The sequence below is a fragment of the Streptomyces sp. NPDC002623 genome, from assembly GCF_053592635.1.
This window is the reverse complement of record NZ_JBSFWB010000016.1, coordinates 1-111,260: the sequence shown is the minus strand read 5'-3', so window position 1 is coordinate 111,260 and position 111,260 is coordinate 1. Positions and strand designations below refer to the sequence as shown.

Below are 111,260 nucleotides of genomic sequence, written 5' to 3'. Positions count from 1 at the left end.
CGACCTGCACACTTGGGCCGCCGAAGAGCCCGAACGCTGGGCGGCGTGGGTCGCGCCGTGTCCCGTCCCGCCCAGCGAACTACGCGGGCTCGGAGCGCGCCGCCGGCGTATCAACGAACGCTCCGCCGACCGCACCCGCCAACGCCAGCCGCTCCTGCCTCTGCTCGTCAACCATGTCGAAACCCGCTACGACCGTGCCCGTCTGCTCCTGGAGCAGGCCGACAAGACCGCCGAGGGCGAGGTGTTCACACATGAGGGCACCGAGTACCGGCGGATTCGCACCGAAGCCGACCGCAAACTGCTCCGCCACGGCGACGCCGTTCCCACCCGCGTCCAGGAAGTGGAAAGCGACCGGATCATCCACATCGGCACGGAGGAGGAAGGTGCCTTTTGGGAATGGGCGGCCGTCGAGACCCTGCGCCATTCGGGCGTGCGCATCGAGGAGCTCTGTGAACTGACCCACCTGAGCATCCGCCAGTACCAGCGGGCGAACGGCGAGGTCATTGCGCTGCTGGTGATCGCACCGTCGAAGACGGACCGCGAGCGCGTCATCCCGATGTCCGCCGAGCTCTTCCACGTGATCGCCTCGATCGTCCGCCGCCACACCCGCACCGGCCGTCCGATCCCGCTCGTCAGCCGGTTCGACTACCACGACAAGGTGTGGAGTGCCCCAATGCCGTTCCTCTTCCAGCGCCAGAACGGCACCACCCCCATGGTCTTCAGCACCGCAACCATCCAGGTCATGCTCGGCCGGATCTGCGACCAGCTGGCCAAGATCCACCAGGAGTTCCGCGGCCTCAAGTTCACCCCGCACGACTTCCGCAGGATCTTCGCCACCGAGTTGGTCAACAGCGGCTTGCCCATTCACATCGGCGCCGCTCTCATGGGCCATCTCGATGTCCAGACAACCCGTGGCTACGTTGCGGTCTTCGACGAGGACGTTATCCGCCACTACCAGGAGTTCATCCACCACCGTCGCGAGGTCCGACCCGAGGGCGAGTACCGCGACACGACTGACCAGGAATGGGGCGAGTTCGAGGACCACTTCGACCGCCGCAAGGTTGAACTCGGATCCTGTGGACGCCCCTACGGCACCCCTTGCCAACACGAGCACGCCTGCATCCGGTGCCCGATGCTTCACATCAACCCGAAGATGCTCGGCCGCCTGGAAGAGCTCGAAGCCGACCTCCTCGCGCGCCTTCAGCAGGCCGAAGGAGAGAACTGGCTCGGCGAAGTCGAAGGCATCAACCTCACGCTCACCTTCCTACGCGGGAAGCGGGAGGAGACCCAACGACGGGCACAGAGGCCGACCGTTGAACTGGGGATTCCGGCCCGCCGTCTGCCTGGGGCCGGATGAATCGTCCCCGGCGCAGACGCTGGCAGCTGCCTTCCTCGGTAAGTCCGCTGGAGCTGGTTCGGAACATCCGTGCCTTGGGCTACGGATACGGCTACGGAGCGTAGCCATAGAGTCTGAAGTAAATCGTGAAATCCGTGCTAGCGTGTTTTCATGACTCCAGCTCGCACGGTAACCTCCTCCGCGGTCGCGGCTGCGCTAGGCCTGCGTCCCGCGACGGTGCAGCGGTACGCCCGCAACGGGCAGATCCCCTTCGATAGGACTCCCGGCGGGCATGGCCGATTCAACATTGACGAGGTCCGAGCTGCCCTAGACCAGAAGCCAACCCCTCAAACGCCGGCGCCTACGAGGTTCCGGGGCACGCGCGGTTGGCTGGTGGACGCCCTGGAGCTGGAGGGGTGGGCTGAGCGTCTCGTGGCGCGTGACGAGCTACCTGGACTGATCCGAACCCTTGTCATCGGTTCAACTGCCGAGTTGTTGTCTGTCGACTTTCGTTCGGGCGAAGGAATCGGCATGCCCGGCTGGGACGGACAGGCGGATGCCGTCCACGGAAACCCTTGGGTTCCGGCCGGGAAATCCGTCTGGGAAATGGGTGTTAATGAGGATGTGACCGATAAAGCAGACAGTGACTACGCTGCTCGGACGAAAGATCCTCAGGGTGTGGTGCCGTCGGAGACCACGTTCATCTTCGTAACTCCGAGGCGCTGGCCTGCGAGGGACAACTGGGTTGCAACCAAGCGTGCAGAACAGATCTGGAAAGATGTCCGGGCTTACGACGCTGACACTTTGGAGGCATGGCTTGACAGTAATCCTGCGGTCCACGCCCGAGTAACCAAAATGCTGGGCCGTGATCCGGACGGCGCAAGTGATCTGCGCACAGCGTGGGATCGGTGGTCCCTCGCTACGCTGCCACCGGTTCCTCTTGCTCTCGTAACGGCTGGCCGCGAGGCGGCGGTCGAAGCACTCGTCGCCTGGTTGCAGAGTGAGCCATCGGTAATCACCGTCCAAGCTGAGTCTGCTGAAGAATCCTTTGCCTTTATCGCGGCCACTATCCTGTCGCTTCCGGAAGACTTGCAGGAGTTGGTAACCCGGCGCACTCTGGTGGTCGACTCACCTGAAGCGTGGGACGAGGTGATCGCACGAGTTTCGTCAGATATGCGTTTGCTGCTGATCCCGACATTCAGCCAGCCTCCAGCAGTTGAAGCGTCAGGCATCGGTCATCAAGTTATTATTCCTGTTGATCTGAACGCGCCGACTTCCGGCTCGTGTATCCCACTTTCACGGATCAAACGCCAGGTGGCGGCGGAAGCTCTCGTCAGCGTGGGCGTATCTGAGTCGGAGGCTCACGAACTCGCGGGAATCGCACGTCGCAGTTTGCTCATGTTCAGAAGGCGGGTTTCAGCTAACGCAAGCAGTGTCCCCGTCTGGGCGGCTCCCGAGAATGCTGCCGAAATTGTTCCTCTCATCCTTGCAGGAGCATGGCAGGACGGGTCTCCTGGCGATGAGCAATTTTTGAGTGAAATCAGCTCCAAGTCATATGCTGAGGTTAGCGTCGCTTGTGCCCGCTGGTCAGGGCAAAGCGATATGCCAGTGCGCCGAGAGGGTGCGCAGTGGTTCTGCGTATCGAAACGGGATTCATGGGAACTCGTGGCGCGTTACGCTACTGCCAGCGCCTTGGCAAACTTCCGTAACCTTGCAGTGAATATGCTGACGACTCCAGACCCCGCCCTTTCACTGGAGGTCGATAAGCGCTGGGCCCCAGGACTGTACGGCCATTCGCTGCCCTGGACTAGCAACCTGATGGTGAACGTAGCGGACAGCCTGGCGCTGATTGCCACCAGCACCGGGGATTACACCTTTCCCAACGGCATGACCGGGCAGAGCTTTGTTGACTCCATCGTTAGGGAGGTGCTGGACCGAGCAACTATGGATGAATCTGAGCGTCTATGGCCCTCTCTCGACTATGCACTCCCGTTGCTGGCTGAAGCGTCACCCGATATGTATCTTGACATGGTTGACCGTGCCCTTGACCAAGGGAGCCTTCTATCTGTTTTCGACCCCGAGACTGAGAAGACGTTTTTCGGGCATCCCAAACACACTGGCTTGCTCTGGAGTCTTGAAGCATTGGCTTGGGCACCACACCACCTAGGAACGTCTGGAATTATTCTGGCGCTCCTTGCAGAGCGAGAGCCAGGAGGACGGTGGAGCAACCGCCCTGCTCGTAGCCTGCAACAGATTTTCCTACCCTGGCATCCCCAAACGGCAGCCAGTTTCGACGAGCGGTATTTGGTGCTGGATGCTATTCGAGCAGCCGCGCCTCGTGCGGCCTGGGACCTCATGGTGGCACTTCTACCGTCTCCGCATACATTTGCGGAAAATACCTACAGTCCAAAATGGAGAGAATGGCAGCCAGATGACGAGCCGACAGGTCTGGCAGGCTCGGAAATTTTTCGAAACTGCCGCGAACTCGTAAGCCGTCTCCTGGAGGACGTCCATACTCATCAGTCGGGGTGGATTAACCTAATCAAGGCTTTGCCGCAACTTCCCGACGAGCAGTTCGATGCAGTACTCGGAGATCTCAGTGGCGTAGAGACCTCCTTGATCGACCCCGAGATCTTGGACGCAATTATCCGTCAACTTCGGGAACTGGTTCAGTGGCACCAGAAGTATGCATCCGCGAGCTGGGCGCTACCTGAAGAAAAGGTGTCCCGAGTCCGGTATGAACTTGATCGACTCAATAATGGGGATCAGACAGAGGGGTTCGCCTCGGTTTTTTCCTACCATCCGGAGCTTCCAGGACTCAGCGTCTCCGACGCCAACTACTTCCCTGCTGTGCAGGAGAAGCAAGAGGAAGCCGCGCGGAGCGTAGTGGCCGATCTCGGACTGGAAGGAGTGTGGAGCCTAGCTCCTAAGTGCAAGGCACCGGAACGGCTTGGAATTGCACTCGGAGCCATCTCTCGTGAGTTTGACGAAGAAATGCTTGGCTCGCTTGAGTCGCCCGAAGATGCTGACAGTAGGGTTGCATTCGGCTACGTCGTCTCTCGGTTTTCCGTAGAAGGCTGGTCGTGGGCTTCGGCGTTCCCTGATAGGTTTGCAGAATGGCCGCAGGAAAGGGTTGTTCGATTTTTGCTCGCCCTGCCTCCCGGGAATGCCACTTTCGCTCTCGCTGGACAGTGCGACGATGGAGTGAAGAAAGCATACTGGAGTCGATTCAACCTCTATCAGGTTGAGTCCGAATCGGACCGCCGGGAGGCCATTGGCACGCTCCTGGAGATGGAACTCTTTGAAAAGACAATCCCTCTTTTTTGGATCGCCAGAGGGAAGGATGATGATTTCGACGTCAACAAAATGCTGTATGCCCTACATCAAGCATCATTCAAGGAGCAGACCTCGGAATCAATTTCCTCTGTGGTTTACGAAGTGAAAGAACTCCTGGCCCATGCTCGTAGAGCTCCGGGGGTTATTCGAGGGCTTCTGGCGCAAGTTGAGTGGAAATTCCTGCCGGTCCTGGGGGATGGTCTGGAGTCGCCAGCCTTGATCTTGCATGAAGAAATGGCTCAGAATCCTTCGTTCTTTGTTGATTTGATTGCTTTGATCTTCCCTCCTCAAGGTGGCGAGAGTGGTGAGGTTGAAGTCACTGAAGAAATGAAGAATAAGGCCAAGCAGGCGTATTCTTTGCTCAAGTCATGGAAGGGTGCTCCTCGTTTTGAGGGAGATAGGGAGGGGCCCGTACTGGCTGATTGGGTTACGGAGACGCGGAGCCTGCTCCTGGAGAAGAAGCTGCTCCGGTACGGAGACGGCTTCATTGGGGAAATGCTGTTCCATGCTTCTGGTTCGACGGCCGAGTGGCCGCCTCTCGAAGTATGTCAAATCATTGACAGTGTCCGAAGCCAGGACATCGAAAATGGCTTCGCAATTGCGGTGATGAACAGCAGAGGGACGACCTGGCGATCGCTCGACGCCGGAGGAGAACAAGAAAGAGCCCTCGCGGACAAGTATCAAAAGTTCGCACAAGCCGTCGGAGTCCGCTGGCCTCGCACGCAGCGGTTGCTCCGTAGGATTTCGGAAAGCTGGGATCAGCGAGCTCGCCAAGAAGATCACATGGCTGAGATCAGAGAGGACTTTTGGTCGTAACCGACGAGCGTAGACCACGCGCGTACGTGGGTGACGCCAGAAGTCGTGGCGAGGCGACTCGACCTTGGGTAACGTGCCAGCGCGGCATCTCCACGATGCCTACGCTCCGGGCTGGTGTCGCTCCTTGAGGGCCGGAGCGGTCGCCGTGTCTTGAGTAGGCTACGGACGCCAACTCACCCGTGAGGGTGAAGTGCAGAGAAGCAGCACCGGCCAGAAGCGGTTGCCGGGGCGGGCGAAGTGGTGGCCGGTCGCCGCCGTCATCAGCCCCGGGTTGATGCCGCAGAAGAGCACGCAAAGGCCGCCCGCGACGACGTCCGGTACGAGTCGGTCGCGAGCGGCCTCCAGCTCCGCCTGGGTGAAGCGCGTCAGAGGATCGCTCCGGGGGTGTAGCCGGCGGCCTCCGGCCGCTGCTTCACGATCTCCTCGACCCGGCCGACGACGATGGCCACCTGGGAGGCCGCGGCGCCCGTGAACGACAGCTTGTCGGCCATCAGCGCGTCCAACTGGGCACGGTCGAGCGGCAGTCGCTCGTCGGCGGCCAGCTTGTCCAGCAGCTCGTTGCGCTCGGCGCCCTGCTCACGCATCGCCAGCGCCGAGGCCACCGCGTTCTCCTTGATCGCCTCGTGGGCCACCTCGCGGCCGACACCGGCCCGCACCGCGCCCATCAGCACCTTGGTGGTGGCGAGGAACGGCAGGTAGCGGTCCAGCTCCCGCGCGACGACGGCCGGGAAGGCGCCGAACTCGTCGAGCACCGTCAGGAACGTCTCCAGCAGACCGTCGAGCGCGAAGAACGCGTCCGGCAGCGCGACCCGGCGCACCACCGAGCAGGACACGTCGCCCTCGTTCCACTGGTCGCCCGCCAGCTCGCCGGTCATCGAGGCGTACCCGCGCAGGATGACCATCAGGCCGTTGACGCGCTCGCAGGAGCGGGTGTTCATCTTGTGCGGCATCGCCGAGGAGCCGACCTGGCCCGGCTTGAAGCCCTCGGTCACCAGCTCGTGCCCGGCCATCAGCCGGATCGTCTTCGCCAGCGAGGAGGGGGCACCGGCGAGCTGCACCAGCGCGGTCACGACCTCGTAGTCCAGCGAGCGCGGGTAGACCTGCCCGACGGACGTGAACGCCTGCGAGAAGCCCAGGTGACCGGCGATCCGGTCCTCCAGCTCGGCCAGCTTCGCGGCGTCGCCGCCCAGCAGGTCCAGCATGTCCTGCGCCGTGCCGACCGGGCCCTTGATGCCGCGCAGCGGGTAGCGGCCGAGCAGCTCCTCGACCCGGCCGTACGCCACGAGCAGCTCGTCGGCGGCGGTCGCGAACCGCTTGCCCAGGGTGGTGGCCTGCGCGGCCACGTTGTGGGAGCGGCCGGCCATGACCAGCTCGCCGTACTCCCCGGCCAGCCTGCCCAGACGCGCCAGCACGGCCACCGTGCGGTCGCGGACCAGCTCCAGCGAGAGCCGGATCTGCAGCTGCTCGACGTTCTCCGTGAGGTCCCGGGACGTCATGCCCTTGTGGACCTGCTCGTGACCGGCGAGGTCGTTGAACTCCTCGATCCGGGCCTTCACGTCGTGCCGCGTGACCTTCTCGCGCTCGGCGATCGAGGCCAGGTCGACGGTGTCGAGGACACGCTCGTAGTCGGCGATCGCCGCGTCCGGCACCTCGATCCCGAGGTCCTTCTGGGCCCGCAACACGGCGAGCCAGAGCTGACGCTCCAGCTTCACCTTCTGCTCGGGCGACCAGAGCGTGGCGAGCTCGGCGGAGGCGTAGCGTCCGGCGAGGACGTTGGGGATGCGGGGCTTGGCGGGAGCGGCAGTCACGTGTACGGATTCTACTGGCGATCAGTGCAGGCCAGCGACACAGTCCCGTTCGGCGGAACCTACGAGACCGGGGTCACCCCGCCCGTGCTTCCTTCCACCGGCAGTTGCGTCCAAGTGGGGTCTGTCGGCGGTGTGATGTGGCAGCATCCGCTGGCATGTTTCCGTCATATATGTGTTCGCGTAGGCCCGGTCGTCGTCTGCTCATCGTGTTGTTCATGCTGTTCACGGCACTGGGCGGCGGTATGAGTGAGGCGGGCGCGGTGCCCGGACAGGAATTATCCACGGCTGCCGCGACGCCCGATCGCGCTCGCTACGACGTGGCCCTGCGATCCGATGCCGACGGCAGCCACTGGACGGGACGGCAGCGGGTGTCCTTCCGGAACGGGTCCGATCGGCCTCTGCGCGAGGTGTACCTCCGTCTGTGGGGCAACGGCGAGGACAAGTGCGGTACGCCCGCTGCGCCCTCTCCCGTCACCGTGACGAGGGTGCGCGGTGGTACACCGAACCGTCTCGGTGTGGACTGCACGGCTCTGCGTGTGGCGCTGCCGAGGCCGCTCGCGCGCAATATGCGGACGTCCCTCTCCTTCGACGTCTCGATCACCGTGCCGGACCGCAACGCCCGCTTCGGCCACGACGGCGCCTACCGATTCCTCGGCAACGCGCTTCCGGTGCTCGCCGTGCATGACGCGAAGGGGTGGCATCTCGACCCCTATGTGTCGGTCGGCGAGAGCTTCTACGCCCTGACCGGCGACTTCCGTGTCCGACTCGACCACCCGTCGTCCCTGAAGGTGCCGGCGACGGGCCACACCCGAACGCTTCCCGGTCGCGCCGGCCGTACGGTCACGCTGAGCGTCGCGGAGCGAGTGCGGGACTTCGCCTGGGCGGCGGGCCCGTTTCGCACGGCGACCGACACCACGGCCGGGGGCGTGCTCGTGAAGTCGTACTGGGCGCCCGACACCCCTGCCGCGGGCGTGCGCGCCAACCGCGTGGATGCCGTCGCCGCGATCGACCGGTTCGGCCGGGAGTTCGGCCGCTACCCGTACGACGAGATCGACCTCGTGATGACCAGCCGGTTCGGCGGCGGCATGGAGTATCCGGGCCTCGTCATCCTCGGCACCACCGAAGAAGGCGGCGCCGCCGTCCACGAGGTGGCGCACCAGTGGTGGTACGGCATCGTCGGCAACGACGAGTACTCCTCACCGTGGCTGGACGAAAGCTTCGCTCAGTACGCCAACGCGCGCTTCTACGGCTGGGACACCCGCGACTGCTGGTCGGAGGTCTACTGGCCCGAGGACGACATCTCGCTGACCGGCTCCATGGCCTACTGGTCGCAACACCCCGGCACCTATCACCTCGTCTACACAGCCGGGCCCTGCGTCCTGGCCGATCTGGAACGCACCCTCGGTTCCGGCCCCATGGCCCGACTGCTCAAGCGGTACGCCCAGGACCACTGGTACGGCGTCTCCACCACCGCCGACTTCAAGAAGGCCGCCCAGTCCATGACGGACCAGGACCTGGCCCCCTTCTGGGAGGCCCACCACATCTGGTGACGGCGTGTTGTCTGCTCCCGGCGCAAGACGCCTCCGGGTCAGGGCCCTACCTGTCGCCAGTCCGTCACAGGGCCGGGGTCCGTGCGGTCCGCAGGGGTGACCCAGAAGGCTCTGCCCAGCTCGGCGCTGAACTGGGCGCCTGTCCGGCCGTCTCCCGAGGAGCGGCCGGTCAGGCGGCGGCCTATCCAGGGCAGCAGGTACTGCCGGGCGAACCGGACGTCCGCGACGCGCCGGGCGGGCCAGCCCGGAGGCGGCGTCGCCGGCATCGGGGTGCGCCACTCGGTGTCCTCGGGGTCGTGGCCGAGGGTCTGCCAGACCGCCTCGGCGACCCGGCGGTGGCCCTCCGCCGTCAGGTGCAGCCGGTCGACGTCCCACATCCGGGGATCGCCGAGCGACTGGGCGCCGTACAGGTCGACGACGAGCGCGCCGTGCCGCTCCGCCAGCTCCTCCACGCACCCGAACAGCTCTTCCATGCGCGGCCGGAACCGCTCCAGGACGGGCCCCTGCCGGCCCGGGCTGCGCATCAGCACCAGCTGTTTGCAGGACGGGGTCAGCTGTTCCACGGCCTCCGTCAGCAGGTCCTTCACCCGGACCATGTCGCATTTGGGGCGCAGGGTGTCGTTGAGGCCGCCGACCAGCGTGATCACATCGGCGCCCATGGCGGCGGCGACCGGCACCTGTTCCTCGACGATCTGCGAGATCAGCTTGCCGCGCACCGCCAGGTTCGCGTACCGGAAGCCGGGGGTGCGGGCGGCCATCCGGCCTGCGAGGAGGTCGGCCCAGCCGCGGTAGGAGCCGTCGGGCAGCAGGTCCGACATGCCCTCGGTGAAGGAGTCGCCGACCGCGACCAGGCTGGTGTGCGTCGGGTTCGTGTGCGTGGAGTTCGTCTGCATGGCGACACAGATGGTAGCCCGAGTCCCATACCCGGCGGTCGGTCGGCCTCCGTCCCGGGAGCGGACTCCGTCCCAGGAGCGGACTCCGGCCCGGGAGCGGACTCCGGCCCGGCGGCGACCCCGCCGGGCCGGTGGGCTACGCCTGCTGGCCGAACAGCTCCTGCAGGACGTCCTCCATGGTCACCACTCCTGCCAGTCGGCCGTCCGAGCCGAGCACGGCCGCCAGGTGCGTCCGGCTGCCGCGCATCGCGGTGAGGACGTCGTCCAGCGGTGTCGCCTCCCGCACGCGCGCGATGGGCCGCATGTCCCGCACCGGGAACGGCATGTCCCGCGGCGAGGCGTCCAGCGCGTCCTTCACGTGCAGATAGCCGACGATCCGGCGGCCGTCGTCCACCACGGGGAAGCGGGAGAACCCGGACTCGGCCGCCAGCTGCTCCAGCTCCTCCGGAGTGACGCCCACGCGCGCGTAGACGACCTGTTCCAGCGGCAGGACGACGTCCCGCACCGGGCGGCGGCCCAGCTCCAGGGCGTCGTGCAGTCGCTCCTGGGCGCGGTCGTCGATGAGGCCCGCCTCGCCCGCGTCCCGGACGATCTGCGCGAGCTCGGCGTCCGAGAAGGTGGCCGTGACCTCGTCCTTGGTCTCGACCCGCATGAGCTTCAGCAGCCCGTTCGCGAAGGCGTTGACCGTGAAGATCACCGGGCGCAGCCCCCGGGCCAGCGTGACCAGCGGCGGGCCCAGCAGCAGGGCGCTGCGCACCGGCTCCGCGAGCGCGATGTTCTTCGGGACCATCTCGCCGAGCAGCATGTGCAGGTAGGTGGCGAGGACCAGCGCGATGACGAAGGAGACCGCGTGGCCGGCGCCCTCGGGCACGCCCACCGCGTGGAACACCGGCTCCAGCAGGTGTGCGATGGCCGGTTCGGCGACCACGCCGAGGATCAGCGTGCACAGGGTGATGCCGAGCTGCGCGGCCGCCATCAGCGCGGACACATGCTGCAGACCCCACAGCACGCTGTCGGCGCGCCGGTCGCCGCGCTCCGCGTGCGGCTCGATCTGGGAGCGGCGCACGGAGATCAGCGCGAACTCCGCGCCGACGAAGAACGCGTTGACGACGAGGGTCGCCAGTGCGATGAGCAACTGGACGGCGATCAACGGTCCGCCCCTTCCACGTGGTTGTCGGAGGCGGGCGGCGCGTGCAGCAGCACGCGCGCGGCGCGGCGGCCGGAGGCGTCGACGACGTCCATGCGCCACCCGGCCACCTCGACGGTGTCGCCCGCGGCCGGTATCCGGCCCAGCTCGGTGGCGACCAGGCCGGCGAGCGTCTCGTACGGTCCCTCGGGGGCGTACAGGCCCACGCGCGCGAGCTGGTCGGTGCGGGCGGAACCGTCGGCCGAGTACAGGGCGCGGCCGTCGTCGTCCGTGCCCGCGGGCGCCAGGTCGGGCGTCTCGTGCGGGTCGTGCTCGTCCCGGACCTCGCCGACGACCTCCTCGACGATGTCCTCCAGCGTCGCCACGCCCGCGGTGCCGCCGTACTCGTCGATGATCACGGCCATGGTCCGCTTGCCGGACAGCCGGTCGAGCAGCCGGTCCACGGTGAGCGACTCGGGTACGAGGAGGGGTTCGCGCAGGATCTCCGAGACGGGCACGCGCGCGCGTCGCTCGGCGGGGATCGCCAGCGCGTCCTTGATGTGCGCGGTGCCGACCACCGAGTCGAGGTTGCCGCGGTACACGGGGAAGCGGGACAGACCGCTCGCCCGGGTCGCGTTCGCCACGTCCTCGCAGGTCGCCGAGGCGTCCAGGGCCATGACCTGCACGCGCGGGGTCATCACGTTCTCCGCGGTCAGATCGGCCAGGTTCAGGGTGCGCACGAACAGCTCGGCGGTGTCCGCCTCCAGGGCGCCCGCCTTCGCGGAGTGCCGGGCCAGCGCCGCGAGCTCCTGCGGGCCGCGCGCCGCCGCGAGCTCCTCGGTGGGCTCCACGCCGAAGCGGCGCACGATGTGGTTCGCGGTGCTGTTGAGATGGCTGATGAACGGCCGGAAGGCGGCGCTGAACCAGCGCTGCGCGTTGCCCACGCCCTTGGCCACCGTGAGCGGGGAGGAGATCGCCCAGTTCTTGGGCACGAGCTCGCCGACGACCATCAGGAACACGGTCGACAGCGCCGTGCCCAGCACCAGCGCGACGGAACTGGACGTGCTGCTCGACAGACCGAGCGACTCCAGCGGCCCGGCGATCAGCTTGGCGATCGACGGCTCGGACAGCATGCCGACCACCAGATTGGTGACGGTGATGCCGAGCTGGGCGCCGGAGAGCTGGAAGGTCAGGTTCCGTACCGCCTTGAGGGCCCCGGACGCGCCGCGCTCGCCGCGCTCCACCGCCCGTTCCAGTTCGCTGCGCTCGACCGTGGTCAACGAGAACTCGGCGGCGACGAAGGCGCCGCACGCGAACGACAGCAGGATCGCCACCAGGAGCAGCAGTACTTCGGTCATCGGGTCACCTCCGTCCCAGGATCGGGCAGGGCGGGAAGGAGCGCGCGATGTCGCGTACGGGTACTGGGAGGCTCGCCCATGGGCGGACGCTCACACCTTTCATGAAGTCATCGGGAAGTCATCGGGAAGTTATCGGGGGCTGTGTGGATCATCCACACAGCCCCCCAATGGTAAAGGATCGGCAAAAGGTCCTTCGACGGCCTCCGGGTCGGCCATTGATCAGCCGGTGATCAGTCGACGATCGGTCGGCGATCAGTCGGTCAGCGGCTTCACCCAGCGCCGCCACTTCTCCTCCGGCGCGTACCCCGCCGCGCGCCAGGCATGGTGCGCAGTCTCGTTGCGGGTGAGCACCATCGCGTCGCCGCGGCGCCCGCCCAGCCGCACGAAGCGCTCCTCCGCGGCGGCCAGCAGCGCCGACCCGATGCCCTGGCGGCGGTGCCCCGGGTGCACCGCCAGCCGGTACAGATGACACCGCCACCCGTCGAACCCGGCGATCACCGTCCCGACCAGCTCGCCACCGTGCTCGCCGACGCGCTCGCCGGCGCGCTCGGCCAGGATCAGCGCCTCGGGGTCCCGGGCGACGAGTCGCTCCACTCCGCCGCGGTCGTCGCTGATGCTCGTGCCCTCGGCGGCGGTCTTCCAGAAGGCGAGGACGGTGTCCAGGTCGTCGGGCGTCGCGGCCCGTATCCGCAGATCAGACATGCGGCGATCCCATCACGGACGGCGCGCCCGGACCCGGGATTCCACCATCCGGACGGTCACCGGCCAGGCGGCTCGGCGACGCCCGGAACGGACGCGTCCTGGACCCTCCGGGCTTCCTCACTCGTGCGCGATGGCCGCCAGCACGTTCATCCGGGACGCCCGCAGCGCCGGCAGCAGTGCCGCGACGACGCCGACGACCGCGGAGCCCACGACGACCGCGACGAGCGTGCCCCACGGGACGGCGAAGGCCTTCATGCCCTGCAACGCCAGCACCTGCTGTATGCACACGCCCCACACCAGGCCGAGCGCCAGCCCCAGCACCGCGCCGAAGACCGCGATCACCACCGACTCCAGCCGGATCATCCGGCGCAACTGCCGCCTGCCCAGCCCGATGGCGCGCAGCAGCCCGATCTCCCGGGTCCGCTCCACCACCGACAGCGCCAGGGTGTTGACCACGCCGAGCACCGCGATGACGATCGCGAGTCCGAGCAGCGCGTACACCAGGTACAGCAGGACGGCGATCTGGTCGTGCACCAGTTTCTTGTAGTCGGCCTGGTCACGGGCCTGCACCTGCGGATACGCGTCGAGCGTCCGGTCGAGCCGGGGGCGCAACTGGTCGGCCGTCGTGCCGGAGGCCGCGTTCACGTACAGCGCGGAGTCCTGTCCGCCCGGCACGTACTTCTCGACGGTCGCGATCCCGAAGAACATCCCGCCCTGGGTGCCGAAGCCGTCGGCCGAGTCCTGGTCGGAGAGCGCGCCGACCTTCAGCGACGTCGTCCGGCCGCCGGGGAACTCCACCGGGAGCACGCTGCCGAGCTTCACCCCGTGGTCCTTCGCGAAGTCGACGTCCATGCCCATCGCGCCCGCGGCCAGCGCCGCCGCCGTGTCGCCCGCGGCGTACGTGACGTGCGCGACGTCGTCGACCTGGTCGTCGTAACCGGTGGCGGTCGTCTCCACGCGCTTGCCGTCGGGCAGCCGTACGGCGATCGGCGCGAACCGCTGGCGGACGACGAGGCCGACGCCCTCGGTGTCGCGCACCGCGTCCGTGACCTCCGCGGAGAACGGGGTGAAGTTGGCGTTCTGGACGACGAAGTCGGCGCCCAGCGTTTTGTCGATCTGCTCGTCGAACGACTTCGACATCGAGGCGCTGGCCACCGACATCCCGCCCACCAGCGCGAGGCCCACCATCAACGCGGCCGCCGTGGCGCCCGTGCGGCGCGGGTTGCGCAGGGCGTTGCGCTGGCTCATCCGGCCGACCGGCCCGAACAGCGCGGGGAACGCGCCGCCGAGGACACGGATCACCGGGCGGACCAGGATCGGGCCCGCGATGACGGTGGCGATGAGCGTGAGCACCACGCCCAGGCCCAGCAGGGAGGCCGCAGAGGCCGTCTTCGACGAGCTCACGCAGCCGACGAGGGCGGCCGCGCCGAGCGCTCCGACGACCGCGCCCACCACGGCGCGCACCTTCAGCGGCCGGCCCACCCCGGCGATGTCCGCGTCCGCGAGGGCCGCCATCGGCGACACGGTCGCCGCGCGCCGGGCCGGGAGATAGGCCGCCACGAAGGTGACGCCGACGCCCACGACGTAGGACGCCACCGGGGTTCCCCAGCCGACGACCATCTCCGTGGTCTTCAGGTTCATGCCGAACGCGCTCATCAGCTTGATCAGCCCGGCCGCGAGACCGATGCCGGCGGCGAGGCCCAGCGTGGAGCCGACCAGCCCGAGCAGCACCGCCTCGGTGAGCACCGAGCGGCGCACCTGACGGCGGTCGGCGCCCAGGGCGCGCAGCAGCCCCAGCTCTCGGGTGCGCTGGGCGATCAGCATCGAGAACGTGTTGACGATCAGGAAGACGCCCACCAGCACGGCGATCCCGGCGAACCCGAGCATCACGTACTTGATCACGTCGAGGAACCCGCCCAGGGCCTCCGCCGACGACTCCGCCTGCTCGTCGGCCGTCTTCACCTCGTACCCGCCGGAGGACGTGCTGGAGGCCGTGCCGGAGGACGTGCCGGAGCCGAGGGCGGCGGCGACGCGCTGCTTGAGCACCGCGTCGCTCACCCCCTGCGCCGCGTCGACGGAGATGGCCGTGGCCTGGTCCGCCGAGCCCAGGAGCTGGGCGGCGGCGGTCCTGGGGTCCAGGAAGACCAGGGCCGCGCCCGGGTTGGTGGTGGTGAAGGTGGCGATGCCGACGATCTCCACCTTGAACGAGCCCGGCTGGGCCATCACGGTCAGGGTGTCGCCGATCTTCACATGCTTCTTGTCGGCGGTGTCGGCGTCGAGCATGGCCTCGCCGGCGCCGCGCGGGGCGTGGCCGGAGGTCAGCTCCACCGGGCTGCGGTCGGTGAGGTACCAGTCCGTGGCGATGGTGGGCGCACCCGTGGTCGGCCCGACGGACTTGTTCTCGCTGTCGACGACCGTGATGTTCTCCACGCTCACGTCCGCGTGGGTCGACTCGACCCCGTCCACCCGGGCCAGCTGCCCGGCGAGGGAGGCGGGCAGGGTCTGGACCGCGCCGGACGGCACGGACGAGCTCAGGTCGTCCCTGGGCTCGACCGTGACGTCCGCCGCTGTGGACGCGAAGAGGCGGTCGAAGGTGCGCGTCACCGTGTCGGAGAAGATCAGGCTGCCCGCGACGAACGCCACCGACAGGACGACCGCGAGCGCGGACAGCAGCAGCCGCCCCTTGTGGGCGAGGAAACTTCTGAGCGTGGCCTTCAGCACCGGGTCAGGCCTCCTCGGGGGCAGTGCCGTCGACCGGTGCGCGGGTGACGTCGAAACGCTTCATGCGTTCGAGTACCGCCTCTGGCGTAGGGCGCTCGATCTGATCCACTATCCGGCCGTCCGCCAGGAAGAGGACCAGATCGGAGTGGGCGGCCGCCCCCGGGTCGTGGGTGACCATGACCACCGTCTGGCCCAGGTTGTCGACGGCCTCGCGCAGGAACGCGAGGACCTCGAGCCCGGCGCGCGAGTCCAGGTTGCCGGTCGGCTCGTCCGCGAAGATCAGCTCGGGTCGGGAGGCGAGCGCCCGGGCGCAGGCCACGCGCTGCTGCTGGCCGCCGGACAGCTGCGACGGCCGGTGCTTGAGCCGGTCCCGCAGGCCCAGGGTGTCGATCACCTGGTCGAGCCACTTCTGGTCGGGCTTCTGACCTGCGATGTCCATCGGCAGGGTGATGTTCTCGGCCGCGTTCAGCGTCGGGATCAGGTTGAACGACTGGAACATGAACCCGATCCGGTCCCGCCGCAGCCGGGTCAGCTCCCGGTCCTTCAGCCCCGTGATCTCCGTGTCGCCGAGCCACACCTGACCGGCCGAGACGCTGTCGAGACCGGCCAGACAGTGCATCAGGGTGGACTTCCCGGAGCCCGAGGGCCCCATGACCGCAGTGAAGCGGCCGCGCGCGATGCTCACGTCCACCGAGTCCAGGGCCAGCACCGTGGTCTCGCCGGAGCCGTACGCCTTGGTCAGGCCATGGGCACGGGCCGCGATTCCGTCGGGTGTGGACAAGGCTGCCTCCTCCGTCGCGTCGACGTGCCGAGAGTAGTGTGACCCGGCCCACAGGCGGTATCACTTTTCGATTGCGGCGCGCCCTTGCCGCTGCTAGCACCTCGGCGCTAGCGTCGAGGTATGGCGAAGACCCAGCTGAACGTACGCGTCGACGAGGGCACGGCCCAGGTCGCCCGCGAGCGCGCCACGGCCCGTGGCATGAGCGTCAACCGCTATATAGAAGAACTGGTCAGACAGGACGCCGGGGAAATCGGACACACGTTCGTCGAGGCGGCCAGTGACTTCATGAATCAGTACGAGACGGTCTTCGTCGAGGAGTTCGGCGCGGAGCGCGAGGGCAGCATGCGCGAAGGTCGCCGCTGATCCCTTGAGCGACCTTCGTATCGACCTCGCCTGGCTTCTCATGCTGGCCGAACAGAACACACCCGGAGACCCTCAGGTCACCGACTGGGGAGCGCTGGTCGCGGCGGTGGCACGCCACCAGGCCGAGATATTCGACGTCCCCGTATACGACGACCCGCAGGCCCGCGCCGCCTCACTGCTCCAACTGCTCATCCATGTCCCGGCGTTGGAGCGCTCCAACGCCCTGTTCGCCTGCGCTGTCGCGTACGCCTATCTCGTCGCCAGCGGCCTGAAGATCAGCACCTCGCCCGAACAGGTCCGTGACCTGGCCCGGCTGGTGAAGACCGGGGAGGCGTCGGTGGCCGACATCGCGCGCGAACTGCGCCGGTGGAGCGCGTGAGCCGCGTCCGGCCGTGAGCCCTCAGCGGGCTGCCTCGGACGGCCGTCGGGCGGTCCCCGTCACACAGTAGGAGAACGGCAGCCGCGGCCCGTTCTCCGGCAGCAGCATCCGCCGGTACGGGCCCGGTTCGAACCCGGCCTCGCGCAGCGCGCCGACCGCGTCCCGGCCGAGCCGGCAGCCGCCCGCCAGGTACGGCCACACCGTGCGGTCCAGCGCACGCTGGGTGAACCGCATCGCCCGCCCGCCGCCCGGGCCGTGTTCGAGGAACCGCACCTCGCCCCCGGGCCGCAGCACCCGCCGCAGCTCGGCCAGCGCCCGCGGCACGTCCCGCACGCTGCACAGCACCAGACAGACCACCGCGGCGTCGAACGCCTCGCTCTTGACCGGCAGCGCCTCCGCCACGCCCGGCACGACGTCGACGGGCACCTCGGCGTGCAGGGCCGCCTCCAGCGCCGACTGCCGCAGCAGGCGCTCCGGTTCGATCGCGACGACCTCCGAGACGGCGGCCGGGTAGTGCGCGAAGTTCAGTCCGTTGCCCGCGCCGATCTCGATGACCCGCCCGGAGAGCCCGGCGAGCAGCCGGTCCCGCACCCCGGAGAGTCCCGCCCGGGTCTCCGCGGCCGCACCGAGCCGGGCGTAGCAACGGGCGAAGAGGGGATGGTGGACAAGGTCACCGGGCGTTTTGCCGAACCCGGAGCCGGTGGAGCGTAGCGGCATGGCGACCTCCCGAGCGGAACGGGCCTACCGGGATTCTCCCCCGCGCAGGCCCGTCGCACCCTCCGTCGCACACTCCTCCGCCCGGGCGGGTCCCGCGGGACCCGCCCCGGCCGCGCCTCACTGGATGAAGTCGCGCACCTGCTCGTAGACGCCGTGGTCGTTGTTCATGTCGTTGTGCGAGATGCACCCGACACCGACGTTCGTGGCCCCGCTCAGCAGTGCCGAGGAGTCCGGATCGATGGCCGCGTCGCAGTTCGACCAGTAGGTCGCGTAGTTCACGCTGCCGGGCGTCTCGTCACCGGAGTTGAGCGAGGTGAGGAACGAGCTTCCGGTGACCATCTCGGCGCAGGAGGTGTACAGCCAACTGCACCAAGAGGCCACCGACGTCCCGTGGTTGGTGCCCGCGACGGAGACGAAGTCGTCCACGTAGGCGGTCCCGCCGAGGTTCTTGAGGTAGTAGCGGGAGCTGAGCGCCCCCATGGAGTGGACGACCACGTCGACCTTGCTCGCGCCGGTTCTCGCCAGCACGTTCTTGATCTCGGTGTTCAGCTGGGCGGCGGTGGTGGCGTTGGACTGGGACCAGCTGTACGTCCACGCGTCCAGCTCGGCGGCCGTGTAGCCGTCGGCCTTGAAGTCGGCGACCCAGTCGTCCCAGCTGCTGGAGGAGCTGCTGAGACCGTGTACGAAGACGATCGGGTCGTGCGTCGCGGCTCGGGCTGTGGGGGCCGAGAACGACAGTGACAGAAGGAGCGAAGAGGCCACGGCCGAGACAGCCGCGGCGATGCGACGCTTGGAGCGCTGCATGATGCCTCCTGAAACGTATGGGGTTGCCAGGAGTGTCCGGCGGGTCTACGCGCGCCGCATCGGTGAAATCGCCGGTCTTTACGGCTCAATTAACTCGCCAGTAACGTCAGTCGTGTGGTGACACCGGTGAACCCCCCACGTCTTGACCGCACTTCGCCACCGAGGCCCCCGGACGCGTTCCGGCGCCCGGTCGCCGCGCTGCCCGAAGGCGTCCGCGTGCGCGTGCTGCGCCTTGTGCACGGCGACCCGCGCGCCGCCGTCGAACTCGCGGCGCGACTGACCGACCGTCAGACGGTCGGCCTCGACCCGCTGCCGGCCGAACCCGTCGACCTTGCCCCCGAGATCCTGCGCGCCCACCGCCGGGAGGTCCGGGCCCTGCCCGACGACACCCGGCTGCTGCTTCTGCTGGCGGCCGCCGACCAGTACCCGGTGGCCACCCACGCCTTCCTGCGGGCCGTCGCCGCCGCCCGTCTCGACACCCGTCCCCTGGAGGCGGCCGAGGCGGTGGGCATCGCGTACGCCACGGCCGGCGGGGTCGGCTTCCGGGACGCCTGGACCCGGATCGCCGCCTACGAGACGGCCGTCCCCGCCGACCGGCGCGACGCGCACCGGCTGCTCGCCCGCGTCCTGAACGGCCCGGCGGAGACCCCCCGGCGGGCCTGGCACCGCAGTGCGGGCGCGCTCGGCCCCAGCGGGCGGCTCGCCGCGGAGTTGACGACGGCCGCCGCCCAGGCCCGCGCCGCCGACGACCCGGCGCTGTCCGGCGCCCTCGCCGAACGGGCCGCCCAGCTCTGCACGGACCCCCGCGAACAGTCCCGCCGCCACGCCGAGGCGGCGGCCGACGCCTGGCACTCCGGCGACGGCGACCGGTCCCGCGCCCTGGCCGCCCGCACCGACGCCGACGCCCTCACCGGCGTTCTCGCCCTGCGGACCGGGCACGCGGGGGAGGCGTTCGACGCGCTGCTGGCAGGGGCGACACGGGCGGCACAGGAGCAGGACACGGTCGGCGCCGATGCCGCCGCCGCCCGGGTCCTGGCCCGGGCGGCCGAACCCGCGGCCCCCGTCGGCCACCTCCTCGCCCGGGCCGCGGAAGCCGCCGTCTACACCGGTGACCTGCGTCGATGTCGTGAGGCGGCGGTTCTCGCCCGGCAGTCGGGCATCGACCCGCCGGGTGTGCTGGGCGCGATGGCGGCGGCCGTCGACGGGCGGTACGAGGACGCGCGCGACCTGCTGGAGGCGACCGCCGGGCGGTGCGGACCGGGCGGCGACCCCACCCTCCTCGTGCACGCGGGCATCGCCGCCCTCATGCTCGGCGACCACACCCGCGCCGCCACCGCCACCGTCCGCGCGGCCGCAGCCGCCCGCGCCCGGGGCGTCGTCCCCGCCGTGTCCCAGGCCCTGGAGTTCCGGGCCTACGCCGACTTCTGGACCGGTCGCCCGCGCGCCGCCGAGGCGGCCGCGCTGGACGCCCTGCGCCAGGCGTACGCCACCGGACAGGACAACGGGGCCTGCCATCTGCAGGCGGCCCTGGCGATGTTCGCCGCGCTCACCGGCGAGGCCGAGCTGTGCCGGGAGCGGGCCGCGGCCGCCCGCTCGTACGCCGTCGCCCACGGCCTGGGGCTGCCCGCCGCGCTGGCGCAGTGGGCGCTGGCCTTCCTCGACCTGGGCTTCGGCCGCTACGACGCCGCCGCGACCCGGCTCCGCGCGCTGGCCAACTCAGGCCCCGGCCACGGCCACCGGGCCATCCGCCATCTGGCCACCCCGCACTACGTCGAGGCCGCCGCCCGCACCGGCGACACCCGCATCGCCCGCGCCGCGCACTCCGACTACGACCGCTGGGCCCGCGCCGTCGACAGCCCCGACGACCTGGCCCTCAGCGCCCGCTGCCGAGCCCTGCTCACCCCGGGCGAGGACTCCCTCGCGCACTACCGCACGGCCCTCGACCTGCACGCCGACGGCACACGTGTCTTCGAACGCGCCCGCACGGAACTGCTGTTCGGCAGTGCGCTGCGCAGACTGCGCCGGCGCACGGAGGCCCGCGACCGGCTGCACAGCGCCCTGGAGGCGTTCGAGTCCTTCGACGCCCCGCACTGCGTCGAGGGCGCCCGCGCCGAACTCCGCGCGCTCGGCGCCCCCGCCGCCTCCACCCGCGCCGGCGAACGCCCGACGACCCATCTGACCGCCCAGCAGCTCCTGGTCGCGCGCCTCGCCGCCGACGGCGCCACGAACCGCGAGATCGCCGCCCGCCTGGCCCTCAGCCCCCGCACCATCGACCACCACCTACGGGGCGTCTTCACCCGCCTGGGCATCCGCTCCCGCATCGAACTCGTACGCCTGCTGGCCGAGGGCGACTGAGCGCTCCGCATGCGGCTCCGCCGTGGGGCCGCGATGTGCCGTCGTTCAGCTGCGGCACCATCGTGGCTGGTCGCGCAGTTCCCCGCGCCCCTTTGGGGCGCTGCCGACTTGGCCCGGCCCTAACGCGTCGCCCTCGTGCGGAACGCCTCCGCCTCCCATGTTCCGTCCAGCCGCGGCGCCAGCCAACTCGGGGCCGCGGTGCGGAAGTCGGCGGGCGGGAGGGCGCCGACCCCCATGGGCAGCGCCCCCAGCAGCGGCGCTCCGGCCACCTCCGGCAGGTCCGCGACATTGCAACGGGACGCCAGGTCGGGGGAGTCGGGCCAGCCGCCGATGACCACACCGAACAACTCCACGCCCCGCGACCGCAGTTCACGGGCCGTCAGTTCCGTCGTGTTCAGCGTGCCCAGCCCCGCCGAGGCCACGAGCAGCACCGGCGCCCGCAGCGCCTGCGCCGCGTCGGCCAGCGTCCCGCCCGTCTCGTCGAACCGCACGAGCAGCCCGCCCGCGCCCTCGACGAGCACCAGGTCGTGCTCCGCGGCCAGCTTCTGGGCCGCCTCCGCCACCTCGTACGGACGCACCGGCGCCAGGCCCGCCCGCCGGGCCGCCGTCGCCGGAGCCAACGGCTCGGGATAGCGGGCGAGTTCGGCCGTGGTGAGCGCGCCCGCGAGCCGCGCGACCTCCTCGACGTCCCCGGGCTCGTCCGGCCGTACGCCGGTCTGCGCGGGCTTCAGCACCGCCACCGACCGGCCCGCCGCCAGCGCCGACGCGGCGACCGCGGCCGTCACGACCGTCTTGCCGACCTCCGTGCCCGTCCCCGTGATCACCAGGATCGGCATGCTCATCCCTCCCGCGCCGCGGCGCACACCGCGCGCGCGATCCGTGCCACATCCGCGTCACCGGTGACGTACGGCGGCATCGTGTATACGAGATCGCGGAACGGCCGCAGCCAGACGCCCTCGCGCACGGCGGCCTCCGTGGCCGCCCTCATGTCCACCTCATGGTCGAGCTGGACGACCCCGATCGCGCCCAGGACCCGGACGTCCCGCACCCCGGGGACCTCCAGGGCGGACGCCAGTCCGTCCCGCAGGCCCGCCTCGATCCGCTTGACCTCCGCGAGCCAGTCCTGCCCGAGCAGCAGCTCGATCGACGCGCAGGCGACGGCCGCGGCGAGCGGGTTGCCCATGAACGTCGGGCCGTGCGCCAGCACCGGCACCTCGCCCCGCGAGATCCCGTCGGCCACCCGGGACGTGCACAGGGCCGCCGCCATGGTGAGATAGCCGCCGGTCAGCGCCTTGCCGACGCACATCACGTCCGGCGTCACCGCGGCGTGCTCCGCCGCGAACAGCGCGCCCGTGCGGCCGAACCCGGTCGCGATCTCGTCGAACACCAGCAGCACGTCGTGCGCGTCGCACGCCTCGCGCAGCACCCGCAGATAGGCGGGGGAGTGGAACCGCATCCCGCCGGCGCCCTGCACCACCGGCTCCACGATGACCGCGGCCAGTTCGTCGGCGTGCCGCTCGATCGCCGCCCGCAGCAGGTCGGCGTACGCCTCCTCGTACTCCACCGGAGGCGGGTCCACGAAGACCTGCCGGGGCAGCACCCCGGTCCACAGGTCGTGCATCCCGCCCTCGGGGTCGCACACGGACATCGGCTGCCAGGTGTCTCCGTGGTAGCCGCCGCGCCAGGTCAGCAGCCGCTGCTTGGCCGGACGGCCCAGCGAACGCCAGTACTGCAGGCACATCTTCACCGCGACCTCGACCGACACCGACCCCGAGTCGGCCAGGAAGACATGCTCCAGACCCTCGGGCGACATGTCGACAAGGAGCTTCGCCAGCCGCACGGCGGGCTCGTGGGTGAGCCCGCCGAACATCACATGACTCATCCGGCCCAACTGCTCGCGCACGGCCTCGTCGAGCACCGGGTGGCGGTAGCCGTGGATCGCCGACCACCACGACGACATGCCGTCGACCAGCTCGCCCGAGCCGTCCGCCAACCGCAGCCGGACCCCGCTCGCCGACTCCACGACGAGCGGGTCCACCCGGCCGGGCATCGGCCCGTACGGATGCCAGACGTGCCGCCGGTCGAGCTCCAGCAGCTCGGGGACGTCGAACGAGGGCAGCTCAGGCATTGGGCGCGAGGTCGGTGCCGGCGCCCCGACGGCGTACGGCGACCAGGTCCGTACGGGGCTCGCTCGCGGCCGGCGCGGCAGCGGCCGTCCCGCAGACGCCGCCGCCCTCGTGCGAACCGCAGCCGCCCCCTTCGTGCGATCCGCACCCGGCGCCGGCGTGCGACCCGCAGCCGCCGCCCTCGTGGGACCCGCAGCCCGCGTCCGCCGCCACCCGGTGCTCCGGCAGGGTGACCTGCTCCGCGCCCTCCACCTCGAACCCGGCGTCCGCGATCATCTCCAGGTCGGCCTTGCCGGCCTGGCCCTCGGTCGTGAGGTAGTCGCCGAGGAAGATCGAGTTGGCCAGGTGCAGGGCGAGCGGCTGCATCGTGCGCAGATGGACCTCGCGGCCGCCCGCGATGCGCACCTCGACGTCCGGGCACACGAACCGCACCATCGCCAGGATCCGCAGACAGCGCTGCGGGGTGAGGTTCCACTCCTTGGCCAGCGGGGTGCCGTCGACCGGGATGAGGAAGTTGACCGGCACCGAGTCCGGGTCCAGCTCGCGCAGCGAGAAGACGACGTCCACCAGGTCCTCGTCCGACTCGCCCATGCCGGCGATCAGACCCGAGCACGCCGACAGACCGGCCGCGTGCGCCTTCTGGACCGTGTCCACCCGATCGGCGTACGTGTGGGTGGTGGTGATCTCGCCGTAGGTCGACTCGGAGGTGTTCAGGTTGTGGTTGTAGGCGTCGGCGCCCGCCTCGCGCAGCCGCTCGGCCTGTCCGTCGGAGAGCAGCCCCAGACAGGCGCACACCTCGACGCCCTCGTTCTGGTCCTTGATCGCCTTGATGGTGCCCGCGACCCGGTCCACGTCCCGGTCCGTCGGCCCGCGCCCGGACGCCACCAGACAGACCCGCTTGGCCCCGCCCGCGAGTCCCGCCGCCGCGGCCTTGGAGGCCTCGTCGGGCTTGAGCCAGGTGTACTTGAGGATCCCGGCCGTGGAGCCGAGCCGCTGGGAGCAGTAGGAGCAGTCCTCGGGGCACAGCCCCGACTTGAGGTTGACGAGGTAGTTGAGTTTCACCCGGCGCCCGAACCACTGCCGGCGCACCCTGCCGGCCGCGGCCACCACGTCCAGCACGTCGTCGTCGGAAGTGGCCAGCACGGCCAGCGCTTCCTGGCGGGTCGGCAGCTCGCGCCGAAGCCCCTTGTCCACCAGCGTGTTCAGCAGGTCCATGAGAGCCGATCCTGTCCTACGGACCTCCTCCGGGCCAAGGTAGGGATCGCACAACACACCCGCTTCGACGTGTGGGTATTGCCACACCGTGGGTGGGCGGCCGGGCCGCTAGGGTCTGTCCGCTACCTACAAAATCCCCGGAGGACCCATGGCGTTCGGCTGGATCGACGAGCAGGCGGAGCTGCGCCGCCGGGCCGGACTCGTACGGACGCTGCGGCCCCGTCCGGCCGACTCGCCGCTCCTCGATCTCGCGAGCAACGACTACCTGGGCCTGGCCCGCCATCCCGAGGTCGTAGAGGGGGCCGCGGCGGCCGCCCGGGCCTGGGGCGGCGGCTCGACCGGCTCCCGGCTCGTCACCGGCACCACGGAGCTGCACGGCGAGCTGGAGCGGGAGCTCGCGGAGCACTGCGGGTTCGAGGCGGCCCTGGTCTTCTCCTCCGGGTACGCGGCCAACCTCGCCGCGGTCACCGCGCTGGCCCCGCACGGCTCGCTCATCGTCTCCGACGCGGGCAACCACGCCTCGCTCATCGACGGCTGCCGGCTGGCCCGCGGCGCCACCCAGGTCGTCGGGCACGCCGACCCGGACGCGGTGCGCAAGGCCCTCGCCACCCACGAAGGCCCGGCCGTGGCCGTCTCCGACACCGTCTTCTCGGTCGACGGCGACGCCGCCCCGCTGGCCGCCCTCGCGGCCGTCTGCCGGGAGCACGGCGCCGGACTGGTCGTCGACGACGCCCACGGCCTCGGCGTGCTCGGGGACGGCGGACAGGGCGCTCCGTACGCGGCGGGTCTCGCGGGTGCCGACGACGTGGTCGTCACGGTCACGCTGTCCAAGTCGCTCGGCAGCCAGGGCGGCGCCGTGCTGGGTCCCGCGCGCGTGATCGACCACCTGGTGAACGCGGCCCGCACGTTCATCTTCGACACGGGTCTGGCCCCGGCGGCGGCGGGCGCGGCCCTGGCGGCGCTCCGGCTGCTGCGCAGGGAGCCGCAGCGGGCGGCGCGCGCGCGTGCGGTGGCGGCCGAGCTGCACGCGCGCCTGACGGCCGCGGGCCTGGAAGCGGTGCGTCCGGACGCCGCGGTCGTCTCCGTGCGTGCACCGTCCCCGGAGGAGGCCGTGCAGTGGGCGGCGGACTGCCGGTCGGCAGGCCTCGCCGTCGGCTGCTTCCGACCTCCCTCCGTGCCCGACGGCATCTCACGCCTCAGGCTGACCGCCCGAGCGAACCTCTCCGGGGCCGAGCTGGAACGCGCTGTACGGGTGATCGGCGAGACACGACCATGAGTCGGCGTGACACGGCCGTGGGTCGCCGCTGACCGGTGGGCCGGTCGCCGCTGACTGGTGCGCCGACTACTGCGGTGCGGTCAGCGCAACGTGGCGGTGAAACCCGTCCAGCTCTCGGGGGAGAAGAGCAGGGCGGGTCCGGCCGGGTCCTTTGAGTCGCGTACGGCGAGCAGACCGGCCAAGGGTCCTGTGGCCGGCCGGGCCGTCTCGACGCAGTTGTTCGCTCCCGTGCTGTAGCTGCTGCGCAGCCACCGCACATCCGGGAGACGGTCGGGATCGGTACTGGAAGGTACGTTCCGCGGTAGTGCGGACATGGTGCCTCCTTACGCGCCGCCTGCTATCGCGGCGATGTAATCCGATGAGTCCCCGGGCGAAAGGGCATACGCCCGAAGGGCGTTGAAGGCCTCGGTGTAGGCCTCGAGGTGTTCTTTCCGTTCGAGATAGAGGCTACTCGTCAAGTGGTCGAGAACAACCACATCCAGATCAGAAGTGCGCGAAAATGAGAAGATAACGAAAGGCCCGGTTACGCCGATATGCGCCCCGGCGGCGAACGGAAGGACCTGCAGCCGCACTTGGGGCAGTCGGGCGGCCTCCACGAGCCGACCGAGCTGCTGCGCCATCACCTCGGGCCCGCCCACCTCCCGCCGCAGCACCGCCTCGTCCAGCACCGCGCTCAGCTCCAGCGGCGGCTGCGCGCGCAGCACGTCCTGCCGGGCCAGTCGCACCTCGACCAGTGTGTCGAGCTGGTCCTCCGTGACGCCCTCCACCGCGGCCCTGGTCACCGCACGGGCGTACTCGGGCGTCTGCAGCAGCCCCGGTACCACACTCGTCTCCAGGGTGCGCATCGCGCTCGCCTGGGACTCCAGGCTGATGAAGTCCCGGTAGGTGGGCGGCAGCACCCCGCGGTAGGCGTGCCACCAGTGGTCCCGGCCGCCGCTGCCGTCGGCGCCGGCCAACGCCAGCATCAGCTCCCGCAGTTGCGGATCGGCCACCCCGTAGGCGTCGAGGAGTAACCGCACATCGGCCGGTTTTGACCCACTGGTGCCCGTCTCGATGCGGCTCACCTTGGACTGGTGCCAGCCCACGAGCCGAGCGGCCTCACCACTGGTGAGGCCCGCCTGAGCGCGCAGATTGCGCAGTTCGGCGCCCAGCTTCCGGCGGCGCACCGCGGGTCCGTGCTGCATGGGCTCCTCCTTACTCCTTACGGGCCGTCCAAATACGCTCTGCCGTCGCAGAGTTCACCGCATTGAGCGACAGATATATGCATATCTTGGTGGATCGCCACCCGTGACCGGTGCGGTAATGGCAGTCTGGCGAAGAAGCACCAGTCCGGGACCGTACTCGAACCATCCGCTCCGTGTCGGACCCCGGTCCCGTGGGAAAGGGACGACGTCGCCATGGCAGATCACCTGGAAGCATCCGTCACTCTGCCGAGCGATCCCGCCTCGGTCTCCACAGCCCGCGGTTTCGTGGCCGGCACCCTCGGAGAGTGGGGTCTGCCGGCGGACACGGAGGCGGCGGACACCATCCGGCTGATCGTCTCAGAACTCACCACCAACGCCGTACAGCACACCTTCGGGCAGTCACCCACCTTCACGGTGGACCTCGTCCTCGACCGTGACGAACACTTGCGCATCGGTGTCACCGACAGCCACCCGCGCTTCCCCAAACGACTGCCGGCCGCCGTCCAGCAGGACAACGGCCGAGGCATGGTGATCATTCGCTGGCTGACCGCGGAGTGCGGCGGCAGACTCAGAGTGCGGCCCACCCGGGAGGGCGGCAAGACGGTCACCGTCGAGCTCCCGTGGACGGCCGCGGCGACGGAACCGGTGGCCGGAGCCCTGGCGGCCCAGGCGGAGGGCGAGATCCCGGGGCGATGACGGCGCGTCAGGACGCCGGCACCGCCCCGGGAGACCCAGGGATCCGCCGGACAGTGAGACCCGGGGATCCGCCGGACAGGCCCTAGCGGACCCGGCCGTACCAGACGCTCTTGGTCCAGATCTTCTGCAGCTTCACCACGTCTCCGGTCTTCGGCGAGTGCCAGATCTTGCCGTTACCCGCGTAGATCCCGACGTGGTACACGCTCGAACCCGAGTGGAAGAAGACCAGGTCGCCTGCCTTGCGGCCCGACGCCGAGATGTGCTTGGTCTTGTTGTACTGCTGGGCCGCCGTACGCGGCAGGCTCTTGCCCGCCTTCTTGTACGAGTACAGCGTCAGCCCCGAGCAGTCGAACCTCTTCGGCCCGGTCGCGCCGTACTTGTACGGTGCACCCTTCTTGGAGGCCGCGATCTGGAGCGCCTTCGTCGCCGGTGTGGCGGCCGCGGCGTCCGAGGCGAGCCCCGGGACCACGACCGTGCCGCCCACGGCGGCGATGGCGAACGCCGAGGCCGTACCGGCCCGGGCCATGAGCGACGGGACACGATTGAGCGCAGTCATGCGCAACCCTTCGTCAGCCGCCTGTGAAGGATGACCTGTCGGATTCGGGCTGACAAAGTTGCCCGGCCGCGACTGCGGCTTCACCCCAAGGGCTGCTCGACCCGGTCATGGCGTGACCGTTCCGGCGACCCGTCGTGCTTGGGTCCTCCACTCCTGCCGATGCACTTCTGTCGACCGGGCATCCGGGCGGCGGCAGGACTCGGCGTCCGCCCGGACCGCCCCGCCGCTTGTGGCGGGGGCTTGTCGTCAGTCAGGGATCTTGGCTCACTCATGTCCGAAAATCCCAACGGAACCGGGGATTTGTGGGGTTACTCACCACTCACCCGTTCGGGTGGACACCCTGATGGCCGATCAGGTGTCAAGAATGCCAAAGGGCCCCGGACCAGCACCGGAGCCTTTTCCTCCGCCCGAAAAGAGCACTTTCGCGCAACTTCGGCGAGCGGGAAAAGAAGTGGTCGCTACGCCGAACGGAGGTAACCCGTCTGGTGCGTTTCAACTCCGGTCCGGACGTCGCGTTCGGGGCGCGCGCCGCCCGGACCGGAGCGCGGTCCGCGTCGGCCGTCGGGTCGAGGGTCGGGTCAACTGTCGGAGAGCGGAGGCACCGTGACGCGCGCCGTTCGGCGCTCCCCGTCGAGGACGCGCAGCGCCCGCGCGAGCGTCGGCGCGTGGAACTCGCTCTCGCCCCGCTGGTGCATCAGCGTCAGCGCGTCGCGCAGTGCGGTCGCCTTGGCCACCAGCGCCTGGGCCGCCCGCAGTCCGCGGTAGGTGTCCCCGTGGTGGGCGGGGTTGATCCGGCCGAGCAGGTCGACCACGTCCAGATAACCGTCGATCAACTCGGCCTCGGCGCGCGTCAGGGCGGGCAGCGGCGGCAGTTCGGGCACCATCGGCCGCTCACCTCCCGCCCTGCGTGCCGGCCGAGGCCTTGCGGCTGGCGACGATCCCGTCCACCAGGCCGTACTCCAGGGCCTCCTGGGCGGTGAGGGTCTTGTCCCGCTCGATGTCCGCGGTCACCTGCGCCGGCGTCCGCCCGGTGTGCCGTGCCAGCATCTCCTCCAGGCTCGCCCGGGTGCGGGCCAGTTCCTCCGCCTGGATCGCGATATCACTGGCCTGGCCCTCGACGGGCCCGGGCAGCGACGGCTGGCGGATCGTCATCCGCGCGCCCGGCAGCGCGAACCGCTTGCCCGGCGTGCCGGCCGCGAGCAGCACCGCGGCGGACGAGTCCGCCCGGCCCAGGCAGGTCGTCTCCACGTCGCAGGCGACGAAGCGGATCGTGTCGTAGAGGGCCGTCATCGCGCTGAACGAGCCGCCGGGGGAGTTGATGTACAGCGCGATGTCCCGGTCCGGGTCCTTGTGCTCCAGGTGCATGAACTGGGCCGTCACGTCGTTCGCCGAGATGTCGTCGATCGGCGTCCCGAGGAAGACGATCCGCTCCTCCAGCAGCTTCGAGTACGGATCCATCGTCCGGTGCCCGAAGCTCGTGCGCTCGGTGAACTCGGGCAGGACATGGCGGGCGGACGGTCGGTTCATCGTGCCCCCTCCTTCGATGTCTGACGGTGTCCGTCGGTGTGTCGTGGTGTGTGGTGGTGGTGTCCGTCGGTGTCTGTAAAAAATGTACAGGACGTACGTGACGTTAGAATGGGGTCATGGCCTACGAGATTCCGGTGACGCAAGCCAGGGCTGAGCTCGCCGACCTGATCAACCGCGTGGTGTACGGCGGTGAGCGCGTGGTCGTGACACGGCACGGCAAGCCCCTCGTCGCCCTCGTCTCCGCCTCCGACCTGGAGCGACTCGACGAACTGGACCGGCCCGCCGAGGAGCCGGTGATCAGCTCGGTCTCCGCCGTGCGCGAGGTCGCGTCCGCTCCTCGCGAACAGCAGCGGTTCGGGATCGCCGCGGAACACCGGGGCCCGAGCCCGAGGTGACACCCGAGGCGGCATCCGACGCGGCCCCGAGGCGATCTCCGGGACGGCATCCGAGGCGGCATCCGAGGCACCATCCGGGGCGGCCGCCGCGCCGTATACATCACAGCTCGGTTAACTTGCTCGAAATGCGGTCCAACTAGCCTGCCCGTCCATGCCACCAGGGGCTTTTCCCCGTGGCCGCGGCAACCGGGCCCCGCACGGTCCGGAGCGAGGATGTGAGGTGGGACGTGCAACTGACCCCGCACGAGCAGGAGAGGCTGCTGATCCACGTGGCGGCCGACGTCGCCGAGAAGCGCCGGGCCCGTGGACTCAAGCTCAACCACCCGGAGGCCGTGGCCCTCATCACGTCGCACATTCTCGAAGGCGCGCGTGACGGCCGTACGGTCGCCGAGCTGATGTCCTCCGGCCGCAAGATCCTCACCCGTGACGACGTCATGGACGGCATCCCCGAGATGATCCACGACGTGCAGGTCGAGGCCACCTTCCCGGACGGCACCAAGCTCGTCACCGTCCACGACCCGATCGTCTGAGGGGGCCGCGATGATTCCCGGAGAGATCCTGTTCGCGGACGAGCCGGTCGTCTACAACGAGGGCCGTGAGGTCACCCGGCTCACCGTGCTCAACGCCGCCGACCGGCCGGTCCAGGTCGGCTCCCACTACCACTTCGCCGAGGCCAACCCGGGCCTGGAGTTCGACCGCGCCGCCGCGCGCGGCAAACGGCTGAACGTCGCCGCCGGCACCGCCGTGCGCTTCGAGCCCGGGCTCCCCGTCGACGTCGAACTCGTCCCCCTCGCCGGCGCCCGTGTCGTGCCCGGTCTGCGTGGGGAGACCGGAGGTGCCCTCGATGCCTGAGATCTCGCGTGCCGCGTACGCCGACCTGTTCGGCCCGACGACCGGCGACCGCATCCGGCTCGCCGACACCGACCTGCTGATCGAGATCGAGGAGGACCGCTGCGGCGGCCCCGGTCTCGCCGGCGAGGAGGCGGTCTTCGGCGGCGGCAAGGTCATCCGTGAGTCGATGGGACAGTCCCGCGCTACGCGCGCAGACGGCACGCCCGACACCGTCATCACGGGCGCGGTCGTCGTCGACCACTGGGGTGTCGTGAAGGCCGACGTCGGCATCCGCGACGGGCGGATCACCGGCATCGGCAAGGCGGGCAACCCCGACACGATGGACGGCGTCCACCCGGACCTGGTGATCGGCCCGGAGACCGAGATCATCGCCGGCAACGGGCGGATCCTGACGGCCGGCGCGGTCGACGCGCACGTCCACTTCATCTGCCCCCAGATCGCCGACGAGGCGCTCTCCGCGGGCGTCACGACGCTGGTCGGCGGCGGCACCGGGCCCGCCGAGGGCTCGAAGGCGACCACCGTGACGCCCGGCCCGTGGCACCTCGCCCGGATGCTGGAGGCGATGGAGCAGTACCCGCTGAACATCGGCTTCCTCGGCAAGGGCAACACCGTCTCGCACGAGGCGATGCTGTCGCAGATCCGGGGCGGGGCGCTGGGCCTGAAGCTGCACGAGGACTGGGGCTCGACCCCGGCCGTCATCGACGCCTCGCTGACCGTCGCCGACCGGACGGGCGTCCAGGTCGCCATCCACACGGACACCCTCAACGAGGCCGGGTTCGTGGGCGACACACTCGGCGCGATCGCCGGACGCGGCATCCACGCGTACCACACCGAGGGCGCGGGCGGCGGACACGCGCCGGACATCATGACCGTCGTCTCGGAGCCGCATGTGCTGCCGAGCTCGACCAACCCGACGCGGCCGTACACGGTGAACACCGCCGAGGAACACCTCGACATGCTGATGGTGTGCCACCACCTCAACCCGGCGGTCCCGGAGGACCTCGCCTTCGCCGAGTCGCGGATCCGCCCCTCGACGATCGGGGCGGAGGACATACTGCACGACCTCGGCGCGATCTCGATCATCTCCTCCGACGCCCAGGCCATGGGCCGGGTCGGCGAGGTCATCCTGCGGACCTGGCAGACCGCGCACGTGATGAAGCGGCGCAGGGGCGCGCTGCCGGGCGACGGCCGGGCGGACAACCACCGCGTACGCCGCTACATCGCCAAGTACACGATCAACCCGGCGCTCGCACAGGGGCTGGCCCGCGAGATCGGCTCGATCGAGGGCGGCAAGCTCGCCGACCTGGTGCTGTGGGAGCCGGCGTTCTTCGGCGTCAAGCCGCACCTCGTCATCAAGGGCGGACAGATCGCCTACGCGCAGATGGGCGACGCCAACGCGTCGATCCCGACCCCGCAGCCGATCCTGCCGCGCCCGATGTTCGGCGCGATCGGCCGCGCCCCGGCCGCCAACTCGTTCAACTTCGTGGCGCCGCTGGCGATCGAGGACGGGCTGCCGGAGCGGCTGCAGCTGGGCAAGAGGTTCGTCGCCATCGAGTCCACGCGCGCGGTGACCAAGGCGGACATGCGGGAGAACGACGCCCGGCCGCGCGTCCAGGTCGACCCCGACAGCTTCGCCGTGCACATCGACGGCGAACTGGTCGAGGCGACTCCGGCGGCCGAACTCCCCATGGCCCAGCGTTACTTCCTGTTCTGAGGAGTCGGCGATGACACGGGCGGCACTGCTCGTCCTGGCCGACGGCCGCTTCCCCGCCGGAGGGCATGCGCACTCCGGCGGGGCGGAGGCGGCGGTGAAGGCGGGCCGGATCACCGGCGCGGTCGACCTGGAGGCCTTCTGCCGGGGGCGGCTGCACACGGCCGGACTGGTGGCGGCGGCGCTGGCCGCGGCGGCGGCCGCCGGGGCGGACCCGGCGGAGCTGGACGCGGCGGCGGACGCCCGCACCCCGTCCCCGGCGCTGCGGACGGCCGCACGGAAACTGGGCCGCCAGCTGATGCGGGCCGCCCGGGCGACCTGGCCGAGCGCCGAACTCGACGCCGTGGCCCGGGAGTTCCCCAAAGGGGCGCATCAGCCGGTGGTGTTGGGGCTGACGGCGCGGGCGGCCGGCCTCGGCGCTGTGGACGCGGCGTACTGCGCGGTCTACGAGAGCGTGAGCGGACCGGCGACGGCCGTGGTGCGGTTGCTGAGCCTCGATCCGTTCGAGGCGACGGCCGTTCTGGCGCGGCTGGCACCGGAGTTGGATCAGGTGGTCGACCGGGCGGTGTCCGCGGGGGCGGCCGTCCCGGTCGCGGGGGTCGACGTGCTGCCTTCGGCGTCGGCGCCGCTGCTGGAGATCGGGGCGGAGGTGCATGCGGCTTGGCCGGTGCGGTTGTTCGCCTCCTAGGTTTTTCGCCCCCGCCGCCCCTTCCCAATCCCGACCCTGGGGGCTCTGCCCCCGGACCCCCGTTCGGCCCTTAAAGGGCCTCGTCCTCAAACGCCGGACGGGCTGAAAAGAAGAGTTAGGAGCCGTTATGCATCTTGACCACTCCCCCCACGGTCCCGCCGCCGTCAGTGCCGACGCTCGCCGGCCCGACGGGTCGCGCCGTGCCCTGCGGATCGGGCTCGGTGGGCCCGTCGGGTCCGGGAAGACGGCCACCGTGGCCGCGCTCTGCCGGGCGCTGCGCGACGAGCTGTCGCTCGCCGTCGTCACCAACGACATCTACACCCGCGAGGACGCCGAATTCCTGCTCCGTGAAGCCGTGCTGCCGCCCGAGCGGATCACGGCCGTCGAGACGGGCGCCTGCCCGCACACCGCGATCCGGGACGACATCTCCGCGAACCTCGAAGCGGTGGAGGACCTGGAGGACGAGGTCGGGCCGCTGGACCTGATCCTCGTCGAGTCCGGCGGGGACAACCTCACCGCCACCTTCTCCAAGGGGCTCGTCGACGCACAGATCTTCGTGATCGACGTCGCCGGCGGGGACGACATCCCGCGCAAGGGCGGGCCCGGGGTCACCACCGCCGATCTGCTCGTCGTCAACAAGACCGACCTCGCGCCGTACGTCGGCTCCGACCTCGCCCGGATGGCCGCCGACGCCAAGGCCCAGCGTGCCGAACTGCCCGTCGTCTTCCAGTCGTTGAGGAGTGAGGGCGGGGTCGCGGACGTCGCCGCGTGGGTGCGGGCGCAGTTCGCCGGCTGGACGGCGTGACATGAGCGGTGTGCACGCCACCGCGCGGATCGGGGCGAGGCGCGACGGGCGTGGGGGGACCGCCCTCCCGGTGCTCGAGAGCGACGGGCCGCTCGCGCTGCGGCGCACCCGGGGAACGGGCGACGAGGCACGGGTCATGCTCGTCGGGGCGATGAGCGGACCCCTCGGCGGTGACCGGTTCGCCGTCGAGGCGGACGTCGGGAGCGGCGCCCGGCTGCGGGTGGGCTCGGCCGCCGCCACCATCGCGCTCCCCGGTCAGGTGAAGGAGGAGGCCCACTACGACGTACGCCTCACCGTCGCCGACGGCGGCGAACTGCACTGGCTGCCCGAGCCGTTGATCTCGGCGCAGGGCAGCGACCTGTTCCTCACCACCCGGGCCGACCTGGCCGCCGGCGCCCGGCTGGTGCTGCGCGAGGAGCAGGTCCTCGGGCGGGTCGGGGAGGAGCCCGGCAGGCTCACCGGCCGGCTGGTCGTGCGGGTCGCCGGGCGGGTCGTGCTCGACCAGGAACTGGCCTGCGGACCGGGCGCGCCCGGCGGCTGGGACGGGCCGGCGGTGCTCGCGGGACACCGTGCCGTGGGACAAGTCGTCGTCGTGCGGCCGGAGTTCGCCGAACAGCCGGTGACCGCCCAGGTCTTCGGGGAGCACGCCTGCGTCATGCCGTTGGCCGGGCCCGCCGCCCTCGTCACGGCCGTCGCGGCCGACGGGCTGCGGTTGCGGCGCGTACTGGACGAAACGCTCATCGCGCTCGATATCCGGTGAGCGGTATCCCTCTCTCCGGTTATCGGATTGGCAAAGAAGGTCAACGACACCTGTTCTCAGGCGGCTCACAGCCGAAAGGATCCCCCTGCTGACATGACCAGGCAGTAACCAGGCAGGGGGAGGGCCCACTTGAGGGACATACGACCGAACAAGCGCACCGCCGCGCTCGGCTCGGCAGGCGTACTCGTCACCGCCGCGCTGATCGCCGGCGCCGTCGCGGCGCCCACGGCGAGCGCGACCAGCAGCCGTTCGGGGCAGGACCGCGAGGCCCGGGGCGCCGCCGTCGCCGCCGAGCGCGCCGCGAAGGCGGGCATCGACTGGCAGGACTGCCCGGCCGACTGGGGCCTGGAGAAGCCGATCCAGTGCGGCTGGGTCACCGTCCCGCTCGACTACGCCAAGCCCAACGGCAGGCAGATCAAGCTCGCCGTCGACCGCATCGGCAACACGGGCACGCCCGCGGAGCGCCAGGGCGCGCTCGTCTACAACCCCGGCGGCCCCGGCGGCTCCGGACTGCGCTTCCCGCGCCGGGTCGTCACCAAGGCCCCCGTCTGGGCCAACGTGGCCAAGGCCTACGACTTCGTGGGCTTCGACCCGCGCGGTGTCGGCCACTCCGCGCCCATCTCCTGCGCCGACCCGCAGGAGTTCGTCAAGGCGCCCAAGGCCGACCCCGTCCCGGACAGCGAGGCCGACAAGCTCGCCCAGCGCAAGCTGGCTCGTGAGTACGCCGAAGGGTGCGCCGAGCGCACCGGCAAGGCCGTGCTCGCGCAGATGACCACGCCGAACACCGTCCGCGACCTGGACGTCATCCGCGCCGCCCTCGGCGAGAAGAAGCTCAACTTCCTGGGCGTCTCCTACGGCACCTACATCGGTGCCGTCTACGGCACCATGTTCCCGGGCCACCTGCGTCGCATGATCGTCGACAGCGTGGTCAACCCCTCTCGCGAGAAGATCTGGTACGAGGCCAACCTCGACCAGGACATCGCCTTCGAGGGCCGCTGGAAGGACTGGCAGGACTGGATCGCCGCCAACGACGCGACCTTCCACCTCGGCACGACCCGCGCCGCCGTCCAGGCCAAGTGGCTCGAACTGCGCGCCACCGCCAAGAAGAGCCCCATCGGCGGGGTCGTCGGCCCGGCCGAGCTGATCGGCTTCTTCCAGAGCGCCCCGTACTACGACTCCTCGTGGATCCCGGTCGCCACCGTCTTCAGCCGGTACTTCGCCGGGGACACCCAGGCCCTCGTCGACGCGGCCGCCCCCGACCTGAGCGACACGGCCGGCAACATCGCCTCGGAGAACGGCAACGCCGTCTACACGGCCGTCGAGTGCACCGACGCCAAGTGGCCCACCAGCTGGAAGAAGTGGGACCGGGACAACACCGCGCTCCACAAGAACTACCCGTTCATGACCTGGGCCAACGCCTGGCTCAACCTGCCCTGCGCCACCTGGCCGGTCCAGCAGCGGACCCCGGTGAACGTCAAGACGGCCAAGGGCCTGCCGCCGGTGCTGATCGTGCAGTCCGAGCGGGACGCGGCCACCCCCTACGAGGGCGCCGTCGAACTGCACCAGCGCTTCAAGGGCTCCCGCCTGATCACCGAGAAGGACGCCGGCTCGCACGGTGTGACCAGCCTGGTCAACACCTGCATCAACACCCGGGTGGACGCCTATCTCCTCACCGGCGAGCTGGACGCCAAGGACGTGACCTGCGCACCGCACGCCACGCCGAAGCCGTGAGCGGCGCCTGACGCGAGGGGCGGCCGGAGTGACTCCGGCCGCCCCTCCGCGTGTCGACGTCCCCTCAGCGCAGCGGTATGCGCGGGAACCGGCGCTGCTTGTCGGCCGCCGCGGCCTGCTGTGCCTTCACCACCGCCGCGTACTCGTCGACGTACTCCTGCCCGGACAGGGTCAGGATCGCGTACATGATCTCGTCGGTGATCGCGCGCAGGATCGCCTTCTCGTTCTCCATCCCGGCGTACCGGGAGAAGTCCAGCGGCTTGCCGAAGCGGATCACCACCGGGTGCAGGTTGGGGACGATCTTGCCGGGCGGCTGCGCCTCGAAGGTGCCGATCATCGCGCAGGGGATCACCGGCACCTGGGCCTGCAGGGCCATCACCGCGACGCCGACCTTGCCCTTGTAGAGGCGGCCGTCGTGCGAGCGGGTGCCCTCGGGGTAGATGCCGAGCAGTTCGTCCTTGCCCAGCACGCCGAGGCCTTCGCGGATCGCGGCCTGGCCCGCGTCCTTGCCGGAACGGTCGACCGGGATCTGGCCCGCGCTGTGGAAGAACGCCGCGGTCAGCCGCCCCTTGAGACCGGGGCCCGTGAAGTACTCGGCCTTCGCAAGGAAGGTGATGCGCCGCTTGAGGACCGCGGGCATCAGGAAGTGGTCCGCGAACGACAGATGGTTGCCGGCGACGATCGCCGCCCCCGACTCCGGTACGTGCTCCAGGCCCTCGATGCGCGGGCGGAAGGCCAGCTTCAACAACGGGCCCAGCAAGACGTACTTGAGCACGTAGTAGAACAACGGGTAGCTCCTCACTCCGGTGGATCCGCGACGATCGGCCGCGGCACCAGGTTCCTGCCGCCGGTGGTCGCACAGCAAGTCCGCGGTCCGGGTTGTCGCAGGTCCGTCACAGCCGTACGACGACGAGGGCCGTGTCGTCGGTTGCGCCGCCGGGCGGCAGAAGCTCCAACAGGACGGCGTCGGCCAGGGTTTCGGGGTCGTCCTCCCGGTGTCGGGCGAGGGCGTCGGCGAGGCGGCCCACGCCCGTGTCGATGTCCTCGTGCCGCCGTTCCACCAGACCGTCGGTGTACAGGGCGAGGGTGGCGCCGTTGGCGTAGGCGGTGCACGCCTGCGGGCGGGGGACCGGGGCGGGGCGGGCGTCGAGCGGGGGGTCGGTGGCCCGGTCGAGGAACTCCACGCGCCCGTCGGCGTGCACGAGGACGGGCGGGGGGTGCCCGGCGCTGCTGTAGGTGATGGTGTGGTGGTCGAAGTCGATGAACGTGGTGACCGCGGTGGCCGACTCGGCGCCGTCCACGACATGCGCGTACCGCCCGAGGACGTTCAGCGCCTCGGCCGGGCCCGCGGCCACCCGGGAGGCCGCGCTGAGCGCGCTGCGCAGCTGGCCCATCACCCCGGCGGCCTCCAGACCGTGTCCGACGACGTCGCCCACCGAGACGCCGATGCGGTTGCCGCCGACGAGGTCGACCAGGTCGTACCAGTCCCCGCACACATTGAGCGCGCCGACCGCCGGCCGGTAGCGCACGGCCGCCCGGTGGTGGCCCACCTGGCGGCGGGCGGGCAGCATCGCCTCCTGCAGGGCCAGGGCCACCTCGCGCTCCCGGGCGTGGGCCAGCCGCAGCCGCTCGTTGAGCTCCTGGAGCTCCCGGGCGCGGGTGTACAGCTCGGCCTCCAGGACGCGCCCCCGGCTGCCCGCCCGCGACCCGCCCCCGCCCGCCCCGCGGCCGCCGCGGGCCCGGATCAGCTCGGTGACCTCCTCGACGCGGTGCACCAGCAGCACCACCGACCCGTCCGGGCCGTACACCGGCGCGTTGACCGGGCTCCAGTAGCGCTCCTCCCACTCGCCGGGCCGCTCGGCCGACTCGACGTCGTAGCGCTGCAGCGCCATGGCGTCCCGGTCGCCGGTGGCCAGCACCCGCCGCAGCGAGGCCTCCAGGTTGCGCATGCCGCTTGCGGCCTTGTCGGTGGGGTTGTCGGGGAAGACGTCGAAGAGGTGCCGGCCGATCATCTGCTCGCGCTTGCGGCCCGCCACGCGCAGGTACTCCTCGTTGGCGTCCGCGTACACCAGCTCGGGCGTCAACAGCGCCACCATGCCCGGCAGGGCCTGGAACACCGCCGCGTAGTCGATCGCCGTGTCGTTCATGGCTAGCGCCCCATCCGCCGGTTTTGCCATATTTTCTCACGTGAGGTGATGTGAGGGGGCTCGCCTGTCACCCGCCGGGGTCCGTGAGCGACTGCTCGGCCCAGATGACCTTCCCCTCGCCGAGGAAACGGGTGCCCCACCGCTGGGTGACCTGGGAGACCAGCAACAGCCCGCGGCCGCCCTCGTCGGTGGCGCGCGGATGGCGCAGATGGGGTGCGGTGGCGCCGCCGTCGAAGACCTCGCAGACCAGCGTGCGCTCGCGGATCAACCGGAGCCGGATCGGCCCGGTGGCATAGCGGATCGCATTGGTGACCAGCTCGCTGACGACCAGCTCGGTGGTGAACGACAGCTCCGAGAGTCCCCATTCCGCCAGACGCAGGCTCGCGGTCTTGCGGGCCTCGGCGACCGCCGCGGGATCGGCGGGCAGCTCCCAGTCGGCGACCCGGTCGGCGGCCAGCCGACGGGTCCGGGCCATCAGCAGGGCCACATCGTCGTGCGGACGGTCCGGGACGAGGGCGTCGATCACCGCCCGGCAGCGCAGCTCCAGCGTGTCCGCCGAGCGCTCCAGGGCCCGCCGCAGCCGTGCCCGGTCGGTGTCCAGCGCCCAGTCCTCGCCCTGGGCCAGCAGCCCGTCCGTGTGCAGCGCGAGCGTGCTGCCCTCCGGCAGGGGCACCTCCGTCGACTCGAACGGCGGCCCGCCCGCGCCGAGCGGCGACGCCTGCGGCAGCTCGACGAAGTGCACGGTCCCGTCGGGCAGGACGACGGCCGGGGCGGGCTGCCCGGCGGCGGCCATCGTGCACCGCCCGTCGACGGGGTCGTAGACGACGTACACGCACGCGGACCCTACCGCCTGCGTCCCGTCGGTCCGGGGCTGCGCCTCCTGCGCCACGCCCTCCTCGTGGTCCATCCGGGCGACCAGGTCGTCGAGGTGCGCGAGGATCTCCTCGGGCGGCAGGTCCAGGGCGGCGAGGGTGCGCACCGCGGTCCGTACCCGGCCCATGGCCGCGGCGGCGTCGATGCCGTGCCCGGGCACCTCGCCGACCACCAGGGCCACCCGGGCCCCGGACAGCGGGATCAGGTCGTACCAGTCGCCGCCGAGGCCGGTCAGCTCGTCGGCCGGCCGGTAGCAGGCGGCCACCTCGACGGCGTCCTGCTCGGGCAGCCGGCGGGGGAGCAGGTTGCGCTGGAGCACCAGAGCCGCGTCGCGTTCGCGGGTGTAGCGGCGGGCGTTGTCCACGCAGACGGCCGCCCGTGAGACGAGGTCCTCGGCCAGGGCCAGATCGTCCTCGTCGAAGGGCTCGCGCCGGTCGCCGCGCAGGAACGTGGTGACGCCCAGGGTGGCGCCGCGCGCCCGGACCGGCACGATCAGGGCACTGGGCCGTTCGGACCCGGCGGGCGGGTCGGCCACCCACTCCATGCCGAGGGCGTCCGGCGGGTCGAGCCGTTCGACCCGCCAGGGCCGTCCGCCGACCAGAGCGCGAACCGGAGGCGATCCGGCCCGGTGGACGACCGCAGGGGTGCCGGTCGGCGTCTCGGGCCCGCCGGCCGTCCGCCGGCCCGCCCTGCGCAGCGTGACGGAGCCCTCGGGGCCGTCCGCCGCCTGCCCCGGTGCGGGCTCCGCGCCGCGCAGCACCGGCTCCAGCAGGTCCACGGTGACGACGTCGGCGAACTCCGGCACCGCCACGTCCGCCAGCTCCTGTGCGGTCCGCGCGATGTCCAGGCTGCGGCCGATGTGCCGGCCGGCCCGGTCGAGCAGGGCCAGCCGCTGCCGGGCGCGATGCCGTTCGGTCATGTCCACGACCGTGTAATAGACGCCCATCGGGCTGCCGTGGTCGTCGTCCAGCCGGGTGAACGACAGCATGTGCGCCGTCTCCCGGTACGGCGCGGCCTGAACGTGCCCCAGGTGTTCGTACCCGACGACGGTCTCGCCGTTCTCCAGCACCTGCTGCATCTGCGCCTCGACGGCCTCGGAGTCGAGCCCCGGCTGCACATCGGCCAGCCGCAGCCCCAGCCGGTGCTCGGGCGGGCCGCCGCCGAACCGGGAGAGGGCCGCGTTCGACCACACATAGCGCAGGTCGGTGTCCACGATCGCTATGCCGATCGGGGAACCGGCGACCATCTGCTCCAGCATCGACCGGCTCATGTTCCAGCCGGGGGCGTCGCCCATCTCGTTCATCAGCACCAGCCAGCGCGCCGGGCCGCCGGGCTCGTGCGCCGAGGTGATCCGGGCCATGACCGGGATCGCCCGGCCGTCCATCCGGCGGGCCGACAGCAGTCCCGCCCAGCCGCCCTCCCGACGGCACCGCTCGAGGACGTCCGGCAGCCGCGCGGCGTCCGCGTGGGTGAGCAGCCCGGCCAGGGACCGGCCCACCGCCTCGGTGGCCGGATACCCCAGCAACCGCTGGGCGTCCCTGGTCCAGCTCGTGACCGCGCCCCGTGTGTCGAGCAGCAGGGGCGCGGTGTCCGCCACGTCGAACCGCCGGCGGGCAACGTCGTCCTCGTCGTGTGTGCCCACGGTCGACCTCTCTGTCGCTGAGAGTGGTCTACCACCTCCTGACCCAATCTTCACCCTGCCTGCACGACAGCGGCTGAGCCACCCGGGACTCCGACCGGGGCGACCGACCGCCGTACCCGGCCGGCTCCCGGGTGACGGCGGGTCCGTCAGGCCCCCTGGGCCAGCACCCTCTCCAACGCGGCCAGCGCCGCGCCCAGTTCCTCGCCGGTGATGGTCAGCGGCGGCGCCAGCCGGATCGTCGAGCCATGGGTGTCCTTGACCAGGACGCCCTCCCGCATCAGCCGCTCGCTCACCTCACGGCCGGTGCCGACGGCCGGGTCGACGTCCACGCCCGCCCACAGTCCGCGCGCCCGGAAGCCGACGACGCCCTTGCCGACCAGCCCGGTCAGCCCGTCCCGCAGGACGACGCCCAGCTCGGCCGCCCGGCGCTGGAACTCACCCGTCTCCAGCAGCTCCACCACCGCCGTGCCGACCGCGGCGGCCAGCGGATTGCCGCCGAACGTCGACCCGTGCTCGCCCGGCCGCAGCACGGACAGCACCTCGCGCCGGGCCACCACCGCCGACACCGGCACGATCCCGCCGCCCAGTGCCTTGCCGAGCAGCAGCACATCGGGCACGACCCCCTCGTGGTCCAGGGCCAGCGTCCGCCCGGTGCGCCCGAGCCCGGACTGGATCTCGTCCGCCACGAAGAGACAGTCCGCCCGCCGGGTCAGCTCCCGCACCCCGGCGAGATAGCCGTCGTCGGGGATGACGACGCCCGCCTCGCCCTGGATCGGTTCGATCAGCACCGCCGCCGTGGTCTCGTCGACCGCGGCCTCCAGCGCGGCCAGGTCGTTGTACGGGACGACCCGGAAGCCCGGCGTGAACGGCCCGAAGCCGGCCCGGGCCGTCTCGTCCGTCGAGAAGCTCACGATGGTCGTCGTACGGCCGTGGAAGTTGTCGGCGGCGACCACGATCGTCGCCCGGTCGGCCGGGACGCCCTTCACCTCGTACGCCCACTTGCGGGCCACCTTGACCGCGCTCTCGACCGCCTCCGCGCCGGTGTTCATCGGCAGGACCATGTCCAGGCCGGTCAACTCCGCGAGCCGCTCGGCGAACTCGGCGAGGCGGTCGTTGTGGAAGGCGCGGGAGGTCAGCGTGAGCCGGTCCAGCTGGCGGTGGGCCGCCTCGATCAGCAGTGGATGGCGGTGGCCGAAGTTGAGGGCCGAGTAGCCGGCCAGCATGTCGAGGTAGCGGCGGCCCTCGACGTCCTCCACCCAGGCGCCCTCGGCGCGCGCGACGACCACGGGCAGCGGATGGTAGTTGTGCGCGAGGACCGGACCCTCGGCGCGGATCAGCTCGTCGGACGAGCGCGCGGAGTCGGCGGCGGACGAACGCGGGGGGACGACGGGCGCGGTCATGAGCGGATCTCCTGGGTGCAGCACTTGATGCCGCCGCCGGCTTTGTGGAACTCCGACAGGTCGACGGGGACGGGAAGGTAGCCGTGCTCGCCGAGCCGGGCGGCGAGCGCCTCGGCCTGCGGCGCGATGAAGACATGGCGGCCGTCGGAGACGGAGTTCAGCCCGAACGCCAGCGCGTCGTCCCGGGTCGCCAGGACGGCGTCCGGGAACAGCCGCGCCAGCACCTCGCGACTGCCGGGCGAGAACGCCTCCGGGAAGTACGCGATGTTCTCCTCGTCCAGCACGAACAGCGCCGTGTCCAGGTGGTAGAAGTGCGGGTCGACCAGGGTCAGGCTGATCACCGGATGGCCGAAGAACTCCTGCGCCTCGCGGTGCGCCTCCCGGGTGGTCCGGAACCCGGTGCCGGCCAGCATGTACCGGCCCGTCCACACCAGGTCGCCCTCGCCCTCGCAGACGGACTCGGGCCGGTACACCTCGTACCCGGCCGCCTTGAACCAGGTGTCGTAGTGCACGGACTCACCACGCCGCTCGGGCGCGTGGAACAGGGAGCCGAAGACCCGGCCGCCGACGACGACCGCCGAGTTCGCGGCGAAGACCATGTCGGGCAGACCGGGCGCCGGCTCCACGGTGTCCACGGTGTGGCCGTGGGACCGGTAGGCGCTGATCAGCGCCTGCCACTGACCCCGGGCGAGATCGACGTCGACCGGGGTGTCGGGATGCATCCAGGGGTTGATCGCGTACTGCACGGCGAAGTGTCTGGGTTCGCAGACGAGAAAGCGCCGAGAGCGCAGCGCACGGGTATCGGACACAGAGGGGTTCCTCCGCTTCCAACGGTGTCGACTGAGGGTTGACACCACGGTACGAAGCGGGAGATACGCCGGACAAGAAACAAGAGCTGCGTGTCCACGCAGGAATCCTGCGTCTTGACCCGTCTCAACGCACGCCTGGTGCGGCCTGCGTCGCTCCCGCCTCCGGACTCTCCGGCAGCAGATGCGACAGCACCATCACGCTGATCGTCTTCCGGATGAACGGCTCGGACCGGATCCGCTCCAGCACGTTCTCGAAATGCTCCACGTCCCGCGCCCGCACGTGCAGCAGCGCGTCCGCCCCGCCCGTCACCGTCATCGCCGCGGTGATCTCCGGATGGTTGCGCACCACCTCCGCCAGCCGTCTGGGGGGCGCGGCGCCCTCGCAGTACACCTCCACGTACGCCTCCGTGCGCCAGCCCAGTGCCGACGGCTGCACGGTGGCCGTGAACCCCGTGATCACCCCGGTCTCCCGCAACCGGTCCACCCGGCGCTTCACGGCCGTCGAGGAGAGACCCACAGCCGTGCCGATCTCGGCGAAGCTCGTCCGGGCGTTCGCCATCAGAGCGGTGATGATCTTCCGGTCGAGCTCGTCGAAAGGGGCGGTCGCGCTGTTCATGCGGGCACTGTATCCAGCGCACAGGTCCACACCCCGGTACATGTCCAGTGGTGCGGATCGCCCCTACACTCCACCTTCATGCTGCGTGCCCTCGCCGTCGACGACGAACGCCCCTCGCTGGAAGAGCTGCTCTACCTGCTCACCGCGGATCCGCGGATCGGCAGCGTGGAGGGCGCCGGCGACGCGACCGAGGCGCTGCGCCGCATCAACCGCGCCCTGGAGTCCGGCCCCGCGGGCCCCGAGGCCATCGACGTCGTCTTCCTCGACATCCAGATGCCCGGCCTCGACGGCCTCGACCTGGCCCGGCTGCTCACCGGCTTCGCCCGACCCCCGCTGGTCGTCTTCGTCACCGCCCACGAGGACTTCGCCGTCCAGGCCTTCGACCTGAAGGCCGTCGACTACGTCCTCAAACCCGTCCGCAAGGAACGCCTCGCCGAGGCCGTGCGGCGCGCCGCCGAACTGCGCGGCGCCGCCCCGCACATCCCCGTGCACGAGCCCGACCCGGATCACATACCCGTCGAACTCGGCGGAGTGACCCGCTTCGTCGCCGTCGACGACATCACCCACGTCGAGGCCCGGGGCGACTACGCCCGCCTGCACACCGACCGCGGCAGCCACCTCGTCCGCATCCCCCTGTCCACCCTGGAGGAGCGCTGGCGCGCCCGCGGCTTCGTCCGCATCCACCGCCGCCACCTCGTCGCCCTGCGCCACATCGGCGAACTCCGCCTGGACGCGGGCACGGTGAGCGTCCTGGTCGGCGGCGAGGAGCTCCAGGTCAGCCGCCGCCACGCCCGCGAACTGCGGGACCTGCTGATGAGGAGGACGTAGCTCGATGCCTCAGGACCCCGTCGAGCGGCGGGTCGTCGTCTCCGGTCCCGCCCGCCGTACCAGCCGCCGCGCCTCCGGCTACTACCGCCCGCGCACCGAGATCGACGAGCAGACCACCCTCGGTCACACCTATGTCCGCTCCCTCATGCGCTCCCAACTGCGCGCCGCCCTCACGGTGTTCGCCGTCCTCGCGCTCCTCGTCGGCCCGCTGCCGCTGCTCTTCGCGGCGATGCCCGACGCCCACCGCCTCGAATGGGCGGTCCTCGGCTTCTGCCTCTACGCCCCGCTCGTCCTGCTCGCCCGCTGGTACGTGCGCCGCGCCGAACGCAACGAGCGGGACTTCGTCCGGCTGGTCGAGGACCGATGAGGGACGCGCGATGAACTCGACGTTCGCCGTCCCCGCCGTCGCCCTCGTCGTCGTCGCGACCGTCCTCGTCGGCGCCTTCGGCCTGCGCATCTCCCGTACCACCTCCGACTTCTACGTCGCCTCCCGCACCGTCGGCCCCCGCCTCAACGCGGCCGCCATCAGCGGCGAGTACCTCTCCGCCGCCTCCTTCCTCGGCATCGCGGGGCTGGTCCTGGTCCAGGGCCCGGACATGCTCTGGTACCCGGTCGGCTACACCGCCGGCTATCTGGTCCTGCTGCTCTTCGTCGCCGCCCCGCTGCGCCGCTCCGGCGCCTACACGCTCCCCGACTTCGCCGAGGCCCGGCTGGCCTCCCAGTCGGTCCGGCGGCTCGCGGGCGCCTTCGTGGTCGGCGTGGGCTGGCTCTATCTGCTGCCCCAACTCCAGGGCGCGGGACTGACGTTGACCGTCCTGACGGGCGCCCCCGACTCGCTCGGCGGGCTGATCGTCGCCGTGGTCGTCACGGCGACCGTCGCCGCGGGCGGCATGCGCAGCATCACCTTCGTACAGGCCTTCCAGTACTGGCTCAAGCTCACCGCGCTCCTCGTCCCCGCCGTCTTCCTGCTCCTCGCCTGGCAGGGCGACGGAGCCCCCCAGAACGCCTTCGACGAACCGGCCTCCTTCCGCGAACAGCGGGTCGTCCGGGTCGAGGACACCCTGGACCTCAGGCTGCGGAGCCCCCTGACCGTGACGGTGGACGGCCGCGTCGACGGGCGTCCGCACAAGGACGCCGTCCTTCGCCTGCCCGCCGGCGCCCACCGCATCGAGCGCGGCACCCGCCTCACCTTCGCCGAGGGCGCCGCCGTGCCCGTCGCCGAGCGCGGCAACAACGGCGGCATGTCCACCTCGCTGGCCGTCGGCCGCGAGGAGCGCCCCCTGTACGCCACCTACGGACTGATCCTCGCCACGTTCCTCGGCACCATGGGCCTGCCGCACGTCGTCGTGCGCTTCTACACCAGCCCGCACGGAGTGGCCGCCCGCCGCACCACGGTCGCCGTTCTCGCCCTCATCGGCGCCTTCTACCTGCTGCCGCCCGTCTACGGCGCGCTGGGCCGCATCTACGCCCCCGAGCTCGCCCTCGGCGGCGACGCCGACGCGGCCGTCCTGCTGCTGCCCGACCGGGTGATCGGCGGCCTCGGCGGCGACCTGCTCGGCGCGCTGGTCGCCGGGGGAGCGTTCGCCGCGTTCCTGTCCACGGCTTCGGGGCTGACGATGGCCGTGGCGGGCGTGCTCACCCAGGACGTCCTGCCGACCCGCGGCGTACGGCACTTCCGGCTCGGCACCGGCCTCGCCATGGCCGTGCCCCTCGCCGCGAGCCTGCTGGTGGGCGGGCTGCCGGTGGCCGACGCCGTCGGACTGGCGTTCGCGGTGTCGGCGTCCTCCTTCTGCCCGCTGCTCGTCCTCGGCATCTGGTGGCGCCGGCTGACCCCGCCCGGCGCGGCCGCCGGGATGCTGGTGGGCGGCGGGTCGGCGTTCCTCGCCGTCGCCGCCACCATGGCCGGCTTCCCCGGCACGGGCGGACTGCACGCCCTGCTCGCCTGGCCGGCGCTGTGGTCCGTGCCGCTCGGCTTCCTCACCATGATCCTGGTGTCCCTGGCCACCCCGGGCCGGGTCCCGGCCGGAACGGCGGCGATCCTGGCCCGCTTCCACCTCCCGGAGGAACTGCGCACGGAGGAGCTGCGGGCCGCGGAGGCGAAGGCATGAGCGACTTCCTGGCGGGCGTCTGCATCGCGATCCTCCCCTTCGTCGCCGCGGGCTTCTGGCTGGGCCGCCGCACCGCCCGCCCGGAGAGCCTGGGCGGCCTCGGCACCCCGGTCGAGCACGCCACCTTCCAGACCCTGCACACCGCCTCCCTCGCCGCGCCCCCGCTGCGGGCCGGCCTCACGGAGGAGACGGCCCGCAGATCGGCCCGCAGACTGCGCACCCTGCTCGGCACGGACGCCCTGTGCCTGACCGACGAGAAGGAGGTGCTGGCCTGGGACGGAGTGGGCGGACACCACCGTGCGGAGATCATGGAGCGGCTCGCCGGGCCCCTGGAGAGCGGCCGGGGCGAGGCCTTCCCGCTCAGCTGCGAGCACGCCGACTGTCCCGTCCGCTGGGCGGTGCTCGCCCCGCTCACCGTCGACGACCGGGTGCACGGCGCCCTCGTAGCCTGCGCGCCCCGCGAGTCCGCGGTGCTGGTCCGGGCGGCCGGCGAGGTGGCCCGCTGGGTGAGCGTCCAGCTGGAGCTGGCGGACCTCGACCAGTCCCGGACGAAGCTGATCGAGGCGGAGATCAAGGCCCTGCGCGCCCAGATCTCCCCGCACTTCATCTTCAACTCGCTCGCGGTGATCGCGTCGTTCGTGCGCACCGACCCCGAGCGGGCCCGCGAACTGCTCCTGGAGTTCGCCGACTTCACCCGCTACTCGTTCCGCCGGCACGGCGACTTCACCACCCTGGCCGACGAACTCCACGCCATCGACCACTACCTGGCCCTGGTCCGGGCCCGCTTCGGCGACCGCCTCGCCGTCACCCTCCAGATAGCCCCCGAGGTACTCCCGGTGGCCCTGCCCTTCCTCTGTCTGCAGCCCCTCGTGGAGAACGCCGTCAAACACGGACTGGAGGGCAAGGCCGACAAATGCCATATCCAGATCACCGCGCAGGACGCCGGCGCCGAGGCCCTCGTGGTCATCGAGGACGACGGCGCCGGCATGGACCCGGTCGCGCTGCGCCGCATCCTGGCCGGCGAGGTCAGCCCGTCCGGCGGCATCGGGCTGTCCAACGTGGACGACCGGCTGCGCCAGGTCTACGGCGACGACTACGGCCTCGTCATCGAGACCGCCCTCGGAGCGGGCATGAAGATCACCGCCCGGCTGCCGAAGTACCAGCCGGGCGTGCACTCGGCGGCCCGCCTCACCCGCGAGTAGCTCTCAGGCGCTCAGTTCGTCGTTCGCAGCACGATCAGCGCGAGGGTGATCAGCCCCAGCACGACCCAGCCGAACCACAGCCAGCCGTTGCTGCCGAGCGCCACCGTGTAGGCGGTCACCATGACGAGTCCGCCGACGGTGAGCACCCCCATGGTCTTCGTCGAACTGTCCGTGGTACCGGCCATCGCGACACCCTCCTCAGGCCGCCCTCCCACAGGGCGGTCCCCCTCCATGGTGCCCCGGGTTCAGCGCCCGCGTGCGTCGAGCGACGCAAGATAGGCGTTGTACGCCTCCAGCTCCTGGTCCCCGTCCCGGTCGGCGGCCCGGTCCTTGCGCTTGGCCTGCCGCTGCTCGGAGCCGTACCACTGGAACAGCAGGGCGATCAGCACCAGCACGGACGGGACCTCGCTGAACGCCCAGGCGATGCCGCCGGCCGCGTTCTGGTCGGAGAGCGCGTCGATGCCGAGCGAGGCGGGCGGGTTCTTGAATGTCTCGACCATCGGCTGCGAGGCCATCATCAGCGCGATGCCGAAGAACGCGTGGAACGGCATGCCCGCGAACAGCTCCAGCATCCGCATCAGATAGCCCGGCCGCTCCGGCCCCGGATCCACGCCGATGATCGGCCAGAAGAACACCACGCCGACCGCGAGGAAGTGCACCATCATCGCGACGTGCCCCGTCCTGGAGCCCATCAGGAAGTCGAACAGCGGCGTGAAGTACAGCGCGTAGAGACTCGCGATGAACAGCGGGATCGTGAACGCGGGATGGGTGATGATCCGCATATAGCGGCTGTGCAGCAGCATCAGCAGCAGCTCACGCGGCCCCTTGCGGCCCCGGCCGGCGGCCGGCAGCGCGCGCAGCGCGAGCGTCATGGGGGCGCCCAGCAGGATCAGGATCGGCGACAGCATGCTGATCACCATGTGCTGCACCATGTGCACGCTGAACATGACCATCCCGTAGTCGTTCAGCGCGGTGCACATCACGAGCATGATGGTGAGCACCCCGACGACGAACGAGACGGTCCGCGCCACCGGCCACGCGTCCCCGCGCCGCCGCAGCCGCAGCACCCCCCACCCGTACAGCCCGAGCCCCACCAGACAGGCGACGAGGAAGAACGGATCCGCCGACCACTGAAGACCTCGCCCCAGCGTGAACGGCGGCAGATCCATGGTCATACCGTGCCCGCCGTGATCCATTGTGGGCAGCTCCTGATTCGTGGGGGGTTGTACGTTTCCTGCCGCCCACCAGAGTAGAGAAGCCCCCGGCGGCCCCCGGCACCGGGGCCGGTGCGCCTCCCGCGCGGCGGCGCCCCCGGCCGGCGCCCGGCCCGTTCACCCGGGCGGTCCCGACTCGGAGGCGTTCACCGCGGGCAGGCATGTGCCATGTCTGTCATCTTCTTCGACATCGGGGCGACCCTCGCGGACCCCCACCGGGAACCCGACGGCTCGTTCACGCTGGAGCCCCTGCCACGGGTCCGCGCCGTGCTGAGCGCCCTGCGCGAGGTACGCAAGGGCGTCATCTCCAACCCCGGTTCGGAGGAGGCCGCCGTGGCGCGGGCGCTGGCGGAGGCGTTCCCCGGGGATTTCACGGACGCGGCCCTGGTGCACTGGGGTGTGAAGGACAGCCGCGGGATCTTCGACCGGGCGGTCCTCGACACCGGGGGAGCGGCGGCCGACGACTGTGTCTTCGTGGGCGAGAACCCCCAGGAGCGCGGTTTCGCACGGGAGGCGGGGATGCGTACCGCGGCTCACCCGGTGTTCGCCGTCGCGGCGACGGAGAACCGTCCCGTGCTCCGGGCACGGATCGAGTTGCGGGTCGGTCAGGACGTGGGCTCGTTGAACGCGGCCATGAACGAGACCGAGGCCGTTCCCGCCGAGGTCGTCTCCGAGCGGCTCGTGCTCGCCCTGGTGACCGCGCGGGGCGTCGAGGCGCTGGCGACGGCCGGTTTCACGGTGGACGTGCGGGGGGCGGCGGAGGAGACGGCGACCCCCGGCGAGCGGCGACGCCGAGCATGACGACGCCGAGCGCAGGGCGACCGAGAAATTCGTCAGCGACCTGCTGGTCCGCGGTGAGGCGGTCTTCGAGGGCGAGGAGCCGACTCCGCGGACGACGCATGTGATCGAGCGCGCGGACGACGGACGGCTCTCCGCCCGTCGTCCGCGCTTTTCCACCGGCCGCTGAGGTCAGCCGAAGCACCGCCGGACCAGGGCGAGGCCCTCGCCGGTCGAGAGCGGCTGGGCGATGCCGTACATCGCCCCCTGGACGCTGACCGCCGTCAGACCGAGGTCGTCGCCCCCGCCCGGCGTCGCCGCGGTGATCCCGGCGGCCCGGCTCGACACCTCCGGCTCGGTGAGGGACGTTGCAGCCTCCAGGGAGAGGATGCCGTGCCGGATGAACGCCGAGCGCAGGGACGGACCGATCTCGTTGCTCTCGCACGTGGCGACGGTGACGCCCGCCACCGTCCGGCTGCGGCGCGGGCTCCGCGATGGCCGTCGGGAAGGGCTGGGTGTCGAGCTGCGGCACGGGATGCGGTACGGGCATGTTGACCTGCGGAGGAAATCCGGGGTCGTCCTCGTACACCAGAATGCGAGCACAAGCGGGCGGAGACGCCGGTGGCCCGTGCGCGCACGGGCCACCGGAGCCATGACGGACTGCGGCCGATCAGGTGACGGGACCGCGCCGGACGGCTAGAGCACGCACTCCGCTTCCGCGTACCGATCCGCCGGCACGGTCTTCAGCGTCTCCACGGCCGCGGCCAACGGCACCATCACGATGTCGGTGCCCCGAAGCGCCGTCATGTTCCCGAACTCCCCGCGATGCACCGCCTCCACCGCATGCCACCCGAACCGGGTCGCCAGCACCCGGTCGTACGCGGTCGGCGTGCCGCCCCGCTGCACATGCCCCAGGATGACCGGCCGAGCTTCCTTCCCGAGCCGGTTCTCCAGCTCGATGGAGAGCTGCCGGGCGATCCCGGCGAACCGCTCGTGCCCGTAGATGTCCTTCGCACCCTCGTCGAAGGCCATCGAGCCGGCCTTCGGCTTGGCCCCCTCCGCGGCGACGACGATCGCGAACCGCTTGCCCGCCTCGAACCGCTCGCCGACCCGACGGGCCAGCTCCTCGATGTCGAAGGGCCGTTCCGGCACGACGATGGCGTGGGCGCCGGCCGCCATGCCGGACTGCAGCGCTATCCAGCCGGTGTGCCGCCCCATGACCTCGACGACGAGCACCCGCTGGTGGGACTCGGCGGTGGTCTTCAGCCGGTCCAGCGCCTCGGTCGCGACGCCGACCGCCGTGTCGAAGCCGAAGGTGACGTCGGTGACGGCGATGTCGTTGTCGATGGTCTTCGGCACGCCGACGATGGGCAGCCCCGCGTCGGACATCAGCCGGGCCGCCTTGAGCGTGCCCTCACCGCCGATCGGGATGATCGCGTCGAGGCCGAGCTCCGCGACATGGCCCCGGGCGCGCTCGACGCCGTCCCGCAGATGCGAGGGCTGGACCCGGGAGGAACCGAGGATCGTGCCGCCGCGGGCGAGGATGCCGCTCACCGCGTCGAGGTCGAGCTTGAGGTAGTCGCACTCCAGGAGGCCCTTCCAGCCGTCCCGGAAGCCGATGACCTCGTCGCCGTGGTCGGCGACGGCACGGTGCACGACGGACCGGATGACGGCGTTCAGGCCGGGGCAGTCGCCGCCGGACGTGAGGACACCAATGCGCATAGCCCGCAACAACCTTCTCCACGTGGGCCGGACCCGGACCACACTGTCCGGCTCGAATCCCCGCCACCCTAACCGCAGGAGGGGGCGGGGCCGAAGCACACGTCCGCCTGCTGGACGTGCCTGCTCACCTGTGCGGATGCACCGTCAGACGGGCTGCTGACGGCACTCTGAAAATCAGGTGAACGACACCCGGTCAGGCAGGCTGCTGCGCCGCCGCGATGCGTTCGCCCCGGAGCGCCTCGTACCAGCGGTCGTCGCTCGGCGGGAGCGCGTTCACGTCGAGCGCCAGCTTCAGCAGCAGGTCCGCGATCAGCGGGTTCCTGGCCAGCACCGGCCCGTGCATGTAGGTGCCGAACACGGTGTCGTTGTACGCGCCCTCGGTGCCGTCGCCCGTGCCGTTGCCCTTGCCGATCTGGACGCGGGCGAAGGGGCGGGCGGTCGGGCCGAGGTGGGTGACGCCCTGATGGTTCTCGAAGCCGGTCAGCTGCGGCAGACCGAGCCGCGGGTCGATGTCCGCGAGGACGTCGCCGACGCACCGCTCGCCCTCGCCGCGCACCGTGGTGACGTCCAGCAGACCGAGACCGGGCTCGCGCTGGCCCAGGTCGTTGACGAACTCGTGGCCCAGGATCTGGTAGCCGGCGCAGACCGCGAACACGATCGCGCCGTTGTTCACCGCCTGGTACAGATGCGCGTCCCGCCGCAGCCGCTCCGCCGCCAGCCGCTGCGGCCGGTCCTCGCCGCCGCCGATGAAGTAGATGTCACCGGAGGTCGGGATCGGCTGGTCGCTGCGCACGTCGAGACGGGCCACGTCGAGGCCGCGCTGCCGCGCCCGGCGCTCCACGACCAGGACGTTGCCCTGGTCGCCGTAGGTGCTGAGCAGGTCCGGGTAGACCCACACGATCCGAAGCTGGTTGTCGCTCATGAAGTGGTCGTCCTTCGGGGTCAGTTGCCGACGCGGCGGCGCAGGTCCTGGAACGCGGTGTAGTTCGCGATGACCTCGATCCGGCCCGGCGGCGCCTGCTGCACGGCCTGGTCGAGGCTCTCGCACACCTGGAAGTGCTGGTTGGCGACCTCCAGGCGCACCGCCAGGTCCAGCTTCCGGTCGCCGAGGACGAAGATCGGGTGGCCGGTCAGCCGCGTGTAGTCGACGTCCCACAGCCAGGAGGTGTCGGTGCCGTCGGCGCCGCGCGCGTTCACCGCGAGGATCACCGGGGTGGGCGGCGGATCGATCAGGCTGAACGTCTCGAGCCAGCCCGCCGGGTTCTTCGCCAGCAGCAGCCGCAGGTCACGGCCCTGGAACTGGACGACGTCATAGCGTCCGGCGACGGCCTGCACCTGGTACATCCGCTCCAGCGCCACCTGCGGCGGCACCCCGAAGACGGCGGCGACGGCGGCCGAGGAGGCGGCGTTGGCCTTGTTGGCGCGACCGGGCAGCTGCAGGTGGATCGGCCAGGCGGAGCCGTGCGGGTCGAGCACATGGTCCCCGGAGAGCGTCCAGCTCGGCCGCGGCCGCCGGAAGCCGCACTCACCGCAGAACCAGTCGTCGCCGGGCCGCTGCATGACGCCGCCGCAGGACGGGCACGACCAGGCGTCGTCCTTCCACATCTGGCCGGCGGCCACCCAGATCACGTTCGGGGAGGAGGAGGCGGCCCACACGATCAGCGGGTCGTCGGCGTTCGCGACGATGACGGCCTTCGAACCGGCGAGCCCCTCACGCCAGTTCTCCGCGAGCATGCGCGTCTCGGCGGCCCGGTCCAGCTGGTCGCGGGAGAGGTTGAGCAGCGCGATGCACTTGGGGGCGGTGTCCCGGGCCACGCCCGCGAGGTACTTCTCGTCGACCTCGATGACGCCGTACTTCGAGTCCGAACCGCCCGCGAGGGCCGAGGTGATGCCGGCCGGCATGTTGGCGCCGAGCGCGTTGGACACGACCGGCCCGGCGGCCCGCAGCGCCTCGGCGATGAGCCTGGTGGTCGTCGTCTTCCCGTTCGTCGCCGAGACGAGGATGACGTCCAGGTTCTGGGCGAGCCGGGCGAGGAGGTCGGGGTCGAGTTTGAGCGCCACCCGGCCGCCGATCACCGAACCGCTGCCGCGCCCCGCGGCGCGAGATGCCGCTGCGACCGCCTTGCCCGCGGTCACGGCGATCTTGGCCCGCGGCGTGAGCGGGTCCGAGTTGCCTGCCATCAGTTCTCGATCCTCCTTGCGTACGCGCCGCGCCTCTGCCGTACGGCAACGTGGTAGGTGGTCAGCCTATCGAGATCCATTCGCACTCCCGAATCCCGGCACCACCACCCGCCCGCGGACGGCATGCGCGTGTCAGAAAGGACCGTACCCTTGCCGCCATGCGACAAGGCTCCATCCCGGGCGCTCACGGGCGCGTCCGGCCCCTCACCCTGCTCGGCGATCCCGTCCTGCACGCCCCTTGCGAGGACGTCACCGACTTCGGCCCCGAACTCGCCCGTCTCGTGGAGGACATGTTCGCCACGATGTACGCGGCCCAGGGCGTGGGCCTCGCCGCGAACCAGGTGGGCGAGCGGCTGAAAGTCTTCGTCTACGACTGCCCGGACGACGACGACGTCCGCCACCTGGGCCATGTGGTGAATCCCCGCCTGGTGGAGACGGACGGCATCGTCCTGCGCGGCCCGGAGGGCTGTCTCTCCCTGCCGGGCCTGGAGGCGGGAACGGAGCGGTACGACGAGGCGGTGGTCGAGGGCTTCACGGCGACGGGCGAGCCGATCACGGTACGAGGCACGGGTTTCTTTGCCAGATGCTTGCAACACGAGTGCGACCACCTGGAGGGGCTGGTCTACGCGGACAGGGTGACCGGCTGGCGCCGGAGACGACTGATGCATCAAGTGACCCGAGCTTCTTGGCACAGGGCGGGGTCGCTGACTTAGGGGCGCGGGGAACTGCGCGACCAGCCCCCACCGACCTGCAGCCGGAAAACAACCCTCAGAACCCGGGCCCCCCGACCTTGTCCCCCGCCGCCGCCAGGCGACCCCACAACAAATCGGCCAGACTCCGCACCAGCTCCGCCCGTGTGCAGGGCCGCTCGCCCAGCCACCAGTCACCGGCCGCGTGCATCATCCCGACGATCCCGTGCCCCCACACCCGGGCGAGCTGCTGACTCCCGGGCCCGAGATCCAGCCGTTCCTCGATGACCTGGGCCAGCTCCTCGCCCATCCGCCGAAGCAGCGGAGCCGAGTGCTTGCCGACGTCGAACCCCTGCTCCCCGGGCGACCCGTCGGCCGGATGCATCAGGAACCGGTACACCTGGGGCCGGGCCTCGATGGCGGCGAGGTAGGTGTCGAGCGTGGCCTCGACCCGCTCCCGGCGCTCGGCCGGAGCGTCCAGCGCCGCCCGCAGCGAGTCCAGCAGGGCGTCCGTGTGCCGCTTGGCAAGGGCGGCGTAAAGCCCGCCCTTGTCGCCGAAGTGGCGGTAGAGGATGGGCTTGGTGATGCCGGCCTCGGCGGCGATGGCGTTCATCGAGGCCTGTGGGCCGTCGCGCAGCACCACCCGGTCGGCGGCCTCCAGCAGCTCGCGCCGTCGGCGGTCGGCGGACCGTTGCTGCTCGGTCCGCTGCGTGGTGTCCATGTGCTCTCCCCACCCGTGCTGATTCGGTGACGCCTGCGCAAACTAACACCTGGCAGCAGCCTGACATCGAACGGGCCGGAGGGCTCCAGGCCTGCCATCAGGAGTTGACTTTTCCTACCAGCGGGTAACAGACTCCGGGTTACCGCTAGTAACACGCACGTTCCGCCCTGGAGGGGACATGGCCGAGTTCACCATGGAGCTCAACGACGAACAGCAGGAGGTCCGGGACTGGCTGCACGGCTTCGCGGCCGACGTCATCCGCCCCGCGGCCGCCGAGTGGGACGAGCGTGAGGAGACTCCCTGGCCGGTCATCCAGGAGGCCGCGAAGGTCGGCATCTACTCCCTCGACTTCTACGCGCAGCAGTACTTCGACCCCACCGGCCTCGGCATCCCGATGGCCATGGAGGAGCTGTTCTGGGGCGACGCGGGCATCGCCCTCTCCATCGTGGGCACCGGCCTGGCCGCCGTGGGCGTGCTCGCCAACGGGACCGAGGAGCAGATCGGCACCTGGATCCCGCAGATGTACGGCGACGCCAATGACGTCAAGGTGGCCGCGTTCTGCTCCTCCGAGCCCGACGCCGGCTCCGACGTCGCCTCCATGCGCACGCGGGCCGTGTACGACGAGGCCAAGGACGAGTGGGTGATCAACGGCACGAAGACCTGGGCGACCAACGGCGGCATCGCCAACGTCCATGTGGTCGTCGCGGTCGTGGACGCCGAGCTCGGCTCCAAGGGGCACGCCTCCTTCATCGTCCCGGCGGGCACCCCGGGGCTCGCCCAGGGCCAGAAGTTCAAGAAGCACGGCATCCGCGCCTCGCACACCGCCGAGGTGGTCCTCGACAACGTGCGCGTCCCCGGCGCCTGCCTCCTCGGCGGCAAGGAGAAGCTGGACGAGCGCCTCGCCCGGGCGCGCGAGCGGGCGAAGTCGGGGGGCGAGCGCGTGAAGAACGCGGCGATGGCGACCTTCGAGGCCTCGCGCCCCGCGGTCGCCGCCATGGCCGTCGGCACGGCCCGCGCCGCCTACGAGGTGGCCCTGGACTACGCGATGACGCGTGAGCAGTTCGGCCGGCCGATCATCGACAACCAGGGCGTCGCCTTCCAGCTCGCGGACATGCGCACCCAGATCGACGCCGCGCGGCTGCTGACCTGGCGGGCCTCCTGGATGGCGATCAGCGGGAAGCCGTTCACCGCGGCCGAGGGCTCGATGTCGAAGCTGTTCGCCAGCGAGACCGCGAAGAAGGTCACCGCGCAGGCGATCCAGATCCTCGGCGGCAACGGCTACACCCGGGAGTACCCGGTGGAGCGGATGCACCGCGACGCCGCGATCTACACGATCTTCGAGGGGACGAGCGAGATCCAGCGCCTGGTGATCGCGCGGACGCTCTCCGGGATGCCCATCCGGTAGCGGCCGGTCTGCGGGTGCGTGGGGGCTGGTCACGCAGTTCCCCGCGCCCGGCAACGAAACCGGACCCCTACGGCGTCCCACCGCTGCTGTGCGCAATACACGCCACGTCGATGCGGTCGGCCAGCTTCGCCAGCTCGATCGTCAGCGCGGCCACCGTGTCCTCGTCCAGACCGTCGGCCCCGGCCTCGACCAGATGCAGCCACCGCCCTCCCAGCGTGCGGAGCAGCTTGCTCACGTCGGCCGCGGCCACCTGCAAGGTCCCGCGGTCGTCGACGATCAGAGGCAGAGTCACTTCGCGGTTCACACCCGGGATCGTAGCCGCGCGGCGCTCACACACCGTGCCAAACCGTGGTGATGTTGCAGAACTCTCGGATTCCGTGCCCGGACAGCTCACGGCCGTATCCGGACCGCTTCACCCCGCCGAACGGGAACCCCGGATGGGACGCGGTCATCCCGTTGACGAACACCCCGCCGGCCTCCAGATCCCGGACGAACCGGTCCACCTCGGCGTCCTCGCGCGTCCACACGTTGGAGCTCAGCCCGAACGGCGAGTCGTTGGCGATGAGCACCGCCTCGTCCAGGTCGCCCGCCCGGTACAGCGTCGCGACCGGCCCGAACGCCTCCTCGCGGTGGATGCGCATCTCACGGGTGACACCGGCGAGGACGGTCGGCGGGTAGTACCAGCCGGGCCCCTCGGGCCGCTCGCCCCCGCACAGCACGTCGGCGCCGGAGCGCCGCGCGTCGTCCACCAGCTCCTCCAGGTCCGCCCGCCCCTGTTCGCTCGCCAGCGGCCCGACCTCCGTCTCCTCCAGCAGCGGGTCGCCGACCTTCAGCGCCGCCATGCCCGCCACGAACCGGGCGGCGAACGCGTCGTACACGTCCGTGTGAACGATGAACCGTTTGGCGGCGATGCACGACTGCCCGTTGTTCTGCACGCGCGCGGTCACCGCGATCTGCGCCGCCCGGTCGACGTCCGCCGACGGCATGACCACGTACGGGTCGCTGCCGCCCAGCTCCAGCACGGTCTTCTTGACCATCTCGCCGGCCGTGGAGGCGACCGCCCGCCCGGCCGGCTCGCTCCCGGTCAGCGTCGCCGCCTTGACGCGCTCGTCGCGCAGGATGTCGTCCACCGCCCCGGAACCGACGAGCAGGGTCTGGAAGCAGCCCTCGGCGAAGCCGGCCCGGTGGAACAGGTCCTCCAGGTACAGGGCGGTCTGCGGAACGTTCGAGGCGTGCTTGAGCAGGCCCACATTGCCCGCCATCAGCGCCGGCGCGGCGAACCGGACCACCTGCCACAGCGGGAAGTTCCACGGCATCACCGCGAGCACCGGACCGAGCGGCCGGTACCGGACCAGGACGCGGGCGGCGCCGGAGTCCTTCACATCGGCGGCGGCCGGCTCCTCGTCGGCGAGGAGCTCCGCCGCGTGCTCGGCGTACCAGCGCATCGCCCTGGCGCACTTCGCGGCCTCCGCGCGCGCCTGCTTCACCGGCTTGCCCATCTCGGTCGTCATGACCCGGCCGATGGCGGCCTGGTCCTCCTCCAGGAGGTCGGCGGCCCGGTTCAGCAGGCGGGCGCGTTCGGCGTACGTCGTCGCCCGGTACGTACGGAACGTGGCCTCGGCGAGCTGGAGCCGGCGCTCCAGCTCCTCCTCGCCCATGGCCTCGTACGTCCGAAGCGTCTCGCCGCTGGCCGGATTCACCGTCGCGATGGGCATGACCGACCTCCTGAAGAGCTGACCGTGCTTCGACCTTCCCGCGCCGGACCCGGGGCCGCAACGCGTGGGCGTCCGCGGATCCGCTCAGTGCGAGTGCTCCGCCAGCCGGTCGAGAAACGCGGCCTGCGCCGGGACGATCAGCTCGCGGGCGCGCTCGACGCCGAGCCACGCCACCCGGTCCAGCTCGGGGAACTCCTGCGTACGGCCCGACCGGGGCGGCCACTCCATCGTGAACGTGCCGGGCGTCATCGCCGCCGGATCGAGGTCCGCCTCGATCGCCCATACGGTGACGATCTTGCCGTTGTGCTGCCGGACCTCCCCGAGCGCGATCGCCTCGCCGTCCGGCGGGGCCAGCCCGAGCTCCTCCCGGAACTCGCGCCGGGCGGCGTCCCAGGCGGGTTCGTCGGGCTCGTACTCCCCCTTGGGGACGCCCCAGGCGCCCGCGTCCTTCTTCGCGAAGTACGGCCCGCCCATATGGCCCAGCAGCACCTCGACGCCGTTCTCGCCGCGGCGGAACAGCAGGAGTCCGGCGCTGCGCTTCTGTGTCACGGGTGTACCTCCGGGTGGGCGGCCAGCAGGGTCTCCACGGTGTCGGCCTCCTCCGGCCGCTTGTCCTCCCGATACCGGACCACCCGGGCGAAGCGCAAGGTGACGCCGGCCGGGTAGCGGGTGGAGCGCTGCAGGCCGTCGTAGGCGATCTCGACCACGAGTTCGGGGCGGACGGTCACCACCCAGCCGTCGTCCTCCACGGCGAGCCGCTGGAGGCGTTCCGTCTGCCAGGTGAGCATCGCGTCGGTCATGCCCTTGAAGGTCTTGCCGAGCATCGCGAAGCCGCCGTCGGCCGTGCGGGCGCCGAGGTGCAGGTTGGAGAGCTTGCCGGTGCGGCGGCCGTGGCCCCGCTCGACGGCCAGCACGACGAGGTCGAGGGTGTGCACCGGCTTGACCTTCAGCCAGGACGCGCCGCGCCGCCCCGCGCTGTAGGGCGCGTCGAGGGCCTTGACCACCACTCCCTCGTGGCCGCGCTGCAAGGCCTGCCGGGAGAACGCCTCCGCCGCCTCGGCGTCCTCGGGGCCGGAGACGACCGTCCGGCGCACCCGCATCGGCTCGGGCGCCAGCCGGGCCAGCTCCGCCTGCCGTTCGGTGAGGGGCAGGTCGAGCAGGTCCCGGCCGTCCACGGACAGCACGTCGAAGAAGACGGGGGAGACCGGGACCGCCGAGGCCGCCGCCGTCACGTCCACCCGGGAGCCGACACGGCCGGCGGTCTCCTGGAAGGAGCGGGGGCGTCCGGTCCCGTCGAAGGCCACCACCTCGCCGTCCAGGATGAACCGCAACCCGGCCAACCTCCTTGCCGCGTCCGTCACTTCGGGCAGGCGGTCGGTGATGTCGTCGAGCGTGCGGGTGTACAGGCGGACGTCGTCGCCGTCCCGGTGCACCTGGATGCGGATGCCGTCCAGCTTCTCCTCCACCGCACAGGCGCCGAGCTTGCCGACGGCCTCGGTGACGGAGGACGCGGTGTGCGCGAGCATCGGCAGCACCGGACGGCCGACGGTGAGCCGGAACGCCTCCAGCGCCGGGGGGCCCTCCGCGAGCAGCGCCTGCGCCACCGTCTGCAGCGAGCCGGCCAGCATCACCGCCCGCCGCACGTCCGGCGCGGGTGCCCCGGTCGCCTGCGCCAGGCCCTCCACGGCGACGGCGTCCAGGGCGCCCTGCCGGACCTCGCCGCTGAGCAGGCCGAACAGGAAGCGCTGTTCGTCCTCGGTGGACGCGGCCATCAACTCGCCGACCAGACGCGTCCGTTCGGCCTGCGAGCCGGTGCCCGACACATGGCCGAGCTCGGTGAGACGGGCGTCCACCTCGCGCACGGTCAGGGTCGGCGCGGCGGCCGGGGCGACCGGACGGCTCAGCACCTTCCAGCCGACGCCGAGGCGGCCCTGGGGGAGCCGGCCGGCCAGGTAGGGGATGACGATCGGCACGTCCTCCGGCTCCGCGTCCCGGAAGAGCTCGGCGAGCAGGGCGATCTTGCGGGAGCGCGCCGAGGCGGCGGCGACCTCCCGGGACACGTCGGCGAGCCGGGTGAGCAGCATGCAGCCATGGTGCGGCGCGCTCCGCCGTTTTACCCGCCGAGGAAAGGGCCGCTTTTCGTCTGCGGGCGCGTTGTGGCTGGTCGCGCAGTTCCCCGCGCCCCTAGGGCGTGTCCGCCTGGGGCGTTGCGTCGAGGTCTGTCATCAGTAGCTCGCCGTTGATCGCGGCGCCCGCCCGGTAGCCGCGGCTGGCCGCGTTCACGACCTGTTCGGCGAACCCGGACGCGTTGCCCGCCGCCCACAGGCCGGGCACGGTGGTCAGACCCCGTCCGTCCACGACGGGGTAGGCGCCGAAGGGGGTCTCGCTCATCTCGGCGCCCAGTCGGGACAGGAGGTCCGTCTGCGGCACCGCCCGGGGCGCCACGAACAGCACCTCGCGGTCGAACACCCGGCCGTCCGTGCACCGGACCCCGGTGAGCCGGTCGTCCTCGACGACCAGCCCGGCCACCTCGCCGGGGACGACGTCCACCCCGGCCGCGGCCAGTCTGCGCCGGTCCTCGTCGGTCAGGTCGGCATCGGCGACCGTGTGCAGGAAGAGGGTCACGTCCTTCGACCACTGGGTCACCATCAGCGCCTGGTGGACGCTCATCGGGGTCGTCGCCAGTACGCCGAAGGCCTGGTCGCGGACCTCCCAGCCGTGGCAGTACGGGCAGTGGACCACGTCCCGGCCGAAGCGTTCGGCGACGCCCTCGACCGGCGGCAGCTCGTCCTTCAGACCGGTCGCGACGACGAGCTGCCGGGCGTGCACGGTCCGCCCTGCGGCCAGCCGGACGGCGAAGCCCTCGCCCCGGCCCGCGGTGACGTCCACCGCCCGGTCGTGGACCAGCTGCACGCCGTACCGCGCGATCTCCTCGCGGCCGACGGCGAGGAACTCGGCGGGCGGCATTCCGTCCCGGGACAGAAAGCCCTGCATGTGCGCGGCGGGCGCGTTGCGCGGCTCGCCCGCGTCGACGACCAGCGTCCGGCGCCGGGCCCGGCCCAGCACGAGCGCGGCGGACAGGCCCGCGGCGCCGCCGCCGACGACGATCACTTCGTACGTCTCGTCCTGCTTCTCGGTCATGGTGACCACCTCCGCGGCCACGGTCGCCGGACTGCTGCGGGATTGACAAACATCTTTGCCGATTCGGCAAGATGGAGGCATGACTACCGATGACGTTCTCGCGGAGGTCGGCCCGAGGCTGCGGCGGCTCCGGAAGGACCGGGAGGTGACGCTCGCGGCGCTGTCCGAGTCCACCGGGATCTCCGTCAGCACCCTCTCGCGGCTGGAGTCGGGGCTGCGCAAGCCCAGCCTGGAGCTGCTGCTGCCGATCGCCCAGGCCCACCAGGTGCCGCTGGACGAGCTGGTCGGGGCGCCGCCGGTGGGCGATCCCCGGGTGCGGGGCAAGCCGATGGTGCGGCACGGGCGCACCTTCTGGCCGCTCAGCCGCCAGCCCGGCGGACTCCAGGCCTTCAAGGTGCTGGTGCCGCAGCGTGACGAGGAGCCCGATCCGCGCACCCATGAGGGCTACGAGTGGCTGTACGTGATGTCCGGGCGGCTCCGGTGCGTGCTGGGGGAGCATGACGTGGTGCTGGAGGCGGGGGAGGCCGCCGAGTTCGACACCAGGGTGCCGCACTGGTTCGGGTCGACGGGGGAGGGGCCGGTGGAGTTCCTGAGCCTGTTCGGACCGCAGGGGGAGCGGATGCATGTTCGGGCGAAGCCCCGGCAGGGGTGACGGAGGCGACTCTTCCGTCGTCGCCTGTTCCCTCCCGGCAAGCGACCGCTTAGTATGCGATCGAACCGGTCAGCACGCCGGTCGGACGACGCAGTCCCGTGGAGGCTCCGCATGCAGGCATGGCAGGTGCACGAGAACGGCGAGCCGAGCGAGGTGATGCGGCTCCAGGACGTGGAGCGGCCCACCCCCGGCGACGGCCAGGTCCTGCTCAAGGTGCGCGCCGCGAACATCAACTTCCCCGACGCGCTGATGGTCCGGGGCCACTACCAGGTGCAGCCCCCGCTGCCGTTCACCCCGGGCGTGGAGATCTGCGGCGAGACCGAGGACGGCCGCCGCGTCATCGCCAACCCGGCCCTGCCGTACGGCGGGTTCGCCGAGTACACCGTCGCGGACGCCGCGGCCCTGCTGCCCGCCCCCGAGTCGCTCGACGACGCCGAGGCCGCCGCGCTGCACATCGGCTACCAGACGGGCTGGTTCGGCCTGCACCGCAGGGCCCGTCTGGAAGCCGGGGAGACGCTCCTCGTGCACGCGGCCGCGGGCGGGGTGGGCAGCGCGGCCGTCCAGCTCGGGAAGGCGGCCGGCGCGACCGTCATCGGCGTCGTGGGCGGCGCCGAAAAGGCGGCCGTGGCCCGGGAGCTGGGCTGCGACCTCGTCATCGACCGGCGCGCCGAGAACGTGATCGGCGCCGTCAAGGAGGCGACCGGCGGCCGGGGCGCCGACGTGATCTACGACCCCGTCGGCGGCGAGGCCTACACCCAGTCCACCAAGGTCGTCGCCTTCGAGGGCCGGATCGTCGTCGTCGGCTTCGCGAGCGGAACCATCCCGAGCCCCGCCCTGAACCACGCCCTGGTGAAGAACTACTCGATCCTCGGCCTGCACTGGGGCCTGTACAACACCAAGAACCCGAAGCTGGTCCAGCACTGCCACGAACAGCTCACCGAGCTGGCCGCCCGGGGCGCGATCCGGCCGCTGGTGAGCGAGCGGGTGCCGCTCGACGGGGCCGCGGCCGCCGTGCAGCGGCTCGCCGACGGCGTCACCACCGGCCGCGTCGTCGTGGTGCCGGCGCTGGAGAACGGAGCCGCCGTATGACCGTCGACGCAGCCGAACTGCGCCGCCGCACCCAGGAGTTGCTGGCCGCGCACCCTCCCGCCACGACCGACCGGCTGGACTTCCTCAAAGCCCGCTTCGACGCCGGACTCGCCTGGGTGCACTACCCCGAGGGCCTCGGCGGACTCGACGCGCCCCGCTCCCTCCAGGTCGTCGTGGACGCCGAACTGGCGGCCGCGGACGCCCCCGACAACGACCCGCGGCGCATCGGCATCGGTCTCGGCATGGCCGCGCCGACGATCCTGAAGTACGGCACCGAGGAGCAGAAGCAGCGCTTCCTGCGGCCCCTGTGGGTGGGCGAGGAGGTCTGGTGCCAGCTGTTCAGCGAACCCGGCGCCGGCTCCGACCTGGCCGCACTCGGCACCCGTGCCGTCCGTGAGGGCACGGACTGGGTCGTCAACGGGCAGAAGGTGTGGACGTCCAGCGCGCATCTCGCCCGCTGGGCCATCCTCATCGCCCGCACCGACCCGGACCTGCCCAAGCACGCGGGCATCACCTACTTCCTGTGCGACATGACCGACCCCGGCGTCGAGGTCCGTCCGCTGCGCCAGATCACCGGCGAGGCCGAGTTCAACGAGGTCTTCCTCACCGACGTCCGCATCCCCGACGCACGGCGGCTCGGCGAGGTCGGCGACGGCTGGCGGGTAGCGCAGACCACCCTCAACAACGAACGCGTCGCCATCGGCGGCATGCGGCTGCCCCGCGAGGGCGGCATGATCGGCCCGGTCTCGAAGACCTGGCGCGAGCGCCCCGAGCTGCGCACCCACGACCTGCACCAGCGGCTGCTGAAGCTGTGGGTGGAGGCCGAGGTCGCCCGGCTCACCGGCGAACGCCTGCGCCAGCAGCTCGCCCAGGGCCAGCCCGGCCCCGAGGGCGCCGGTATGAAGCTCGCCTTCGCCCGCCTCAACCAGGAGATCAGCGGCCTGGAGGTCGAACTCCGCGGCGAGGAGGGCCTGTTGTACGACGACTGGACCATGCGCCGTCCGGAACTCGTGGACTTCACCGGCCGGGACGCCGGATACCGCTACCTCCGCTCCAAGGGCAACAGCATCGAGGGCGGGACCAGCGAGGTCCTGCTGAACATCGTCGCCGAGCGCGTCCTGGGCCTGCCGTCCGAGCCGCGCACCGACAAGGACGTCGCCTGGAAGGACCTGGCCCGATGAACGCACAGCCGGATCTGCTCTACTCCGAGGAGGAAGAGGCGCTGCGGGCCGCCGTGCGCGACCTGCTCGCCGACCACTGCGACGCGCCCGGAGTCATCGCGCGCACGGAGTCGGACGCACCGCACGACCTCGCGGCCTGGAAGGCGCTCTCCGACGGCATGGGCCTCGCGGGCCTGCTGGTGCCCGAGGCGCTGGGCGGCCAGGGCGCCACCCCTCGCGAAGTCGCCGTGGTCCTCGAGGAGTTGGGGCGCGCGGTCGCCCCCGTGCCGTACCTGACCAGTGCCGTGGTCGCCACCGAGGCGCTGCTGGCCGTCGGGGACGAAGAGCTGCTCGGCCGGCTGGCGTCCGGGCGGACCATCGGCGCGCTGGCCGTGGGGCTGCACACCGCACCGGGTGCCGCCGTCAAGGCCGTGCACGTCGAAGACGGCCTTCTCCAGGGGGAGTTGACCGGGATCGCGGACGCGGTCGTCGCCGACGTACTGCTCGTGCCGGCGGACGACGGCGGGCTGTACGCGGTCGACGCCTCCGCCGTGACCGTCACCCCGCAGGTCTCCTTCGACCTGACCCGCCCCCTCGCCACGGTCACCCTCGCCGGTGCCCCCGGCCGCCGCCTCGGCGACGCCGAACCCGCCGTCCGGCGTGCCCTGCGGGCCGGCGCCGGACTGCTCGCCTCCGAGCAACTCGGGCTCGCCGACTGGGCGTTGACCGAGACCGTGCGCTATCTGAAGGAGCGCAACCAGTTCAACCGGCCGGTCGGCGGCTTCCAGGCGCTCAAGCACCGGCTGGCCCAGCTGTGGCTGGAGGTCGTCAACCTCCGGGCCGCCGCGCGGTCCGCGGCCGACGCGCTCGCGGCCGGCTCGGACGTCGACGTGGCGGTCGCCGTCGCCCAGGCCTACGCGGCGCCCGTCGCCGTACGGGCCGCCGAGGAAGCGCTGCAACTGCACGCCGGTATCGGCATGACGTGGGAGCACCCGATCCACCTCAACCTCAAGCGGGCCAAGGCCGACTCGATCGCCTACGGCACCGCGGGCGCCCACCGGGCGGCCCTGGCCGAACTGGTCGACCTGCAAGCACCCTGACCGACGCCCGACGCCCGACGCCCGACGCCCGACGCCCGACACGCGGTACCGGCATCCGGTACCGGCATCCGGTGAAGCCCGCCCCACCTGGGGCGGGCTTTTTCGTGCGGCTGCGCGGAAGGAGTGAACAAGCGGCGGCGGTCCGGCCAACTCCTGGCATGTACAGGTTCGTTGGCGTTCGGACAGCCTCATACTCCCTGTGGTTCAGACCGCCCCACAGGGAGGAACGAGATGGCCCCCTTCACCCGCCGCAGAGCCCTCACCACCTTCGGCGCCACGCTCGCCGCGGTGCTCGCGCCGCCCGCCGGCAGCGCCTTCGCCGACGGAGACAAGCGCGGCGCCCGTCCGTTGTGGCGCGCCCACGCCCACAACGACTACGAGCACCCCCGCCCCCTCTTCGACGCGCTCGACCACCGCTTCGGCAGCGTCGAGGCCGACATCTTCCTCGTCGACGGCGAACTCCTCATCGCCCACTCGGTGGACCAGCTCGACCCGACGCGCACCCTGGAGTCCCTCTACCTCGCTCCGCTCGCCGCCCGGGTGAAGGCCAACCACGGCTCGGTGTACCGGGGTTACCGCAAGCCCTTGCAACTGCTCATCGACATCAAGACCGAGGGCTCCTCGACCTACCTCGAACTCGACCGTCAACTGCGGCGCTACAAGGGCCTGTTCACGACGTACGCCCACGGCCGTGTCCACACCGGCCCGGTCACCGCCGTGATCTCCGGCGACCGCGCCGCCCGGGCGCCCATGGAGGCGCAGACCGTCCGCCGGGCCTTCTACGACGGCCGGCTCGTCGACCTCGGCGCCTCCGAGGCGTCGTTCGCCTCGCTCATCAGCGACAACTGGACCCTCAACTTCACCTGGCTCGGCGTCGGGGCCTTCCCCGAAGCGGAACGGCAGAAGCTGCGGAGCATCGTGGCGGCGGCCCATGCGCGCGGGCAGCAGGTGCGGTTCTGGGCCACGCCGGATCTCGCCGGTCCCGCCCGGGACGCGCTGTGGGCCGAACTCCTCGCCGCGGACGTCGACTACCTCAACACCGACGACCTGGCCGGCCTGGAGACCTTCCTCGACACCCACCGGGCGGCCGCGTAACACGACTCGTCCGACACGACCGGTCCGTCAAGGTCCAGGAGGCCCGCTCCGCCGACACCACTCGTTCGGCGGACGGCTCAGCCGCACGGACGAAACCTCCGTTACGCCACACTTGCGGCCGAACGCCGCGAAAACGGACGTGGCGGAGGAGGTTGACGATGGCCATTTCGATTTCCGTGGTGCTGTTGCTGCTGATCCTGGCGGTGATCTTCATGCGCAACGGCGGACTGAAGGTCTCGCACGCGCTGGTCTGCCTGCTGCTCGGGTTCTTCCTGGCCGGCACCAGCATGGCTCCCACCATCCGCAGTGGCCTCACGGCGACCGCCGACATCGTCGGCAGTCTGCGCCCGTGAGGCCGCTGCGGGGTCGCGCACGACCCGACGGAACTACTTGACGAAGACCCCGATGCCGTTCGACACCGGGCGCTCGTAACCGTCGGACGGGTGGTTGCGGACCGTCACCTTGGTCGCGCCCGACGGACGGGCCACCAGGGTCGACGAACCGCCGCCGTCCAGGCTGAAGCCCTCGGTCGCGCCGAGACTCTTCAGTGCGGCGGCGACCTCGGCGATGGTCAGGCCCTTGCGGTACGCGGTGGCGCCGTCCAGCGCGAACAGGAACACCTTCTTCCCGCCGTTGCCGATGCCCACGGCCGTCCGCACGGCCGAGACCGACGTGTCCAGACCGGCCAGCGCCTTGCTGCCCGCCAGGATCGGATAGCCGCCGACGGCGAAGCTGTACGCCGACCGCGACGCGGACGTCAGCCCGTACCGCACCGCCACCCGCTGGCCCTTGACGAGCTTCTTCAGGCGCTGCGCGCCCGCCTCCCGCCCGACGAGGACCGTGGTGCCGGCCGCGATGGCGCCGCCGCCGGGCGTGGTCGAGGTCGACACGACCCGGCCCTTCTTGAGCGTCACCTCGTAGGTGCTGGTGCTGCACGCGGCGGCCCGTTCGGTGTCCGTGCCGCAGGTGGCCCGCTTGCGCGAGACGCTGCCCCAGTCCGAGGTGAACGCGCCGACGGAGTTCTCCGGCAGCGCGTACTGGTTGACGCCGCCCAACGGCAGCCGCCGCCCCACCGTGGTGTACGTCCCGTTGAGGGACAGACTGTCCACCTTGGCCTTGCCGTCGGTGCCGACACCGACCACGGCCTTGGTGGTGGTGCCCGGCGGCAGCGCGGGGCCGAACCGCTGCGCGTTCGGGACCGCGCCCTTGAGCGCCTTCCCGTTCGCGATCGCCGGACCCACGGTCGACCCGGTCGCGGAGACGCCCGGGTGCTGCACCTCGCTGATGTTGAAGAAGTCGCCGTTGATGCCGGCGACGGCGCTCTGCTTGTTCGCCATCGCGGAGATGTCCGCACGGGCCGCGACCGTCCCCGGGTACAACAGCCCGAGGCGCACGTGGGTGTTGGCGAGGTCGACGCTCAGCACGTGCACATGCGTCTTCCCGGCGGCCGCCTGCAGGTCGTACTGTCGGTACGCCACGCCTGCCGCCACGGTGGTCCAGGTCGCGGCGTCGGCCGTGGCCGCCCCCGCGAACGTCGCACCGGCCACCGTGCCGAGAGCGACGAGCAGCGACAGGGACTTCCTGCGCACCCCGGACCGTTTCTGATGTTGTGTCACAGACCCCCCTGGGTAGTTTTGGCTCGCAACTTTCTCACGGTCTGCTGTGACGACTGTCAGGGGGTCGGCGTGAACACCACGCGAACGGGTGAGGAAACGCACGGTTCAGGACGTTCTGTTCGACCGTTCGGCTAAGGGGTTCGGCTCTGCGGTTCAGCTCTGCGGGTGCCGGTGGCCGTACGGGGTGAAGTGGGCCGGCGGGTGGTCGATCGGCAGCTCGGGGCGCCAGGCGGTGAGGGACTGGGCGCTGCACACGAACAGGGACGGCGGCAGGTGGTCCAGGGAGTACCAGCGCCAGTCGCCGACGCTCTCGCCGGGCTGGTCGGCAGGCTCGCCCTCCCAGTCGGCGCCGACGGCGCCGACCGTCATCCGTACGACACCGTCGACCCGGTCGAGGAGCGTGCCCAGCAGGCGTACGTCCGAGGGGTCCGCCCGCAGCCCGGTCTCCTCCCGCAGCTCCCGCACGACCGTCTCCTGGAGCGACTCCCCGGGTTCCACCGTGCCGCCGGGCAGCTCCCAGGTGCCCCGACGATGCCGGCCCAGGAGCAGTCCGCGGGGGCCGTGCAGGATGGCGCCGACGCCGAGCGCCGCGTGCGCGACGGGCGGGAGGTCGGTGCGGGGGCGGGCGGAGACCCGCAAAGGGCGCCGCGCTCGGAAAACCCGATAGGCGGCGAGATTCACGGAGCCGGAGGGGGCTGCGGGGGCAGCGGAGCCGGTGGAGTCAGTGGAGTCTGCGGGGTCTGCGGAGTCAGTGGGGTCGGCTGGGGCGGCGAGGGCGGCGGTGGGGGCGGGTGCCGTCACCGGCACCACCTCCTCGACGCGCAGCCCGTGTTCGGCGAGCAGCGCCTCCCACGCCTCGGGCGTGGGCACCCACATCCGGACCGTCGTCTCGCCGCCGCCCGCGAGCCGCAGGGTCTCCGGCCGGGCCACGAGATCCGAAGTGGGTCCGTCCCCACGGGAGTTGGTGTGCAGTACGGAGAAGCACAGCGTCCCGCCGGGGGCGAGCGCGGTCGCCAGCGCGGGCAGCAGCCGTCGTGGATCGATGAACGGGACGGCGTTGACGGAGTAGATCACGTCGTACGGCTGCGCCGCCGCGCGCAGATGCGCGACGGCATCGGCGTGGAAGAGACGCAGCCCGGGCAGTGACCCGTACCGGGCCCGGGCCCGCTCGATCTGGCCGGGCGCGGAGTCGACGGCGTCGACGACGGCCTCGTGCACGCGGACGAGCCGCGCCGCGTGCCGGGCCGTGCCGCAGCCGAGGTCCAGGACGCGCCGTCCCTTCAGCTCGCCCAGGAAGGCGTCGTCCGGCCCCGCGTCCGGGAACCCCCAGTCGATCCGTTCCGCCTCCGCCAGGACCGTGCCGCGCCGCAGATGATGAGCGGCGTAGGCCTGCCAGGCGTCGGCGTTGACGGACTCCGGTCCGTCGGGGACGTCGAGGGGGTGGGGCGGCATGGGCGGGGCCTCCAGGGGCGGACGGACAGACGGACGGCGCTCACGCACCGGCCAGACGATCCTTACCGCACTCGGCGCCGCACAATCGCCGGACTCAGTGCACGCCGGACTCAGTGCACGGGGTGCTTGCTGAGGACGGACACCCGGTTGAAGGCGTTGATGGTGACGGCCACCCAGATCACCGCCGAGATCTGGTCGTCGGTGAGCACCTCACGGGCGTCCTCGTAGGCGGTCTCCTGCGCGGCCGCGTCGGGCAGCACGGTGGTCGCCTCGGCCAGCGCCAGGGCCGCCCGCTCCAGGGGGGTGAAGAGCTCGGTGTCCCGCCAGGCCGCGAGGACCGCCAGCCGCCGGGTGTCCTCTCCCGCGCGCACGGCGGCTTTGGAGTGCACGTCGAGACAGAACGCGCAGCCGTTGAGCTGCGAGACGCGCAGGTTGACCAGTTCCACGACGGTGCGCTCCAGACCGGCCTCGGCGGCGGTCGCCCGCACGGCCTCGGACGTCTGGACCAGCGCGTGGTAGGCCTTGGGGCTCTGCTTGTCGATGAAGATCCGTCGAGTCATGTTGAACATCCAACCACTGGGTCGTGCTTCTTCCCTTCTCGCGGTCTCTGCGCCTCAATGAGGCGATGCCCGACCGACTTGACCGGACTTGACCTGGAGTGACCCATGAGACCTGCCACCCGTAAGTCACGTGCTGCCCTGGTCGCCGCCGCCTCCGCCGCCCTGCTGGTCGGCAGCGTGGCGTCGGCGCCCGGGGCGGGCGCCGTGACGCCGGACTCGGCCACCGCTCAGTACGACTGTGGAGCCTGGGGCCCGTCGACGCCCGCGTACTTCACGGCCACCCAGTCCGGCAGCGGGGCGACGATCACGATCACCCTGCCCTCGCTGACCGCCCCGCTCCCGATTTCGACGAACAGTGTGACGTCGACCCTGGTGCTCGCCAAGAACGGTTTGGAGACGACCGAGTTCACCGGGACGACCAACCCGTTCATGAGTGTGGGCACCCCGTTCGTCCTCGGCCCGCTCAGCGGCACGGTGGCACCGGGCGACAGCCTGGACTCCTACTCCCTCGGCCAGTACTCGCTGCGCATGGTGCTCTTCGGGATCACGATCAACTGCGTGGCGAAGAGCACGTTGTCCCCCGGCCCGTTCGTCTTCTGACGACCGGAGCCCCGGGACGGCACGGCCGCGCCGCCCGGTGCGGTCGCGGGCGGCGGGCCGTCGCTCACTGTCCCGGGGCGAGGATGTAGGAGTTGAGGGTGCCGACCGTGTTGAGCGCGGTGGGGGAGCCCAGGTCGTAGCGGTCCACGGCGAGGTAGTTGGGCTTCTTGCGCGCGGCGGGTGTGCAGAAATTCTGTGCGCGGTTGAGGAGTTTGCCGTTGTCGGTCTGGGCGGTGGAGCTGATCGTGTAATCCCTGAAGTGGTTCATCACGAACAGCGGGTGGAAGGCGGACGAGGTCACGGTCAGCGGCCGGCCGGTGCCCCAGCGGCTGTAACAGGACCAGTCGGAGTCGCCGAGTCCGGCGCCCATGGACCAGTAGTTCTCGACGGTCCACTCGCGCTGGTACATCACCCCGAACGTGTCACGGGTGGTCCAGCCGTTGGCGGTGTCGCTCGCGCGGGTCCGGTCGCTGAAGATCAGCAGTTGCTTGCCGCGCGCCGCGAGGTCGGCCATGGTCGGCCAGCCGCTGGTCGCCACGCCCTCCTGGTCGGGCCGGTACAGCACGTCGTACAGGCCGTTCACGGAGGCCAGGGAGGACTTCAGCACGTCGGAGGAGGAGTAGTCCTCGAGGAACACGGTGACGACCTGACCCGGACTGGCCTTGAGGAAGTCGACCATGCGCTGCAGATCGGTGGCGAGCGGGACCGGGTTGCTCACACCGTCGCAGCTGTTGTGACACAGCACGGCCTGCCCGGAGACGGCGTAGTCGTCCAGCATGAAGCCACGGACTCCGTCGCCGAGTTGCTGGGCGACGCCGCGGTTCTGGTTGGGGAACAGGCTGACCGGGAACGACGCGAAGTTGCCGTCGGCCCCGTTGGCGAAGGCGTTGTGGGCGGTGAGGAAGGTGACCTGGTCGAGGGTGCGGGTGTCGGCGGAGGGCATCGGGGCGGTCGGGTACGTCACCGGGGTGAGGTACCAGCGGGCGAGATCGCCGGCCGAGCCCAGCTGCACGGCACCGGAGTCGGAGGCGGACCCGGTGAGGTACTGCGTGGTGCCCGGGACGCTCACGGTGTAGGTGCTGTCGGCGCCGGACGCGATCGTCCAGGTGGTGCCGTCCGCGCCGCAGGCGGCGGTCACCGCGGACGTGCCGCTGCGGCCGAGGCAGACGCCCGACTCGTCCGCGTTCTGCAACTGATAGCCGCCGCTGACCGCGACCGGGGTCCACTGCTGGTGGTCCTCGTTGCCCTTGGGATTGTGCGCGGCGACCGTGCCGCCGCTGTCGGCCGCATGGAGACCGGTGGTGTAGTTCTGCAGATAGACCGAGTACGCGGGGACGGCGGCCGAGGCCTGGCCGGCCGACAGGACGGGCAGGGTCAGGGCGAGCGCGGCGGTGCCGCACAGGGCGCGCAGGGGGCGCAGGTGCACGCGAGTTTCCTCTCACTCCAGCACTTAGTGATGTCAGAGGCATGACATATCGAAAGTGCCGGGTGTCGCGCCAGACTCCCTGCCCGAAATCACAGTGAAAACCGTTCACTGTTCATCGTGCGCTGTTCAGCGTTCACCGCTCGCTGTGCACCGTGTACCGCGCAGCGTGCTGCGCTCAGTGTCGGCCTTCGGGTGGCTGGTGGAGACCGAACGCGGAGCCCTGGTCGTCGCGGCACAGCTTGAAGCGGCCGAACCGGGCCACCGACTCCTCGTCCTCCCCTCCTTCCTCGCCGAGATCCTCGATCGTGCCGCCCAGCTCGGTCACCCTGGCGACCGCGGTGTCCAGGTCGTCGACCCGGAAGAAGAGATACGGGGAGGCCGCCTCGTCGCCGCCGTGCATACCGCCCGGCAGGCCGTCGGTCGTGATGGCGAAGCCGTGACCGGTGGGGCCGGGTTCGAAGGTCCAGCCGAACAGGGCTCCGTAGAAGGTGCGACCGCGCTCGGGGTCGGCCACGCCCAGTTCGAAGAAGGTGGGTTCGCTCGCCATGGTCGTGCCTCGCACAGGTAGGGCTTGCGCGGGTACCGCTGCCTCCATCGTCCGCCCGGTCGCCACGGTGTGGCAACCGTGGTCTGTCACATCTCCATGGCCCGTCCGGTCTAACAGGTGTCGACCAACGAGCAGAGGGAATCATGCGTGAGATTGTGATCGTCGGTGGTGGCTACGCGGGCTTCTACACCGCATGGGGCCTGGAGAAGTCGTTGCGTTCGGGCGAGGCACGGGTCACCGTCGTCGACCCGCGTCCCTATATGACCTACCAGCCCTTCCTGCCCGAGGTGACGGCCGGATCGGTCGAGGCACGGCATGCCGCGGTGTCGTTGCGACGGCATCTGCACCGCACCCGGCTGATCGCGGGGAGCGTCACGGAGATCCGCCATGCGGACCGGAAACTCATCGTCCGGCCCGTCGACGGAGCCGACTACGAACTCCCTTACGACACCCTTGTGGTCACCGCCGGCGCTGTGACCCGCACCTTCCCCATACCGGGGCTGGCGCAGGAGGCGATCGGCCTGAAGCACGTGGAGGAGGCGGTGGCCATCCGCGACCGGCTGCTGACCGCCTTCGACCAGGCGGCGTCGCTGCCGCCGGGGCCCGAGCGGCGGAAACTGCTCACCGTCACGTTCGTGGGCGGCGGATTCTCCGGCGTCGAGGGCTTCGGCGAGCTGCTGTCGCTGGCGACCGCCATGCTCAAGTCCTATCCGGAGCTGAGCTTCGACGAACTCTCCTTCCACCTGGTCGAGGCCCGGGGCCGGATCCTGCCCGAGGTGGGGGACGGGCCCGGTGCCTGGGTGGTGCGGTCGCTGGAACGCCGGGGCGGGCACGTCCACTTGAACACGCAGCTCGTCTCGGTCGAGGACGGGCACGTCGTGCTCTCCTCGGGAGCGGAGTTCGATTCCGCGCTGGTCGTCTGGACCGCCGGCAACGCCTCGAACCCGGTCGTGCACAACCACACCGATCTGCCGGTCGACGAGCGCGGCCTGCTCGTGGTCCGTCCCGATCTCCGGGTGGGCACCGACCGCGAGCCGGTGCCGGATGTGTGGGCGGCCGGAGACGACGCGGCCGTTCCCGACCTCGCCGTGCCCCTGCCGGGCGCGCGCACGGTGCCGAACGCCCAGCACGCGGTGCGGCAGGGCAGGCGCCTTGCGAAGAACATCGTGGCCGACCTGCGCGGGGGGAGGGTCCGCGACTACCGCCACAGCAGTCTGGGTGTGGTGGCGACCCTGGGGCTCGGGCGCGGCATCTTCCAGTACAAGGGCATCGTCATCAAGGGTTTCCCCGCCTGGCTGATGCACCGCGGCTATCACGTCCTGGCGGTGCCCACCTGGGAGCGCAAGGTCCGGGTGCTGACCGTCTGGCTGACCGCCGCCCTCTTCGGCCGGGATCTCGTCTCCCTCGCCTCGGTGCAGCACCCACGGGACGCGTTCGTCGGGAGCGGCCGGCCTCAGTCCCCCGACGGGGGCCGGAGCCGGAGCCGGAGCCGGGCGAGCGACCGCCCGGCCGCGTGAGCCGCTTCGACGAGCGCGGCTCGGCGGCGCCCGGCGCTCCCACCTGCTCGTCATCGCCTTCCCTCTGGAGCACACCATGGACGCGAGTGAGGAGGCCGCGCGCGGCCTGACCGACATCGAGACATTCCTGTACTGGGAGGCTCACCTGCGAGCGGCACATCAGCGCGTAGCGGAGTTCACCGCACGGGCGCCGGGGTTGACCCGGGAGCAGAAGAGACACCTCGAACGGTGGTATGTCGAGGAGCAGAGGTACGTCGCCCGCATGGTGACCGAGCACATCGCCGATGCCATCGGTGGGGTCGAAGAGAAACACCACATCCGCTTCGGACGATGGCTACGAGGCACGCTGATCGCCATGACACTGATCACCGTGGCGATGATCTGGGTGTGCGTCGCGGTGATCATGGGCGCGTAGCGGTCCGTAGCGGTCGCAGAGGCGCGCAGAGATGCGTTGGGGCGCGCGGGGGTGCGTAGAGGCGTGCGTGCAGGGGTGCGGGCCTGGGTGCGTGGGGCTGAGCGAACCTCTAGGAACGCCTCGCACGGTAGAGGCCCCGGCCGGTTCGCTGGACGCGGGAGGTGCCGACCAGACGGTCGAGGGTGCTGCGGACGCCGTTGATGCTTCCGCTGTCGGTGTCACGGCCGAGAGCCGCCGCGACGTCACGAGCCCGCACATCGGCGTCGCCGACGCCGGCGAAGTACTCCATGATCTGCTCGGTGAGCTTGCCGTACTGCCTCTGCGAGTCCGCGTCCGAGTCCCCGTCCCCGTCCGCGTACGCCTTCCCGCCCAGGTCGGGTTGGGCGGCCACCGGACCCTTCGCGTCCTTGCCGCTCTGGCGCTTCCGCGGCTGTGCGACGGCCTTCGCCGCGGTGCCCGCAGGCACGGCGGAGGCACGGTCGGTGTGCGGTCCGGCGGTCTCCACGGCCTGCCCCTGCCGCACCTGCACACCTTCGGAGCTTGCGGCGTCTGCCGTGCCTGCCGTGCCTGCCGTGCCCGGCACCGCGGCGACCGGGTGGCGCAGCAGCGTCTCGAGAGCGCTGAGGGCCCTCTGCACCGAGCCGAGATGGGCGACGACCGCGGCCAACTCCCTTTCCAGCGCCTGCTTCTGGATCTGCAGACGGGCCAGGTCCTCCTGCAGGCTCTCGGTGGTGACCTCGATGTCATGCGCTGCATGGGTTGCTGCATGGGTTACAGAGACCATGTGTTCCTCTCATCCTCAGCCCCTCGTGCCGCGCGCCGGCTCATGTGTGGTGCCGCTCGGCCTGAACGCGGGAATGTGTCCACCTGACATCATATGCAGTGACTCACTCTGATACGGGGGGACGGTTCGACGCACAGGGACGTCAGCGGTGTCGATCAGCTCTCCGAGCAGGTGGCGGCGGGCCTGCGCTTCGCCTCAGGTCACGACCCTGACAAGGTTGAACTGTTCACCGGTCGATGCAGGACAGTGTCAGATAGTGTCAGTCGCGCCGGCAGGCGGCGTGCCCCACGCAAGCAGGAGGACCGGGACGACTTCGTCCGCGCCGCACAGGAACACGGCTTCGCCGACGGCTACACCGGGCTGCGCAGGACCAGGACCGGCGAAGAGTTCTGGATCAAGGACGTGACGATGTGGGACCTCCTCGACCCCAAGGGAGACAACCGAGGGCAGGCCGCGGTCTTCCGTGACTGGTCCCCGCCGGTGCGGCCGATGTCGACCCACGCGGGCTGACCGCCCGGCCGTGGCTTCGCGCTTTCGACGGGGCGGTGTCACAACCTCCGTCACACCGGCGCAACTAGGGCCTGTCCGGCCGATCATGCCGCAGACGCGGGGTGTGGCACGCACTCCCCCACTGCCTTAAAGGCGTGGGGGGACCCCCAGCGGCGTTGTCGTCGGTTGCCGACTCCCCCACTCTCGGCTGCGCTCGAGCGGGGGGACCCCCATCACCCCGCTCCCCGGCGCTGATTCGGCACCGCCGATTTCCTGCGACTTGATCGGCCTGACAGGCCCTAGCGGGAGCTCGACGCGAGGAAAGCGGCGATCTTGCTGGGGTTGAACACCCACATCACCTTGTAGATGCCTTCGTCCGAGGCGGCGATCGTCATGAACGTGGCGGGCTCGCCGTTCCGGTGGATCAGCACGCCGGTGCGGCCGTTGGCGTCGACCGGCCTGGGGTCCGCCTCCGGCCAGAACCGGGGAAAGGCCGTCGACAGGTTGGCCACGCGGGCCCGCCCCGATACCGGGACACGGGCGGCGCCCCGCATGCCGTTGCCGTCGGACAGACTGACGGCGTCGGGGGTGAGCAGGGCTTCCAGCGAAGCCACGTCCCCCGTCCGAGCTGCTGAGACGAAGGCGTTGAGAAGGCGCCGGTGCTCCGTCGTGTCCACGGTCCCGCGGTGCTCGTCCGCCAGATGCCCACGCGCACGGCTGACGATCTTCCGCACATTGACGAGGCTGAGCCGGAGGATCGCAGCGATCTCGGGATAGGTGTAGTCGAACGCCTCACGCAGCACGTATGCGGCGCGCTCGGTCGGACTCAGTCTCTCCAGCACCAGCAGAAGGGCCATTTCCAGCGCTTCCGCGCGCTGTGCGCCCACCTCCGGGTCCGAGCTGGTGTCGACGGGCTCGGGCAGCCACGGTCCGATGTAGGTCTCCCGGCGCACCCGCGCGGACTGCGCGACGTTGATGGCCAGGCGGGTCGTGGCGCTGGAGAGGAAGGCGACCAGGTTCAGCACCACCGAGCGGTCGGTCTTCTGCCAACGCAGCCACACCTCCTGGACCACGTCCTCGGCCTCCACGGCGCTGCCGAGCACGCGGTAGGCGATCCCGAAGAGACGCTTCCGGTGCTCCACGAAGACAGAGACAGCCTCTTCGAGGTCGCCGGTCGTGGGGGGGCGGTGCGTGATGCATGGTCGTGGGGTCGCTCAAAGACATGGCTGCTCCAATCGCATCTGTTGCATAGACCGGGCGCGACCCGATCCTGTGACAGACCCGGAGCAGCGGGGCCGCGGTCGGCCGTCGAAGGACCCCGACTCGGCAATGCCTACGGTGTTTTCGCGGCCCCACAAGCACTGACATGTTGTTGCTCAGTTTCGTGTGGGTGGTTGGTTCCAGAGGTGGAGTTTGTCGGGGTTGAGGACGGCCCAGACCTGGGTGACGTGGTGGTCGGCGACGTCGAGGGTGATGACGGCGGCGACCTGGTCGTCGTAGCGGGTCACGAGCCCGGTGCGGCCGTTCACGGAATGCGTGGCCAACGTGGTGCGGGGCCGGTGCGCCAGGAGCGTCAGGAGACTGCGGGCGACGGGCCGGCTGCCGTGGACGGGCCTGGCCAGGGCCCGTACCTTTCCCCCGCCGTCGAAGAACGCCGTGGCGTCGGGACACAGCAGCGACACCAGGAGCTCCGCGTCCTGGGTGACACAGGCCCGCCGCACCGCATGCGCGAGCGCGTCGTGTTCCTCCGGGCTGGTCGGGTGTGAACGGTGCAGCCGGACACTGTCCCGGGCGCGGTCGGCGAGTGCGGCGCATTCGGGTTCGGTACGCCCGACGATGTCGGCGACCGTGCGGGGCGTCATCCCGAAGACGTCGTTGAGGACGAACGCCGCCCGCTCGGCCGGGGACAGGGAGTCCAACGCGTCCAACAGCACCCGACTCACCTCCTCCCCCTCCACCTCCCGCTCGGCACGCTCGTCCGGCGGGTCGACGGCCAGGCCGGGCAGGGGCAGGCGGCTCAGGCAGATCCCGCCCGCGGTCTTCGCCAGCCATGACCGGGGCGCGGCGATCCCGGCGCGCGCCGTGTCCGACAGCCCGTACCACCGGCGGTACGCCTCCTCGACGACGCTCTCCGCCGCACCCGCGCTGCCCAGCATCCAGAAGGCGACGTCCAGCAGAAAGCGGCGCTCGTCGAGCAACTCCCCGATCGGCACCGCGTCAGCATGGTCCATACGGCAACCTCCCTGACGGCTTCGGCGGGTCCTCGCACACGACACACTTCTTTCGATTCGGCTCAACCAGTTAGACCGGGCACCCCTGGATGTTGTGACACCGGACATACGGATGCGGCCGCCTGTCACAGATGTGCCCGTTGCGCGGTCTCATGGGCAGCAACCGGTACCGCCTCGCGGAGACGAGAAAGCGGCTTGTTCTCCCCTGGCTGCTGGACGAGGAGGCCACTCCGTGTATTGGCGCGAGCGGGCAGCTTGCCTGCGTGTAGACCCTGATCTGTTCTTCCCCGTCGGACACACCGGCCCGGCACTCGACCAGATCGACGAGGCCAAGGCCGTGTGCGGCCGTTGCCCCGTCATGGAGCAGTGCCGCGACTGGGCCGTGGAGGCGGGGCAGGTCGAAGGCATCTGGGGTGGCATGACGGAGAGCGAACGCCGTGCGCTCAGGCGGCGCAGGATCCGCCAGACCAAGGACACGGTCACCACCGCAGCGTGACAGCCGCCGCCGCACAGAGGCGTGCACCTTGCTGATTCCAAGACACTTCTGGACGATTCATGAACGGTGGTAAGGGGATGGAAAAAGGGGAAAGGATCGCCGCATGGGCCGATGGGCGCCTGGGTGTCTACAGCCAGGTCAGGGCGAAAGCGCGTAAAGCCTTTCCGGACCACTGGTCGTTCATGTTGGGCGAGATCTGCCTCTACAGCTTCATCATCATCATCGTGACCGGCGTGTATCTGACGTTGTACTTCCATCCGTCGATGAACCAGGTGGAATACACCGGCAGCTACGCACCGCTGCGCGGCCAGTTGGTGTCGGAGGCGTTCAATTCGACCATGCACATCTCCTTCGACGTCCGCGGCGGACTGCTGATCCGGCAGGCTCACCACTGGGCGGCACTGGTCTTCGTCGGCGCCATGCTCGTCCATATGATGCGCGTGTTCTTCACCGGCGCCTTCCGCAAGCCCCGGGAAATCAACTGGGTCTTCGGATTCCTGCTGCTCGTCCTCGGAATGTTCGCAGGGTTGACGGGATACGACCTTCCGGACGACCTTCTCTCCGGGACCGGACTCATGGTCGTGCACGGAACGATTCTTTCCATACCGGTCGTCGGAACCTACATCTCGATGTTCCTCTTCGGCGGCGAGTTCCCGGGCAACGATCTGGTGGCGCGCTTCAACACGATCCACGTCCTGCTCATCCCGGCCCTCATGGTGGGTCTGCTCGTGGCCCATCTGATCCTGGTTCTCCGGCACCGGCACACCCGGTATCCGGGTCCGGGGCGTACCGACAAGAACGTGGTCGGAGTTCCGCTCAAGGTCCGCCTCGTGAAATCCGCCGGCTTCTTCTGCCTGGTCAGCGGGGTCATCTTCGTCATGGCCGCGGTCGCGCAGATCAACCCGGTCTGGGCGTACGGGCCCTACCGGGCGGACCAGGTCTCGGCCGGATCGCAGCCCGACTGGTACATGGGCGTGGCGGACGGGCTGCTGCGCGTCATGCCGGGCTGGGAGATCGCTCTCTGGGGTCACACCCTGGCCCTGGACAACCTGATCCCGCTTTCGGTGGGCCTGGGGCTTTTTCTCGCCATGGGCGCCTATCCGTTCATCGAGGCCTGGGTGACCGACGACGATCGTGATCAACACATTCTCGACAGGCCGCGTAATCGCCCGGTGCGGACGGGACTGGGGGTCGCCTGGCTCAGTTTCTATCTGGTGGCCATGATCGGAGCCGCGAACGACATCATCGCCATTCGCTTCCATGTCTCGGTCGAATCCGTCACGTGGGCGGTTCGCATCGGTCTCTTCGTGGTGCCGGTGCTGGCCTATGTCGTGGCGAGTCGGATTGCTCTGGGCCTTCAGCGTCAGGACCGTGACAAAGTGCTGCACGGCCGTGAGACCGGCATCGTCAAACGGCTTCCGCACGGCGAGTTCGTCGAGGTCCACGAGCCGCTCAGTCAGGAGAGGCTTCACGCGCTCACGCGGCACGAGCAGTACCAGCCGATCGCGGCCGGCCCGGAGAACGGTTCCCGTCTCTCTCAGCGTTTGCGCGTGCGACTCAGCCGGGGTTTCTACGGTGAGGACGCACAGATCACCAAGCCGACCGAGCAGGAGTACAAGGAGATCACCGGAAAACACTGAACTTCCGGTCTCGGCTTTCCGGCACTTTTTCCGCGGTGCGTGTCACAGCCTCAGCACCTGTCCTGTCTTCAAAGGAGGGTCCTGGACGACCTGCAGGCCGCGACCGTTCCCCGGAGGCCAGGTACCCGGTCGCCATCGAGCAGGCGTACGCGACCGCCCGGTGGATCACCGCGAAGGGCGGTGCCGAGGGCCTGGACGCCTCCCGGCCGGCCGCCGCCGGCGACTCGGTGGGCGGCAACATGACCGCCGCTCTGGCCCTCATGGCCAAGCAGCGCGGTGATGTGACCTTCGTGCACCAGTCGATGTACTACCGGAGATCACCGCCTCGCCGCTGCGGGCGAGTCTGGAGGAGCTGCGGGGGCTGCCGCCGGCGTTCGTCGTGGTCGACGAGAGCGATGTGCTGCGGGACGAGGGTGAGGCGTACGCCCGCAGGCTGACGGAAGGGCGGGGCGGCAGAGATGCCGCCCCGCCCTTTCGTTCGTTCAGTGGGACTTGTTCGTTCAGTGGGACGGAAGCCGGTGCAGAGCCTCGGAGATGGCTGTCATCCGCTCGTCGAGGTCGACGAGTTCCTGGCGGAGTTCGTGGACGCGCGTGTGCAGTTCGGTGGCTTCCGCGGCCAGTGACATGACGGTGGCCGCGATATCGACATGGTTCTCGGTGACTGGGCTCATCTGCATGGTGGGCCGGATCCTTTCCGGGTGAATATCGGGCAGGAGTGAATTCCGGCTCACTGTGGGAACGGATTGTCCGCGGCCGGAACGCAAGGCGGCCCCCGCCCGGAGGCAGGGGCCACCCGCGGGGGGCCTACTGCTGCTGCGCGGCAGCCCAGTCGGCGAGCCTGGTCTCGGCGATGTGCGCGTCCGGACCGGGCAGGAGCGTGTCCTCCTTGAGCTCGACGCCGAAGTACGTGGCGTGCGGGTCCGAGACCACCGTGCGGGGGTCGTTCTTGGCCGCGAGTGCCTTGCGGACGAGCTCGTCGAGCGGGTACGCCTCCGGGCCCGCGACCTCCACCACGCCGGTGACGGGGCTGCCGACCGTGGCCCGGGCGACCGCCGCGGCCACGTCGTCCGAGGCGATGGGCTGGATCTTGGCCGGGGACAGACGCACGGTGTCGCCGTCGGTGGCCTCGGCCGCGATCGCCTTCATGAACTCGAAGAACTGGGTGGCGTGGACGATCGTGTAGGGGATCCCGGACGCCTTGATCAGCTCCTCCTGAGTCTGCTTGGCGCGGAAGTACCCGCTGTCCTGGAGGCGCTCGGTGCCGACCACGGACAGCGCCACGTGATGCGTCACGCCGGCCTCGGCCTCCGCCTTGAGGACGTTGGTCGTGGACGTACGGAAGAAGTCCATGACGGCCTGGTCCTCGAACGAGGGGGAGTTGGACACGTCGACCACGACCGACGCGCCCTTCAGTACCTCGGCCAGCCCCTCGCCGGTCAGCGTGTTGACGCCGGTGTTGGGCGCGGCGGCGACCGCGTCGTGCCCGTGCTCGGTCAGCTTGCCGACCACCTTCGAACCGATGAGCCCGGTTCCACCGATCACTACGACCTTCATGACGGATTCCTCTCGGAGGTTTTAGCGGTGCCTGCGCCGAATTCGTTCTGCACTAGAAGAGACAGGGCGACGGCCCCGGTTGTGACACGAGGTGCGCGAAAGTCGAAGGGAATTTCATTCGACGAGCTTTCCCTCGGTCGAGACGTCCTGCATGAGGGTGGAAATCTCGTCCGGGATCGCCGGAATGCTCTCGTGGGTGATTCCGGTCGTCGGCGACCACACGAGATTGACCTGCAGAGCGGGATCCATGTCGGGGTAGTCGCTGCGGTTGTGACAGCCGCGCGTCTCGCGACGCTCCAGTGCGGCTTCGAGCGTGGCCCGGGCGGCCAGGGCGGCGGACTTGAGATCGAAGGCGTGCGCGAGGTCCTGGTAGCCGGCGATGTCCGGGTGGACGCCGACGTCCTCCATCCGCTTCTCGATCGCCGCCAGCTCCTCCAGCCCGGTGCGCAGACCCTCTTCGTCGCGTACGACTCCCGCATGCTCGGTCATCGTGTTGCGGATGGCGCGCTGCAGGGCGCGCACGTTCTCCGACCCGTCGGCCGCCAGCAGGTCCTCGACCTCCGCGCGGGCCTGTGCGATCGCCGACGCCGAGCGCGGGTGTGCGGTCAGGGACTCCGAGTAGGCGGCGGCCGCCCGGCCGGTGAGCCGGCCGAAGACCAGCAGCTCGATGAGGCTGTTCCCGCCGAGCCGGTTGGCGCCGTGCAGTCCGCTGGAGGCCTCGCCGATGGCGTACAGGCCGCGCACGTCCGTGCTGTGGTCCTCGGGACGCACCCACACCCCGCCCATCGAGTAGTGCGCGGTGGGCGCGATCTCGATCGGCTCCCGGGTGATGTCCAGCATCTGCAGGTCCAGCAGGGTCTGGTAGACCCGGGGCAGCCGCGTCATGATCGTCTGCCGGGGCAGGTGGGAGACGTCGAGCCAGATGCCGCCCTTCGGGGTCCCGCGCCCCTCCTTGATCTCCGTGTAGGCGGCCAGCGCCACCCGGTCGCGCGTGGACAGCTCCATGCGGACGGGGTCGTAGCGGTTCATGAACCGCTCCCCGAGCGCGTTGCGCAGGATCCCGCCCTCGCCTCGGGCGGCCTCGCTGACCAGGGTGCCGGCCGCGTTCTCCGGCTCGATGATCCCGGAAGGGTGGAACTGGACCAGTTCGGGGTCGCGCAGGCGCGCACCGGCGTCCACGGCGAGGCGGAAGGAGTCGCCCGTGTTCTCGTCGCGCCGCGAGGACGTGCGCCGCCAGATCCGGGTGTGGCCGCCCGCCGCGAGAATGACGGCGTCGGCGTGGATCAGATAGCGCGTGCCGTTCGTGAGGTCGAAGCCGTAGGCGCCGAAGACGGTGCCGTCGTGCACCAGCAGCCGGGTGATGTAGACGCCGTCGAGGACGGGGATGTCGAGCTGTTCGGCGCGCCTGATCAGCGTCCGCTGGATCTCCAGACCGGTGTAGTCGCCGGAGAAGGCGGTGCGCCGGAACTTGTGGGCGCCGAAGAAGCGCTGCGAGATCCGGCCGTCCTCCTCCCTGGCGAAGGCCATGCCATAGCGCTCGAGGTCGTCGATGCCTCGGGCGGCGCCCTGGGTCACGATCTCGACGGTGTGCGGGTCGGCCAGCAGATAACTCTCCTTGAGAGTGTCGGCCGCATGCTGCTGCCAGCTGTCCTCGGGGTCCATGGTGGCCAGGGCCGCGTTGATGCCTCCGGCAGCGAGTGCCGTATGAGCGTCCTCCTTGGGGCGCTTGCCGACCGCGAGGACGTCGATACCGGCTTCGGCCAGCTCGATCGATGCTCGCAGGCCGGCGCCTCCGGTGCCGATCACCAGCACCATGGTGGAAAGACGTTGTTCGGTGATAGCCACGGTCTACTCCGATCGCCGGGTTGGTCACTCAGTACGACCAGGAAGTCCCGGGATCTGTGACAGGGGTGTACTTCCGCGGTGTCTTCCACCAGGCGCGGGTGCGGCACGTTTCACGTTGTCACATGCTGTGGGCCCGTCAGGGGGCCAGTGTGATGGTGGCCGGTGTGCCCTGCCAGACCATCCTCGCGTAGGGGCACAGCGAGTCGGCCTTCTCCAGGAGCGGGGCGGCGCGCTCGGGATCGACGTTCGGCCACGTGACCACCAGGTCGACGCGGAGCAGATAGCCGCCGTCCCCCGGGTCCCGTCCGAAGGCCACGGTCGCCGCCACGGAGATCGTGGTGGGGTCGAGCGCGGCCTGTCGTGCCACCAGGCTCAGCGCGCCGTGGAAGCAGGCGGCGAAACCGGCGGCGAACAGCTGTTCGGGGTTCGTCCCCTGGCCGTCGCCGCCCAGTTCGGCGGGCATCCGCAGGTCGAGGTCCAGGACGCCGTCGGTCGAGCGCGCTCGTCCCGAGGCGCGTCCGTGACTGGCCGACCCGCCGTTCACCGTCACCGTCGTGGTGTAGAGCGGGGCGAAGGAGTCTCCGTCGAAGTCCTTCTCGGTGGACAGATCGGGCAACCGGATCGGCTCGCCGTTGCCGTGACTGACTGGGCCAAGTGCCATGTACCGTCCACCTTCGCGTCGTGGGGCGTGCCGTGAGGGAAACCCCGGATTCCGGACAGCCAGTTGACCGACAGGCCCCCTGTGGTGTGACACCGGTCGACGTGGTGGACGGACGCGGTGGACGGACGCGGTGGACGGCTAGGACGCCTCAGCTGCTCAGCGAGGCGACGTACGGTGCGAGCTTGGCCGGGTTCATCACCCACATGAGGCGTTCGATGCCCTGTGCCGTCGCCTCGACGCACAGCAACGCAGTCGCGTTCCCGTCGAACGAGACGAGGACGGCCGGCCTGCCGTTGGCCTCGACCCAGCGAACCTCCGCCTGAGGCCAGAAACGCGGGGCGAAGGCGGCGAGGTATTTGGCCACGCGCGAACGCCCGACGACCGGGATCTTGGACGCGCCGCGGATTCCGCCGCCGTCGGAGTAGCTGACCACGTCGGTCGTCAGAACGTCCTCGAGCACCGCCAGATCGCCGGTCTGCGCCGCCGCGAGGAACACCTCCAGCAGACGCCGGTGCACGGTGGAGTCGACCGGCTCGCTGCGTTCCGCCGCCAGATGCCTGCGGCCGCGGCTCACCAACTGGCGCGCATTGGCCTCACTCGTCTCCAGGATCTCCGCGATCCGCTTGTACGGGTAGTCGAAGGCCTCCCGCAGCACATAGGCGGCCCGTTCCGACGGGTTCAGCTTCTCCAGCAGGAAGAGCACCGCGAGGTCGAGCGCCTCCGCCCGCTCCGCGCCCATCTGCGGATCGACGCTGGTGTCCACCGGCTCGGGAAGCCAGGGGCCCACGTACGACTCACGCCGCATCCTGGCGGACTGGGCCAGGTTGATCGCCAGCCGGACGGTGATCGTGGCCAGGAACGCCGTGGGCTCCTGGATGTCGCTGCGGTCGGTGGTCTGCCAGCGCAGCCACGCCTCCTGGACGATGTCCTCGGCTTCCACCGCACTGCCGAGCACGCGGTACGCGATGCCGAAGAGCTGAGGACGCGCCGCGATGAAATCCCTCGTCGCCTGATCGAGAGAGTTTGCTTCATCACCGGTGCGCATACTGTGTCCTCCAATGTTGGGACACCATGCTACAAGCCGTCATAGGACGGTGTGCTCGGGGCTCCCATGGTCGGTCCGGACGCGTGTCATCGCCGCCCGAGCGGTCCGAGCGGTCAGGTAGGTCCGAGCCGCACCGCCAGCACGGCACGATCGGTGCGTTCGGGCAGCGGAGCGAAGCCGGATCCGCCCAGCTCCCCGATCAGCTCCGCACGGGAGGCCGGCCACATCCAGAACGTCTCGGTGTGCTCGCGCAGCACATCGCCCACACCGCCCTCACCCCGCACCCAGTAGGAGAAGCGGGTCCGGATGCGGTTCCCGTCCGCCGCCGAGCGCATCAGTCCGCCGTACTCGTGCTGGCCCACCCGCTGGGCGGGGAACACATACGTGGTCTCGCGCAACGGAAGGCGGGCGGGCGGGAGTTGGACGAGCAGTACGCCTTCGGATACGAGCGCCTCGGCCACGGCCGGCCACAGGGCCCGCCGCGCGGCCGGGTGAAGACAGGCGATCGTGTTGTGGCACACGGCGACGTCCGCCACCCCGCGCAGCGCGGCCTCGTCGAGGGTGCAGGGGTGCACGGTGACCCGCATCCGCAGGCCTGCGGGCAGGGATGCCAGACGTGTCATCAAGGGGGAACGCATCGAACGCGCGGGCTCGACGGCATGCACCGCAACGCGTGACTCCATCAGGCTCATCAGTGTGACCCGTCCGGTCCCGGCGCCGACGTCCAGCACACCGAGACGGGCGCTGCCGACGTGGCCGCGGTAGAGACGTCGTACCCGGGCCTCGTCCCGCTCGGCCTGCAGGATGTCGTAGAACTCGGCGCTGATCGCGTAGTCGTCCTGCCGCTCCCGGCCGAGATCGTCGATCGGCGTCTCGATCGGCGTCTCGATCGGTGTTCTGACCTGTGTTCTGATCGGTACATCTGCTGGCGAAGTGTACATATCTACTAGACCGGCCATCCGTCCCGTCTGTGACACCGACGGTTGTCACAGACGCGACGTGTGCCCGGTCTTTCCTGGTGACAGTGCATGAGCGCGCAGGGCGAACGACTGCACCGACGACCGAGGAGCACACAGTGGCAAGCAACTCCGAGACGTGGATGACCGCGGCGACGGTCCTGCAGGACGCCAAGCCGCCCCACATCCCCGAGGGCGCCTCGGGCATGACCCTCCTGGTCGAGTGGCCGCCCGGCGCGGCCGGCAGCCCTCCGCACCGTCACTCGGGACCGGCCTTCGGCTATGTGATCGAGGGCGAGGTGCGCTTCGAGCTGGAGGGCGAGCCGGAACGTGTCGTCAAGGCCGGCGAGACGTTCTGGGAGCCCGGCGGCGACGTGATCCACTACCAGGACGGCAACGCGAGCGCGGACGCGCCCTGCCGGTTCGTCGTCACCATGCTGTGCGCGCCGGGTCAGCCGATGCTCACGCTGGTCGACGAGGCGGAACTCGCGCAGCGCGTCCACCTGCGAGCTCCGCGCCCCACGGCCTGATCCGTTCTGCCGTGCGGCGCGGTCGCCGTGCACCCCGGTGCGGCCGAGGTGCACGGCAGCCATCGTCGACAAAACCCCCGACGGGTAGCGTCGGAACGCACCCTGCCGGCCGGCACGGTGTGCCGCTCGAGCGAAAGAGACGTGATGTCCCCGACGATCCGCAGGGCTGTCATCCCCGCCGCCGGACTCGGCTCCCGTCTGCTGCCCCTGACGAAGGCGACCCCGAAGGAGATGCTCCCGGTCGGCGACAAGCCGGTCATCGAGCACACCGTCCGTGAGCTGGTGGACTCCGGCATCACCGACATCACCATCGTCGTCTCCGGCGGCAAGAGCCTCATCCAGGACCACTTCCGCCCCAACCCCGCCCTCGTCGAACAACTCCGGGCGGACGGCAAGTCGGCCTACGCGGACGCCGTCGAGGAGGTCGCGGAGCTGGCCCGCCGGGGTCACATCACCTACCTGGACCAGTACGGCCCGTACGGCAACGGCACCCCGGTGCTGAACGCCGCCCGGGCCTTCGGCGACGAGCCGGTGCTGGTGCTGTGGCCCGACGACGTCTTCGTGGCCGACGTCCCCCGCGCCCAGCAGCTGATCCGCGCGTACGAACAGACCGGCTGCCCGGTGCTGGCCCTCCTGCCGATGGACCCCACCCATTCCCAGCGCTACGGCGTGCCCATCGTCAAGGAGGACCTCGGCGGCGGCCAACTGCGCATCACCGGCCTGGTCGAGAAGCCCGAGCCCGCCTCCGCCCCGTCCTCGTACGCGGCCATCGGCGGCTATGTGGTCACCCCCGGCATCATCGACGAACTGCGCGAGCAGACCCGCCGCTGGTACGAGCACCGGACCGGCGAGGTCTATCTGACCGACGCCATCAACGCCTATGCCGCCACCCGCGCGGTGTACGGACAGGTCATCGAGGGCCGCTGGTACGACACCGGCAACCCGGCCGACTACCTGGTCGCGCAGATGGCGTTCGCCCTCGCCCACCCGGAGTACGGCCCCGTCCTGCGCGGCCTGGTCGCCGGACTCGACGACGATCCCGCGGTCGCGCTCTAGCCGGAAGCGGAAGCGGAAGCCGACGCCTGACCCGCCGCTCGACGGGCCGCCAGCCTCGGCGAGCGGCCCGTCGCGTGGCCCGTCGACGCGGCTGGTCGACCAGGTCCGGTCCGTCGGCTCGGCGGAGACCTCAGGGCACCTGGTGGTCCGTCGTGGCGCTCGTGCCGAGTTGGGCGCGGATGACGGCGATCACGGTGTCGGTGGTGTGTTCGAGGTAGCTCTGACCGTCGGGGAGCCGGCCCTCCGGACTGATGTAGCTGTGCGGCCCGAGGTGGGTGGCCGGATCCAGCCGGTGCACGGTGATCTTCCCCGCGTGGCGGGCCCGGTTCCAGCCGCTGCGCGGCAGCAGCCGCCAGCGCTGCGGGAAGATCCAGGTGCCGACCCGCTCGATCCGGTCGTACGCGCTGGTCAGCTGGTGCAACTGCGCCACATGGGTGAGGTCGTTGGCGCCGTTGTGGAAGCCGCCGAGGGTGATCAGCAGCAGCGGGGCGCGCAACTGGGTGTGCAGCTCGTGGACCGCGCCCGTGGCGACCTGGGCGCCGCCGCTGTAGCTGAGCAGCACCACGGGGATGCCGCTGTCGGGCCGGTATCCGGCCAGCCGGAGCTGGGCGGCGATCTGCGAACCGACGGCCCGGTTGTACAGGGGCCGGTAGCGGTGGTCGGCGGCGACGAAGACCTGCATCACGTTGTGCAGGAACAGCAGCAGCCCGATGTGCCGGCGCAGCCATATCCACACCGGCCGGTCGGAGAGCGGGTCGGCCAGCGGCGAGTAGGGCTGCACCTGACCCAGCACCCGCAGCTCCGGCGCGCCGGCGAGCAGGGCCTTGACCAGCTGGCCGCCGTCCCGGGTGTCGCGGACGCGGCGCTTGCCGATGCCGTCCAGGTAGACGAGGTAGGCGCCCGGGGGAGTGTCGGGGGCCGCGCCCCGGGCATAGGGCACGCCTTCGGGGAGCTCGGTGGTGGGGGCCCGCCAGCCGGCGCTGTAGGCCAGCACCTCGTAGCGGGCCAGCAGGGCTTCGGCCAGCAGCACCGGCCCGATCGCGAAGACCCAGAGCAGGAAGCCGTTCATGCGATCGCCTCCGGCGGCGCGGTCGCACTGATCCTCACGACCAGTCGACGGACGGTCTCCACCGCGGCGCTGAGCACGGCCCCGGCGACGGCCACGCACCCCGCGGCGCCCCACCAGCCCAGCTCGGTCGTCTTCGCGAGCGTGTCGGCCAGACCGGCCCCGACGCCCACGAAGAGCAGCAGATGGAGCAGCGGGCCGAGCAACGGGAACGCCAGGACGGCGCAGAGCAGCAGCGGGGCGACCAGGCTCGGCGTCCACACCAGCGCGTCAGCCGTCGGCGCGGGGGACACCACCAGCTCGGCCAGCGTCCACGCGGTCAGCGGCCACAGCGCGAACACGGCGGCCTCGACGAGGCCGCCGGCCAGCAGCAGGCTCGCCACGAAGGGCCGCGACATGCCGGGCCGGCGCGCCACCAGGGGCAGGATGCGCCCGGCGGCCTCCGACATCCCGGCGAACACCAGCAGAGCCACGACGGCAAGTGACATCTCTCAGCCTCGCTGCGCAGGATCGACGGGCGCCGACGGGCTGCCCGAGCCGGCCGCACGCAGGTACTGCTCGAGCTCGTCCGCCGCGTGCCGATACCCGCCCGCCTGCTGCTGGGCGGCCTGCAGGCCGGCCGCGGCCGCCCGGAACCGCGGCTCGTGGAGCAGGCGCCGGGCGAGGGAGCGCACGGCCCCCTTGGTGACGTCCTGGGTACGGATCGACAGGCCCGCGCCGAGTTCGACGACGCGCCGGGCCACCAGCGGCTGGTCGGCGCCCTGCGGGACCACCAGCATCGGAACCCCGGCGTACATGGCCTCGTTGGCGCTGTTCATCCCGCCATGGGTGATGAACAGCGCCGCCCGGGCCAGCACCTCCGGCTGCGGCACGGAGCGCAGCGCGAGCACATTGGCCGGCAACGGACCCAGCGCCTCGGGAGCGGTCTGCCCGGTGGAGACGATCACGGTGCCGCCGAGCGGTTCGAGCGCGGTGGCGAAGGTGCGCAGCACCCGTGGGTCGGAGTTGAACACCGTGCCCAACGAGGCGTACAGCACCGGGTCGTGCAACCGGTCGACCTGGAACGACGGGTCGAGCGGACGGGCGCCGATGCTCGGGCCGACGAACTTGAAGGACTCGTCGAACTCGTCGGCGGCGGGCTGGAACGCCCGCGAGGTGTAGACCAGATTGAGCGGCGCCCGGATGTTCCCCATGTCGACCAGGGGCAGCCCGTGCGCGTCGTAGCGGCGGTGCAGCTCCCGGCGCGCCCGCACATAGCCCTGAACGCTGCGCGGCCGAGCCGTCCCCGCGGCGAACAGGCTCCACGAGCCGCCGGTGGGGCTGGGCACCTGCCGGTTGTAGGCGAACGTGGTGCACGACGACGCCGCCGGCACCCGGAGTTCGCGGGCGGCGATGGCCCCCCACAGACAGGCGTTGTCGTGGACGATCAGGTCGGAGCGGATGCCGCGCAGCTCGTCGAGCACGGTGGGCAGCACCCGGACGGCGGTCCGCGCGATCCCCTCCACCAGCGTGACCGGCATCGGCGGATCGGCGATCGGCCGGTCGCCCCCGGGGTAGAGGCACACGGTCGCACCGGTCGCCTCGATCTCGGCAGCGAACGCGGGCGTCGTGTGGTAGCTGACGGAGTGGCCGCGCCGGACGAGCTCGGCCACGACCGGCAGCGTCGGGTTGACGCGCCCGTGCATGCCGATGTTGAGGAACGAGATGGTGCTCACGGGCCTACCTCCAGTGAGGAAGAAGTCGATACGTCGCCCGGACCGGCCGTTGTCGTCAGTGGACCGTCCACCCGGTACAGACCGGGCCCACTGATGCGCAGTCCGTCGAGAAAGCGCCCCGCCGCGAGCGAGGCGGTGCTGATCAGCCGCTTGGAGTGGCCGAAGTCCCACGGAGCCGGCCAGGCCTCGACGCCGGTCGGCAGTACGACGGTCGGGATGTGCTCGGACACCTCGTGCAGGTCACGCTCGATCTGATGGTGCAGCAGAAGCAGCCCCGCCCGGGAGGCGATCGCGGCAGCGCTCCGGCGCGAGAAGGTGGGGCTCAGCGGCGAGCTCTCCGGCCCGGTCGACACCACCACCACGCTGGCCGCCCCCGCCTGCCGGGCCGCCAGCACCGGGACATAGGCGATCACCCCGCCGTCGACGAGGGTGCGGCCCTCACGTTCCACCGGGGGCAGCATCCCGGGAATGGCCGCGCTGGCCAGCAGCGCGGACTCCAGGTCTCCGTGGTCGAGCAGCACCGGAGCGCCGGTGACCAGGTCCATCGCCACCGCCGTGAAGGGGACGGACAACTGCTCGATCCGCGACGGCAGCCCGGCCCCGGCGATCAGCCGGCGCAGACCGCGGTCGGTGAAGACGCTGGCCCGCGAGGACAGATAGCCGAGCGGATACACATGACGGCGACGCAACTGGGTCCACACATGGTCCAGCCACGGTGCGGCACTGTGTGGATGGGCGGCCGCGATCGCTCCGTTGAGCGCGCCCACCGAGGTTCCGATGATCATGTCCGGGACGAATCCGCGCTGCTCCAGCGCGTATCCGACGCCGACGTGCGCCGCTCCGAGCACCCCACCGGCGCCCACCACCACGGCCACGGGACGGGGAAGGGAGTTCAAGCCCGCTGGTGCGGTTCCGCGTGTCATCGGTTGCTCCACGAAAGCCTTTGGGTGAGAGTCCGTCTCCCGCCGTGGGTCGGGGCGGCGCGGAGACGGACGTGCGTGACCGTCGGCCCGGCTGACGCCGGCGATCCGGTCAGCCGAACTGGCCGGGCTGGTAGTCGCCGGCAGGCTGCTGGATGATGACGTTGATCCGGTTGTACGCGTTGATGACGGCGATGAGGGAGACCAGGGAGACGAGTTGGTCCTCGTCGTAGTACTTGGCCGCGTTCGCCCAGGCCTCGTCGGTGACGCCGCCGGCGGCGTCGGCGGTGCGGGTGCCCTGCTCGGCCAGCTCCAGGGCGGCGCGCTCGGCGTCGGTGAACACCGTCGCCTCCCGCCAGGCCGCCACCAGGTGGAGACGCTGCACGGTCTCGCCGGCGTGCGCGGCGTCCTTGGTGTGCATGTCGGTGCAGAAGCCGCAGCCGTTGATCTGGCTGGCGCGGATCTTCACCAGCTCCTGGGTGGCGGCCGGCAGCGTCGAGTCGGCGACCAGCTTGCTCGCCGAGTTGATGTGCCTCAGCACCTTGCCCGCGAGGGGGTGCCCGAAGTAGTTGAGACGCGATTCCACGGTGATCTCTCCTTGCCGTGTTGCGGATACACACTACTGACCGGGATCACCCCGCGATCTGTGACAGTCAGCCCGGTGTGACGTGCGTCTCATGCGCCCGTTCGGGGTGCCGCGGTGAACGCCGCAAGACGTTGTGGCCGGCCGAGATCGAACCGATCCGGTGTGACAAGGTGTCAAGCAACACGGTATGTTCGTGGTGCACGCGGTCATTCCAGCGCGGAGCGCACGATCTGCAGGACCGCCGGGTCGTCCACCTCCGCCTTGATGTCGGCGAGGGTCTGGGCGGCCAGTGCCTGGTGCCACGCCTGTTCCGCGCGACGCATGGCCGAGTTCACCGCGCAGGCCCCCGTGGGCGGCGGTGACAGCGCGCCGATTCTGCCGCCGCAGCGGATCTCGGTGCAGTGGAAGATCTTCGTGCTGCCCTCGATGGCCTCCACGACATCCAGGAGAGTGATGTCCTCGAGGGGTCTGGCCAGCCGGAACCCCCCGCGCGGCCCCGGCACGGAGACCACGAGACCGGCGCGGGCGAGCTGCTGCAGCTGCTTGTTGAGGTAGGACGCCGACAGGCCGTGGGCCTCGGCGAGCTGGCCGCTGCCCACCGGGCCGCCGCCGATCATGTCCAGGTTCAACAGGGTGTGCAGAGCCCACTCGACCCCTTTAGCCATTCGCATATTACGGACATTACATGTCCACGATCGCGGTGCGGAGCCGGTCGGGCGAGTGCCGTCGAAAATCTTGACATCGAATATCCAGGATAAGTAGTGTCCAGGTTATGCGGTGCGGGCCCGGTGTGAGGCCGCCGCAGTAGACAGCCCCTGCCCACGGCACCTCTGCCCAGGGAGTTCCTGTTCCTGGAGCACCGGCCGCCGGAGCACCGGCTCATCGCTTCGGCTTCGAAAACGGAGAAGTTCATGAAGGACGTCCTGATCATCGGTGGCGGCTTCGCCGGCGTGTGGAGTGCGGCAGGAGCCGTGCGCGCCGCCCGGGAGGCGGGCACCCCCGGTGACGAACTGCGGGTGACCCTCGTCAGCGGCGGCGACGATCTGGTCATCCGCCCCCGCCTGTACGAGGACGCCCCCGACGGCATGCGCGTCGCCCTCGACCGCGTCCTCGGTCCGATCGGCGTACGCCGTGTCACGGCGACCGTCACCGGGATCGACACCGAGGCGCACACCGTGCGTGCTCTCGGACGCTCGGGTGAGGAACTGGAGCTGTCCTACGACAAGCTGGTGCTGGCCACGGGCAGCCAGGCCGTGCGGCCCGACTTCCCGGGCGCGCAGGAGATCTTCGACGTCGACACCCTCTCCGCGGCGGCCGCGCTCGACAACCACGTGCGGCGGCTGCCCGGCCGGAGCCCCTCGCAGGGCCGCTTCACGGCCGTCGTCGTCGGCGCCGGCTTCACCGGCGTGGAGATCGCCACCGCGCTGAGCGGACGCCTCCAGGCCGTCGCCGACCGCCACCTCGGCGCCGAGGACGTCCGGGTCGTCATGGTCGACCGCGCCGACGTCGTGGGTCCGGAACTCGGCCCGGGCCCCCGCCCGAACATCGAGGACGCCCTCGACGAGCTGAAGATCGAGCGCCGGCTGGGACGCACCGTGGCATCGGTGACCAGCCAGGACGTCACGCTCTCGGACGGCGAAGTGATCCCCGCGGCGACCGTCGTGTGGACGGCCGGTATGGCCGCGAGCCCGCTCACGGCCCAGATCCCCGGGGAGCGCGACCGGTTGGGCCGCCTGACCGTGGACGAGCACCTGCGGGTCGTCGGGGTGTCCGACGTCTACGCCGCCGGCGACACCGCGCTCGCCGCCGTGGAGGACGGCCACTCCGCGACGCAGTCCTGCCAGCACGCCCTGCCCATGGGCAAGTTCGCCGGTCACAACGTGGCGGCCGACCTCCTGGGCACCGCCCCGCTGCCCTTCACCGCCGACCCCTACGTCACCTGCCTCGACCTCGGCCCTGCCGGCGCCGTCTTCACGCAGGGCTGGGACCGCGAGATCGCGCTGACCGGCGAGGAGGCCAAGACCCTCAAGCACAACATCAACGCGCTCTGGATCTACCCGCCGACCGACGACCCGGAGGCGATCCTCGCCCAGGCGGGCCGCTTCTCCAACGGCTGACCACCGTCCGCCCCCCCGGTGAGCCGTCCGTCGCGTGTGCCTGTGCACCGCGGCGGGCGGCCCGTCCGTTCGGGGTCGCGCCTCCTGGTGCGCTCCGGGCCGAGTACGATGATCCCTGTCCAAATGTCCTGTCAATAGCCTGTTGTCGGGGGATCTCCGGGGCTCGCCAGGACCTGTCCTAGGGTGGTCGCGTCGAAGGGTGGGTTCAGGTGGATGCATCGGGCAGGCAGCGGCCCACGATGGCGGACGTCGCCGCGAAGGCGGGCGTCTCCCGGGCACTGGTCTCGATCGTGTTCCGCAACCAGCCGGGAGCGAGCGACGAGACCCGGGAGCGGGTCCTGCGGGTCGCCGACGAGATCGGTTACCGGCCCGACAGCGCGGCCCGGCTGCTGGCCCGTGGCCGCAGCCGCACGCTCGGTGTGATGTTCCACGTCCACCAGATCTTCCACACCAACCTCGTCGAGGGCATCTACCCGGAGGCGGAGCGGCTCGGCTACGAGGTCCTGCTGTCGGGCGCCACGCCGGGCCGCAGCGAGGAGAAGGCGGTCGAGGCGCTGCTCAGCCACCGCTGCGAGGCGGTGATCCTGCTCGGCTCCTTCGCCGAGCCCGCGTTCCTGGAGGAACTGGGACGCCGCACGGTCGCGGTCTCCGTCAGCCGCCGGGTCCCGCACGCCCACGTCGACTTCGTGCACTCCGCCGAGGGCAAGGGCGTACGGCAGGCGATGGAGCACCTCGTCGAGCTGGGCCACCGCCGGATCGTGCACATCGACGGCGGACACGGCCCCGGCTCGGCCGAGCGGCGGCGGGCCTACCGTGCGGCGATGCGCCGGCACGGGCTGGAGGCCGAGGCGCGGGTCGTGCCCGGTGACCACACCGAGGAGTCGGGCATCGAGACCGGCCGGCTGCTCCTCGCGGAACGCGACCGGGGACAGGCGCTGCCGACGGCGGTCCTCGCGGGCAACGACCGTAGCGCGATGGGCCTGTTGATGGCGCTGACCCGGGCCGGCGTGGAGGTGCCGGGCGACCTGTCCGTCGTCGGCTACGACGACAGCCACCTCTCCCATCTGATGCCGATCGGGCTGACCACGGTCCGCCAGGACGCGGTGCTCATGGCGGAACACGCGGTGCGGTTCGCGGTGGAACGGCTGGAGAAGCCCGAACTGGATCCGCGGGAAGCGGTGTTGGACCCGAAGCTCGTGGTGCGGGGCAGCAGCGGCCCGCCGCCGCAGAGCGCGGTCTGAGAGCAGGGAAGCGAGTCGGCCGGCACCGTGGGCACGATGCCGGCCGACGCGCTGCCGCTGCCGCTGCCGTAGCCGTAGCCGCAGCCGTGGAACTCAGCGTGTTCCGTTGGCCGCGAACTCGGCGACGGTGTCCGCGTTCTCCTTGGTGATGAAGGCGGGGCCGGTCAGGACGGGCGCGGTGCCGCCCCCGCTGACATTGCCGTTGTTCTTGTAGAGCCAGAGGGAGTCGACGGCGAGGTAGCCCTGCAGATAGGGCTGCTGGTCGACGGCGAACTCGACCGTGCCGCTCTGGACGGCCTTGACCAGGTCCTTGTTGAGGTCGAAGGTCGCGACCTTTGCCTTGGTGCCCGCGTCGGACAGCGACTGCACCGCGGTGAGCGCGATCGGGGCGCCGAGGGTGACCACCTGGTCGATGGAGGAGTCGGCCCTGAGCTTGGCGGTGATCGTCGACTTCACGGACGGCATGTCGGTGCCGTTGACGTAGAGGATGTCGGTCTTGCCGCCGAAGCCCTTCTTCAGGCCGGCGCAGCGAGCCTCCAGGGCGACCTGCCCCTGCTCCTGGATCACGCAGAGGGCGTGCTTGGCGCCGAGCTGGTCGAGACGTTCGCCGAAGGCCTGGCCCGCGATGTTCTCGTCCTGGCCGAAGTACTCGAGCATGCCGAGCTTCTTCCAGTCGTCGACGCCGGAGTTGAAGCCGACGACCGGGATGCCGGCCGCGGTGGCCTTGGCGACCACGTCCTTCATGGCCTCGGGCTTGGCGGCGGTGAGGGCGATGCCGTCGACCTTCTGGTCGATCGCGTTCTGCACGAGGTTGGCCTGGTTGCCGGCGCTGGGGTCGCTGGAGTAGACGAGCTTGATGTTGTCCTTGGCGGCCGCGGCCTGGGCGCCCTTGCGGATCAGATCCCAGAAGGTGTCGCCGGGGGAGGCGTGGGTGACCATGGCCACCGTCATCCGGGGTGTGTCCGCCTTGCCCGCGCCGGCGGCGGCCCCGCTCTCCTCGGACTTTTTCCCGCCGGAGCTGCTGGAGCAGCCGGCGGCGAACAGGGCGCCGACCAGGACGGTGGCGGTCAGAGCGGCGGCTCGGTGGTGTGTGCGCATGTCCCTTGCACCTCGCTGTGCTGGTCAGGGTGGGGTCTGCAGACCGGCGCCCGGCGGCTGGTCCGGCGACTAGAGCGCTTCATTAGCGCGCTCTAGTGGCATGACTATGGAGCCACTCACCGATGATGTCAACGGGTTTGTCAGGACGTTTTGACATCCTGTGTCATGGTCGTGGCGGACGTGTGGGCGCTCCGGTTCCGCCTGTTGCCGTGTCCCCTGCCGTGCCCGCTGCCGGTGTCCCGGGTGTCGGTCGCGCAGTCGGAGTCGCCGGCCGCGGGGTCCTCGTCGTCGCCGTCGTCCACGGTGCCGGGGTCCGGGTCGGTCGTGTGCGGAGCCTCGGGTTCCGGTGCTTCGGGTTCGGGGGTCTCGGGAGTCGGAGCGGGGGGTTCCGGCGCTTCCGGCGTGCCTTCCTCGACCGGGGGCGGGGGGTCCGTGGGCTTCTCGGCCGAGCCTCCGTCAGGAGCCTGCGGGAGGGAGGTTCCTGTTCCGCCGGAAGCGTCGCCGGCGTCGGAGCTGTCGCCGGTGTCGGCGGCGTCCGAGGGCGTGGTGGGCGCGGTGTCGGCCTTGCGGGCCGGGGCCGTCTCCGGGAGTTCGGTGGTCGGGGCGGACGGGCCCTGGTTCGCGGCGGCCTCGGCCCGGACGGCGGCCGGTGCGGCCGGCGCCGTGGGCGCCTCGGCCACCGGCGCCTGTCTCGCGGGCGCCTCGGCCACGGGGGTGCGCTGCACCGGTATCGGGGCGGCGTCGGCCCCGCCGAGGATGAGGCAGACCGCTGCGGCGCCCGCCGCGAGCGCGCCGGCCGTCACCGTCACGGGCGCCTTCGAGCCGCCGACCGCTGCGTGGCGCACCCCGTGCAGCAACCCGGTGCCGGGCCCGCCCGCGGTACCCGCCGCGGCCGTCGCCGCACCGGCCGACCCTGCGACGAAGCTCAGGAGGAACTTGCCGGTGCCGCCCAGCGCGAAGACCAGCAGGGCCGGTCCGACGAGTGCGGGGAGCCGGTTGTTGGTGAGCATCAGCGCGGCGAGCGTCTTGCGGCAGTCGTCGCACGCGTCCACATGGCCGAGCAGTCGCTCGCCCTGGCGCGCGGTCGCCGCGCCACGGACGTACGCGGGCATCCGGGCCCAGTGGACCTGGCAGGCGGGGTCCTCCGGGGCTCCGGTCTGGGCCCGCAGGAAGGCCTGCCGCATGCCCTCCCGCGCACGGTGCAGCAGCACGGCCGTCGCGCCGTCCTTGGTGCCCAGCTGCGGCCCGATCGCCGCCAGCGGCTGGCCCTCCGCCTCCGCGAGCCACAGCGCCTTCACCCAGCGCTCGGGCAGTTGGCCCAGCACTCGCACGACCAGGTCGACGGAGGACACCTGCTCGGCCGGGTCCTCTCCGTGCGCGCCGGTCTCGGCCCGGTCCTCGGTGTGCGGATCCCGTGGGGTCTCGCGCACCGCGCTGCCCGAGGCGATCGCGAGATGCCGCACGGTCGTCCTCAGATACGCCGGCACGTTGTCGATCTCGTGCCCCTCGGCGAGCCGTCGCCACACGCGGAAGTGCGCCTCGGCGACGAGGTCTTCGGCGGTCCAGGCGTTCCTGGTGAGGGAGCGGGCGTAGGCGACGAGGCGCGGCTGCTGCTCTTCGTAGACGCGGGCGTACGCGGCCGTGGCGGAGGCCGGGGCGGACGCGGCAGTGGACCGGTCGGTCATGGAGGAACGCTCCAGTTGCCTGCTGAGGGGCGGAAGGATTTGTGAGCCTAGATGACAAAACTTTCAACCAAAGTTGCAGTCATCCATGGATGTGACTCACATCACGTCCGAGGGGGCGCGGCGGCGGAGCCAACCGAGCAGCAGCACCGACCACAGGGCCGCGAAAGCGCACCAGGTCGAGACGAACTCCAGCCGCCACAGCGTGAAGCAGACCGCCGCGCCCACGCCGACCACCGCCCCCAGGACCAGCAGCCCCCGGTCGCCGGACAGCAGCAGAGAGCCGACGGTGGCCAGGAGGTAGCCCGCGACGAGCACCGCCGGGTGCGGAAGGTCCACGGTGTAGCCGATCGTGCGGCCGCGGATCTCGGCCGTCACCGGGCCGCCCGCGATCCCGTACGCGAGCGCCGTGGCGGTCGCGACGCCGACCGCGAGCAACAGCGTCAGCCCGCGTCGCGCGGGCGGCGGGGCGACGCACCACACCGCCGCCGGCACCCACACCGCCAGCAGCGGCATCGCCATGACGGCCCAGAGGACGGTGGCGGCTCCGCTGCCCCCGCCCGAGTCCCAGACCACCGCCTCCACGATCTGGTGCGCCCCCAGCAGCAGCGGCAGCGCGGCCAGCGGAAGGTCCCGGCTGCCGCGCGCACCCGTCACACAGGCCACTCCGACGGCCGCCACCCCGGCCCCCGCGACCAGATCGGCCGTCGCACTCCAACACATCAGGTCACCATGGGTTCGGCCGTCGTCCGGATCCGCCTTGCTGTGCTGCCACGCTACGTCCCGCTCCGGAGATCCACCTGCCGCCCTGCGGAGCGGCGTTACGCTGCTTTCGGCGGATACCGAAGGAGGCCGTGGGTGGTGGACGCCTCGCAGGGAGTCGACGGGCTCGGGCTGCTGCACCCCGCGCTGTTCTACCGGACCGAACGCGAGTACGTGGACCGGACCGTGTCGTTCGTACAGGAGGGCCTGGCCGTCGGCGAGCCGGTGGCGGTGGCCGTGCCCGGCCCCCACCTGGAGCTGATCGCGGCGGGACTGGGCGCCGACGCCCGGCGGGTCCGTCTGCTCGACATGACGGAGGCGGGCCGCAACCCGGGCCGGATCATCCCCACGGTGCTACGCGCGTTCGCCGACGCCCATCCGCGCGGCCGGGTGCGCATCATCGGCGAGCCGATCTGGGCGGGGCGCAGCGCCGTGGAGTATCCGGCGTGCGCGCAGCACGAGGCGCTGATCAACGCGGCCTTCGAGGGTCGCACGGTCACGATCCTGTGCCCGTACGACGCGACCCGACTGGACGGGCAGGTCCTGGCCGACGCGCGGATCACCCACCCGACCGTCATCGCCGACGGCACGGAACGGGTCAGCGACGCCTACGACTGGCCTTCCGTCCTCGCCCGCTACAACGAGGAGCTGGCCCCCGCGCCGGACGCCGCCGTGTTCTCCTTCGGCCCCGACGACCTGTTCGCGGTGCGGGCCTTCGCCGTCGGCCGGGCCGAGCGACTGGGCCTCGCGGGTCAGCGGCTGGCGGACGCCGAACTGGCCGCGGCGGAGCTGACGACCAACAGCGTGGTGCACGGCGACGGACGGGGCACCCTCGCCGTCTGGGCCGAGGCCGGGCAGATCGTCTGCGAGGTCCGGGACGCGGGCCGGCTGGCCGATCCGCTGGCCGGGCGCCGGGCGCCGGCCCGCGGTCAGATCGGCGGCCGCGGTCTGCTGCTGGTCCACTGTGTGACCGACCTGGTGCGCCTGCACACCGGCGACGACGGCACGACCGTCCGCTTCTACATCGGCCGCTGAGCGCACGTCAGTCGGCGGCGCGCAGCGCGCCCCAGGTGTTCTTGCCGACGATGCCGTCGACCGCCAGTCCCTTGTCGCTCTGGAAGCCGCGGACCGCCGTCTCCGTGTCGGGTCCGAAGTCGCCGTCGACGCCCGAACCGCCCACGTCGTAGCCGCGTCTGGTGAGCATGCACTGCAGTTGGACGACCCGCTTGCCGCTGTCGCCCAGGTCGGTGCGGCCGTTGCCCGAGTAGTACGTGCAGTCGGTGATCCAGGCCGGGGCGCCGGGCTCGGTCGTGTCCGGGGTGGGGGAGGCGACGGTGTCGTCGCCGGGGGCGGCGGGGGTGGTCGGTGGGCCGTCGACGGCGGGGACGGAGGCGGACGCGGAGGCGGAGGCGGAGCCTTCGGGCGACCCGCTGTCGTCATGGCCCGTGACGTCGCCGGGTCCGCCGGAGGCGTCCGCGCCGGAGGTCTGGCCCGGGGCGCCGGTGGTGCCCGGCCGGCCGTCGCCGCCGGGCAGACCGCCGGACCCGCCGCCGTCGGCCGACGCGACGGCCTCCGGCGAGGCGACGGCCGGGCCGTCCGTGCGGACGAGCACGAAGGCGCCCGCGGCGACGGCGCACAGGGCGGTGCCCGCTGCGGCGGCCAGGATCCGCTTCCGGCGCACCGGAGGCCTGCCCGCGGTGAGCGAGGTCGGCGCGACGGCGGAAGGCGCGGGCGTCGGTGCCTCGGGCGCCGGGCTCCCCTGCAAGGGCACCGGCACCTGCGCCGGCACCTGCGCCGGTTCCGGTTCCGGTACCGGTTCCGGTACCGGTTCCTGCACCGGTACCGGCTTCGTCCGGTTGTCCGAGGGCTGCAGGCGTTCCGCCCGTTCCACGGGAAGGCGGTACAGCGTCTCGTACGCGCGCCGGCGGGCCAGCACATGACCGTGCAGCGGTTCCGGCCAGCCGGAGGTCGCGGGACGCCCGTCGGCCGTGTCGATCAGTTGCCGCGGGGTCGGCCGCCGCTCGGGCTCCTTCGCCAGACAGGCGGTCAGCAGCGCCCCCAGCTCCGGATCGACCTCCGAGACGGCACCGGTCACCTCCGGGTTCGGCTGCTCGAACGCCACGCGGTGCATGACGTCGACACCGGTGCCGTCGCCGAAGGGGGCCCGCCCGGTCGCCGCGTAGAGCAGGGTGCCGGCCAGGGAGAACACATCGGACGCCGTGTCGCAGTGGCCCGTCCGCAGATACTCCGGCGACATGTAGGCCGCGGTGCCGACCCGGTTGCCCGTGCCCGTGATGGCGCTCGCGTCCAGGGCCTTGGAGATCCCGAAGTCGATCACATGCGCGCCCTGCGGCGACAACAGCACGTTGGACGGCTTCAGGTCCCGGTGCACGACTCCCACGGCGGCGAGGGCGGTGAGCGCCCGGCCCAGCTCGGCCACCAGCCGCCACACCGTGGCCGTGGGCAGGGCGCCGCCCCCGCGCACGGCTTCGGCCAGGTCCAGCCCGGGGATGTACTCGGTGGCCATCCACAGCAGCCGGTCGTCCCAGCCGGTGCCGCATAACCTCGGCGCGTGCGGCGGACCGAGGCGGCCGTGCACCGACGCCTCGCGTTCGAACCGGCGCTGGAAGCGGACGTCCTCGGCGTACTCCGGCCGGATCACCTTCACGGCGAACAGCCCGGGACCGTCGTCCACGGCCCGCGCCAGATAGACGCGCCCCATCCCGCCGCTGCCGAGCAGCGCCACCGGCACGAAGGGGCCGACGCGGCCCGGGTCGCCGATCCGGAGCGGAGCGGCGCCGGTCTGCCGGAGCGCGGCGGCCTCGTTCGCCGCGGAGTTCGCCGCGGAGTTCGGCGGGGGCGGCAACTGGTCGGACACGGAACTCCCGAAGTGATGTTCGTCGTAAGTCAGTTCGCACTGGGCGGGAGATCGAGGCTAGCCCGAGCCATGCCTGGTGCTCAGGGTTTCCACCGGTTCCGTCCGGCCCGTCCCGACCGTGCGCCGGCCCGTCGGCGGCGCGAAGCAGGCGGGTGAAGCCTGAAGCGCCGTCAGCTCCACGGGGCATGCATGAGGATCTCCGCCGTATCCGGCCGGGTCGGCGGACACGACGCGCTGGAGGCGAGAGTGATGAACCAACGAGCCGAAGAGGCCGGTCCCCGCACCCTCAGGGTCCCGGTCCTCATCGTCGGCGGCTCCCTGGTAGGTCTGGCGACCTCGTTGTTCCTGGGCAGGCTGGGGGTGCCGCATGTGCTGCTGGAGCGCCACTCCGGCACCTCCATCCACCCACGCGGCCGCGGCAACAACGTCCGCACGATGGAGCTGTTCCGGGTGGCCGGGGTCGAGCGGGCGATCCAGGAGGCCGCCGCCACCCTGGCCGACAACCACGGCATCCTGCAGGCGCCCACCCTGGTCGGCGACGCGGGGGAGTGGCTGTTCAAGGACATCGACCCGGGCGGCGGACTGGCCCGCTTCAGCCCCAGCTCCTGGTGCCTGTGCAGCCAGAACGACCTGGAGCCGGTCCTGCTGGACCACGCCAAGCGGCTCGGCGGGGACCTCCGGTTCTCGACCGAGCTGATGTCGTTCGAGACCGACTCCCATGGCGTCACCGCCGTGGCGAAGAGCCGGGACACCGGCGAGCACCTCACCGTCCGCGCGGACTACCTCGTCGCCGCCGACGGCCCCCGCAGCCCCGTCCGCGAGCAGCTCGGCATCGGCCAGAGCGGCCCCGGCGACCTGTTCCACAACGTCAGCCTGACCTTCCGCTCCCGCGGCCTCGCCGAGGTCGTGGGCGACCGCCGCTTCATCGTCTGCTACCTCACCAGCCCGGACGCCGACGGCGCCCTGCTGCCGGTGGACAACCGCGAGAACTGGGTCTTCCACGCCCCCTGGCACCCCGAACAGGGCGAAACCCTGGAGGAGTTCACCGACGAGCGGTGCGTCGAGCACATCCGGCGGGCGGTCGGGGTCGCCGACCTCGACGTGGAGATCACCGGCAAGGCGCCCTGGCACGCCGCCCAGCGCGTCGCCCGCAGCTACCGCTCGGGGCGGGTGTTCCTGGCCGGCGACTCGGCCCACGAGATGTCGCCGACCGGGGCCTTCGGCTCCAACACCGGTATCCAGGACGCCCACAACCTCGCCTGGAAGCTGGCCGCGGTGCTCGACGGCTGGGCGGGGGAGCGCCTGCTGGACAGCTACGACGCCGAGCGCCGCCCCGTCGCGGAGGCCACCAGCGCCCGGGCCGCCGTCCGCTCCGCCGAGCACAGCCACCCCGGATTCGCCCCGCCGCCCGGCGCGGGCGGCGGAGGCGGTCCGCAGCGGGGCATCCTCAACGTGGCCCTCGGCTACCGCTACCCGCAGGGCGCCGTGGTCGGCGCCGATCCCGCCTCCCCGGTCGTCCCGGAGGGCCTCGACCTGACCGGCGAGCCCGGCAGCAGGGCGCCCCATCTGTGGGTGCGGCGCGGGGACGAGCGGATCTCCACGCTCGACCTCTACGAGCGGTCCCTGGTGCTGCTCAGCGACGCCGGTGAGCCGAGCGGCTGGCACGAGGCCGCCGAACGCCTCGCCGCGGAGCTGGCCCTTCCGCTCAAGTCGTACCGGGTGGGCGCCGGCTCCGGGGCCGACCTGGCGCCGGAGGGCGACGCCGACTGGGCGGAGCGGCACGGCACGGCCCGCGGGGGCGCGGTGCTCGTCCGGCCCGACGGGTTCGTCGCCTGGCGGTCACCGGGCCCGGACCCGGCCCCCGAGTCGACGCTGCGTCAGGTCCTGAGCACCGGGCTGGCACTCGGCTGACCCCGGTTCCCCTCCCGTGGGCTTCACCCGTGTGAACGCCCCGAGTGGTGCTGCGGCGGCCGTCGGCTGACGGTGGATCACGTCCCGGTCGGGTCTTGTCAGCTGACGAGGCGTCGGCTGCCCGGCCGTGACGGAAGGACCGTCAGATGCGTTCTGCTCGCATGATCCTGGCCACCGCGGCGGCGTCCGCCGCCCTCGCCGTCGGCGCCCCCGGCGCCTACGCGGCCGCCGGTGACACGGACCACGACACCTCCTCCTACAGCAAGGAGGACAGCTTCTCGTACAAGGAAGAGCACGGCAAGGAGGAGTCCGGCAAGGACGAGCAAGGCAAGCCGCACGGTGGGATGCACACCGGCGGCGGAGCCCTCAGGGACACGGCCGCGGACGGCGAAGCCGACAAGGAGGCCGGCAAGGACAAGGGCTCCTGGGGCGGCGGCCACGAGAAGCCCAGCGGCGGCGTGCACACCGGCGGCGGCGCCCTCGCCGGGCCCTCGGCGACCGCGGCCGGCCTCGGCGTCCTCGCCGTCGCCGGCACCGGCGTCTACGCCCTGCGCCGCCGGAAGTCCGCCGGAAGCGTGGTCTGAGCCATGTCGGTTGCGATAGCGAAGACGCGTCCGCCGCCCGTACCCCGTGCGGCGGCCCGGCTCGCTCCCCGTGCCCCGTACGCTCCGCTGCCGCGCCCGAGTGAGGTTGTCTCCGATGGCAGTTCCCCCTTCGTCCCCCACCCCCACCCCCACGTCCACGCCCACCCCGTCCTCCTCCGATCCCGGCAGCTCCCGGGCCGGTATGACGATGCTGTGCGCCGCGGCCGCCGTGATCCTGGCGCTGAACCTGTTCGGCGGCAACGACACGTCGACGACCGGCATGTCCCGCCCCCCGCACGCCCCGCCCGCCGCCGCCTCGGTCCCGGGCACCCGCGCACCGGCCACGCCCACGTCGGGCGCGGCCGCCGACGCCCCGATGGGCAAGCATCTGCCGCGCTCGCGGCCGGTACGTCTGCTGATCCCGAAGATCTCGGTCGACGCGCCCTTCACCGACCTGTCCATCGGCCCCAGCGGCCAGCTGGACGCGCCCCCCGCGAACGACGTCAACCTCGTCGGCTGGCACGCCGACGGGGCCTCCCCGGGGGAGCCGGGCACCTCGATCATCGCCGGGCACGTCGACACCAAGACGTCCGCCGCCGTCTTCGCCGGGCTCAGCTCGCTGGCCAAGGGCGACCTCTTCCACGTGCTGCGGGCCGACGGCAGCAAGGCGACCTTCCGGGTCGACAGCGTGGAGACCTTCGACAAGGACGACTTCCCCAGCGAGCGGGTGTACGCCGACACCGCCGAGGCGCAGGTGCGGCTCATCACCTGCGCGGGGGCCTACGACCGACGGGTCAAGGACTACACGGAGAACCTGGTCGTCTTCGCCCACCTCGTCTGACCGTCCCCCACCGACCGTCCCCCACCGACCTTCTCCCACCGGCCGTCCGCCACCCGTTCACCCGCCCAGTCACCCACGTAGTTCATCCGAGTCGCGCACTTGCGGGGACGGGCACAGGATCGAGGAACGCTGACGTCGCGGACCCGCGGCCGACGTTCACCACCCCCCTCCGCGAAGGAGATGTGCGCAGGATGACCACCACGTCCGAACGTGTTGCAGGTTCGCGGACGCGACAGGCGTCGCAACGTGTCTCCCAGTCCGTGTTCGACGGCTCCCGCCTCAGGGTCGTCCTGCTGGTCGACGTCTACGACGGCGCCCAGCAGCAGTTCCTCGAGGCGTACGAGCAGCTCTGCAACCAGGTCGCGTCCGTCCCCGGGCATGTCAGCGACCAGCTCTGCCAGTCCATCGAGAACCCCTCCCAGTGGCTCATCACCAGCGAATGGGAGAGCGCCCCGCCGTTCCTCGCGTGGGTCAACAGCGAGGAGCACGTGCGGATGGTGGAGCCGCTGCACAGCTGCGTCCGTGACACCAGGTCGCTGCGCTTCCACGTGGTCCGCGAGACCGGCGGCCCGGCGGCGGCCGCCGACGCGGGCAAGCGCCGGCTCCAGACCTCGCCCAGGATCGGCGACGGCATGATCCGGCACGCGCTCACCTTCACCGTCAAGCCGGGCAGCGAGGAGATCGTCGCCAAGATCCTCGCCGACTACGCCTCGCCCGAGCCGCAGGTCGACGACACCACCCGGCTGTGCCGCACCTCGCTGTTCATGCACGGCAACCGGGTGGTGCGGGCCATCGAGGTGCGGGGCGACCTGCTCTCCGCGCTGCGGCACGTGTCCCGGCAGCCCGAGGTGCGGGCCGTCGAGGAGGCCATCAACCCCCATCTGGAGCAGGACCGGGACCTCAACGATCCGGAGTCCGCCCGGGTGTTCTTCACCCGGGCCGCGCTGCCCGCCGTCCACCATGTGACGGCGGACCGGCAGGACCCGCAGGCCGAGCGGTACGCCCTGTACTACCCGGCCCGTCCCGACCGCGGCATGAAGCTCGCCGAGCTGCTGGCCCGGCAGGACGAGGCGGCGGCGGACGACGCGCGCAACCCGGTGCTGCGCAGCACGATCTTCCAGCGTGACGACGTCGTCGTACGGCTGGTCGACGTGCGCGGCGGACTCGACGCCGCCGACCCCGTACAGGCCCTCGGTCTGTCTGACCCCAAGCAGGTGGCCGAGCTGACGACGCTGCTGGACGACGCCGGCGACGCGGACCGGTCCGCGTCGAAGGACGCCCGACTCGCGCGACTGCTCGAACTCGCGCGCATGGATCTCGTCACCGACCGCCGGTCGCCCGAGGCCTGAATCGTCATCACGTGGGCCGGGGCGGCGCCCCCGCCCCGCCCACGTCGGCGCAGTACATCATCGGAGGAACGTCGTGATCACATCCCGTCCCAGAGTCGTCGATCTCAGCGAGGTCGAGCCGAACACCCGGCGCGGCGGCGATCTGCGCGCCATGCTCACCCCGGTCACGGTCGGCTCGACCAGCGGTTTCATGGGCCTGGCCCTCATCAAGCCCGGCGACCGCATCGCTGAGCACTACCACCCGTACTCCGAGGAGTTCGTGTACGTCGTGTGCGGGCAGCTGGAGGTGGACCTGGACGGCGAGGCCGTGGCGCTGCAGCCCGAGCAGGGACTGATGATCCCCGCCCACATGCGGCACCGCTTCCGCAACGTCGGAAACGTCGAGGCCCGCATGGTGTTCCACCTCGGCCCGCTGGCCCCGAGCCCGCCGCTCGGTCACGTCGACACCGAGGAGAGCGACGCCGAAGCCGTGGTCCGCTCATGACCGGGCGCCGTGTGGCGGTCACCGGCATAGGCATCGTCGCCCCCGGCGGCATAGGCGTCCCGGCGTTCTGGAAGCTCCTCACCGAGGGGCGGACGGCGACGCGCGGCATCACCTTCTTCGATCCGAGCGGCCTGCGGTCGCGGATCGCCGCCGAGTGCGACTTCGAGCCGACGGCCCTCGGGCTGGACGCGCAGGACGTCGAACGGTGCGACCGCTACATCCAGTTCGCCCTGGTCGCCGGCGACGAGGCGGTACGGGACGCCGGTCTCGACCTGGCGGGCGAGAACCCCTGGCGGGTCGGCGTCTCGCTGGGCACCGCGGTGGGCGGCACCACCCGGCTGGAGAACGACTACGTCAAGGTCAGCCACGGCGGGCAGCGCTGGGACGTCGACCATCGCGAGGCGGCCCCGCAACTGCACCGGGCGTTCTCGCCCAGCACCCTGGCCTCGACGGTCGCCGAGCGGTTCGGGGCCCGCGGGCCGGTGCAGACGGTCTCCACGGGCTGCACCTCCGGACTCGACGCGGTCGGCTACGCCTTCCACACCGTGGAGGAGGGCCGGGCCGACATATGCATAGCCGGCGCCTCGGACTCGCCGATCTCCCCGATCACCATGGCCTGCTTCGACGCGATCAAGGCCACCTCCTCCAACAACGACGACCCCGCCCACGCCTCGCGTCCCTTCGACGCCGACCGCGACGGGTTCGTCATGGGCGAGGGCGGCGCGGTGCTCGTCCTGGAGGAGCTGGAGCACGCCAGGGCCCGCGGCGCGCATGTGTACTGCGAGCTCGGCGGGTACGCCACCTTCGGCAACGCCTACCACATGACCGGCCTGACCAGCGAGGGCCTGGAGATGGCCCGGGCCATCGAGGACGCCCTCGGCCACGCCAGGGTCGACGCCACGGCGATCGACTACGTCAACGCGCACGGGTCGGGCACCAAGCAGAACGACCGCCACGAGACCGCCGCCGTGAAGCGGGTCCTGGGCCGGCACGCCTACGACACCCCCATGAGCTCCATCAAGTCGATGGTGGGCCACTCCCTGGGCGCGATCGGGGCGATCGAACTCGTCGCCTGTGTGCTGGCGCTGGCCCACCAGGTCGTACCGCCGACCGCGAACTACGAGACGCCCGACCCCGAGTGCGATCTGGACTACGTCCCGAAGGTGGCCCGCGAGCGCAAGCTGGCCAGCGTGCTGTCGGTGGGCAGCGGGTTCGGCGGCTTCCAGTCCGCGGTGGTCATGAACCGGCCGAGGGAGAAGACACGATGAGCGAACCCCTTCCACGGCGCGCGGCTGTCACGGGAATCGGCGTGGTCGCGCCCAACGGAGCCAGTACCGAGACCTTCTGGAAGTCCACCAGGGAAGGCATCAGCGTCCTGGACCGGGTGACCCGCGAAGGCTGCGAGCACCTGCCGCTGCGGGTGGCCGGCCAGGTCCGCGACTTCGACCCGGCGGCCGCGATCGAGGAGCGCTACCTCGTCCAGACCGACCGGTTCACACACTTCGCGATGGCCGCGGCCGACCTCGCGCTGGCGGACGCCGACCTCGGCCGGCCCGACACCGACGCCGCGCCGTTCTCGGTGGGCGTGGTCACCGCGGCCGGTTCCGGCGGCGGCGAGTTCGGACAGCGGGAGCTGCAGCAGCTGTGGGGCAAGGGCAGTCGCTATGTCGGCCCGTACCAGTCCATCGCCTGGTTCTACGCCGCCAGCACCGGCCAGATCTCCATCCGCCGCGGCTTCAAGGGCCCCTGCTCGGTCGTCGCCGCCGACGAGGCCGGCGGCCTGGACGCCCTCGCACACGCGGCGCGGGCCGTGGTGCGCGGCACCGATGTGATCGTGGCCGGGGCGACCGAGGCGCCGATCGCCCCCTACTCGGTCGTCTGCCAACTCGGCTACGAGGAACTCAGCACGGTCGACGAACCGACCCGCGCCTACCGCCCGTTCACCTCTGCGGCCTGCGGGTTCGTGCCCGCGGAGGGCGGCGCGATGCTCGTGGTGGAGGAGGAGTCCGTGGCCCGGGCGCGCGGTGCGCGGGTGCGGGCCCGCCTCGCCGGACACGCGGCGACCTTCACCGGCGCCTCCCGCTGGGAGCAGTCCCGGGAAGGACTCGCCGAGGCCATTCGCGGAGCCCTGGCGGAGGCCGACTGCGCCCCCGAGGAGATCGACGTGGTCTTCGCCGACGCCCTCGGCGTACCGGAGGCGGACCGCGCCGAGGCGCTGGCGATCGTCGACGCCCTCGGCCGGCACGGCGCCCGGGTGCCCGTCACGGCGCCCAAGACCGGGATCGGCCGCGGGTACTGCGCGGCGCCGCTGATGGACGCCGCGGCGGCGGTGCTCGCCATGGAGCACGGCCTGATCCCGCCCACTCCCAATGTCTTCGACATCTGCCATGACCTCGACCTCGTGACCGGCACTGCCCGCACCGCCGAAGTGCGCACGGCACTGGTCCTGAGCCGGGGACTCATGGGGTCGAACTCGGCGCTGGTGCTGCGGCACGGCGCCACCGACGCCTCGTAGCGAGGCGGCGCGAAGCAGTAGAGGAGAGGAACACCCATGACCGACCGCATCACCGTGGAAGAGCTGGCCGAACTCATGAAGAAGTCCGCAGGCTGCACCGTCGCCCCGGCCGAACTCCGGCAGGACGGCGTCGACTTCGGCACCCTGGGCGTCGACTCGCTCGGGCTGCTGGGCATCGTCGGCGAGCTGGAGAACCGGTACGGCACGCCGATGCCCTGCGACGCCGAACGCTCCAAGTCGCCCCGGGAGTTCCTCGACCTCGTCAACAGTGCCCTCATGACAGGAGCGTGAGATGACCGGACACACACAGAACGAGATCACCATCGCGGCCCCGCTGGACCTCGTCTGGGAGATCACCAACGATCTCGACAACTGGCCGCGGCTGTTCAGCGAGTACGCGTCCGTCGAGATCCTCTCCCGGGAGGGACGCCGGACCACGTTCCGGCTGACCATGCACCCGGACGAGAACGGCAAGGTGTGGAGCTGGGTCTCCGAGCGCGAGCCGGACCGCGAGACGCTCACCGTCAAGGCCCGCCGGGTCGAGACGGGGCCGTTCGCCCACATGAACATCCACTGGCGGTACGAGGAGGTCCCGGCCGGCACGCGGATGATCTGGACGCAGGACTTCGCGATGAAGCCCGAGGCGCCGGTCGACGACGAGTGGATGACCGACAACATCAACCGCAACTCCAAGGTCCAGCTGGGCCTGATCCGCGACCGCATCGAGAAGGCCGCCGCCGAACGCGGCGCCACGCCCGGTCTGACCGACTGAGCCGGACGGAGGACAGTCCCCCCATGCACCAAGCCCTGATCGTCGCCCGGATGGCCCCGGGATCGGCGCCCGACATCGCCAAGGTCTTCGAGGACTCCGACCGGGGCGAGCTGCCGCAGCTCGTCGGCGTCGTCCGGCGCAGCCTCTTCCAGTTCGGCGATGTGTACATGCATCTGATCGAGTCCGAGCGCGAACCCGGGCCTGCCATCGCCAAGATCACCGGGCATCCCGAGTTCCGGGACGTCAGCGAGCGCCTGTCCGCGTACGTCAGCGCCTACGACCCCGAGACCTGGCGTTCCCCGAAGGACGCCATGGCGCAGCGCTTCTACCTCTGGGAGCGCGAGCGGGCCGGCTGACCCGCGCCGCACGACACCTCACCGGCCGCCGGGCCCGCGACACTGCGCCGCCCCCTGAGCGCACCCTCCACAGCCCCACCCACTGCTCCACCCACTGCTCCACCCATTGA

109 protein-coding genes, 2 pseudogenes and 1 riboswitch (1 of these 112 running past the window's edge) are annotated in these 111,260 nt (G+C 71.1%); of the genes and pseudogenes, 51 read left to right on the top strand and 60 right to left on the bottom strand.

Translation table 11 applies throughout. The features are described from left to right. Both ACWD4O_RS27605 and ACWD4O_RS27600 read left to right on the top strand, forming a co-directional pair. A protein-coding gene (locus tag ACWD4O_RS27605; protein WP_451283776.1) for a tyrosine-type recombinase/integrase crosses the window boundary here: on the top strand, positions 1-1,357 show its 3' portion. The gene continues 1,097 nt to the left of window position 1, outside the view; only the last 1,357 of its 2,454 coding nucleotides appear in the window; its start codon lies off the left edge, out of view; it ends in the stop codon at positions 1,355-1,357. Between the two features lie 372 nt (positions 1,358-1,729). Beyond that, a complete protein-coding gene (locus ACWD4O_RS27600) occupies positions 1,730-5,488 on the top strand; it encodes a hypothetical protein (protein WP_451283775.1) in 3,759 nt (1,252 codons plus the stop codon). A gap of 201 nt (positions 5,489-5,689) precedes the next feature. Here the strand turns inward: ACWD4O_RS27600 and ACWD4O_RS27595 are convergent. After that, positions 5,690-5,857, bottom strand: a pseudogene (locus ACWD4O_RS27595) (uracil-DNA glycosylase family protein); the annotation flags it as partial. Next, positions 5,854-7,296, bottom strand: coding sequence for an adenylosuccinate lyase (purB, locus tag ACWD4O_RS27590; protein WP_451283773.1), 1,443 nt, complete (start codon positions 7,294-7,296; stop codon positions 5,854-5,856). The gene purB and the pseudogene ACWD4O_RS27595, both read right to left, overlap by 4 nt. A gap of 242 nt (positions 7,297-7,538) precedes the next feature. Here purB and ACWD4O_RS27585 point away from each other — a divergent pair, with 242 nt between their 5' ends. Beyond that, a complete protein-coding gene (locus ACWD4O_RS27585; RefSeq protein WP_451283947.1) occupies positions 7,539-8,846 on the top strand; it encodes a M1 family metallopeptidase in 1,308 nt (435 codons plus the stop codon). 38 nt (positions 8,847-8,884) lie between these two features. On the opposite strand, the gene ACWD4O_RS27580 is transcribed toward ACWD4O_RS27585, so the two are convergent. The 6 genes from ACWD4O_RS27580 to ACWD4O_RS27555 all read right to left on the bottom strand — a co-directional run bounded on the left by ACWD4O_RS27580 (position 8,885) and on the right by ACWD4O_RS27555 (position 16,427). Further along, positions 8,885-9,739, bottom strand: a complete 855-nt coding sequence (locus ACWD4O_RS27580; protein ID WP_451283771.1) for an SGNH/GDSL hydrolase family protein — start codon at positions 9,737-9,739, stop codon at positions 8,885-8,887. A gap of 136 nt (positions 9,740-9,875) precedes the next feature. Next, positions 9,876-10,889 (bottom strand): hemolysin family protein, encoded by a 1,014-nt coding sequence (locus ACWD4O_RS27575; RefSeq protein WP_451283769.1) that lies wholly within the window; start codon positions 10,887-10,889, stop codon positions 9,876-9,878. Beyond that, a complete protein-coding gene (locus ACWD4O_RS27570; RefSeq protein WP_451283767.1) occupies positions 10,886-12,223 on the bottom strand; it encodes a hemolysin family protein in 1,338 nt (445 codons plus the stop codon). The genes ACWD4O_RS27575 and ACWD4O_RS27570 overlap by 4 nt, the downstream gene beginning before the upstream one ends. A gap of 252 nt (positions 12,224-12,475) precedes the next feature. Continuing rightward, positions 12,476-12,925: a GNAT family N-acetyltransferase gene (locus ACWD4O_RS27565; RefSeq protein WP_451283765.1), complete on the bottom strand. Its 450-nt coding sequence runs from the start codon at positions 12,923-12,925 to the stop codon at positions 12,476-12,478. Between the two features lie 117 nt (positions 12,926-13,042). Next, a complete protein-coding gene (locus ACWD4O_RS27560; RefSeq protein WP_451283763.1) occupies positions 13,043-15,646 on the bottom strand; it encodes an ABC transporter permease in 2,604 nt (867 codons plus the stop codon). Positions 15,647-15,650: 4 nt separating this feature from the next. Next, positions 15,651-16,427, bottom strand: coding sequence for an ABC transporter ATP-binding protein (locus tag ACWD4O_RS27555; protein WP_450949380.1), 777 nt, complete (start codon positions 16,425-16,427; stop codon positions 15,651-15,653). A 120-nt stretch (positions 16,428-16,547) separates the two neighbouring features. On the opposite strand from ACWD4O_RS27555, the gene ACWD4O_RS27550 reads away from it, so the two are divergent. Together ACWD4O_RS27550 and ACWD4O_RS27545 are read left to right on the top strand one after the other, a co-directional pair. Then, positions 16,548-16,790 carry a toxin-antitoxin system HicB family antitoxin gene (locus tag ACWD4O_RS27550; RefSeq protein ID WP_451283761.1) on the top strand — a complete coding sequence of 81 codons (243 nt, stop codon included), beginning with the start codon at positions 16,548-16,550 and terminating at the stop codon, positions 16,788-16,790. 4 nt (positions 16,791-16,794) lie between these two features. Next, entirely contained in the window at positions 16,795-17,169 is a 375-nt protein-coding gene (locus ACWD4O_RS27545; protein ID WP_451283759.1) for a fic family toxin-antitoxin system, toxin component, read from the top strand. Between the two features lie 21 nt (positions 17,170-17,190). Here ACWD4O_RS27545 and ACWD4O_RS27540 read toward each other — a convergent pair whose 3' ends face one another. Next, on the bottom strand, positions 17,191-17,886 hold the full coding sequence (locus ACWD4O_RS27540) for a class I SAM-dependent methyltransferase (RefSeq protein ID WP_451283757.1): 696 nt from the start codon (positions 17,884-17,886) through the stop codon (positions 17,191-17,193). Positions 17,887-18,003: 117 nt separating this feature from the next. Next, positions 18,004-18,690: an esterase/lipase family protein gene (locus ACWD4O_RS27535; RefSeq protein ID WP_451283755.1), complete on the bottom strand. Its 687-nt coding sequence runs from the start codon at positions 18,688-18,690 to the stop codon at positions 18,004-18,006. Positions 18,691-18,906: 216 nt separating this feature from the next. Here ACWD4O_RS27535 and ACWD4O_RS27530 point away from each other — a divergent pair, with 216 nt between their 5' ends. Continuing rightward, a complete protein-coding gene (locus ACWD4O_RS27530; RefSeq protein ID WP_451283753.1) occupies positions 18,907-21,045 on the top strand; it encodes a LuxR C-terminal-related transcriptional regulator in 2,139 nt (712 codons plus the stop codon). Between the two features lie 119 nt (positions 21,046-21,164). Here the strand turns inward: ACWD4O_RS27530 and bioD are convergent, their stop codons facing one another. Genes bioD through bioB form a run of 3 tightly spaced genes read right to left on the bottom strand, consistent with a single transcriptional unit; the run spans position 21,165 to position 24,386 of the window. Then, positions 21,165-21,881, bottom strand: coding sequence for a dethiobiotin synthase (gene bioD, locus ACWD4O_RS27525; RefSeq protein ID WP_451283945.1), 717 nt, complete (start codon positions 21,879-21,881; stop codon positions 21,165-21,167). Between the two features lie 2 nt (positions 21,882-21,883). Next, a complete protein-coding gene (locus ACWD4O_RS27520) occupies positions 21,884-23,173 on the bottom strand; it encodes an adenosylmethionine--8-amino-7-oxononanoate transaminase (protein ID WP_451283751.1) in 1,290 nt (429 codons plus the stop codon). Beyond that, complete coding sequence (gene bioB, locus ACWD4O_RS27515; RefSeq protein WP_451283749.1) at positions 23,166-24,386, bottom strand: biotin synthase BioB; 1,221 nt, start codon at positions 24,384-24,386, stop codon at positions 23,166-23,168. The genes ACWD4O_RS27520 and bioB overlap by 8 nt, the downstream gene beginning before the upstream one ends. A 148-nt stretch (positions 24,387-24,534) precedes the next feature. On the opposite strand from bioB, the gene ACWD4O_RS27510 reads away from it, so the two are divergent. After that, complete coding sequence (locus ACWD4O_RS27510) at positions 24,535-25,662, top strand: 8-amino-7-oxononanoate synthase (RefSeq protein ID WP_451283747.1); 1,128 nt, start codon at positions 24,535-24,537, stop codon at positions 25,660-25,662. An 80-nt stretch (positions 25,663-25,742) separates the two neighbouring features. On the opposite strand, the gene ACWD4O_RS27505 is transcribed toward ACWD4O_RS27510, so the two are convergent. Beyond that, entirely contained in the window at positions 25,743-25,976 is a 234-nt protein-coding gene (locus tag ACWD4O_RS27505; protein WP_451283745.1) for a DUF397 domain-containing protein, read from the bottom strand. 9 nt (positions 25,977-25,985) lie between these two features. Next, a complete protein-coding gene (locus tag ACWD4O_RS27500; protein ID WP_450949372.1) occupies positions 25,986-26,846 on the bottom strand; it encodes a helix-turn-helix domain-containing protein in 861 nt (286 codons plus the stop codon). Between the two features lie 213 nt (positions 26,847-27,059). Here ACWD4O_RS27500 and ACWD4O_RS27495 point away from each other — a divergent pair, with 213 nt between their 5' ends. Continuing rightward, entirely contained in the window at positions 27,060-27,542 is a 483-nt protein-coding gene (locus tag ACWD4O_RS27495) for an ATP-binding protein (RefSeq protein WP_451283743.1), read from the top strand. Positions 27,543-27,624: 82 nt separating this feature from the next. Here the strand turns inward: ACWD4O_RS27495 and ACWD4O_RS27490 are convergent, their stop codons facing one another. The 3 genes from ACWD4O_RS27490 to ACWD4O_RS27480 all read right to left on the bottom strand — a co-directional run bounded on the left by ACWD4O_RS27490 (position 27,625) and on the right by ACWD4O_RS27480 (position 29,625). Then, a complete protein-coding gene (locus tag ACWD4O_RS27490) occupies positions 27,625-28,098 on the bottom strand; it encodes a C40 family peptidase (protein WP_451283741.1) in 474 nt (157 codons plus the stop codon). A gap of 3 nt (positions 28,099-28,101) precedes the next feature. Continuing rightward, positions 28,102-28,272, bottom strand: a riboswitch (cyclic di-AMP (ydaO/yuaA leader). A gap of 404 nt (positions 28,273-28,676) precedes the next feature. Beyond that, a complete protein-coding gene (locus ACWD4O_RS27485; protein WP_358808346.1) occupies positions 28,677-28,982 on the bottom strand; it encodes a hypothetical protein in 306 nt (101 codons plus the stop codon). A 7-nt stretch (positions 28,983-28,989) separates the two neighbouring features. Beyond that, on the bottom strand, positions 28,990-29,625 hold the full coding sequence (locus ACWD4O_RS27480) for an ATP-dependent Clp protease proteolytic subunit (protein ID WP_451283739.1): 636 nt from the start codon (positions 29,623-29,625) through the stop codon (positions 28,990-28,992). A 116-nt stretch (positions 29,626-29,741) separates the two neighbouring features. On the opposite strand from ACWD4O_RS27480, the gene ACWD4O_RS27475 reads away from it, so the two are divergent. From ACWD4O_RS27475 to ACWD4O_RS27440, 8 genes are all read left to right on the top strand, one after another. Then, a complete protein-coding gene (locus tag ACWD4O_RS27475; protein ID WP_451283737.1) occupies positions 29,742-30,020 on the top strand; it encodes a type II toxin-antitoxin system Phd/YefM family antitoxin in 279 nt (92 codons plus the stop codon). Between the two features lie 227 nt (positions 30,021-30,247). Next, positions 30,248-30,550, top strand: coding sequence for an urease subunit gamma (locus ACWD4O_RS27470; RefSeq protein WP_168506700.1), 303 nt, complete (start codon positions 30,248-30,250; stop codon positions 30,548-30,550). A gap of 10 nt (positions 30,551-30,560) precedes the next feature. After that, entirely contained in the window at positions 30,561-30,872 is a 312-nt protein-coding gene (locus ACWD4O_RS27465; RefSeq protein WP_358808349.1) for an urease subunit beta, read from the top strand. Then, positions 30,865-32,586 (top strand): urease subunit alpha, encoded by a 1,722-nt coding sequence (locus ACWD4O_RS27460; RefSeq protein ID WP_351910561.1) that lies wholly within the window; start codon positions 30,865-30,867, stop codon positions 32,584-32,586. The genes ACWD4O_RS27465 and ACWD4O_RS27460 overlap by 8 nt, the downstream gene beginning before the upstream one ends. A gap of 10 nt (positions 32,587-32,596) precedes the next feature. Then, positions 32,597-33,271: an urease accessory protein UreF gene (locus ACWD4O_RS27455; RefSeq protein ID WP_451283734.1), complete on the top strand. Its 675-nt coding sequence runs from the start codon at positions 32,597-32,599 to the stop codon at positions 33,269-33,271. A 127-nt stretch (positions 33,272-33,398) separates the two neighbouring features. Continuing rightward, positions 33,399-34,076: an urease accessory protein UreG gene (ureG, locus tag ACWD4O_RS27450; RefSeq protein WP_451283733.1), complete on the top strand. Its 678-nt coding sequence runs from the start codon at positions 33,399-33,401 to the stop codon at positions 34,074-34,076. A 1-nt stretch (position 34,077) separates the two neighbouring features. Continuing rightward, positions 34,078-34,836, top strand: coding sequence for an urease accessory protein UreD (locus tag ACWD4O_RS27445; protein ID WP_451283731.1), 759 nt, complete (start codon positions 34,078-34,080; stop codon positions 34,834-34,836). 129 nt (positions 34,837-34,965) lie between these two features. Next, positions 34,966-36,567 (top strand): alpha/beta hydrolase, encoded by a 1,602-nt coding sequence (locus ACWD4O_RS27440; RefSeq protein WP_451283729.1) that lies wholly within the window; start codon positions 34,966-34,968, stop codon positions 36,565-36,567. A gap of 64 nt (positions 36,568-36,631) precedes the next feature. Here the strand turns inward: ACWD4O_RS27440 and ACWD4O_RS27435 are convergent, their stop codons facing one another. The 6 genes from ACWD4O_RS27435 to ACWD4O_RS27410 form a co-directional block, all read right to left on the bottom strand. After that, the gene (locus ACWD4O_RS27435; RefSeq protein ID WP_451283728.1) at positions 36,632-37,354 is read right to left on the bottom strand and encodes a lysophospholipid acyltransferase family protein; all 723 of its coding nucleotides are present in this window, start codon (positions 37,352-37,354) and stop codon (positions 36,632-36,634) included. Positions 37,355-37,460: 106 nt separating this feature from the next. Then, positions 37,461-38,714 carry a PP2C family protein-serine/threonine phosphatase gene (locus tag ACWD4O_RS27430; protein ID WP_451283726.1) on the bottom strand — a complete coding sequence of 418 codons (1,254 nt, stop codon included), beginning with the start codon at positions 38,712-38,714 and terminating at the stop codon, positions 37,461-37,463. Positions 38,715-38,781: 67 nt separating this feature from the next. Next, positions 38,782-41,229, bottom strand: a complete 2,448-nt coding sequence (locus tag ACWD4O_RS27425; protein WP_451283724.1) for a SpoIIE family protein phosphatase — start codon at positions 41,227-41,229, stop codon at positions 38,782-38,784. 146 nt (positions 41,230-41,375) lie between these two features. Next, positions 41,376-42,629, bottom strand: coding sequence for an ornithine--oxo-acid transaminase (gene rocD / locus ACWD4O_RS27420; RefSeq protein ID WP_451283722.1), 1,254 nt, complete (start codon positions 42,627-42,629; stop codon positions 41,376-41,378). Next, positions 42,626-43,438, bottom strand: coding sequence for a dimethylargininase (gene ddaH, locus ACWD4O_RS27415; RefSeq protein ID WP_451283720.1), 813 nt, complete (start codon positions 43,436-43,438; stop codon positions 42,626-42,628). Before ddaH ends, rocD begins: the two co-directional genes overlap by 4 nt. Positions 43,439-43,562: 124 nt before the next feature. Next, on the bottom strand, positions 43,563-44,054 hold the full coding sequence (locus ACWD4O_RS27410) for an Lrp/AsnC family transcriptional regulator (protein WP_450949357.1): 492 nt from the start codon (positions 44,052-44,054) through the stop codon (positions 43,563-43,565). Between the two features lie 78 nt (positions 44,055-44,132). On the opposite strand from ACWD4O_RS27410, the gene ACWD4O_RS27405 reads away from it, so the two are divergent. From ACWD4O_RS27405 to ACWD4O_RS27390, 4 genes are read left to right on the top strand one after another with little or no spacing between them, the layout of a single operon-like run. Next, positions 44,133-44,882: a LytR/AlgR family response regulator transcription factor gene (locus tag ACWD4O_RS27405; protein ID WP_450949356.1), complete on the top strand. Its 750-nt coding sequence runs from the start codon at positions 44,133-44,135 to the stop codon at positions 44,880-44,882. A 4-nt stretch (positions 44,883-44,886) separates the two neighbouring features. Further along, on the top strand, positions 44,887-45,249 hold the full coding sequence (locus ACWD4O_RS27400; protein ID WP_451283717.1) for a hypothetical protein: 363 nt from the start codon (positions 44,887-44,889) through the stop codon (positions 45,247-45,249). 10 nt (positions 45,250-45,259) lie between these two features. Next, entirely contained in the window at positions 45,260-46,990 is a 1,731-nt protein-coding gene (locus ACWD4O_RS27395) for a sodium/solute symporter (RefSeq protein ID WP_451283715.1), read from the top strand. Then, positions 46,987-48,192 carry a sensor histidine kinase gene (locus tag ACWD4O_RS27390; protein ID WP_451283713.1) on the top strand — a complete coding sequence of 402 codons (1,206 nt, stop codon included), beginning with the start codon at positions 46,987-46,989 and terminating at the stop codon, positions 48,190-48,192. The genes ACWD4O_RS27395 and ACWD4O_RS27390 overlap by 4 nt, the downstream gene beginning before the upstream one ends. Before the next feature lie 11 nt (positions 48,193-48,203). Here ACWD4O_RS27390 and ACWD4O_RS27385 read toward each other — a convergent pair whose 3' ends face one another. Both ACWD4O_RS27385 and ACWD4O_RS27380 read right to left on the bottom strand, forming a co-directional pair. Then, positions 48,204-48,377, bottom strand: a complete 174-nt coding sequence (locus ACWD4O_RS27385; protein WP_351910532.1) for a hypothetical protein — start codon at positions 48,375-48,377, stop codon at positions 48,204-48,206. Positions 48,378-48,437: 60 nt separating this feature from the next. Beyond that, positions 48,438-49,388, bottom strand: coding sequence for a cytochrome c oxidase assembly protein (locus ACWD4O_RS27380; protein WP_451283711.1), 951 nt, complete (start codon positions 49,386-49,388; stop codon positions 48,438-48,440). Positions 49,389-49,574: 186 nt separating this feature from the next. Here ACWD4O_RS27380 and ACWD4O_RS27375 point away from each other — a divergent pair, with 186 nt between their 5' ends. Beyond that, positions 49,575-50,207: an HAD family hydrolase gene (locus ACWD4O_RS27375; RefSeq protein ID WP_451283709.1), complete on the top strand. Its 633-nt coding sequence runs from the start codon at positions 49,575-49,577 to the stop codon at positions 50,205-50,207. A gap of 168 nt (positions 50,208-50,375) precedes the next feature. On the opposite strand, the gene ACWD4O_RS27370 is transcribed toward ACWD4O_RS27375, so the two are convergent. The 4 genes from ACWD4O_RS27370 to ACWD4O_RS27355 all read right to left on the bottom strand — a co-directional run bounded on the left by ACWD4O_RS27370 (position 50,376) and on the right by ACWD4O_RS27355 (position 54,086). After that, on the bottom strand, positions 50,376-50,651 hold the full coding sequence (locus tag ACWD4O_RS27370; protein WP_451283707.1) for a hypothetical protein: 276 nt from the start codon (positions 50,649-50,651) through the stop codon (positions 50,376-50,378). A 228-nt stretch (positions 50,652-50,879) separates the two neighbouring features. Beyond that, positions 50,880-51,905: a 6-phosphofructokinase gene (locus ACWD4O_RS27365; RefSeq protein WP_351910528.1), complete on the bottom strand. Its 1,026-nt coding sequence runs from the start codon at positions 51,903-51,905 to the stop codon at positions 50,880-50,882. A gap of 193 nt (positions 51,906-52,098) precedes the next feature. Continuing rightward, positions 52,099-52,827 (bottom strand): type 1 glutamine amidotransferase, encoded by a 729-nt coding sequence (locus tag ACWD4O_RS27360; RefSeq protein ID WP_351910526.1) that lies wholly within the window; start codon positions 52,825-52,827, stop codon positions 52,099-52,101. A gap of 20 nt (positions 52,828-52,847) precedes the next feature. Further along, entirely contained in the window at positions 52,848-54,086 is a 1,239-nt protein-coding gene (locus ACWD4O_RS27355) for a MurT ligase domain-containing protein (protein ID WP_451283704.1), read from the bottom strand. Between the two features lie 158 nt (positions 54,087-54,244). Between ACWD4O_RS27355 and def the strand changes: the two genes are divergently transcribed. Next, entirely contained in the window at positions 54,245-54,799 is a 555-nt protein-coding gene (gene def / locus ACWD4O_RS27350) for a peptide deformylase (RefSeq protein ID WP_451283702.1), read from the top strand. A 55-nt stretch (positions 54,800-54,854) separates the two neighbouring features. On the opposite strand, the gene ACWD4O_RS27345 is transcribed toward def, so the two are convergent. Continuing rightward, positions 54,855-55,496, bottom strand: coding sequence for a TetR family transcriptional regulator (locus tag ACWD4O_RS27345; RefSeq protein WP_351910520.1), 642 nt, complete (start codon positions 55,494-55,496; stop codon positions 54,855-54,857). Positions 55,497-55,674: 178 nt separating this feature from the next. Here ACWD4O_RS27345 and ACWD4O_RS27340 point away from each other — a divergent pair, with 178 nt between their 5' ends. After that, positions 55,675-56,901: an acyl-CoA dehydrogenase family protein gene (locus ACWD4O_RS27340; RefSeq protein ID WP_451283700.1), complete on the top strand. Its 1,227-nt coding sequence runs from the start codon at positions 55,675-55,677 to the stop codon at positions 56,899-56,901. 67 nt (positions 56,902-56,968) lie between these two features. Here ACWD4O_RS27340 and ACWD4O_RS27335 read toward each other — a convergent pair whose 3' ends face one another. The 5 genes from ACWD4O_RS27335 to ACWD4O_RS27315 form a co-directional block, all read right to left on the bottom strand. Then, positions 56,969-57,205 (bottom strand): DUF6213 family protein, encoded by a 237-nt coding sequence (locus ACWD4O_RS27335; RefSeq protein WP_062646401.1) that lies wholly within the window; start codon positions 57,203-57,205, stop codon positions 56,969-56,971. Positions 57,206-57,230: 25 nt separating this feature from the next. Next, positions 57,231-58,616 carry an NADP-dependent succinic semialdehyde dehydrogenase gene (locus ACWD4O_RS27330; protein WP_451283699.1) on the bottom strand — a complete coding sequence of 462 codons (1,386 nt, stop codon included), beginning with the start codon at positions 58,614-58,616 and terminating at the stop codon, positions 57,231-57,233. An 84-nt stretch (positions 58,617-58,700) separates the two neighbouring features. Beyond that, positions 58,701-59,165: an NUDIX domain-containing protein gene (locus ACWD4O_RS27325; RefSeq protein WP_450952411.1), complete on the bottom strand. Its 465-nt coding sequence runs from the start codon at positions 59,163-59,165 to the stop codon at positions 58,701-58,703. Beyond that, complete coding sequence (locus ACWD4O_RS27320) at positions 59,162-60,700, bottom strand: ATP-dependent DNA ligase (protein WP_451283696.1); 1,539 nt, start codon at positions 60,698-60,700, stop codon at positions 59,162-59,164. Before ACWD4O_RS27320 ends, ACWD4O_RS27325 begins: the two co-directional genes overlap by 4 nt. A 100-nt stretch (positions 60,701-60,800) precedes the next feature. After that, positions 60,801-61,757 carry an NAD(P)/FAD-dependent oxidoreductase gene (locus tag ACWD4O_RS27315; RefSeq protein WP_451283694.1) on the bottom strand — a complete coding sequence of 319 codons (957 nt, stop codon included), beginning with the start codon at positions 61,755-61,757 and terminating at the stop codon, positions 60,801-60,803. A gap of 79 nt (positions 61,758-61,836) precedes the next feature. Between ACWD4O_RS27315 and ACWD4O_RS27310 the strand changes: the two genes are divergently transcribed. The 6 genes from ACWD4O_RS27310 to ACWD4O_RS27285 all read left to right on the top strand — a co-directional run bounded on the left by ACWD4O_RS27310 (position 61,837) and on the right by ACWD4O_RS27285 (position 67,206). Beyond that, the gene (locus ACWD4O_RS27310; protein WP_451283693.1) at positions 61,837-62,409 is read left to right on the top strand and encodes a helix-turn-helix domain-containing protein; all 573 of its coding nucleotides are present in this window, start codon (positions 61,837-61,839) and stop codon (positions 62,407-62,409) included. 111 nt (positions 62,410-62,520) lie between these two features. Next, positions 62,521-63,498, top strand: coding sequence for an NADPH:quinone oxidoreductase family protein (locus ACWD4O_RS27305; protein WP_451283692.1), 978 nt, complete (start codon positions 62,521-62,523; stop codon positions 63,496-63,498). Continuing rightward, entirely contained in the window at positions 63,495-64,679 is a 1,185-nt protein-coding gene (locus ACWD4O_RS27300; protein ID WP_451283690.1) for an acyl-CoA dehydrogenase family protein, read from the top strand. Before ACWD4O_RS27305 ends, ACWD4O_RS27300 begins: the two co-directional genes overlap by 4 nt. Then, positions 64,676-65,758 (top strand): acyl-CoA dehydrogenase family protein, encoded by a 1,083-nt coding sequence (locus ACWD4O_RS27295; RefSeq protein ID WP_451283688.1) that lies wholly within the window; start codon positions 64,676-64,678, stop codon positions 65,756-65,758. The genes ACWD4O_RS27300 and ACWD4O_RS27295 overlap by 4 nt, the downstream gene beginning before the upstream one ends. Before the next feature lie 231 nt (positions 65,759-65,989). Beyond that, positions 65,990-66,853 (top strand): phosphatidylinositol-specific phospholipase C/glycerophosphodiester phosphodiesterase family protein, encoded by an 864-nt coding sequence (locus ACWD4O_RS27290; RefSeq protein ID WP_451283686.1) that lies wholly within the window; start codon positions 65,990-65,992, stop codon positions 66,851-66,853. A gap of 158 nt (positions 66,854-67,011) precedes the next feature. Continuing rightward, on the top strand, positions 67,012-67,206 hold the full coding sequence (locus ACWD4O_RS27285; protein ID WP_351910496.1) for a hypothetical protein: 195 nt from the start codon (positions 67,012-67,014) through the stop codon (positions 67,204-67,206). A gap of 33 nt (positions 67,207-67,239) precedes the next feature. On the opposite strand, the gene ACWD4O_RS27280 is transcribed toward ACWD4O_RS27285, so the two are convergent. The 3 genes from ACWD4O_RS27280 to ACWD4O_RS27270 all read right to left on the bottom strand — a co-directional run bounded on the left by ACWD4O_RS27280 (position 67,240) and on the right by ACWD4O_RS27270 (position 70,481). Beyond that, positions 67,240-68,469, bottom strand: coding sequence for a phosphodiester glycosidase family protein (locus tag ACWD4O_RS27280; protein ID WP_451283684.1), 1,230 nt, complete (start codon positions 68,467-68,469; stop codon positions 67,240-67,242). Positions 68,470-68,622: 153 nt separating this feature from the next. Then, positions 68,623-69,921, bottom strand: a complete 1,299-nt coding sequence (locus tag ACWD4O_RS27275) for an NUDIX domain-containing protein (protein ID WP_451283683.1) — start codon at positions 69,919-69,921, stop codon at positions 68,623-68,625. A gap of 110 nt (positions 69,922-70,031) precedes the next feature. After that, positions 70,032-70,481 carry a carboxymuconolactone decarboxylase family protein gene (locus tag ACWD4O_RS27270; RefSeq protein WP_451283681.1) on the bottom strand — a complete coding sequence of 150 codons (450 nt, stop codon included), beginning with the start codon at positions 70,479-70,481 and terminating at the stop codon, positions 70,032-70,034. A 105-nt stretch (positions 70,482-70,586) separates the two neighbouring features. Here ACWD4O_RS27270 and ACWD4O_RS27265 point away from each other — a divergent pair, with 105 nt between their 5' ends. After that, complete coding sequence (locus ACWD4O_RS27265) at positions 70,587-71,081, top strand: hypothetical protein (protein WP_451283679.1); 495 nt, start codon at positions 70,587-70,589, stop codon at positions 71,079-71,081. Between the two features lie 64 nt (positions 71,082-71,145). On the opposite strand, the gene ACWD4O_RS27260 is transcribed toward ACWD4O_RS27265, so the two are convergent. Both ACWD4O_RS27260 and ACWD4O_RS27255 read right to left on the bottom strand, forming a co-directional pair. Then, on the bottom strand, positions 71,146-72,501 hold the full coding sequence (locus ACWD4O_RS27260; RefSeq protein WP_451283943.1) for an RICIN domain-containing protein: 1,356 nt from the start codon (positions 72,499-72,501) through the stop codon (positions 71,146-71,148). A 181-nt stretch (positions 72,502-72,682) separates the two neighbouring features. After that, positions 72,683-73,054 carry a VOC family protein gene (locus tag ACWD4O_RS27255; protein WP_451283677.1) on the bottom strand — a complete coding sequence of 124 codons (372 nt, stop codon included), beginning with the start codon at positions 73,052-73,054 and terminating at the stop codon, positions 72,683-72,685. Between the two features lie 143 nt (positions 73,055-73,197). On the opposite strand from ACWD4O_RS27255, the gene ACWD4O_RS27250 reads away from it, so the two are divergent. Beyond that, positions 73,198-74,571 carry an NAD(P)/FAD-dependent oxidoreductase gene (locus tag ACWD4O_RS27250; protein WP_451283675.1) on the top strand — a complete coding sequence of 458 codons (1,374 nt, stop codon included), beginning with the start codon at positions 73,198-73,200 and terminating at the stop codon, positions 74,569-74,571. A 76-nt stretch (positions 74,572-74,647) separates the two neighbouring features. After that, positions 74,648-74,986 (top strand): hypothetical protein, encoded by a 339-nt coding sequence (locus ACWD4O_RS27245; protein WP_451283673.1) that lies wholly within the window; start codon positions 74,648-74,650, stop codon positions 74,984-74,986. A gap of 109 nt (positions 74,987-75,095) precedes the next feature. Here the strand turns inward: ACWD4O_RS27245 and ACWD4O_RS27240 are convergent, their stop codons facing one another. Beyond that, positions 75,096-75,770: a hypothetical protein gene (locus ACWD4O_RS27240; protein WP_451283671.1), complete on the bottom strand. Its 675-nt coding sequence runs from the start codon at positions 75,768-75,770 to the stop codon at positions 75,096-75,098. A gap of 246 nt (positions 75,771-76,016) precedes the next feature. On the opposite strand from ACWD4O_RS27240, the gene ACWD4O_RS27235 reads away from it, so the two are divergent. Next, entirely contained in the window at positions 76,017-76,280 is a 264-nt protein-coding gene (locus ACWD4O_RS27235; RefSeq protein ID WP_451283669.1) for an MEKHLA domain-containing protein, read from the top strand. A gap of 278 nt (positions 76,281-76,558) precedes the next feature. Here the strand turns inward: ACWD4O_RS27235 and ACWD4O_RS27230 are convergent, their stop codons facing one another. Continuing rightward, complete coding sequence (locus tag ACWD4O_RS27230; RefSeq protein WP_451283667.1) at positions 76,559-77,401, bottom strand: sigma-70 family RNA polymerase sigma factor; 843 nt, start codon at positions 77,399-77,401, stop codon at positions 76,559-76,561. Between the two features lie 234 nt (positions 77,402-77,635). Further along, entirely contained in the window at positions 77,636-78,490 is an 855-nt protein-coding gene (locus ACWD4O_RS27225; RefSeq protein WP_451283665.1) for a sigma factor-like helix-turn-helix DNA-binding protein, read from the bottom strand. A 232-nt stretch (positions 78,491-78,722) separates the two neighbouring features. Here ACWD4O_RS27225 and ACWD4O_RS27220 point away from each other — a divergent pair, with 232 nt between their 5' ends. The 3 genes and pseudogenes from ACWD4O_RS27220 to ACWD4O_RS27210 all read left to right on the top strand — a co-directional run. After that, positions 78,723-78,986 (top strand): WhiB family transcriptional regulator, encoded by a 264-nt coding sequence (locus tag ACWD4O_RS27220; protein ID WP_451283663.1) that lies wholly within the window; start codon positions 78,723-78,725, stop codon positions 78,984-78,986. A gap of 59 nt (positions 78,987-79,045) precedes the next feature. Then, positions 79,046-80,626, top strand: coding sequence for a cytochrome bc1 complex cytochrome b subunit (qcrB, locus tag ACWD4O_RS27215; RefSeq protein ID WP_451283661.1), 1,581 nt, complete (start codon positions 79,046-79,048; stop codon positions 80,624-80,626). Between the two features lie 101 nt (positions 80,627-80,727). After that, positions 80,728-81,068, top strand: a pseudogene (locus ACWD4O_RS27210) (alpha/beta hydrolase fold domain-containing protein); the annotation flags it as partial. Between the two features lie 58 nt (positions 81,069-81,126). On the opposite strand, the gene ACWD4O_RS27205 reads toward ACWD4O_RS27210, so the two are convergent. The 6 genes from ACWD4O_RS27205 to ACWD4O_RS27180 form a co-directional block, all read right to left on the bottom strand. Next, positions 81,127-81,303, bottom strand: coding sequence for a hypothetical protein (locus ACWD4O_RS27205; protein WP_451283964.1), 177 nt, complete (start codon positions 81,301-81,303; stop codon positions 81,127-81,129). A 127-nt stretch (positions 81,304-81,430) separates the two neighbouring features. Beyond that, complete coding sequence (locus ACWD4O_RS27200; RefSeq protein ID WP_451283659.1) at positions 81,431-82,180, bottom strand: SDR family oxidoreductase; 750 nt, start codon at positions 82,178-82,180, stop codon at positions 81,431-81,433. Positions 82,181-82,294: 114 nt separating this feature from the next. Continuing rightward, positions 82,295-83,995, bottom strand: coding sequence for an FAD-binding protein (locus ACWD4O_RS27195; protein WP_451283941.1), 1,701 nt, complete (start codon positions 83,993-83,995; stop codon positions 82,295-82,297). Positions 83,996-84,161: 166 nt separating this feature from the next. Then, positions 84,162-84,686: an Ohr family peroxiredoxin gene (locus ACWD4O_RS27190; protein ID WP_451283657.1), complete on the bottom strand. Its 525-nt coding sequence runs from the start codon at positions 84,684-84,686 to the stop codon at positions 84,162-84,164. A 148-nt stretch (positions 84,687-84,834) separates the two neighbouring features. Further along, positions 84,835-85,731 (bottom strand): RNA polymerase sigma-70 factor, encoded by an 897-nt coding sequence (locus tag ACWD4O_RS27185; protein WP_451283656.1) that lies wholly within the window; start codon positions 85,729-85,731, stop codon positions 84,835-84,837. A 113-nt stretch (positions 85,732-85,844) separates the two neighbouring features. Then, positions 85,845-86,672, bottom strand: a complete 828-nt coding sequence (locus tag ACWD4O_RS27180; RefSeq protein ID WP_451283654.1) for a class I SAM-dependent methyltransferase — start codon at positions 86,670-86,672, stop codon at positions 85,845-85,847. Between the two features lie 158 nt (positions 86,673-86,830). Here ACWD4O_RS27180 and ACWD4O_RS27175 point away from each other — a divergent pair, with 158 nt between their 5' ends. After that, positions 86,831-87,217 carry a cupin domain-containing protein gene (locus ACWD4O_RS27175; RefSeq protein ID WP_451283939.1) on the top strand — a complete coding sequence of 129 codons (387 nt, stop codon included), beginning with the start codon at positions 86,831-86,833 and terminating at the stop codon, positions 87,215-87,217. A gap of 144 nt (positions 87,218-87,361) precedes the next feature. Then, positions 87,362-88,273 carry a UTP--glucose-1-phosphate uridylyltransferase gene (locus tag ACWD4O_RS27170; RefSeq protein WP_451283652.1) on the top strand — a complete coding sequence of 304 codons (912 nt, stop codon included), beginning with the start codon at positions 87,362-87,364 and terminating at the stop codon, positions 88,271-88,273. A 130-nt stretch (positions 88,274-88,403) separates the two neighbouring features. On the opposite strand, the gene ACWD4O_RS27165 is transcribed toward ACWD4O_RS27170, so the two are convergent. The 6 genes from ACWD4O_RS27165 to ACWD4O_RS27140 all read right to left on the bottom strand — a co-directional run bounded on the left by ACWD4O_RS27165 (position 88,404) and on the right by ACWD4O_RS27140 (position 93,225). Next, entirely contained in the window at positions 88,404-89,342 is a 939-nt protein-coding gene (locus ACWD4O_RS27165; protein ID WP_451283650.1) for a hypothetical protein, read from the bottom strand. Further along, the gene (locus tag ACWD4O_RS27160) at positions 89,339-89,827 is read right to left on the bottom strand and encodes a hypothetical protein (RefSeq protein WP_451283648.1); all 489 of its coding nucleotides are present in this window, start codon (positions 89,825-89,827) and stop codon (positions 89,339-89,341) included. Before ACWD4O_RS27160 ends, ACWD4O_RS27165 begins: the two co-directional genes overlap by 4 nt. Positions 89,828-89,830: 3 nt before the next feature. After that, positions 89,831-91,054, bottom strand: coding sequence for a macrolide family glycosyltransferase (locus ACWD4O_RS27155; RefSeq protein WP_451283647.1), 1,224 nt, complete (start codon positions 91,052-91,054; stop codon positions 89,831-89,833). Further along, a complete protein-coding gene (locus tag ACWD4O_RS27150; RefSeq protein WP_451283645.1) occupies positions 91,051-91,977 on the bottom strand; it encodes a patatin-like phospholipase family protein in 927 nt (308 codons plus the stop codon). The genes ACWD4O_RS27155 and ACWD4O_RS27150 overlap by 4 nt, the downstream gene beginning before the upstream one ends. 109 nt (positions 91,978-92,086) lie before the next feature. Continuing rightward, on the bottom strand, positions 92,087-92,560 hold the full coding sequence (locus tag ACWD4O_RS27145; RefSeq protein WP_358808401.1) for a carboxymuconolactone decarboxylase family protein: 474 nt from the start codon (positions 92,558-92,560) through the stop codon (positions 92,087-92,089). A gap of 206 nt (positions 92,561-92,766) precedes the next feature. Then, positions 92,767-93,225 (bottom strand): RrF2 family transcriptional regulator, encoded by a 459-nt coding sequence (locus ACWD4O_RS27140; RefSeq protein ID WP_451283643.1) that lies wholly within the window; start codon positions 93,223-93,225, stop codon positions 92,767-92,769. A gap of 246 nt (positions 93,226-93,471) precedes the next feature. Between ACWD4O_RS27140 and ACWD4O_RS27135 the strand changes: the two genes are divergently transcribed. Continuing rightward, positions 93,472-94,677 (top strand): NAD(P)/FAD-dependent oxidoreductase, encoded by a 1,206-nt coding sequence (locus tag ACWD4O_RS27135; protein ID WP_451283641.1) that lies wholly within the window; start codon positions 93,472-93,474, stop codon positions 94,675-94,677. A 239-nt stretch (positions 94,678-94,916) separates the two neighbouring features. After that, positions 94,917-95,918 (top strand): LacI family DNA-binding transcriptional regulator, encoded by a 1,002-nt coding sequence (locus ACWD4O_RS27130; protein WP_451283937.1) that lies wholly within the window; start codon positions 94,917-94,919, stop codon positions 95,916-95,918. A gap of 93 nt (positions 95,919-96,011) precedes the next feature. Here the strand turns inward: ACWD4O_RS27130 and ACWD4O_RS27125 are convergent, their stop codons facing one another. The 3 genes from ACWD4O_RS27125 to ACWD4O_RS27115 form a co-directional block, all read right to left on the bottom strand. Beyond that, complete coding sequence (locus tag ACWD4O_RS27125; RefSeq protein WP_451283639.1) at positions 96,012-97,016, bottom strand: sugar ABC transporter substrate-binding protein; 1,005 nt, start codon at positions 97,014-97,016, stop codon at positions 96,012-96,014. A 140-nt stretch (positions 97,017-97,156) separates the two neighbouring features. Continuing rightward, entirely contained in the window at positions 97,157-98,701 is a 1,545-nt protein-coding gene (locus tag ACWD4O_RS27120; RefSeq protein ID WP_451283637.1) for a sigma-70 family RNA polymerase sigma factor, read from the bottom strand. Positions 98,702-98,797: 96 nt separating this feature from the next. Next, positions 98,798-99,421: a DUF6629 family protein gene (locus ACWD4O_RS27115; RefSeq protein ID WP_451283636.1), complete on the bottom strand. Its 624-nt coding sequence runs from the start codon at positions 99,419-99,421 to the stop codon at positions 98,798-98,800. A gap of 138 nt (positions 99,422-99,559) precedes the next feature. Between ACWD4O_RS27115 and ACWD4O_RS27110 the strand changes: the two genes are divergently transcribed. After that, entirely contained in the window at positions 99,560-100,495 is a 936-nt protein-coding gene (locus tag ACWD4O_RS27110) for an anti-sigma factor RsbA family regulatory protein (protein ID WP_451283635.1), read from the top strand. A gap of 7 nt (positions 100,496-100,502) precedes the next feature. Here ACWD4O_RS27110 and ACWD4O_RS27105 read toward each other — a convergent pair whose 3' ends face one another. Further along, positions 100,503-102,338 (bottom strand): protein kinase domain-containing protein, encoded by a 1,836-nt coding sequence (locus ACWD4O_RS27105; RefSeq protein WP_451283633.1) that lies wholly within the window; start codon positions 102,336-102,338, stop codon positions 100,503-100,505. A gap of 249 nt (positions 102,339-102,587) precedes the next feature. Between ACWD4O_RS27105 and ACWD4O_RS27100 the strand changes: the two genes are divergently transcribed. The 10 genes from ACWD4O_RS27100 to ACWD4O_RS27055 all read left to right on the top strand — a co-directional run bounded on the left by ACWD4O_RS27100 (position 102,588) and on the right by ACWD4O_RS27055 (position 111,150). Next, positions 102,588-104,249, top strand: coding sequence for an FAD-dependent oxidoreductase (locus ACWD4O_RS27100; RefSeq protein WP_451283935.1), 1,662 nt, complete (start codon positions 102,588-102,590; stop codon positions 104,247-104,249). A gap of 146 nt (positions 104,250-104,395) precedes the next feature. Beyond that, positions 104,396-104,833, top strand: a complete 438-nt coding sequence (locus ACWD4O_RS27095) for a hypothetical protein (protein WP_451283631.1) — start codon at positions 104,396-104,398, stop codon at positions 104,831-104,833. 115 nt (positions 104,834-104,948) lie between these two features. Next, entirely contained in the window at positions 104,949-105,674 is a 726-nt protein-coding gene (locus ACWD4O_RS27090) for a class F sortase (RefSeq protein ID WP_451283629.1), read from the top strand. A 191-nt stretch (positions 105,675-105,865) separates the two neighbouring features. Next, the gene (locus ACWD4O_RS27085; protein ID WP_450951892.1) at positions 105,866-107,023 is read left to right on the top strand and encodes a SchA/CurD-like domain-containing protein; all 1,158 of its coding nucleotides are present in this window, start codon (positions 105,866-105,868) and stop codon (positions 107,021-107,023) included. Positions 107,024-107,096: 73 nt separating this feature from the next. Then, entirely contained in the window at positions 107,097-107,507 is a 411-nt protein-coding gene (locus tag ACWD4O_RS27080; RefSeq protein WP_351920405.1) for a cupin domain-containing protein, read from the top strand. Beyond that, positions 107,504-108,775: a beta-ketoacyl-[acyl-carrier-protein] synthase family protein gene (locus ACWD4O_RS27075; RefSeq protein WP_451283627.1), complete on the top strand. Its 1,272-nt coding sequence runs from the start codon at positions 107,504-107,506 to the stop codon at positions 108,773-108,775. Before ACWD4O_RS27080 ends, ACWD4O_RS27075 begins: the two co-directional genes overlap by 4 nt. Beyond that, entirely contained in the window at positions 108,772-110,022 is a 1,251-nt protein-coding gene (locus ACWD4O_RS27070; RefSeq protein ID WP_451283625.1) for a beta-ketoacyl synthase N-terminal-like domain-containing protein, read from the top strand. The genes ACWD4O_RS27075 and ACWD4O_RS27070 overlap by 4 nt, the downstream gene beginning before the upstream one ends. 36 nt (positions 110,023-110,058) lie before the next feature. Then, complete coding sequence (locus ACWD4O_RS27065; protein WP_351920411.1) at positions 110,059-110,313, top strand: acyl carrier protein; 255 nt, start codon at positions 110,059-110,061, stop codon at positions 110,311-110,313. Between the two features lies 1 nt (position 110,314). Then, positions 110,315-110,794: an SRPBCC family protein gene (locus ACWD4O_RS27060; protein ID WP_451283623.1), complete on the top strand. Its 480-nt coding sequence runs from the start codon at positions 110,315-110,317 to the stop codon at positions 110,792-110,794. Positions 110,795-110,817: 23 nt separating this feature from the next. After that, positions 110,818-111,150 (top strand): TcmI family type II polyketide cyclase, encoded by a 333-nt coding sequence (locus tag ACWD4O_RS27055; RefSeq protein WP_358808415.1) that lies wholly within the window; start codon positions 110,818-110,820, stop codon positions 111,148-111,150. Positions 111,151-111,260 lie beyond the last annotated feature (110 nt).

Bases quoted from the DNA above. Each gene is read 5' to 3' on its own strand.
- ACWD4O_RS27085 (WP_450951892.1), top strand. From the start codon at position 105,866: ATGACCACCACGTCCGAACGTGTTGCAGGTTCGCGGACGCGACAGGCG.
- ACWD4O_RS27410 (WP_450949357.1), bottom strand. From the start codon at position 44,054: ATGAACAGCGCGACCGCCCCTTTCGACGAGCTCGACCGGAAGATCATC.
- ACWD4O_RS27200 (WP_451283659.1), bottom strand. From the start codon at position 82,180: ATGAAGGTCGTAGTGATCGGTGGAACCGGGCTCATCGGTTCGAAGGTG.
- ACWD4O_RS27360 (WP_351910526.1), bottom strand. From the start codon at position 52,827: ATGAGCGACAACCAGCTTCGGATCGTGTGGGTCTACCCGGACCTGCTC.
- ACWD4O_RS27170 (WP_451283652.1), top strand. From the start codon at position 87,362: ATGTCCCCGACGATCCGCAGGGCTGTCATCCCCGCCGCCGGACTCGGC.
- ACWD4O_RS27315 (WP_451283694.1), bottom strand. From the start codon at position 61,757: ATGACCGAGAAGCAGGACGAGACGTACGAAGTGATCGTCGTCGGCGGC.
- ACWD4O_RS27135 (WP_451283641.1), top strand. From the start codon at position 93,472: ATGAAGGACGTCCTGATCATCGGTGGCGGCTTCGCCGGCGTGTGGAGT.
- ACWD4O_RS27140 (WP_451283643.1), bottom strand. From the start codon at position 93,225: ATGGCTAAAGGGGTCGAGTGGGCTCTGCACACCCTGTTGAACCTGGAC.
- def (WP_451283702.1), top strand. From the start codon at position 54,245: ATGCGACAAGGCTCCATCCCGGGCGCTCACGGGCGCGTCCGGCCCCTC.
- ACWD4O_RS27310 (WP_451283693.1), top strand. From the start codon at position 61,837: ATGACTACCGATGACGTTCTCGCGGAGGTCGGCCCGAGGCTGCGGCGG.
- ACWD4O_RS27245 (WP_451283673.1), top strand. From the start codon at position 74,648: ATGGACGCGAGTGAGGAGGCCGCGCGCGGCCTGACCGACATCGAGACA.
- ACWD4O_RS27465 (WP_358808349.1), top strand. From the start codon at position 30,561: ATGATTCCCGGAGAGATCCTGTTCGCGGACGAGCCGGTCGTCTACAAC.
- ACWD4O_RS27195 (WP_451283941.1), bottom strand. From the start codon at position 83,995: ATGGTGCTGGTGATCGGCACCGGAGGCGCCGGCCTGCGAGCATCGATC.
- ACWD4O_RS27250 (WP_451283675.1), top strand. From the start codon at position 73,198: ATGCGTGAGATTGTGATCGTCGGTGGTGGCTACGCGGGCTTCTACACC.
- ACWD4O_RS27300 (WP_451283690.1), top strand. From the start codon at position 63,495: ATGACCGTCGACGCAGCCGAACTGCGCCGCCGCACCCAGGAGTTGCTG.
- ACWD4O_RS27120 (WP_451283637.1), bottom strand. From the start codon at position 98,701: ATGACCGACCGGTCCACTGCCGCGTCCGCCCCGGCCTCCGCCACGGCC.
- ACWD4O_RS27270 (WP_451283681.1), bottom strand. From the start codon at position 70,481: ATGACTCGACGGATCTTCATCGACAAGCAGAGCCCCAAGGCCTACCAC.
- ACWD4O_RS27505 (WP_451283745.1), bottom strand. From the start codon at position 25,976: ATGTCCGCACTACCGCGGAACGTACCTTCCAGTACCGATCCCGACCGT.
- ACWD4O_RS27125 (WP_451283639.1), bottom strand. From the start codon at position 97,016: ATGCGCACACACCACCGAGCCGCCGCTCTGACCGCCACCGTCCTGGTC.
- rocD (WP_451283722.1), bottom strand. From the start codon at position 42,629: ATGACCGCGCCCGTCGTCCCCCCGCGTTCGTCCGCCGCCGACTCCGCG.
- ACWD4O_RS27480 (WP_451283739.1), bottom strand. From the start codon at position 29,625: ATGAACCGACCGTCCGCCCGCCATGTCCTGCCCGAGTTCACCGAGCGC.
- ACWD4O_RS27150 (WP_451283645.1), bottom strand. From the start codon at position 91,977: ATGACACGCGGAACCGCACCAGCGGGCTTGAACTCCCTTCCCCGTCCC.
- ACWD4O_RS27275 (WP_451283683.1), bottom strand. From the start codon at position 69,921: ATGCCGCCCCACCCCCTCGACGTCCCCGACGGACCGGAGTCCGTCAAC.
- ACWD4O_RS27285 (WP_351910496.1), top strand. From the start codon at position 67,012: ATGGCCATTTCGATTTCCGTGGTGCTGTTGCTGCTGATCCTGGCGGTG.
- ACWD4O_RS27205 (WP_451283964.1), bottom strand. From the start codon at position 81,303: ATGCAGATGAGCCCAGTCACCGAGAACCATGTCGATATCGCGGCCACC.
- ACWD4O_RS27240 (WP_451283671.1), bottom strand. From the start codon at position 75,770: ATGGTCTCTGTAACCCATGCAGCAACCCATGCAGCGCATGACATCGAG.
- ACWD4O_RS27185 (WP_451283656.1), bottom strand. From the start codon at position 85,731: ATGCGCACCGGTGATGAAGCAAACTCTCTCGATCAGGCGACGAGGGAT.
- ACWD4O_RS27375 (WP_451283709.1), top strand. From the start codon at position 49,575: ATGTCTGTCATCTTCTTCGACATCGGGGCGACCCTCGCGGACCCCCAC.
- ACWD4O_RS27090 (WP_451283629.1), top strand. From the start codon at position 104,949: ATGGCAGTTCCCCCTTCGTCCCCCACCCCCACCCCCACGTCCACGCCC.
- ACWD4O_RS27395 (WP_451283715.1), top strand. From the start codon at position 45,260: ATGAACTCGACGTTCGCCGTCCCCGCCGTCGCCCTCGTCGTCGTCGCG.
- ACWD4O_RS27075 (WP_451283627.1), top strand. From the start codon at position 107,504: ATGACCGGGCGCCGTGTGGCGGTCACCGGCATAGGCATCGTCGCCCCC.
- ACWD4O_RS27340 (WP_451283700.1), top strand. From the start codon at position 55,675: ATGGCCGAGTTCACCATGGAGCTCAACGACGAACAGCAGGAGGTCCGG.
- ACWD4O_RS27265 (WP_451283679.1), top strand. From the start codon at position 70,587: ATGAGACCTGCCACCCGTAAGTCACGTGCTGCCCTGGTCGCCGCCGCC.
- ACWD4O_RS27455 (WP_451283734.1), top strand. From the start codon at position 32,597: ATGACACGGGCGGCACTGCTCGTCCTGGCCGACGGCCGCTTCCCCGCC.
- ACWD4O_RS27100 (WP_451283935.1), top strand. From the start codon at position 102,588: ATGAACCAACGAGCCGAAGAGGCCGGTCCCCGCACCCTCAGGGTCCCG.
- ACWD4O_RS27305 (WP_451283692.1), top strand. From the start codon at position 62,521: ATGCAGGCATGGCAGGTGCACGAGAACGGCGAGCCGAGCGAGGTGATG.
- ACWD4O_RS27175 (WP_451283939.1), top strand. From the start codon at position 86,831: ATGACCGCGGCGACGGTCCTGCAGGACGCCAAGCCGCCCCACATCCCC.
- ACWD4O_RS27365 (WP_351910528.1), bottom strand. From the start codon at position 51,905: ATGCGCATTGGTGTCCTCACGTCCGGCGGCGACTGCCCCGGCCTGAAC.
- ACWD4O_RS27345 (WP_351910520.1), bottom strand. From the start codon at position 55,496: ATGGACACCACGCAGCGGACCGAGCAGCAACGGTCCGCCGACCGCCGA.
- ureG (WP_451283733.1), top strand. From the start codon at position 33,399: ATGCATCTTGACCACTCCCCCCACGGTCCCGCCGCCGTCAGTGCCGAC.
- ACWD4O_RS27390 (WP_451283713.1), top strand. From the start codon at position 46,987: ATGAGCGACTTCCTGGCGGGCGTCTGCATCGCGATCCTCCCCTTCGTC.
- ACWD4O_RS27510 (WP_451283747.1), top strand. From the start codon at position 24,535: ATGGCGTTCGGCTGGATCGACGAGCAGGCGGAGCTGCGCCGCCGGGCC.
- ACWD4O_RS27290 (WP_451283686.1), top strand. From the start codon at position 65,990: ATGGCCCCCTTCACCCGCCGCAGAGCCCTCACCACCTTCGGCGCCACG.
- ACWD4O_RS27460 (WP_351910561.1), top strand. From the start codon at position 30,865: ATGCCTGAGATCTCGCGTGCCGCGTACGCCGACCTGTTCGGCCCGACG.
- ACWD4O_RS27385 (WP_351910532.1), bottom strand. From the start codon at position 48,377: ATGGCCGGTACCACGGACAGTTCGACGAAGACCATGGGGGTGCTCACC.
- ACWD4O_RS27500 (WP_450949372.1), bottom strand. From the start codon at position 26,846: ATGCAGCACGGACCCGCGGTGCGCCGCCGGAAGCTGGGCGCCGAACTG.
- ACWD4O_RS27180 (WP_451283654.1), bottom strand. From the start codon at position 86,672: ATGTACACTTCGCCAGCAGATGTACCGATCAGAACACAGGTCAGAACA.
- ACWD4O_RS27535 (WP_451283755.1), bottom strand. From the start codon at position 18,690: ATGCAGCGCTCCAAGCGTCGCATCGCCGCGGCTGTCTCGGCCGTGGCC.
- ACWD4O_RS27485 (WP_358808346.1), bottom strand. From the start codon at position 28,982: ATGGTGCCCGAACTGCCGCCGCTGCCCGCCCTGACGCGCGCCGAGGCC.
- ACWD4O_RS27190 (WP_451283657.1), bottom strand. From the start codon at position 84,686: ATGGCACTTGGCCCAGTCAGTCACGGCAACGGCGAGCCGATCCGGTTG.
- ACWD4O_RS27225 (WP_451283665.1), bottom strand. From the start codon at position 78,490: ATGGACCATGCTGACGCGGTGCCGATCGGGGAGTTGCTCGACGAGCGC.
- ACWD4O_RS27580 (WP_451283771.1), bottom strand. From the start codon at position 9,739: ATGCAGACGAACTCCACGCACACGAACCCGACGCACACCAGCCTGGTC.
- ACWD4O_RS27060 (WP_451283623.1), top strand. From the start codon at position 110,315: ATGACCGGACACACACAGAACGAGATCACCATCGCGGCCCCGCTGGAC.
- ACWD4O_RS27065 (WP_351920411.1), top strand. From the start codon at position 110,059: ATGACCGACCGCATCACCGTGGAAGAGCTGGCCGAACTCATGAAGAAG.
- ACWD4O_RS27160 (WP_451283648.1), bottom strand. From the start codon at position 89,827: ATGTCACTTGCCGTCGTGGCTCTGCTGGTGTTCGCCGGGATGTCGGAG.
- ACWD4O_RS27585 (WP_451283947.1), top strand. From the start codon at position 7,539: ATGAGTGAGGCGGGCGCGGTGCCCGGACAGGAATTATCCACGGCTGCC.
- ACWD4O_RS27565 (WP_451283765.1), bottom strand. From the start codon at position 12,925: ATGTCTGATCTGCGGATACGGGCCGCGACGCCCGACGACCTGGACACC.
- ACWD4O_RS27540 (WP_451283757.1), bottom strand. From the start codon at position 17,886: ATGCCGCTACGCTCCACCGGCTCCGGGTTCGGCAAAACGCCCGGTGAC.
- ACWD4O_RS27495 (WP_451283743.1), top strand. From the start codon at position 27,060: ATGGCAGATCACCTGGAAGCATCCGTCACTCTGCCGAGCGATCCCGCC.
- ACWD4O_RS27355 (WP_451283704.1), bottom strand. From the start codon at position 54,086: ATGGCAGGCAACTCGGACCCGCTCACGCCGCGGGCCAAGATCGCCGTG.
- ACWD4O_RS27095 (WP_451283631.1), top strand. From the start codon at position 104,396: ATGCGTTCTGCTCGCATGATCCTGGCCACCGCGGCGGCGTCCGCCGCC.
- ACWD4O_RS27320 (WP_451283696.1), bottom strand. From the start codon at position 60,700: ATGCTGCTCACCCGGCTCGCCGACGTGTCCCGGGAGGTCGCCGCCGCC.
- ACWD4O_RS27070 (WP_451283625.1), top strand. From the start codon at position 108,772: ATGAGCGAACCCCTTCCACGGCGCGCGGCTGTCACGGGAATCGGCGTG.
- ACWD4O_RS27550 (WP_451283761.1), top strand. From the start codon at position 16,548: ATGGCGAAGACCCAGCTGAACGTACGCGTCGACGAGGGCACGGCCCAG.
- ACWD4O_RS27400 (WP_451283717.1), top strand. From the start codon at position 44,887: ATGCCTCAGGACCCCGTCGAGCGGCGGGTCGTCGTCTCCGGTCCCGCC.
- ACWD4O_RS27445 (WP_451283731.1), top strand. From the start codon at position 34,078: ATGAGCGGTGTGCACGCCACCGCGCGGATCGGGGCGAGGCGCGACGGG.
- ACWD4O_RS27055 (WP_358808415.1), top strand. From the start codon at position 110,818: ATGCACCAAGCCCTGATCGTCGCCCGGATGGCCCCGGGATCGGCGCCC.
- ACWD4O_RS27570 (WP_451283767.1), bottom strand. From the start codon at position 12,223: ATGACCGAAGTACTGCTGCTCCTGGTGGCGATCCTGCTGTCGTTCGCG.
- ACWD4O_RS27475 (WP_451283737.1), top strand. From the start codon at position 29,742: ATGGCCTACGAGATTCCGGTGACGCAAGCCAGGGCTGAGCTCGCCGAC.
- bioD (WP_451283945.1), bottom strand. From the start codon at position 21,881: ATGCCGATCCTGGTGATCACGGGGACGGGCACGGAGGTCGGCAAGACG.
- ACWD4O_RS27520 (WP_451283751.1), bottom strand. From the start codon at position 23,173: ATGCCTGAGCTGCCCTCGTTCGACGTCCCCGAGCTGCTGGAGCTCGAC.
- ACWD4O_RS27165 (WP_451283650.1), bottom strand. From the start codon at position 89,342: ATGAACGGCTTCCTGCTCTGGGTCTTCGCGATCGGGCCGGTGCTGCTG.
- ACWD4O_RS27405 (WP_450949356.1), top strand. From the start codon at position 44,133: ATGCTGCGTGCCCTCGCCGTCGACGACGAACGCCCCTCGCTGGAAGAG.
- ACWD4O_RS27490 (WP_451283741.1), bottom strand. From the start codon at position 28,098: ATGACTGCGCTCAATCGTGTCCCGTCGCTCATGGCCCGGGCCGGTACG.
- bioB (WP_451283749.1), bottom strand. From the start codon at position 24,386: ATGGACCTGCTGAACACGCTGGTGGACAAGGGGCTTCGGCGCGAGCTG.
- ACWD4O_RS27295 (WP_451283688.1), top strand. From the start codon at position 64,676: ATGAACGCACAGCCGGATCTGCTCTACTCCGAGGAGGAAGAGGCGCTG.
- ACWD4O_RS27430 (WP_451283726.1), bottom strand. From the start codon at position 38,714: ATGAACGACACGGCGATCGACTACGCGGCGGTGTTCCAGGCCCTGCCG.
- ACWD4O_RS27115 (WP_451283636.1), bottom strand. From the start codon at position 99,421: ATGTGTTGGAGTGCGACGGCCGATCTGGTCGCGGGGGCCGGGGTGGCG.
- ACWD4O_RS27255 (WP_451283677.1), bottom strand. From the start codon at position 73,054: ATGGCGAGCGAACCCACCTTCTTCGAACTGGGCGTGGCCGACCCCGAG.
- qcrB (WP_451283661.1), top strand. From the start codon at position 79,046: ATGAACGGTGGTAAGGGGATGGAAAAAGGGGAAAGGATCGCCGCATGG.
- ACWD4O_RS27380 (WP_451283711.1), bottom strand. From the start codon at position 49,388: ATGGATCACGGCGGGCACGGTATGACCATGGATCTGCCGCCGTTCACG.
- ACWD4O_RS27130 (WP_451283937.1), top strand. From the start codon at position 94,917: ATGGCGGACGTCGCCGCGAAGGCGGGCGTCTCCCGGGCACTGGTCTCG.
- ACWD4O_RS27330 (WP_451283699.1), bottom strand. From the start codon at position 58,616: ATGCCCATCGCGACGGTGAATCCGGCCAGCGGCGAGACGCTTCGGACG.